At 43.5% G+C, this 115,343-nt stretch carries 94 protein-coding genes, 1 tRNA gene, 5 pseudogenes and 1 riboswitch (2 of these 101 only partly in view); of the genes and pseudogenes, 40 read left to right on the top strand and 60 right to left on the bottom strand.

The annotated features are described in order from the left end of the window. A protein-coding gene (locus GTO83_RS01310) for a Ppx/GppA family phosphatase (protein WP_180871374.1) crosses the window boundary here: on the bottom strand, positions 1 to 835 show its 5' portion. The gene continues 104 nt to the left of window position 1, outside the view; only the first 835 of its 939 coding nucleotides appear in the window; it begins with the start codon at positions 833 to 835; its stop codon lies beyond the left edge, outside the window. A gap of 235 nt (positions 836 to 1,070) precedes the next feature. On the opposite strand from GTO83_RS01310, the gene helD (GTO83_RS01305) reads away from it, so the two are divergent. The 3 genes from helD (GTO83_RS01305) (at position 1,071) to GTO83_RS01295 (ending at position 5,154) form a co-directional block, all read left to right on the top strand. Next, the gene (gene helD, locus GTO83_RS01305; RefSeq protein ID WP_180872085.1) at positions 1,071 to 3,353 is read left to right on the top strand and encodes an RNA polymerase recycling motor HelD; all 2,283 of its coding nucleotides are present in this window, start codon (positions 1,071 to 1,073) and stop codon (positions 3,351 to 3,353) included. A 74-nt stretch (positions 3,354 to 3,427) separates the two neighbouring features. After that, entirely contained in the window at positions 3,428 to 4,015 is a 588-nt protein-coding gene (locus GTO83_RS01300; RefSeq protein ID WP_180871373.1) for a uracil-DNA glycosylase family protein, read from the top strand. Positions 4,016 to 4,248: 233 nt separating this feature from the next. After that, positions 4,249 to 5,154: a DMT family transporter gene (locus GTO83_RS01295; RefSeq protein ID WP_180871372.1), complete on the top strand. Its 906-nt coding sequence runs from the start codon at positions 4,249 to 4,251 to the stop codon at positions 5,152 to 5,154. A 108-nt stretch (positions 5,155 to 5,262) separates the two neighbouring features. Here GTO83_RS01295 and GTO83_RS01290 read toward each other — a convergent pair whose 3' ends face one another. From GTO83_RS01290 to GTO83_RS01250, 9 genes are all read right to left on the bottom strand, one after another. Continuing rightward, positions 5,263 to 6,435 carry a cation:proton antiporter gene (locus GTO83_RS01290; protein ID WP_180871371.1) on the bottom strand — a complete coding sequence of 391 codons (1,173 nt, stop codon included), beginning with the start codon at positions 6,433 to 6,435 and terminating at the stop codon, positions 5,263 to 5,265. Positions 6,436 to 6,594: 159 nt separating this feature from the next. Then, positions 6,595 to 7,854, bottom strand: coding sequence for a D-alanyl-D-alanine carboxypeptidase family protein (locus GTO83_RS01285; RefSeq protein ID WP_180871370.1), 1,260 nt, complete (start codon positions 7,852 to 7,854; stop codon positions 6,595 to 6,597). Between the two features lie 230 nt (positions 7,855 to 8,084). Beyond that, positions 8,085 to 8,158, bottom strand: a tRNA-Thr gene (locus tag GTO83_RS01280). Between the two features lie 221 nt (positions 8,159 to 8,379). Then, complete coding sequence (locus GTO83_RS01275; protein ID WP_180871369.1) at positions 8,380 to 8,970, bottom strand: alpha/beta fold hydrolase; 591 nt, start codon at positions 8,968 to 8,970, stop codon at positions 8,380 to 8,382. Positions 8,971 to 8,978: 8 nt separating this feature from the next. After that, positions 8,979 to 9,806, bottom strand: coding sequence for an exodeoxyribonuclease III (locus GTO83_RS01270; protein WP_180871368.1), 828 nt, complete (start codon positions 9,804 to 9,806; stop codon positions 8,979 to 8,981). 147 nt (positions 9,807 to 9,953) lie between these two features. After that, entirely contained in the window at positions 9,954 to 10,910 is a 957-nt protein-coding gene (locus GTO83_RS01265) for an aldo/keto reductase family oxidoreductase (protein WP_180871367.1), read from the bottom strand. Between the two features lie 94 nt (positions 10,911 to 11,004). Next, the gene (locus GTO83_RS01260; RefSeq protein ID WP_180871366.1) at positions 11,005 to 12,369 is read right to left on the bottom strand and encodes an APC family permease; all 1,365 of its coding nucleotides are present in this window, start codon (positions 12,367 to 12,369) and stop codon (positions 11,005 to 11,007) included. Positions 12,370 to 12,703: 334 nt separating this feature from the next. Further along, positions 12,704 to 13,717 (bottom strand): lipoate--protein ligase, encoded by a 1,014-nt coding sequence (locus tag GTO83_RS01255; RefSeq protein ID WP_180871365.1) that lies wholly within the window; start codon positions 13,715 to 13,717, stop codon positions 12,704 to 12,706. 2 nt (positions 13,718 to 13,719) lie between these two features. Further along, positions 13,720 to 14,142: an OsmC family protein gene (locus tag GTO83_RS01250; RefSeq protein ID WP_180871364.1), complete on the bottom strand. Its 423-nt coding sequence runs from the start codon at positions 14,140 to 14,142 to the stop codon at positions 13,720 to 13,722. 398 nt (positions 14,143 to 14,540) lie between these two features. On the opposite strand from GTO83_RS01250, the gene GTO83_RS01245 reads away from it, so the two are divergent. Beyond that, positions 14,541 to 15,335 carry an SDR family NAD(P)-dependent oxidoreductase gene (locus GTO83_RS01245; RefSeq protein ID WP_180871363.1) on the top strand — a complete coding sequence of 265 codons (795 nt, stop codon included), beginning with the start codon at positions 14,541 to 14,543 and terminating at the stop codon, positions 15,333 to 15,335. A 39-nt stretch (positions 15,336 to 15,374) separates the two neighbouring features. On the opposite strand, the gene GTO83_RS01240 is transcribed toward GTO83_RS01245, so the two are convergent. From GTO83_RS01240 to GTO83_RS01220, 5 genes and pseudogenes are all read right to left on the bottom strand, one after another. Beyond that, a complete protein-coding gene (locus GTO83_RS01240; RefSeq protein ID WP_370524345.1) occupies positions 15,375 to 16,748 on the bottom strand; it encodes a DHA2 family efflux MFS transporter permease subunit in 1,374 nt (457 codons plus the stop codon). Between the two features lie 292 nt (positions 16,749 to 17,040). Continuing rightward, on the bottom strand, positions 17,041 to 17,838 hold the full coding sequence (locus GTO83_RS01235) for a hypothetical protein (protein WP_180871361.1): 798 nt from the start codon (positions 17,836 to 17,838) through the stop codon (positions 17,041 to 17,043). A gap of 131 nt (positions 17,839 to 17,969) precedes the next feature. After that, the gene (locus tag GTO83_RS01230) at positions 17,970 to 18,554 is read right to left on the bottom strand and encodes a hypothetical protein (protein WP_180871360.1); all 585 of its coding nucleotides are present in this window, start codon (positions 18,552 to 18,554) and stop codon (positions 17,970 to 17,972) included. A 196-nt stretch (positions 18,555 to 18,750) separates the two neighbouring features. Next, positions 18,751 to 19,860, bottom strand: a pseudogene (locus GTO83_RS01225) (RNA-guided endonuclease InsQ/TnpB family protein). Continuing rightward, positions 19,844 to 20,491: pseudogene (locus tag GTO83_RS01220) on the bottom strand (IS607 family transposase). Before GTO83_RS01220 ends, GTO83_RS01225 begins: the two co-directional pseudogenes overlap by 17 nt. 389 nt (positions 20,492 to 20,880) lie before the next feature. Here GTO83_RS01220 and GTO83_RS01215 point away from each other — a divergent pair. Continuing rightward, the gene (locus GTO83_RS01215) at positions 20,881 to 21,087 is read left to right on the top strand and encodes a hypothetical protein (RefSeq protein ID WP_180871359.1); all 207 of its coding nucleotides are present in this window, start codon (positions 20,881 to 20,883) and stop codon (positions 21,085 to 21,087) included. A gap of 60 nt (positions 21,088 to 21,147) precedes the next feature. On the opposite strand, the gene GTO83_RS01210 is transcribed toward GTO83_RS01215, so the two are convergent. Together GTO83_RS01210 and GTO83_RS01205 are read right to left on the bottom strand one after the other, a co-directional pair. Then, positions 21,148 to 21,423: a universal stress protein gene (locus tag GTO83_RS01210; protein WP_255463138.1), complete on the bottom strand. Its 276-nt coding sequence runs from the start codon at positions 21,421 to 21,423 to the stop codon at positions 21,148 to 21,150. Between the two features lie 11 nt (positions 21,424 to 21,434). Further along, positions 21,435 to 21,674: pseudogene (locus GTO83_RS01205) on the bottom strand (amino acid permease); the annotation flags it as partial. A gap of 318 nt (positions 21,675 to 21,992) precedes the next feature. Between GTO83_RS01205 and GTO83_RS01200 the strand changes: the two are divergent. From GTO83_RS01200 to GTO83_RS01190, 3 genes are all read left to right on the top strand, one after another. After that, positions 21,993 to 23,399 (top strand): glycoside hydrolase family 32 protein, encoded by a 1,407-nt coding sequence (locus GTO83_RS01200; protein WP_180871357.1) that lies wholly within the window; start codon positions 21,993 to 21,995, stop codon positions 23,397 to 23,399. Between the two features lie 17 nt (positions 23,400 to 23,416). Beyond that, complete coding sequence (locus GTO83_RS01195) at positions 23,417 to 24,688, top strand: oligosaccharide MFS transporter (protein WP_180871356.1); 1,272 nt, start codon at positions 23,417 to 23,419, stop codon at positions 24,686 to 24,688. A 74-nt stretch (positions 24,689 to 24,762) separates the two neighbouring features. Further along, the gene (locus GTO83_RS01190) at positions 24,763 to 25,749 is read left to right on the top strand and encodes a LacI family DNA-binding transcriptional regulator (RefSeq protein ID WP_180871355.1); all 987 of its coding nucleotides are present in this window, start codon (positions 24,763 to 24,765) and stop codon (positions 25,747 to 25,749) included. A gap of 171 nt (positions 25,750 to 25,920) precedes the next feature. Here GTO83_RS01190 and GTO83_RS01185 read toward each other — a convergent pair whose 3' ends face one another. From GTO83_RS01185 to GTO83_RS10895, 3 genes are all read right to left on the bottom strand, one after another. Next, on the bottom strand, positions 25,921 to 26,817 hold the full coding sequence (locus GTO83_RS01185; RefSeq protein ID WP_180871354.1) for an RNA methyltransferase: 897 nt from the start codon (positions 26,815 to 26,817) through the stop codon (positions 25,921 to 25,923). A 599-nt stretch (positions 26,818 to 27,416) separates the two neighbouring features. Then, the gene (locus GTO83_RS10900) at positions 27,417 to 27,917 is read right to left on the bottom strand and encodes a site-specific integrase (RefSeq protein ID WP_255463137.1); all 501 of its coding nucleotides are present in this window, start codon (positions 27,915 to 27,917) and stop codon (positions 27,417 to 27,419) included. After that, positions 27,914 to 28,150: a hypothetical protein gene (locus GTO83_RS10895; protein ID WP_239458060.1), complete on the bottom strand. Its 237-nt coding sequence runs from the start codon at positions 28,148 to 28,150 to the stop codon at positions 27,914 to 27,916. The genes GTO83_RS10900 and GTO83_RS10895 overlap by 4 nt, the downstream gene beginning before the upstream one ends. Before the next feature lie 261 nt (positions 28,151 to 28,411). Here GTO83_RS10895 and GTO83_RS01175 point away from each other — a divergent pair, with 261 nt between their 5' ends. Together GTO83_RS01175 and GTO83_RS01170 are read left to right on the top strand one after the other, a co-directional pair. Then, the gene (locus GTO83_RS01175; protein ID WP_180871353.1) at positions 28,412 to 29,335 is read left to right on the top strand and encodes an IS30 family transposase; all 924 of its coding nucleotides are present in this window, start codon (positions 28,412 to 28,414) and stop codon (positions 29,333 to 29,335) included. A gap of 23 nt (positions 29,336 to 29,358) precedes the next feature. Then, positions 29,359 to 29,820 (top strand): transposase, encoded by a 462-nt coding sequence (locus GTO83_RS01170; RefSeq protein ID WP_255463188.1) that lies wholly within the window; start codon positions 29,359 to 29,361, stop codon positions 29,818 to 29,820. A 251-nt stretch (positions 29,821 to 30,071) separates the two neighbouring features. On the opposite strand, the gene GTO83_RS01165 is transcribed toward GTO83_RS01170, so the two are convergent. Next, positions 30,072 to 34,775 carry an LEA family epithelial adhesin gene (locus tag GTO83_RS01165; protein WP_255463136.1) on the bottom strand — a complete coding sequence of 1,568 codons (4,704 nt, stop codon included), beginning with the start codon at positions 34,773 to 34,775 and terminating at the stop codon, positions 30,072 to 30,074. Between the two features lie 565 nt (positions 34,776 to 35,340). Continuing rightward, positions 35,341 to 36,072, bottom strand: a complete 732-nt coding sequence (locus GTO83_RS01155; RefSeq protein WP_180871351.1) for an SDR family oxidoreductase — start codon at positions 36,070 to 36,072, stop codon at positions 35,341 to 35,343. A gap of 169 nt (positions 36,073 to 36,241) precedes the next feature. Between GTO83_RS01155 and GTO83_RS01150 the strand changes: the two genes are divergently transcribed. Then, positions 36,242 to 37,636: a PTS transporter subunit IIC gene (locus GTO83_RS01150; protein WP_180871350.1), complete on the top strand. Its 1,395-nt coding sequence runs from the start codon at positions 36,242 to 36,244 to the stop codon at positions 37,634 to 37,636. A gap of 366 nt (positions 37,637 to 38,002) precedes the next feature. Here the strand turns inward: GTO83_RS01150 and GTO83_RS01145 are convergent, their stop codons facing one another. Continuing rightward, positions 38,003 to 38,926: an IS30 family transposase gene (locus GTO83_RS01145; RefSeq protein WP_180871349.1), complete on the bottom strand. Its 924-nt coding sequence runs from the start codon at positions 38,924 to 38,926 to the stop codon at positions 38,003 to 38,005. 276 nt (positions 38,927 to 39,202) lie between these two features. Continuing rightward, entirely contained in the window at positions 39,203 to 40,756 is a 1,554-nt protein-coding gene (gene guaA / locus GTO83_RS01140) for a glutamine-hydrolyzing GMP synthase (protein ID WP_180871348.1), read from the bottom strand. 190 nt (positions 40,757 to 40,946) lie between these two features. On the opposite strand from guaA, the gene GTO83_RS01135 reads away from it, so the two are divergent. The 4 genes from GTO83_RS01135 (at position 40,947) to GTO83_RS01120 (ending at position 45,406) form a co-directional block, all read left to right on the top strand. Next, positions 40,947 to 41,555, top strand: coding sequence for a GTP pyrophosphokinase family protein (locus GTO83_RS01135; RefSeq protein ID WP_180871347.1), 609 nt, complete (start codon positions 40,947 to 40,949; stop codon positions 41,553 to 41,555). 15 nt (positions 41,556 to 41,570) lie between these two features. Beyond that, positions 41,571 to 42,242 carry a response regulator transcription factor gene (locus GTO83_RS01130; protein WP_180871346.1) on the top strand — a complete coding sequence of 224 codons (672 nt, stop codon included), beginning with the start codon at positions 41,571 to 41,573 and terminating at the stop codon, positions 42,240 to 42,242. Positions 42,243 to 42,255: 13 nt separating this feature from the next. Next, a complete protein-coding gene (locus GTO83_RS01125; RefSeq protein ID WP_180871345.1) occupies positions 42,256 to 43,479 on the top strand; it encodes a HAMP domain-containing sensor histidine kinase in 1,224 nt (407 codons plus the stop codon). A 298-nt stretch (positions 43,480 to 43,777) separates the two neighbouring features. After that, positions 43,778 to 45,406: an Mbeg1-like protein gene (locus tag GTO83_RS01120; protein WP_180871344.1), complete on the top strand. Its 1,629-nt coding sequence runs from the start codon at positions 43,778 to 43,780 to the stop codon at positions 45,404 to 45,406. 357 nt (positions 45,407 to 45,763) lie between these two features. Here the strand turns inward: GTO83_RS01120 and coaA are convergent, their stop codons facing one another. Further along, positions 45,764 to 46,687, bottom strand: coding sequence for a type I pantothenate kinase (coaA, locus tag GTO83_RS01115; RefSeq protein ID WP_180871343.1), 924 nt, complete (start codon positions 46,685 to 46,687; stop codon positions 45,764 to 45,766). Between the two features lie 152 nt (positions 46,688 to 46,839). Here coaA and GTO83_RS01110 point away from each other — a divergent pair, with 152 nt between their 5' ends. Next, positions 46,840 to 47,370, top strand: coding sequence for a GNAT family N-acetyltransferase (locus tag GTO83_RS01110; protein ID WP_180871342.1), 531 nt, complete (start codon positions 46,840 to 46,842; stop codon positions 47,368 to 47,370). A 450-nt stretch (positions 47,371 to 47,820) separates the two neighbouring features. Here GTO83_RS01110 and GTO83_RS01105 read toward each other — a convergent pair whose 3' ends face one another. The 3 genes and pseudogenes from GTO83_RS01105 to helD (GTO83_RS01090) form a co-directional block, all read right to left on the bottom strand. Continuing rightward, positions 47,821 to 49,911 carry an LTA synthase family protein gene (locus GTO83_RS01105; RefSeq protein WP_180871341.1) on the bottom strand — a complete coding sequence of 697 codons (2,091 nt, stop codon included), beginning with the start codon at positions 49,909 to 49,911 and terminating at the stop codon, positions 47,821 to 47,823. A 243-nt stretch (positions 49,912 to 50,154) separates the two neighbouring features. After that, positions 50,155 to 56,586: pseudogene (locus GTO83_RS10890) on the bottom strand (Rib/alpha-like domain-containing protein). A gap of 714 nt (positions 56,587 to 57,300) precedes the next feature. Continuing rightward, positions 57,301 to 59,604, bottom strand: coding sequence for an RNA polymerase recycling motor HelD (gene helD / locus GTO83_RS01090; RefSeq protein ID WP_255463135.1), 2,304 nt, complete (start codon positions 59,602 to 59,604; stop codon positions 57,301 to 57,303). Between the two features lie 187 nt (positions 59,605 to 59,791). On the opposite strand from helD (GTO83_RS01090), the gene GTO83_RS01085 reads away from it, so the two are divergent. The 3 genes from GTO83_RS01085 (at position 59,792) to hflX (ending at position 62,468) form a co-directional block, all read left to right on the top strand. Then, positions 59,792 to 60,439: a VTT domain-containing protein gene (locus GTO83_RS01085; protein WP_180871339.1), complete on the top strand. Its 648-nt coding sequence runs from the start codon at positions 59,792 to 59,794 to the stop codon at positions 60,437 to 60,439. Between the two features lie 73 nt (positions 60,440 to 60,512). Further along, positions 60,513 to 61,169: a histidine phosphatase family protein gene (locus GTO83_RS01080; protein ID WP_180872083.1), complete on the top strand. Its 657-nt coding sequence runs from the start codon at positions 60,513 to 60,515 to the stop codon at positions 61,167 to 61,169. Between the two features lie 18 nt (positions 61,170 to 61,187). Next, positions 61,188 to 62,468 (top strand): GTPase HflX, encoded by a 1,281-nt coding sequence (hflX, locus tag GTO83_RS01075; protein ID WP_180871338.1) that lies wholly within the window; start codon positions 61,188 to 61,190, stop codon positions 62,466 to 62,468. Positions 62,469 to 62,703: 235 nt separating this feature from the next. On the opposite strand, the gene GTO83_RS01070 is transcribed toward hflX, so the two are convergent. From GTO83_RS01070 to GTO83_RS01050, 5 genes are all read right to left on the bottom strand, one after another. Further along, entirely contained in the window at positions 62,704 to 63,402 is a 699-nt protein-coding gene (locus GTO83_RS01070; protein ID WP_180871337.1) for a zinc ribbon domain-containing protein, read from the bottom strand. Between the two features lie 18 nt (positions 63,403 to 63,420). Then, positions 63,421 to 64,575 (bottom strand): ArgE/DapE family deacylase, encoded by a 1,155-nt coding sequence (locus tag GTO83_RS01065; protein WP_180871336.1) that lies wholly within the window; start codon positions 64,573 to 64,575, stop codon positions 63,421 to 63,423. A gap of 104 nt (positions 64,576 to 64,679) precedes the next feature. After that, positions 64,680 to 65,354: a zinc-ribbon domain-containing protein gene (locus GTO83_RS01060; protein WP_180871335.1), complete on the bottom strand. Its 675-nt coding sequence runs from the start codon at positions 65,352 to 65,354 to the stop codon at positions 64,680 to 64,682. Between the two features lie 124 nt (positions 65,355 to 65,478). Continuing rightward, positions 65,479 to 67,989 carry a YhgE/Pip domain-containing protein gene (locus GTO83_RS01055; protein ID WP_180871334.1) on the bottom strand — a complete coding sequence of 837 codons (2,511 nt, stop codon included), beginning with the start codon at positions 67,987 to 67,989 and terminating at the stop codon, positions 65,479 to 65,481. 28 nt (positions 67,990 to 68,017) lie between these two features. Further along, the gene (locus tag GTO83_RS01050; protein WP_255463187.1) at positions 68,018 to 68,560 is read right to left on the bottom strand and encodes a TetR/AcrR family transcriptional regulator; all 543 of its coding nucleotides are present in this window, start codon (positions 68,558 to 68,560) and stop codon (positions 68,018 to 68,020) included. Between the two features lie 225 nt (positions 68,561 to 68,785). Between GTO83_RS01050 and GTO83_RS01045 the strand changes: the two genes are divergently transcribed. Then, positions 68,786 to 69,826 carry an aldose epimerase family protein gene (locus GTO83_RS01045; protein WP_180871332.1) on the top strand — a complete coding sequence of 347 codons (1,041 nt, stop codon included), beginning with the start codon at positions 68,786 to 68,788 and terminating at the stop codon, positions 69,824 to 69,826. Between the two features lie 152 nt (positions 69,827 to 69,978). On the opposite strand, the gene GTO83_RS11065 is transcribed toward GTO83_RS01045, so the two are convergent. The 9 genes from GTO83_RS11065 to GTO83_RS01000 form a co-directional block, all read right to left on the bottom strand. Continuing rightward, positions 69,979 to 70,164, bottom strand: a complete 186-nt coding sequence (locus GTO83_RS11065) for an FCD domain-containing protein (protein WP_180872082.1) — start codon at positions 70,162 to 70,164, stop codon at positions 69,979 to 69,981. A 236-nt stretch (positions 70,165 to 70,400) separates the two neighbouring features. Next, complete coding sequence (locus tag GTO83_RS01035) at positions 70,401 to 71,822, bottom strand: transposase (RefSeq protein ID WP_180872185.1); 1,422 nt, start codon at positions 71,820 to 71,822, stop codon at positions 70,401 to 70,403. Continuing rightward, entirely contained in the window at positions 71,823 to 72,251 is a 429-nt protein-coding gene (gene tnpA / locus GTO83_RS01030; RefSeq protein ID WP_180871331.1) for an IS200/IS605 family transposase, read from the bottom strand. A 25-nt stretch (positions 72,252 to 72,276) separates the two neighbouring features. Further along, positions 72,277 to 72,807 (bottom strand): GntR family transcriptional regulator, encoded by a 531-nt coding sequence (locus GTO83_RS01025; protein ID WP_180871330.1) that lies wholly within the window; start codon positions 72,805 to 72,807, stop codon positions 72,277 to 72,279. Between the two features lie 156 nt (positions 72,808 to 72,963). Continuing rightward, positions 72,964 to 73,794 carry a DUF6681 family protein gene (locus tag GTO83_RS01020; protein ID WP_180871329.1) on the bottom strand — a complete coding sequence of 277 codons (831 nt, stop codon included), beginning with the start codon at positions 73,792 to 73,794 and terminating at the stop codon, positions 72,964 to 72,966. Positions 73,795 to 73,805: 11 nt separating this feature from the next. Next, positions 73,806 to 74,219, bottom strand: a complete 414-nt coding sequence (locus GTO83_RS01015) for a hypothetical protein (RefSeq protein ID WP_180871328.1) — start codon at positions 74,217 to 74,219, stop codon at positions 73,806 to 73,808. 78 nt (positions 74,220 to 74,297) lie between these two features. Further along, complete coding sequence (locus tag GTO83_RS01010) at positions 74,298 to 74,747, bottom strand: Fur family transcriptional regulator (RefSeq protein WP_180871327.1); 450 nt, start codon at positions 74,745 to 74,747, stop codon at positions 74,298 to 74,300. Further along, positions 74,747 to 75,316, bottom strand: coding sequence for an AAA family ATPase (locus GTO83_RS01005; RefSeq protein WP_180871326.1), 570 nt, complete (start codon positions 75,314 to 75,316; stop codon positions 74,747 to 74,749). Before GTO83_RS01005 ends, GTO83_RS01010 begins: the two co-directional genes overlap by 1 nt. A 1-nt stretch (position 75,317) precedes the next feature. After that, entirely contained in the window at positions 75,318 to 75,734 is a 417-nt protein-coding gene (locus tag GTO83_RS01000) for a bis(5'-nucleosyl)-tetraphosphatase (RefSeq protein ID WP_180871325.1), read from the bottom strand. Between the two features lie 266 nt (positions 75,735 to 76,000). Between GTO83_RS01000 and GTO83_RS00995 the strand changes: the two genes are divergently transcribed. The 3 genes from GTO83_RS00995 to GTO83_RS00985 all read left to right on the top strand — a co-directional run bounded on the left by GTO83_RS00995 (position 76,001) and on the right by GTO83_RS00985 (position 80,816). Then, positions 76,001 to 77,380: an APC family permease gene (locus tag GTO83_RS00995; RefSeq protein WP_255463134.1), complete on the top strand. Its 1,380-nt coding sequence runs from the start codon at positions 76,001 to 76,003 to the stop codon at positions 77,378 to 77,380. Between the two features lie 66 nt (positions 77,381 to 77,446). Further along, a complete protein-coding gene (locus GTO83_RS00990; protein WP_180871324.1) occupies positions 77,447 to 79,837 on the top strand; it encodes a Xaa-Pro dipeptidyl-peptidase in 2,391 nt (796 codons plus the stop codon). Between the two features lie 67 nt (positions 79,838 to 79,904). Next, on the top strand, positions 79,905 to 80,816 hold the full coding sequence (locus GTO83_RS00985; protein WP_180871323.1) for a proline-specific peptidase family protein: 912 nt from the start codon (positions 79,905 to 79,907) through the stop codon (positions 80,814 to 80,816). Positions 80,817 to 81,072: 256 nt separating this feature from the next. Here the strand turns inward: GTO83_RS00985 and GTO83_RS00980 are convergent, their stop codons facing one another. Beyond that, positions 81,073 to 81,294: a hypothetical protein gene (locus GTO83_RS00980; RefSeq protein WP_180871322.1), complete on the bottom strand. Its 222-nt coding sequence runs from the start codon at positions 81,292 to 81,294 to the stop codon at positions 81,073 to 81,075. Positions 81,295 to 81,560: 266 nt separating this feature from the next. Here GTO83_RS00980 and GTO83_RS00975 point away from each other — a divergent pair, with 266 nt between their 5' ends. Continuing rightward, positions 81,561 to 83,687: an LTA synthase family protein gene (locus GTO83_RS00975; RefSeq protein WP_180871321.1), complete on the top strand. Its 2,127-nt coding sequence runs from the start codon at positions 81,561 to 81,563 to the stop codon at positions 83,685 to 83,687. 109 nt (positions 83,688 to 83,796) lie between these two features. Here GTO83_RS00975 and GTO83_RS00970 read toward each other — a convergent pair whose 3' ends face one another. After that, positions 83,797 to 84,789: an NAD(P)/FAD-dependent oxidoreductase gene (locus tag GTO83_RS00970; protein WP_180872081.1), complete on the bottom strand. Its 993-nt coding sequence runs from the start codon at positions 84,787 to 84,789 to the stop codon at positions 83,797 to 83,799. 170 nt (positions 84,790 to 84,959) lie between these two features. Between GTO83_RS00970 and GTO83_RS00965 the strand changes: the two genes are divergently transcribed. The 6 genes from GTO83_RS00965 (at position 84,960) to GTO83_RS00940 (ending at position 91,835) form a co-directional block, all read left to right on the top strand. Next, entirely contained in the window at positions 84,960 to 85,919 is a 960-nt protein-coding gene (locus tag GTO83_RS00965) for a nucleoside hydrolase (protein ID WP_180871320.1), read from the top strand. 651 nt (positions 85,920 to 86,570) lie between these two features. Next, positions 86,571 to 86,659, top strand: a riboswitch (TPP riboswitch). A gap of 97 nt (positions 86,660 to 86,756) precedes the next feature. Then, a complete protein-coding gene (locus GTO83_RS00960; RefSeq protein ID WP_180871319.1) occupies positions 86,757 to 87,317 on the top strand; it encodes an ECF transporter S component in 561 nt (186 codons plus the stop codon). Between the two features lies 1 nt (position 87,318). Further along, positions 87,319 to 88,704, top strand: coding sequence for an ATP-binding cassette domain-containing protein (locus tag GTO83_RS00955; RefSeq protein WP_180871318.1), 1,386 nt, complete (start codon positions 87,319 to 87,321; stop codon positions 88,702 to 88,704). Next, positions 88,701 to 89,354, top strand: coding sequence for an energy-coupling factor transporter transmembrane protein EcfT (locus GTO83_RS00950; protein ID WP_180871317.1), 654 nt, complete (start codon positions 88,701 to 88,703; stop codon positions 89,352 to 89,354). The genes GTO83_RS00955 and GTO83_RS00950 overlap by 4 nt, the downstream gene beginning before the upstream one ends. A 48-nt stretch (positions 89,355 to 89,402) precedes the next feature. Then, positions 89,403 to 89,765, top strand: a complete 363-nt coding sequence (locus GTO83_RS00945; RefSeq protein WP_219634232.1) for a DUF4870 domain-containing protein — start codon at positions 89,403 to 89,405, stop codon at positions 89,763 to 89,765. A gap of 132 nt (positions 89,766 to 89,897) precedes the next feature. Further along, the gene (locus tag GTO83_RS00940) at positions 89,898 to 91,835 is read left to right on the top strand and encodes a sodium:proton antiporter (RefSeq protein ID WP_180871315.1); all 1,938 of its coding nucleotides are present in this window, start codon (positions 89,898 to 89,900) and stop codon (positions 91,833 to 91,835) included. Between the two features lie 159 nt (positions 91,836 to 91,994). On the opposite strand, the gene GTO83_RS00935 is transcribed toward GTO83_RS00940, so the two are convergent. The 3 genes from GTO83_RS00935 to GTO83_RS00925 all read right to left on the bottom strand — a co-directional run bounded on the left by GTO83_RS00935 (position 91,995) and on the right by GTO83_RS00925 (position 95,304). Beyond that, positions 91,995 to 93,716 carry an aryl-sulfate sulfotransferase gene (locus tag GTO83_RS00935; RefSeq protein ID WP_180871314.1) on the bottom strand — a complete coding sequence of 574 codons (1,722 nt, stop codon included), beginning with the start codon at positions 93,714 to 93,716 and terminating at the stop codon, positions 91,995 to 91,997. Between the two features lie 223 nt (positions 93,717 to 93,939). Continuing rightward, complete coding sequence (locus GTO83_RS00930; RefSeq protein ID WP_180871313.1) at positions 93,940 to 94,314, bottom strand: glyoxalase; 375 nt, start codon at positions 94,312 to 94,314, stop codon at positions 93,940 to 93,942. A gap of 27 nt (positions 94,315 to 94,341) precedes the next feature. After that, on the bottom strand, positions 94,342 to 95,304 hold the full coding sequence (locus GTO83_RS00925; protein WP_180871312.1) for an alpha/beta hydrolase: 963 nt from the start codon (positions 95,302 to 95,304) through the stop codon (positions 94,342 to 94,344). A 118-nt stretch (positions 95,305 to 95,422) separates the two neighbouring features. Here GTO83_RS00925 and GTO83_RS00920 point away from each other — a divergent pair, with 118 nt between their 5' ends. The 6 genes from GTO83_RS00920 to GTO83_RS00895 all read left to right on the top strand — a co-directional run bounded on the left by GTO83_RS00920 (position 95,423) and on the right by GTO83_RS00895 (position 100,123). Beyond that, on the top strand, positions 95,423 to 95,839 hold the full coding sequence (locus tag GTO83_RS00920; protein WP_180871311.1) for a helix-turn-helix domain-containing protein: 417 nt from the start codon (positions 95,423 to 95,425) through the stop codon (positions 95,837 to 95,839). Beyond that, positions 95,839 to 96,705, top strand: coding sequence for an SAM-dependent methyltransferase (locus GTO83_RS00915; protein ID WP_180871310.1), 867 nt, complete (start codon positions 95,839 to 95,841; stop codon positions 96,703 to 96,705). The genes GTO83_RS00920 and GTO83_RS00915 overlap by 1 nt, the downstream gene beginning before the upstream one ends. 247 nt (positions 96,706 to 96,952) lie before the next feature. Further along, positions 96,953 to 97,954: a PTS sugar transporter subunit IIB gene (locus GTO83_RS00910; RefSeq protein WP_180871309.1), complete on the top strand. Its 1,002-nt coding sequence runs from the start codon at positions 96,953 to 96,955 to the stop codon at positions 97,952 to 97,954. An 11-nt stretch (positions 97,955 to 97,965) separates the two neighbouring features. Then, positions 97,966 to 98,772 (top strand): PTS mannose/fructose/sorbose transporter subunit IIC, encoded by an 807-nt coding sequence (locus GTO83_RS00905; protein ID WP_180871308.1) that lies wholly within the window; start codon positions 97,966 to 97,968, stop codon positions 98,770 to 98,772. Positions 98,773 to 98,792: 20 nt separating this feature from the next. Continuing rightward, positions 98,793 to 99,716, top strand: coding sequence for a PTS system mannose/fructose/sorbose family transporter subunit IID (locus GTO83_RS00900; RefSeq protein ID WP_180871307.1), 924 nt, complete (start codon positions 98,793 to 98,795; stop codon positions 99,714 to 99,716). A 23-nt stretch (positions 99,717 to 99,739) separates the two neighbouring features. Beyond that, a complete protein-coding gene (locus GTO83_RS00895; RefSeq protein WP_180871306.1) occupies positions 99,740 to 100,123 on the top strand; it encodes a DUF956 family protein in 384 nt (127 codons plus the stop codon). A 67-nt stretch (positions 100,124 to 100,190) separates the two neighbouring features. Here the strand turns inward: GTO83_RS00895 and GTO83_RS00890 are convergent, their stop codons facing one another. The 7 genes from GTO83_RS00890 to GTO83_RS00860 form a co-directional block, all read right to left on the bottom strand. Continuing rightward, the gene (locus GTO83_RS00890; protein WP_180871305.1) at positions 100,191 to 100,475 is read right to left on the bottom strand and encodes an LPXTG cell wall anchor domain-containing protein; all 285 of its coding nucleotides are present in this window, start codon (positions 100,473 to 100,475) and stop codon (positions 100,191 to 100,193) included. A gap of 751 nt (positions 100,476 to 101,226) precedes the next feature. Beyond that, on the bottom strand, positions 101,227 to 102,594 hold the full coding sequence (locus tag GTO83_RS00885) for an ISL3 family transposase (protein WP_180871304.1): 1,368 nt from the start codon (positions 102,592 to 102,594) through the stop codon (positions 101,227 to 101,229). Between the two features lie 151 nt (positions 102,595 to 102,745). Further along, the gene (locus tag GTO83_RS00880; RefSeq protein WP_180872080.1) at positions 102,746 to 103,159 is read right to left on the bottom strand and encodes an AzlD domain-containing protein; all 414 of its coding nucleotides are present in this window, start codon (positions 103,157 to 103,159) and stop codon (positions 102,746 to 102,748) included. Then, positions 103,159 to 103,944: an AzlC family ABC transporter permease gene (locus GTO83_RS00875; RefSeq protein WP_239458066.1), complete on the bottom strand. Its 786-nt coding sequence runs from the start codon at positions 103,942 to 103,944 to the stop codon at positions 103,159 to 103,161. The genes GTO83_RS00880 and GTO83_RS00875 overlap by 1 nt, the downstream gene beginning before the upstream one ends. A 1,190-nt stretch (positions 103,945 to 105,134) precedes the next feature. Then, positions 105,135 to 106,292 carry a cell wall metabolism sensor histidine kinase WalK gene (locus tag GTO83_RS00870; RefSeq protein WP_180871302.1) on the bottom strand — a complete coding sequence of 386 codons (1,158 nt, stop codon included), beginning with the start codon at positions 106,290 to 106,292 and terminating at the stop codon, positions 105,135 to 105,137. A gap of 15 nt (positions 106,293 to 106,307) precedes the next feature. After that, positions 106,308 to 106,997, bottom strand: a complete 690-nt coding sequence (locus GTO83_RS00865; RefSeq protein WP_180871301.1) for a response regulator transcription factor — start codon at positions 106,995 to 106,997, stop codon at positions 106,308 to 106,310. 343 nt (positions 106,998 to 107,340) lie between these two features. Further along, positions 107,341 to 108,024, bottom strand: coding sequence for a cysteine peptidase family C39 domain-containing protein (locus tag GTO83_RS00860; RefSeq protein WP_180871300.1), 684 nt, complete (start codon positions 108,022 to 108,024; stop codon positions 107,341 to 107,343). A 686-nt stretch (positions 108,025 to 108,710) separates the two neighbouring features. Between GTO83_RS00860 and GTO83_RS10885 the strand changes: the two genes are divergently transcribed. Then, entirely contained in the window at positions 108,711 to 109,031 is a 321-nt protein-coding gene (locus GTO83_RS10885) for a damage-inducible protein J (protein WP_255463133.1), read from the top strand. Next, complete coding sequence (locus GTO83_RS00850; RefSeq protein WP_180871299.1) at positions 109,018 to 109,332, top strand: type II toxin-antitoxin system YafQ family toxin; 315 nt, start codon at positions 109,018 to 109,020, stop codon at positions 109,330 to 109,332. The genes GTO83_RS10885 and GTO83_RS00850 overlap by 14 nt, the downstream gene beginning before the upstream one ends. A gap of 35 nt (positions 109,333 to 109,367) precedes the next feature. Here GTO83_RS00850 and GTO83_RS00845 read toward each other — a convergent pair. From GTO83_RS00845 to GTO83_RS00835, 3 genes and pseudogenes are all read right to left on the bottom strand, one after another. After that, positions 109,368 to 110,413 (bottom strand): annotated as a pseudogene (locus GTO83_RS00845) (transposase). 345 nt (positions 110,414 to 110,758) lie between these two features. Continuing rightward, on the bottom strand, positions 110,759 to 111,223 hold the full coding sequence (locus GTO83_RS00840; RefSeq protein WP_180871298.1) for a hypothetical protein: 465 nt from the start codon (positions 111,221 to 111,223) through the stop codon (positions 110,759 to 110,761). Beyond that, complete coding sequence (locus GTO83_RS00835; protein ID WP_180871297.1) at positions 111,220 to 111,624, bottom strand: hypothetical protein; 405 nt, start codon at positions 111,622 to 111,624, stop codon at positions 111,220 to 111,222. Before GTO83_RS00835 ends, GTO83_RS00840 begins: the two co-directional genes overlap by 4 nt. A gap of 109 nt (positions 111,625 to 111,733) precedes the next feature. On the opposite strand from GTO83_RS00835, the gene GTO83_RS00830 reads away from it, so the two are divergent. Continuing rightward, positions 111,734 to 112,186 carry a universal stress protein gene (locus tag GTO83_RS00830; protein ID WP_180871296.1) on the top strand — a complete coding sequence of 151 codons (453 nt, stop codon included), beginning with the start codon at positions 111,734 to 111,736 and terminating at the stop codon, positions 112,184 to 112,186. A gap of 221 nt (positions 112,187 to 112,407) precedes the next feature. Here the strand turns inward: GTO83_RS00830 and msrA are convergent, their stop codons facing one another. Beyond that, complete coding sequence (gene msrA, locus GTO83_RS00825) at positions 112,408 to 112,932, bottom strand: peptide-methionine (S)-S-oxide reductase MsrA (protein WP_180871295.1); 525 nt, start codon at positions 112,930 to 112,932, stop codon at positions 112,408 to 112,410. Between the two features lie 200 nt (positions 112,933 to 113,132). On the opposite strand from msrA, the gene GTO83_RS00820 reads away from it, so the two are divergent. Next, a complete protein-coding gene (locus tag GTO83_RS00820; protein ID WP_180871294.1) occupies positions 113,133 to 113,945 on the top strand; it encodes a glycosyltransferase family 8 protein in 813 nt (270 codons plus the stop codon). Between the two features lie 242 nt (positions 113,946 to 114,187). Here the strand turns inward: GTO83_RS00820 and GTO83_RS10830 are convergent, their stop codons facing one another. Both GTO83_RS10830 and GTO83_RS00815 read right to left on the bottom strand, forming a co-directional pair. Further along, positions 114,188 to 114,352, bottom strand: a complete 165-nt coding sequence (locus tag GTO83_RS10830; RefSeq protein ID WP_219634231.1) for a hypothetical protein — start codon at positions 114,350 to 114,352, stop codon at positions 114,188 to 114,190. Between the two features lie 92 nt (positions 114,353 to 114,444). Continuing rightward, positions 114,445 to 115,343 carry the 3' portion of a GMP reductase gene (locus tag GTO83_RS00815; RefSeq protein WP_180871293.1) on the bottom strand. It continues 76 nt past the right edge of the window, so 899 of the gene's 975 nt are visible here — the last part of the coding sequence; its start codon lies beyond the right edge, outside the window — the gene reads right to left on this strand; the stop codon is at positions 114,445 to 114,447.

The raw sequence follows: 115,343 nt of genomic DNA, 5'->3' as shown, positions 1-115,343 counted from the left end.
GCAATAAACAAATTAATGGTAGCATCCCCCCGATAATAATATCGGCACGATCAGGCTCTAATCCACTCATCTTTTTTCGCTGGGATAAATTTCGGTTTAACAGTTCCCGGAAGGTTGCATAGACCACGCGAGCTGACAGCCGATAGCCATGGATGCGGCCGGTTTGCTGATGGCGGTGTGACTTACTCATTCGCGCTAAAGTTCGGTTAGCTCCCCCCAAGAGGACAATTGGGACACGATTAGCATATCGTAACCACGGTACCTTATTAAAACGGTCCGTAACTAAAGTCTCCGCCCGGAAAAGATCACTTGCTTTGACATAACCACCCAAATGAAATTGTTCAGATAAGTTAACCGCTCCAAACGGCAGTGAAATCAAATCTCGAGCACGCTGGTTTTGAACAAGCACTAGCTCACAACTTGCACCCCCAACATCTAAAATCAAGCAGTGATCCATCTTTAATGTCCGAACGACCCCTAAATAATCATAATAGGCTTCTTGCCGGCCAGATAAAACCCGAAGTTCAATTCCCACTTCATTTTTAACCCGGTTTAAAAACTCACCTTGGTTTTTAGCTTGCCGAACTGCTGCCGTTGCAATTGCAACCACGGTTAAATTTGGAATTCCGGTATACAAACGTTTAAAACGTTTCAATGCCGCAATCGTACGATTTATTGCGGCTGGTTGGAGCATGCGCTCTGGTCCCATTCCCTCGGACAAACGACTATTTTCCTTTACGCGTTTAACTTCACGGTACTCACCATCACGTGAAATTCGAGTAATCGCTAGCCGAGCAGAATTGGAGCCCAGGTCAACGATTGCAAGGTTTTCCACGGCTCCTCACCTCTCTTCAATTTAAGATTAATTTCAGTAAAATATCACTTTTAATAATACCATTTTCTAAAGGTAGACAGAAGAAAAAAGAAAAGGGAATGTAAGCTTTTTAGCCGAATAATTGACACTATCCCACGAAACGATAAATCTTGCGTTCAATCAGCTTCCTCACTACAATAGAAACACTCAATCAACGGAAAAAGTAATCAAAGCATAAGGAGGTTCTATCTTGAACATCACTGATCAAGAACTTCAAACAGAACAAGCACGGGTCGATCTGGTCATTCAAGCAATTGATGAACAAATCATCCAAACAAAAGCAGCCGTTAAAAAGGCCCACGCTGAAACTCGGGCCGTGGAAAAAAACTACGGTGCCAATACTTCTATTAACCGCTACGAAATTGATGATATTGCCGAATCACGGGCTGAAATCGAACAGCAACGACGCCTCCTATTTCAAGCCAGCGAAAACGAAGATATCCTAAAACGCCAATTGGCAACTCTCCAAGAACTAAGACACAGCCCCTACTTTGGGCGGATTGATATTCTCGACCCTGGCGAAAAAGAGCCTGAATCACTCTATATTGGCATAGCTTCTTTAATGAATAATGATAAGAGTGACTTTTTGATCTACGACTGGCGAGCCCCAATTTCGGGAGTTTATTACAATGGTACCCTCGGAACTGTAACTTACCCAACCCCAAATGGTTCACAAACCACTAAACTGGTTAAAAAACGGCAATTTACAATTGTGAACGGTAAAATCACTAACATGTTTGATACCAACGAAACGGTAGGGGATGAGATGCTACAAGCAGCGTTAGGCCGGCAAAATGATCAATACATGCAATCCATCGTCGCTACGATTCAACAGGAACAAAACGACATTATCCGTAATACAACAAGTGACTTGTTAGTTGTCCAGGGGGTCGCCGGAAGCGGAAAAACCTCGGCCATTTTGCAACGAATCGCTTACCTACTCTTCCATTCGCGCGATTCCTTAAATGCGGATCAGATTGTCCTGTTCTCTCCAAACTTACTTTTCTCTCAGTATATTTCCCAAGTCCTCCCAAAGCTTGGCGAAAAAAACATGCGTCAAGTCACGCTAGCTGGCTTTTTACGCCGGCGGTTTGAAGGGCTAAAAGTCGAAACGCTCTTTGAACGGTATGAAAAAGATACCGCTTCGAACCCCACTCAAAAATATTTGGAATCCGCAGCGGTGATGAAAGCAGTCGAAGCTTACCTCGCGAATATGCAGGCAAAAACCGTTCAGCCAGCCTTTATCACTGTCACTTTTAACGAAACGCCATTCTTCACCGCCGATCATATTCAATCAATCTACGATGCTCAGCCAGCCTCAATGGCGGTTGCCGACCGGCTTTTAGCAACTAAAAATGCCTTAATTAAAGAACTTAAGGGCCGAATCCGCGAAGAAGCGAAAAAGGACTGGGTGGCCAAAGAACTGGATGAATTAACCACCCAGCAAATTACCAAGTTGATGGGTAAACATTCCGTGGATGATTTTAATAGTCCTGATCACCTAAATCACTATCTAGCACGCCGGTGGGCTCGCAAACGACTCCGAACTGTTTATGATGCCCTTTTCAATAATTACTTTATTGATTTTTACGCCCAATATCATCACTTCTTGCAAACTTTACCGCTTGAACATGCCAACCAAATTGCTAAAGCCTTCTATAATCAATTAGAATGGCATCAAATCAGCTTAGTTCATACCGCTCCTTTAATGTACTTACGGGACCTAATGAGCGCAAGTGGTATCAACCGGGCCTTTCAATATGTCTTTATTGATGAAATGCAAGACTATTCTCCCGCGATGTTGATCTACTTACACCACGCTTTTCCACTCGCCAAATTCACTATTCTCGGTGATAGTGAACAAGCGCTTTTCTATCCACTCAAACTTCCAGCAGACCTCCTCAAACAGACCCAAACAATCTTAGCTGCCAAGCATCCCCGGTTAGTGACATTACGGAGGGCTTACCGATCAACTAAAGAAATCACCGACTTTGCCAAGGCCCTCCTTCCAGACGGTGATCAAATTGTTTCTTTTACCCGCCACGGAGAAGTTCCTGAACTAATCATGACCAACGAGGGGGATGACTGGCAAGCAAACCTAATTGAAACTGTGAAAAAAGCGCGTTCTAAATATGCGACCGTTGCTTTATTAACTAAGAATCAAGGAGTCGCTCAAAAAATTTACCAACTTCTCTATGGCAAGATAGCAAAATTAACGGTGCTTTCCGATCAAGACAGTTCTCTTCCAACCGGGGTGATCATTCTCCCAACTTATCTTGCCAAAGGACTCGAATTTGACGCCGTCATTATTCCTGATGTAAGTCAACAAGCAATGTCATTGGATGACACCGGATTATTATACACAATGGCTTCCCGGGCAATGCATCAGTTAACCCTTCTTAGCCAAGGGCCATTGAGTCCGGTCATTACTCCGGCTGCTCGAAAGTTAATTCAAATAAAAATGACCAATTTGCAATAAAATTGATTTAAATCAATTACAATCCTTCCGTTATATGCTAGGTTAAGGAAAATTCAAGGAAGTTAGGTGGAAAAATGACCCAAACATTAGCTGAAATTATTAACGCAATTAAGGCTGATCCCGAAAATGCTAAATATACCGCCCAAGGGATTGACCCGCTCTTCAATTGTGATCCAGAAGCAACGATTTTAATTATTGGCCAAGCTCCTGGAAGAATTGCGCAAGAAAAGCGGATCTTTTGGGATGACCCTTCCGGTGATCGGCTCCGGGATTGGATGGGAATCGACCGCGATCAATTTTATCACTCTGGCAAAATCGCCGTGGTCCCAATGGACTTTTACTTTCCTGGAAAAGGAAAATCTGGGGACCTACCACCCCGTAAAGATTTTGCAGCTAAATGGCACCAACCAATTCTTAAGCTAATGCCTAAAATTCAGTTAACGCTCCTAGTGGGCTCATACGCAACCAAGCGATATTTACACTTAAAGTCATCTGCCAAGTTGACGGATATTGTTAAAAATTACCAAGCATACCAGCCGGAAATTTTTCCACTGGTGCATCCTTCACCCCGAAACCAAATTTGGATGAAGAAGAATCCCTGGTTTGTTGAACAGGTCCTGCCAGATTTAAAGGTTGCTGTTCAAAAGGCGATGCTAGCTTAACTAGGCAACGATCAAAACCAACCTCAGTCGCTAACCAAATTAGTCACTCCAACAACATGTTTGTGGATTAACCTTCCTACTCTTCTCCCTTCCAAGCCGTTGTGAACTTTTTTCCGACCTCATTTTCAGCTGGCCACTTAATTCATTTACGTTTAGTGCATAATTAATCATTTAGCTATGATATACTGATTAGACTGCATCAATTTGTAAAACTAAATTAAAGGGAAAACATTATGCAAAACTATCACAACGTCTCTAAGGGGATCTTCTGGGCCGGGATCGGGGCTGCTAGCTGGGGAGTATCCGATACTGTCCTCCAGACTCTTAGTCAAAACATCAATATTCCAGCCTTGTGGATGCTTGCTACCCGGACCTTTTTTTCGGGGCTAATACTCTTAATTTACAATCTCATTGTTTATCGAAAAACCACCTTTACTATTTTCAAATCACCAGCGGTACTCCTATCAATTATTAGTTATGGGGTCTTCGGGTTAGGTTTTAACCTTTACACCTTCTATATTTCAACCCAAGAAGGCAATGCTTCAATGGCCACAATCTTACAATACCTTTCACCATTGTTTATTGTCATTGGAGCCGTGGCCTTTCAGCATGTCCGGCCAAAAGGAACTGATTTAATCTCGTTCTTCTTGGCCCTCCTGGGAGTCTTCTTTTGTATTACGGCCGGTGATTTTACCCACCTGTCAATTTCCTTTTCCGCTTTTATATGGGGATTAGCTTCGGGAATTGCGGCGGCCCTTTGTATTGTCTTACCAAAGAAAGCAAACGAAACCACCCCACCACCGGTTGTTCTCGGTTGGGGAACCCTTATTGCCGCTTTGATGTTTAACTTGATTCATCCGATCTGGACTAATCCACCGCATGTTACGACTTCGTTAGTGGCTTCAATCGCCTGTGTTGTGCTACTCGGAACAATTATTCCGTTTGGCCTATTACTCCATGCTAGTAATTTTGCGCCATCGGATGTGGTTTCGATCATGGACGCTCTCGAACCAATCGTTACCATCATTTTAAGTGTAATTTTTCTGCGCTTCCACGTTAACTTAATTGAAGCTATTGGTGTAATTATCGTCTTAGTGGCTATTTTTATCCTGCAACAGGGCCGGAAAGTAAATGGCTAACAACTAAAGAAAGACCGGGGAGAAACAAACGTTTCTTCCCGGTCTCTTTGTCATCTCCGAATGTTACTCAGTAACTAAGGTCAAAGCAATTGCTTCCCTAACACTCAGCTATTCTGTTGCCCCTAAATGATGGGTTGCCTTTAGCGAATGTTTCAAAATAAATGGTGCTAGCAAGGTTGCTAAAACGATAACCGTGATCACATCGGAATAATACTCAGACGATAGTAAATGCGCTTCGTAACCAATTTGGGCAGTAATGAGTGACATTTCCCCCCGGGCGATCATCCCACTCCCGATAATGTAAGAGCTAGGGACTGAGAAGCCCATCAACTTTGCGCCACCACCGGCCCCAAAAAGCTTCGTCAAACAAGCTAAGATTGTCATAATAATGATAAAAATCCAGGATTCCAGCGAAGTTGTTAATTTCACTGAAAGGCCAACGTTAACAAAGAACACCGGAATAAAGATGGAATAGCCAATCGGCACAAAACTTCGATTAATCGTTTCTTTCTTTTTGGTATTAGCAACCGCAATTCCAGCAAAGAAAGAACCAACCGCCCCACTAAGGCCAACGAAGTCTGCTAAAGCCGCCATACCAAGGCAGATAACCATCGCCATCACTGAAGTTGAAGCAATTGTCAATAGTTGGCCAGACAGGTGAATCAAATACGGTGCCAACCACCGAATTAAGAGATACGTACCGCCAAAAAATAGAATTTGTTTAACTAAGGTAAATAGAAGACTACTGTGACCAACTTCACTACCACCTGCGGTACCACTCATACTAATTAAGATACTTAAGACCATTACGGCCCCAATATCATCAGCAACCGCTGCGCCAAGAATTGTGGCCCCTTCTTTCGAGTTTAATTGCCGATATTCTCTCAAAACTGCCACAGAAATACTAACCGAAGTCGCCGCAAAAATCACCCCGATAAAGAGTGATTCAAACCATTGGAGGCCAAAGAGATCTGCCGCAATTCCCATTACGACAATTGGTAACAAAATCCCTGCTAAGGCAACTACGACTGCTGGTTTCAGATATTTTTTCAAAAGGGAAAGATCACTTTCCATACCAGCGATAAACATTAAAATGATGACTCCAATTTCTTGGAACTCAAAAATCATCCCACCTGGATGAATCCAATTTAAAATTGCTGGGCCTGCCACAACCCCGACTAAAATCTGCCCAATCACATCCGGGATGCCAACCCGATTACACGCATGTGAGACAATCTGGGTTACAAGTAAAATTCCAGCTAAGGTGGCAATAAAAGCCATCAAAATCCTCCCTTTCTATAATTTTTCAGGTTAAGCTTTCTCATTTAAGGAAACCTTAGACCAATTTACGACAATTTAAAGAGCTAGTTTTAATTATACCAATAAAAAAGGCTTCCTGTGAACTCTTTGGAATCACTGGAAGCGAAGTTTTCAGAAAAGTTAATTATCCTCAATTATCTGATGCCAGAGAATTTGGAAAAAATTTGCTTGGCGCACTGGGATACTGGTTTCGATTGGCGCCTTTAATCCCTTAGTATCAAGCGTTGCAATCCCATTTTCTTGGGCATAGACGGTCCCAATAACTTGGTTAGCACCAACCGGCGCACGAAGTAATTCCCCCCGTGCTAATGACTTTATTAGTTTGATTGTCATCCGAGGTGCGGCGTTACTAGTCGTTTGCTTTCCCCAAACTACTAATTTTGGTGCTGTAACGTTAACTTCTGTTGGCAAGCCACCCGTAACTTTGACATTTTGAACATCTTCGGTTAAGGCTAGTTTTTGGGGTTGAAGATTTTGTCTAACTAGCCAACGGTACATGGCTTGAGTCACCGTAAATCGATCATCAGATTGGCCATTAGCGTGCAAGACGATAGTAATAATTTTGCGTCCCTGATAAGTTGCCGCCGTAGCTAAACAATATCCAGCCGCATTTGAAGTACCTGTCTTTAGACCAGTGTATTTAACTTTTGCAACTTGATAAGCCGCATCCGTCAGTAATTTATTGGTTGTTGCCAAGGTCCCCGCTTTCCCAGTTAAGGTAAAAGTAGGTTGGCTAGCAATTTGAGCAAGCTGAGGTTCATTGTTAACTAATACTGAGGCAATTTTAGCCACATCAGATGCAGTCATCATGTTTTCCGCACTAGATTTAACCCCTTTAACTTGTAATGATTTTGGCAGATCACCATTTTGCAATCCAACCGCATTTACAATCGTGGCATTGCTTACGCCCAATTGTTTTGCCTTCTTTTGTAGTTTCTGATTGAAAGTTGCCGTGCTGTCCCCCTTTGCCCCAGCTAAAGCTAAAGTTGCCCCATCAGCCGATTTGATCAGCGCGGCCGTTACTAATTCCTTGACTGAATATGCTTTACCAACCGTCAGGCCAGCATTCGAATACTCAGGATTATTGGCCACTTCACCAACCGCTGGTGTAATCTTAATCTTAGTTTGCCAACTCAATTGATGGTGGTTAATCTCATCTTGAATCACTAATACCGTCAATAATTTACTTAACGAAGCAATTGGTAATTTTTGATCCGCATTTTGTTCCTGTAAAATTTGACCAGTTTGGGCATCAACCATTAAAGTTGCCCGCGCATTAAACTTTGGGGTCTGCGTCGTTGCCAGTGCTGGTACAAGCCCAGCCATCAAAACCATCCAGAATGTCAAAATGATTGTCAGCGTCTGTTTTATTATTTTCATGTTACGCTCCTTAAATTTGCTTCGTAATAATTTTACACTGAGCGTTTGATTAATTCAGTTATTCAACAAATATTAAAGGAGTTTTAATAAGCCGTTACCTAACAAAGCGGCCGGGTCGCTTTTTTCTCCATTCGTGCTTGTCGATTACTCTCAAAGAAACACTAAGCCGTATCGTATCACTGCTTACGGACGCAAAACCTACCGTCAACGGCTTTTGCTAACGATCTTTAAGCCATCTAGCGGACTTGAACCGCCGACCTCATCCTTACCATGGATGTGCTCTACCTAGCTGAGCTAAGATGGCATTTCTAGTATACCAGAATTTAATGTTTTCTTCGTAAGCAAACAAAAAAAGAGCCTAAGGAAAACTTAGCCTCTCTAATTTGATTCTCATCCAATCCATGAATTTTCGCAATCGTTTTTGTGAAGCAATTAAAAACGACTGCGTTAATTCACGTTACTAGGATACACTTCTTGGTTTTCTTTAACAAGCCGTTTGGATAATCTGTTTCACGTGGAACAACTTTATCTTAAAATCTCATTTAAGGCGTCAAAAGTTGCCGTCATTAATTTGGTTCCCATTTGGGGAATCATTGTTAAATGCCCTTCTAACAAGCGGTGATACAAGTCCTCCGCTTGTTGTTTGTGGCGTCGATCTTGTTCCCCGCAAAAAATATCTGTCCGGCATTGAATGTGCATCAATTGGTTAGTTAAATCTCGTGCGATGGTTGACTTAACGAGTTGTCCAGTTGCCACTTTATCTAAGGCCGTTGCTTTAAAACTCCCCTTGCTCTTAAAGTGAATTCCCGATGATAATACCAAATGTTTTTCCGTCTGATACATTGGGGTAATTAACATTAAGCGGTCGATCCGGCCAAACTGAGTGGTTGCAACATTTAAGGCTAAAAAGGCCCCAAAACCGTGGCCAACCAGAATTACCGGTTGCGGTAATTTTCGAACTAAATGAACCGTCGCTGCTGTCACTTGGTCGAAATCACCACTCTCACCATTTAATTCGCGATAGTCAGCAATCTGCAACTCGCGGTGACCGACATTGAGCTGCTGCCACTCTTCAAGGGGACTTACTAAATCTGGTAATACTAATACCGTTCCCATTTACTCACCTACAAATCAATATCCAACAAAATCGGGGCGTGATCACGCCGTTCACCAGTATCGACCATTGTCGAAGCTTTAAGCTGATCCTTAAGTCGATCACTAACTAGCCAATAGTCAATCCGCCACCCCGAGTTATTTTGCTTAGAAGTAACCGCTCGTTGGGCCCACCACGAATAAACCCCCGTCACTTTGGGATTTAAGTAGCGAAAAGTATCCACAAAGCCGGCATCCAAAAGCTTCGTAAAGTGTTCCCGCTCTTCATCAGTGAAACCAGCAGAATGATGATTATTACCCGGATGAGCTAGATCGATTTCTTCATGGGCAACATTAAAGTCTCCACTAGCAATTACTGGCTTGGCTTGATCTAATTGATGTAAGTATTTTCGGTAACAGTCATCCCAAATCTGTCGTTCGGCTAACCGCTTTAAGCCATTCCCAGAGTTAGGCGTGTAAACTTCGGTCAAATAGAAAGTTGGAAATTCCAAAGTAATAATCCGTCCCTCTTGATCCATCGGCGCAGGGGCCCCGATTTCAGGATACGTAACCTTCGGGTCATAAGTCTGCTTAACTAAGTACATCGTCCCCGCATATCCCTTTCGGGCTGGCTCAACCGAAGAACGCCAGAAGACCTGGTATTCAGGGAAGAAGTTTTTCAACGCCGCTACATGCTTTTTGGTTGGACCATCCTTGGAAAGCTTTGTTTCTTGAATGGCAATTACGTCGGGCTGTTTTTCCGCTATTTTCTTTAAAACTGCCCGGGTTTCTTCGGCCCGGGCCGAGGTTCCCGTTAAGGCAGCATTGATTGAATCAATATTCCAAGAAATAAATTTCATTTTTTGAACCCCTTTTTGATTTACTATTACCTAGTATACAAGAAAAGCACGTTAAGACGTCAAATAATCACTAACAAAATTAAAATTGGCGACCTAACGTTAGTAAAACATTAAGTTGCCAATTGCTGGTAAATTTACTTATAACCTTTATGGTAAATCATTTCCTGCCGCAAAATAGAGATCGTACCATTCCTGCTTGGTTAATTCAACGTCGCTTCCCTTGGCGCTATCAAGAATATGTTGTGGATTAACCGTTCCCAGTAATACTTGCATGTGTGCGGGGTGCCGCAGGATCCACGCAACCGCAATGGCATTCTTGGAAACCTCATACTTATCCGCTAACTTAGCTAACAGCTGATTTAACTTGGCGTAATGTTCATCATCATTGATAAAAGTCCCATTAAACATCCCCCATTGGAATGGTGACCAAGTTTGGATTGTCATCTTGTGCAACCGGGTATATTCAATAATTCCACCATCGTGATTAACCGAACGCTCATCCGCCATATTCGTATGGATTCCAAAGTCAATCATCCCAGTGTGCGCCAAGCTAAATTGAACTTGGTCAATCAGCAATGGTTGCCGAACCCCACTTTGTAAGAACTCAATTTGTCGGGGGTTAAAGTTTGAAACCCCAAAATGACGGACCTTTCCGCTGGTTTCCAATTCATCAAAGGCAGCCGCTACCTCATCAAGCTCCATTAATGGGTCTGGCCGATGAAGTAAGAAAGCATCCAAGTAATCAATATCCATCCGCTTTAAGATCCCATCAACAGCTTGAATAATGTGATCCTTTGAGAAATCATAACGTTGACCAAAGGCGAAGTCCCCGTGTGAACGTGCTGGGTCCAGGACAATGCCGCCCTTAGATTGAATAAAGAATTGATCCCGGCTAATCCCCGCTTCTTTCATTGCGGCTCCAAAGTGTTCTTCCGAGCGACCATTGCCGTAAATATCAGCAGAATCAATGTAGTTGATTCCCGCTTCTAAAGCAGCATTTAACGCGGCCGCCGTTTGCTTGGTATCCAGAGTTGCCATCCGCATCGTTCCCAATGCAACATTTGAAGTAGTCCAATTTGTTCCACCAATTGCAACTTGTTTCATAATGCGCCTTCCTTTCTTTGTAACCACATTTCTTACTATAAGTACATAACAAATAAAAAGCAACCGTTTTCGGGTTGCTTTAACTTAATCGCATTTACATAATATGTTGTCGCGCATAGGCAAAATAGAAGACGATCCCAAAGGCAAGCCAAGCTAGGTAAGTCAGCCAAGCATCTAAACTAATGTTAAATAACAGCGCGATACAAATAATTACCGAAAGGATCGGAATAATATTTCCCAATGGGACCTTAAATGGATGCTCTAAGTTTGGATGTTGTTTTCTCAATAAAATAACAACTAATGAAATTAAGGCAAAGACCGTCAACGAACCAACGTTAGCGATCAGGGCCAACTTCCGTAAGTTGACAAAGCCAGCTAAAATTGCGGCCATGATTCCATTAATCCAAAGTGCCCGATTGGGGCTTTGGTACTTATCACTAACCTTAGCCCATGCTGATGGCAAAAAATTACTCCGACTCATCGCCATCGTGACGTTTGCTCCGGCATAGACAAAGGCATAAACCACGGCCATAATTCCCAGGATCGCTCCAGCAGAAATAATTTCTGCCGTTACCGTGTGACCTTTAATCAAAAGGACGGTTGCCATCGCTTCGGAAACATTCAAGTCTTTGTAAGTAACTACCCCCGTCATCACCAGACTGACAATGATATAAAGCGTGGTGGATACAATTAAGGAAATGATGATTGCCCGGGGAAGGTTTTTTTGTACGTGTCGAGCATCCTCAGCTGAAGTAGCCAAAGCATCAAAGCCAAGGAACGTAAAGAAGACCGCCGAAGCTCCTGACATCACCCCACTAGTGCCATATGGTAAGAAGGGGTGCCAATGAGCTGGATTAACATCCCTTACACTGACGACAATGAAAAGCAGAATAATCGCTATCTTCACTACGACCAAAGCATTATTTAAGAACTTACTCTCACTGGTTCCCCGTGTCAAAATAAACGTAATCAGTAAGGTCATCAATAAGGCTGGTAAATTAACCATCCCCCCACTTGCCGGATTAGTTAAGAGGGCTTGGGGCAGGTGAACGCCAATTTCTTCCAAAAACGATTGGAAATAGCCGGTCCACCCGTTGGCAACCGTGGCCGTCGTGGTAATATAAACGCCAATCAACGTCCAACCAGCGAGAAAGCCCATAAATTGCCCCATGGTAACCCAAGCATAAATATAAGCACTCCCCGAATTGGGAATGGTTGTCGATAATTCAGCGTAGCACATTCCGATTAGACCACTTGCTAAGGCCGCAATTAAAAAGGAAAAAACCACCCCAGGTCCAGCATCGGTCGCCGCAACCACCCCCGTTAAAACTAAAATCCCGGTCCCAATCATCGCCCCGATTCCTAAAATCGATAAATCAAAAAGGCCAAGGGTCCGTTCTTCCTCCGGTTTAGCACTAATGCTTCGTAGGAGATGATTAATATCAACTTTATTATTCATAAATTTCTCTCTTCCTAGCTTTTTCCCAATATTTGAGATTTTGGTTTTCCCATCAATCTCATCGGGTTATCAATAACTAAATGATAATTTTTAACTCGAGTAGTGATGAGTTTTAACATTTTTAGTGTAATTAAGGGTAGCATGTGAAAAATTAAAGCGCAAACTTGCGAACTCAGCTATAAAAAGAGAACGAAGTAATAAAAATAAAGCAAAACGGCGGATTATCTTTATAAAAGTCGCCATTTCGCTTTATCAAAGCCAAGTAAATCCGTTTTTAACTTATTTTTATTAAGTAGGTCGTTTCACATGAAACTTCCTCTTGCCATCATGAATATTACTCTTGCCGGAGTAGCAAATCGATGACTGCTTGCCGAGGAATCTTACCAAAGTAAGCACTGAGATCCAAAGTTGCTAAGGCCTTTTCAACACTTTGACGGTCATAACGAATTCCAAGTAAACGCTTCTCAAATTCTTGCACGTTGGCTTGACCAAAGAAATCACCGAATGTCTTTAAGTAGGTAATTTTCCCGCCTTCAATCTGAAGCCGAAAATCAATTGTCCCCTGAGTAAAATGTTGCCGGTGTTGGATGGCCGCCGCTGGTGATTGGCCATAAATCCAATCCCAGTTTGAGAATAAACGTTGATTCAAGTCACTAACCGCCTGCTTCGTAGCAGCATCAAGTTCATATGCCTTGGCTTGGGATAAATCAGCTACCCCTAAAATCTTCTTTGCTAAGGTATCCCGAAATTGTTCAATCGTTAAATCCTGATACTCCGGGGAAAAGTATGGCTTTAAATTAGTAACCCGGGAGTGGACGGACTTAATCCCCTTTGCTGCAATTTTATCCTTTGGAACCGTCAAAGCATCGCTAATCACATCCAAATCAACATCATACATTAACGTTCCGTGAGAGAACATCCGCCCGTGTTCTAAGCGCATCGCATTTCCGGAGAACTTCCGGCCTTCAATTTGAAGATCATTGCGGCCAACTAATTCAGCCTTGGTAGCCCCCATTTCATGTAAGGCATCTAAGACCGGGGTGGTAAACTTAGCAAAATTACCGTTAGAATTACCATCATCCTTTGTGATAAAGGAAAAACTTACATTCCCCAGATCGTCAAAGACTGCACCTCCCCCAGAAGTCCGCCGCGTCACAATGATATTATGTTGTTTTACGTAATCAAGGTTAACTTCATCGTAGACATTTTGGTTGCGGCCCAAGATAATACATGGCGAATTAATGTAAAAATACAGAATCGGTTCGCTTAGGTCAGCATGTTCCATCAGAATTGTTTCTAGGGCTAAGTTATAGCGAATATCGCGACTATCGGTTACTAAATATTTCACTGCTAGACCTCCTCAAATTCATCTACTAGTTTGATTGTTACATTGGGATTAGCGCCTAATAATTTCGCCATTGGGCAACGTTGCTCCGCCTTTTTCAGGATTGCTTGCGCGGTTTGACGATTAACTTGGGGGATCTTAACGTACGCCGTTACCCAAAATTGATATCCCGGCGTATCGGGTCCCATCTCACTTTTTACTCGAACCACGCTTTGATGATCGTAGCCCCGTCGCTTTTCTTCAGCTTCAATTGTTGCATTAAGGCAAGTTGCAAGGGCTAAGCCGACTAATTGTTCCGGATTAGTCCCGGCAACTGGTTTTAATGGACTACTAACTTGGACTTGTAATTCACCATCTAAACTCCCCGCTGGCCCCTGAATTCCGGTTGCATTTTCAACCCAAGTGGTGTACTTGACTTCCTTTTCCATCTCTACGACCTCTCTTTCTAACTTTTTGTTAGCGTTATCATCATTATAAACTTCCTAATTAATCCGTACAGCTTTTTTGCAACATTTTTCCAGTTTTTGTTCAACAAAGCGGTTCGATAGTGACTAATCTAGTCTTCACACTCCAAAGGCGCTTTTCTGAGCGGCCACTTTAAAATTCAAATGATAATCAATTAGAACTTTTTTGCACAATTTTTTTTAGCAATGGTCTAGGAATTAAAACGCCTTCAAAACCGTCACAAACTATCTTTTATCTTGCGAAAGATTCTTTAATAACAATATTTATTCATTCACAAATTGCTTGCTTAGTTTGTGAAAATATGTATAATAATAACCGTTAGCAAATGTTAAATGTTTCACATTAAAGGAGGAACCTAGTTATGTCTGAAGAAAAACGCGTTGCTGTTGTTACCGGTGGTGAACGGGGAATCGGTCGGGGGATTACCAACCGCTTACTCAAGGATGGTTACTATGTCGTAATTGCCAACCGGAACGAAGCCACCGGGAAGCAAGCTGTTGCTGAATTAGAAGCAGCTGGTTACCAAGGAAAAGTCGTTTCCGTTGCCGGTGATGTCAGTGAAAAGGCTAGCCACGAAAAGTTTGTTCAAGCTGCCGTTGATAACTTCGGTCGGTTAGACACTTACATTAACAACGCCGGGATCGCCCAAATCAAGCTCCTCCAGGACGAAACGAAGGAAGACATGGACGAAATCTTCCAAACCAATGTTTACTCAATTCTTTTCGGGATCCAAGCCGCTACGGCCCAATTCCGGAAGCAAGCAGATGGCGACAAGATCCGGAAGATCATTAACGCTTCATCCATTGCTGGTCACGTGGCCTTCGACATGCTTGGGGCTTACTCTGCTACTAAGTTTGCCATCCGGGGCTTAACCCAAGCAGCGGCTAAGGAACTTGGCCGGGATAAGATCACAGTTAACGCCTACTGCCCAGGGATCGTAGGTACTGACATGTGGGACTACATTGACGAAAAGATGGTTGACGCTTGGGGTGGCGAAAAAGGACAATACCTTAAGAAGTACTCCGGCTTAATCACGATGGGCAGAGTCGAAACGGCCGATGACGTTGCCGGTTACGTTTCCTACTTAGCTTCTAAGGATTCTGACTACATGACTGGTCAAGCGGTTCAAATCGACGGTGGAATCCAATTTATTTAAAATATCGATGCTTTTTTATTTGGTCACTAAAGGCCAAGCTTATTTTTCGTCAATCTTAATCGAATGACTTACTGGCCGCCCCTTCAATTGCGTAGCGACAATGAAGGCAACAATAATCAAGGCAATTGTAAAGTAGAAACCAACGTGGGCCCCAGCGGTAAAACGAGCCGCTTCGGCACCAGTTGCGGCATGGCGACCAAATTCTAAGCAAGAAGTTGCCAAAGCCGTTGATAAGGCCCCGGTAACTTGTTGAATCGTATTTAAGATGGTCGAGCCATCCCCCGCTTCCCGACCACTCAATGCATTCAAAGCTGAGGTTTGGGAAGGGGACATCGCTAATGGCGCCCCAATCATTAACACGATGTGGGCGGTAATGATGTAAGCTACCGTTGCGTGATCAGAAGCCATCGCTAACATCAAAGCCCCGATCAAGGCAATTACTAATCCAATCATGGCTGGCTTCTTGGCCCCAATATTATCGTACATCCGACCAGCGACGGCCGAAGTAATGGCGTTAACAACTCCCCCAGGCAACATAATGATCCCGGTTAAGGCCACCGCGATCCCAACCCCATTTTGGATGTATTGGGGCATCAAGTACATGGCCGAAAGAATAATCCCAAAGTCTAACATGACCACCAAGGTCCCGACCGTAAAGTCCTTGTTCTTCAGAACCCGTAAATTCAGAATTGGATTTTCGAGTTTTAATTGCCGGTGGACGTACAAACCAAGAACAACAATCCCAACTAATAGACTAACAATTACTTGCCAGCTGCCCCAACCGTAGCGACTAGCTAGACTGGCACCAGCAACAACTCCGGAAAAACCGATAATTGACGCCAAAATTGAAAGTAAATCAATCTTCGGCCGCGTTAAACGACCAACATTTTCCAGTTCAAAAATAGCGAATAACAACGCCAATATTAAAAAGGGGATAAAAAGCCAAAAAATCCAGCGCCAAGAAGCCATCCCCAAAATCATCCCAGTTAAGGTTGGCCCAATAGCGGGAGCAAACATGATAACTAAGGCCATCACCCCGTTAACGGCGCCTAACTTTTCTGGGGGAAAAATTTGCATTGCCACCGCAAACATCAAGGGCAAGATTAATCCGGTACCGATTCCTTGAATCATCCGCCCGGTTAATAGGATTCCAAAACTTGGGGCTGAAGCAGAAATGGCACTCCCCAAAATAAAAATCAATAGGGCAAAAATAACAATCTTTCGAGTTGAGAACCATTTGGTAATAATTGATGATAAGGGCATAATAATCCCAATCACGAGCATGTATCCTGTAACTAACCATTGTAGGGTAGCGGGGGAAAGTCCAAAGGCCAAGCTTAATTTTGGTAAAGCAATATTAAGTGACGTTTCTGAAAACATCCCAACAAAAGCTCCCAGTAACATCGAAACCATCGCCAATTTCGGGTGGTTAACTCGTTGAATACGATGGCTTACTGGTTGAGTTTGTGTATTATCCATATATATTTTTCACTCCTTCTCTCAGTTCACAATTGATTACCTTACCAGAAAATTTTTGTTGACGTAAGTAAAAATTTAATTATATTTGCTATAACCGTGAATGAAAGCGGAATCAAAAAGAAGGAACCCGGAAATGTCCATACCGCGAAAATTTAGGGAAATAAAAAAGCTAGCCCGCCGGACCATCCCCGCTTGCTAGCTAATTATGTTTTGCATCAATAAATACTTATTTCACCCAACTCAACACCTTGGCCATTAGCTTTTGCCACTTGTCTTGGTGATGATTATTGTCACTTTCCCAGCCATTCTTGGTCGTTGGTTTATCGGCACTCACTGAATGCAACTTGACTTTTTGGGTATTAACAACTGGAGTTTTGGCCACCGTCATCTTAATGGCATTCCCGTTGCTATCGTAAGCAACATTATTTTTAACTTTCCAGCCATTCACGATTTTCCCAGTATTATCGACCACCCGGTTATCAACAATCCGGTAACCATTCGCAATGGCTTCCGCTTGCGATTGCTCAACTTGAACGGTTGCTGGGTGAGTAATGATTGTCTTTGGTGGCGTCGAAGTTGTTGTCGTTGATTTTGCCGTTGAATTGGTAGTCGCTTGATTAGTAGTTGCCGCCGTCTGACTGTTTTCAAGCGTTGCTAATTCTGACTCTAATTGATTTAACGTTGCTTGATCAGCCGCTAAGGTCTCCTTGGCCGTTGCTAAGGTCACTTGAAGCGTCTTCGCTGTATCTGAACTAGCATCTAAATTAGCCAATTGAGTCTTGATTTGGTTGACTTGATCATTATCTGATTGAACCTTCAACGCCGCTGCCCGGACCGCTGCTTGCTTCGTTGCTAATTGACTTGTTAAAGCTGAACTGGTTGTTGTGTTCTTGACTGGTGTCGCATTAGTTACCACCGCCGCTTCCGTATCGGCATGAACTCCACTATTAGTGGAAATCATCCCCGTCACCGCAAAGGTACTTACCGCCACGGTAACGACAAAGCGTTTAATACTTCCCTTCATTTTTGTTCATCCCCACCAAATTTCGTACTATCCCTTTATCATCTCCACCATTATACACTTTTTAGATGACATTCGTTTTACAAAAAGTGAGCGAACCGGCCCACGGACCCCCGCTCACTCAAATGATTGATCTAATAAGTCGTAACTTCATTGGCAGCTTGGTTAATAGTGTCTTGTTGACTTGCCGTATGGTAGTATTGACTCTTCAATTGATCGATAGTTGTCGTGGTCTTCGCAAAGTCTTGTTCAGCCGTTGTCTTCCCCGTTTGGTCTTGGAGAGTATAGATCGTGACTTGATTGCCATTAACCGTGTAGTAGACCGTACTTGCGGCTGTCCCACCACCAATTGCTTGGCGACCTTGTGGAGCTGACCCGCGAATTAACTTCGTTAGGTTAGTATAACCACTGGCCCGATAAATCAAAACCGCCAGTTGGTTATCGGTTAATTGTTGGTTACTAGTACTAGTCGTTGATTGGTTCGTGGTGCTTGATGCTTGACTCGTCGCCGAACTAGTCGAGCTCGATTTAGAACTTGCACTAGTTTTAGAATTCGTATCAGCACTCGCCGCCTTTTTTTGGTGACTAGAATGTTTGGTTGCTTGCGTGGTTTTAACCGTACTGCTTGAAGAAGAATCCGTGGCACTAGATTGATTTCCGCAGGCGGCTAAACTAATGGCTGCCCCTAAGGTAACCCCAAATAATAGTAATTTTTTCATCAGGCTTCTGCTATATAAAATGTGAACAAATATAATCATGAATTAGATTTGATTATATTTGAGAAAGAATTATATAGTTTTCCTTTCTTAATTTTATTCACTACCGTCAACATTAGTATTCCCATATCCCAACAAGGGGGTAATGACATTGACCAACTCTGATAGCTTTAGGGTGTAGCCCACCCATTAGTATTATTTATACTAAAGCTAAAAGATTCTGAACCGCATTTTCATCACGATCCATGACTGCACCACACTCATAACAAATATATTCATTATGTTTGGTATGATGTAACTTGTTGCCATCAAGACCAACTTTATCTGTGCCAGTCTTGATAAAACCACATTGAGAACACCGTTGGGTGCTAGGATAGAATTGATCTGCCAATCGTAATTCTTTACCATACCATTGGCATTTATAAGTTAAAACCTGTCTGAAATAACCAAACAACGACCGTTGTAAACCTTTAGACGCAACATGGCTCATCTGCATTTGTTTCACCGCTAAATCTTCAATCACGACTTTGTCATAATCAGTAACTAGCTTAGTGGTAAACTTTTGAATAATATCATGCTGAATGTTGGCAACACGCCGATAATCACGCTGTAACTTGGCTCTCGTCTTAGCATAATTATTCGATTGAGTTGCTTTCTTTCCATTGACAGTACGCTTTCTAGCTAACTGACGTTGATAATGCATAATGCGTTTGTAGAGCTTCTTTAAATGATCGGGTAGAGCATTAACTTTACCTTCGGTATAGTTAAAATGACCGACGTTAATATCAACCGCTGTTTTCTTACCAGTTTTACTTTTCTTAGCTATTTCAACTTCTAACGGTAAACTAGCCCAGTATTTACCATTTTCACGAAATACTGAAACAACTTTTAGATCACCCTTTAATGATTTTGCACCAACCATTTTAATGTCAGCCCAATCATTAACTCCGTGGGGTTTATCCAATCTCAATTTGCCATTAATAATTTTGGCACGATCAGTTTTAAAGCCCTGTCTAGGCGCTTTCTTAGATTTAAAACGAGGTTTACCCCAGTCTGGTTGAGCTTTATCAAAGAAATTCTTCCAAGCTTTACCCAAATCGGAAATTGCTAGTTGTAAGCACCGTGCTGAAAGCGCATATTACCAGTCAGCCTTCTCTGCCACTAGAATATTACGTACTTTTCTTTCACTAGGACGCAATTTTTTGTTGTCCATAATTAGAGATTCATCATACATATCATTCCATAAAGCCAGCCCTTGGTTCCAACAATAGCGACGATAGTCGCATAGTTCATCAAGATGCTTTTTCATCATCTGATTTGGATATAGCCTTACCTTCTCCGTGCGTATCACTTGTTTCACCACCTTTCAAAGTCTTATCAGCTACTAGCTTACGTTTATATTTTCGTAAACCATCTAGACGGCAAGAGAATACATGAATAATACTTACTAAATCATCTACTAATTCTTGATTAGGACTTGTATCTGGGTTGTTTATAACTACGATTAGTGTGCCGTGTTGTTGGCATAGCTGTTCAAACCAGTCATATCCGAAACGAACAAAACGATCCTTATAAGTAATGTAAATTGTCTTAATTTTGTCATCCATTACCTCTTGTAGTAATTGATTCCATTTCTTACGCTTGTAATTTAATCCACTGCCAATATCAGTTATAACTTCATCAAGAATTACACCTTTGGCATTCACAAACTGACGAATAAAGGCAATTTGATCTTTTAAGTCGTCCTTTTGCCCGTAGGTAGAAACCCTAGCATAGGCTACTGTTTTGCGATCCTGTACATTTTCGGACATCCCAATATATTGCAAGTATTGTTCTTCTGTATAATATCTTCAATTGGTTGGTGTTCGATAGCTTTTAGAATTCCTTTATTATCCCAACGTTGGAGAGTTAGCACTGTAACCCCCCAATTTTTCAGCCATATCTTTTGGCTTTAATATTTTAGACACAATACTCGCCCCACATTCTTCTTTCTGCGAGTATTATATAGCATTTGATTATAATTAACTATATTTCATTTAACTGTTATCTCCTCCTTTTAACGCTAAGTAATTGTTTAATTATTATTTTATCACTAAAGCTTCATCCTTGCTCAAACCTTAAAATTTCTTTTACTAGAATTTAAACACGGCGCTTTTATAATTAGATCCCACCTAATTGACTAATAACCCTTAATTAATACTCAATCTAATCGACTGTAAAATGAATGTAATCGAATTATTATCAATTGGTGACGAAAAAGGCCAGCAATATATTGTACACTTATAGTGTAAGCAATATTTATTATTAAGATTACATAGGAGGTGTCGGCTTGGGAATTGATTTATTAATTAAGGTTTTAGGCTATGAAGTTATCTTTTGGGGCCTCACCTTAATCATCAGTTTTATTGGTCAAGGAAACATTGATGTTTTTGATAATATGTTCGTTTTAGTTCTCATTAGTTTAGGACTAATTGTTTTCCCTTATTGGCGCCAGTGGCACCTCATTCAAAAAGAAAGAGGGCAGGAAGAACCATAGGTTTCTTTCTGCCCTCTATTTCATCTCCGAGTATTATTCAACAACGCTGGTCACGAGCTTTTATTTAACTACAAGTACATCAGCTTTAGCATGGCGCACAAGGTAATTAGTATGTGAACCTTGCAACATCTTTTCTACGACATTGATGCCTGTGTTACCCAGTACAATCAGATCAACATCATGCTGATCGGGAAAGTCCTTGGCAAGCACCGTCTTAATACTCCCAATGATTACCTCAGCCCGCACATTAACGCCTTGATGTCGCGCTTTTTCGAAATAAGGTTGTAATTTTTCTTTCGTGCGTACCGCAAAGTCTTGGTAAAAGTCTTCACTCACGCCAAAAAGCGGAGTCCATCCCGGGACATCGAGTAACCGATCCGTGACTGACCATATAATAGTACCAGAATAACCGTCGTCATCCCCAGAATCGCCCCAATGGAAACAATAATCGATAGCCAACTTTGGCCAGTCTTTGTAAGGACAGCTAAAACCGGGGCGTTAATGTATTTACGAAAAATTGGATACCGGACAACCTCCGTCATGGTTAAGGTCATACAGCAATACAAGATTGTCGAAACCACTAATGAAGCCTGGCTAGCTAAACTCCCCATCATCTGCTCCCGAGTGAAAATTTAGTTGGTGGCTAATGTTGATAACATCATCAAATTAATCAAAAGCGGGTGGGAAAAATGCAGTTCCCATCCGCTTTATTTCATTTTCATTTTAGTTTTCAATTTACCAATTTTTTGGGCAAACGGTTGTATCGCCTTAACAATCGGTGATTAACTGTACCAGTCCAATTGTATGTAACGAATCATTTTCTGTCCATCGATTGACCGAAACCAGTTTTCCCTTTATGCTGTCGTTGTAAGCGCTTCAATAAATCATAAAAGGGAGCAATAATCATGCAAAAAGTTGATGAATCCAAAACGATTAAAGTTACTAACCAACGCTATCGGCAACAATTTCACATCTCAACACCCGGCGGTTGGCTCAATGACCCCAATGGCCTTTGTTACTTCAAAGGTTACTACCATGTTTTTTATCAGTTCCATCCTTATTCCGCTGAATGGGGGCCGATGCATTGGGGCCATGTTCGGAGCCGTGACCTCGTTCACTGGGAACAACTCCCCGTGGCGTTAGTCCCTGGCGATCCCGAAGATACTGGGGGTTGCTTCTCAGGTTCAGCGATTGTCAAAGATGGGCGCCTTTACCTTATTTACACTGGTCACCATTACTTTGATGATGGCGACCAAGATCACTTCTGGGAAAACCAAAACTTAGCCTACAGTGATGATGGCATTCACTTCACCAAGTCAAAACATAACCCAATTATTACGGCTCCAGCGGATAATACCCAACACTTTCGGGATCCGAAAGTTTGGCAAAATGATGGTTACTACTGGCTAATTCTTGGTAGTCAAGCTACTGATGGTCTTGGTCGGGCCCTCCTTTACCGATCAACTAACCTGATCCTCTGGGAAAACCAGGGACCAATCGCAAAGGCTAAAGTTGCCGACAGTGAAGGTTTTATGTGGGAATGCCCAGACTTTTTCCGGGTTAATGATACCGATATCTTACTTTACTCACCAATGGGAATTAAAGCCGTTGCCCATAACTTCTTAAATGTTTCATCGGTTTGCTACCAAGCTGGCCAACTCAATTATGAGCAAGCAACATTTGACCATGGTCCCTTCTGGGAACTAGATCGGGGTCACAATTTCTACGCTCCCCAAACTTTCTTAACTCCTGATAAGCGCCGGATCTTGATTGGCTGGATGAGTTCTTTTGATGACCCAATGCCCGAAAAAGCCGATGGCTGGGCTGGTTGTTTGACCTTACCACGGGAACTTCATTATCAAAAAGGACAACTTTTGATGACTCCCGCCCGGGAACTTAAGAATCTCCGAGAAAGCCAAGTTGCTAACGAAGTGATGACTCTCGCTTCAAGTTACACCTTTAATTACGATGACCAGCAACACAGCGAACAATTAATTACCATCGATCTTGCCCCGGCTAGCATTACTAAATGGCAATTGGAAAGTGCTGGCAAACCACTATTAACTCTGGTCGCTGACCAAGCGAGTGGTGATATTACTATCCAACAGGGGGATTTAACCCCTCGATACGCTAAATTTACGGGCCATCAATTAAAACTTCACCTCTTCATTGATACGAGCTCAGTTGAGATCTTTATTAATGATGGCGAAACTACCTTTACTGAACGTTACTACGCTGATCAACCAATCCAAACTACCGTTAGTGCTAATCAGGCCCTACCTACCCAAATTGAAGCTTATCAGCTCGCTTAACGAAAGGAGTTTAAATCATGAAGCAAAAAGTTAGTGCCTTCAAGAATCCATTTTATCTTCAAGGCTCACTTAGTTTATTAATGTTCTTTATGGCTTGGGGAATTTGGTGGTCTTTCTTTCAAATTTGGTTAACCACTAGGCTTGGCTTCTCCGGGACCCAAGTTGGGACCATTTATACTTTTAACTCCGCCATTACCTTGGTCCTAATGTTTGTTTATGGTTCCATCCAAGACCACCTAGGGCTTAAACGTAACCTGCTTTTGGTGATTACCGTCTTAGAAATGTTACTCGGCCCCTTCTTCACTTGGATATACGCCCCACTTTTACACACAAATTTCTTAGTTGGGGCTTTGCTAGGCTCACTTTACCTTTCCTTTGCTTTCTTAGCCGCTTCACCAACCTTTGAAGCCCTAGCCGAACGGATGGGCCGACGCTTTGGTTACGAATACGGAAAAGCCCGGGCCTGGGGGTCATTCGGATATGCGATTGCTGCCCTTTGCGCTGGATACCTCTTTACCATCAGTCCCTACATTGTTTTCTGGTTGTCCAGTGGTTTTAGTGTCATTACTTTCATTATTTTGATTACTGGTTCGCGAACGAAACAATCAACGATTGATAAATTTGAAAATCAAGCTGAGGAAGCCAAGGAAGCCCAAAAGCCTTCTTTCAAGGAAATCCTTCAAGTCTTTAAGCTCCCAGAGCTTTGGAAATTAACCATCTTCATTATCTTTAGCGGTTCCTTCTATACCGTCTTTGACCAACAGATGTTCCCCGAATTTTTCACCCGGTTCTTTGCCACCCAAGCTTCTGGGGACACGGCTTACGGGATCCTAAACTCCATTGAAGTATTCTTAGAAGCAATTATGATGGCCCTTGTCCCCGCAATGATGAAGAAAATTGGAGTTCGGCGAACACTCTTGATTGGGGTAACCGTCATGTTTGTCCGGATCGGCCTCTGTGGAATTGTAACTAATCCACTGGGAATTTCAATTGTAAAGTTACTCCACGCTCCAGAAACAGCGATCTTTGCTTTAGCTATGTTCCGGTATTTAACCCTTCACTTTGATACCCGGCTTTCTGCTACAATGTACATGGTAGTCGGTCAGATTGCTGGGCAAGTTGGTCAAATCATCTTCTCTACCCCACTTGGGACCTTACACGATAAGATTGGTTACCAATCCACTTTCCTCATTATTTCTGCCATTGTGATTTGCGCTGCTATCTATGCCTTCGTAATCTTGAAGAAGGATGATCAAGACGTGAATGGGCAGCCATTGGAAATTGATTAATTCTTTCATCCCCCGCGCTAGTTTTATCTCGGGGGATTTTTCGTTATAATTTTCTTTAGAAAGGAGGCGCTTTCATGGCGAAACTACGACTAGAGGATGTTGCTGACGCTGCTGGGGTATCAAAAGCCACGGTTTCCCGGGTAATCAACCGCCGGGGGTACTTGAGTCAAAAGACGATTAACCTAGTTGAACGGACAATGAAGGAATTAAACTACCGGCCTAACGCCATTGCTCAACAGATGACGACCGGAAAAACCCAATTAATCGGGATCCTCGTCCCTAACGTCGCTAATCCTTTCTTTGGTGAACTGGCTTCCGCCTTGGAAAACCGGCTTTTTAAGATGGGCTACAAGGTTCTAGTTGGTAACGCCCAAAATGATGCCGTAAAAGAAAGTCGTTACCTCCAACAACTCTTAAATCATCAGGTGGATGCCTTAATTATCGCTACCCACAATCACAACGTCGAGGAATATCAAAATGCCAACTTACCGATTATTGCCATTGATCGTTATCTGCGCCAAGACATCCCTGTTGTGCAATCTAATAACTACGCTGGCGGAAAATTGGCCACTGAAACCTTAATTCAACGGGGAGCTACCAAAATTATTCATACTGATAACCTACCATCGAATCAGCACGACACGCAACGGAAAGTAGCTTACGAAACTACTATGCGATCTCACCAACTAACGCCGACTACCTACTTAACTAATTTTTATGGTGATCACACCGACCGCGTTAATGTTTTTAATCAACTCTTTGATGAACATCCGGATGTTGATGGGATCTTTGCTTCTAACGATACCGATGCCGCCTTATTACTCCAAATTGCCCACCAACGGGGTTACCACCTCCCAAACGATCTCCAAATTATTGGTTATGATGGCACCCAAGCCAGTCAATTATTAGCCCCCGACCTGGCCACCATTGTCCAACCAATTGCTAATATGGCTAACGTTGCCGTTGACCTCTTGGAATCACGATTAAAAAAACAACCCCTCCCAGCTTCGGTAGTTTTACCAGTAACCTTGCGCGAAGGAGCAACGTTGCGAGCAAAATAAAAGGGAACTAATAACCATTTATTGCTAATCCCTATTTAAAACGATTAATTTTGAAATTATAATCACGAACATTTCTACCCGACCACGCGATTCTAGGCTCCCCCCCACAATCTGGCTAAACTTACGGAATTGGTACCAACCTTGGATTTGTTTTTACCAATTCAGCGGCTGTTAGTGCTTATCACCGGACCATTCCGGGTGAAGTCTTCGATTACCCAACTCCCAAAAGGCTAAGGCGGAAGCAGCCGCAACGTTTAAGGAATCAACTTCGGGGGCCATCGGGATTTTGATTGTAAAGTCACTCTGATCAATCGTTGCTTCGTTTAATCCGGGACCTTCCGAACCGAGAATGATTGCTAGCTTTTCCGTTTCCCCCAACACCGGATGATCAATATCGATCGTATTATGACGGAGGGCCATTGCGGCGGTCTTGTAACCAAACCGGTGTAACAGGTCAATCCCTTCACGCTGCCAGATTTTGGCGTCCATATAAGTCCAAGGAACCTGAAAGACCGTTCCCATCGCAACTCGGGAAGCCCGCCGATACAGCGGATCCGCCGAATCACTGGTTACAATTATGCCATCGATCCCTAAGGCAGCCGCTGACCGAAAGATTGCCCCAACATTAGTGGGATTAACGACTCTTTCCAAAATGGCAATCCGGGGATGATCACTCGGCATCGTCGCTAAAAAGTTAGTTAAATCCGGTCGTTGGACCCGATACATTACCGCCAAAGCCCCTCGCAAAAGGTTATATCCGGCCCCCGTCAACTGACGGAGTAATTTACTATCAACAACATAAATTGGCGTTTGCCCTAGACCAGTGGTTTGATTGATTGCCATCTCATGGTCTAGATCAGCCAAGTCCCGCTCCATGGTCTTTGCCTCCATGAGCAGTGAAGCTGGCCGATAACCAGCCCGTAAGGCGCGTTCAATCACTTTTGGACTCTCGGCGATAAATAAACCGGGATGGGGCGCTAACGCATGGAAAAGTTGGGCTTCATTAAGGCGGACATATGGAGCTAAATCTTTTCCTTCCAGGTTCTCTAGAAAAATTAAGTTATGCATGTAAGATTTATCCTCATTGGTAATAATTTAGCTATCATTGTAAAGCTTATGGACAACTGTCGCAATCAAGTTTGGTTTTAAATAACATTAAAAACTGCGGAGGAGGGGATTTTTTAAGTCGGTTGGGAGAAAGCTTCCCCCGCACCACAATTAAGCCTAATCCCGTCCGACAATCATCAAATATCGAAGCAAAAGTAAAGAGGCCGGGAAGAAACGCACGTTTCTTCCCGGCCTCCTTTGTCATCTCCGAATGTTACTCAGTAACTAAGGTCAAAGCAGTAGCTGAATGGCAGTTGCTTCCCTGGCGGTCGCACCAACCGATTCAGCCTTACATGGGCTCACAAACGCCAAACCAGTTGGCTGGTTCGCTCCAAAGCACGGCCTTAGCGGATAAGTGCGAACGAAAGGTCGATTCTAATGAATCAATCTTCGTCCTTCTTATCCCAACCAGGCCGTCAAGGAGCTTTTTTCCCCACCTCTTTGTTTCATCGCCAACGATGCTTCTATTCATATTCAAATGATGATGCCTGCACCAAGCCCTATAATGACGCTGTTTCAAAGCATTATTATTCATTTTGGTAGGGTTTTGGTAGGGAACCTTATTTCGTAGAATGAATATTTTGATTGCCTGTGAATCGTAGTCGATTTTCTTTCGCTGGTTGAAACTTAATATTACCTTCCATTTCATCCGCGATTGTTTCATCATTCCGTGGCCAAAGATGAGCATAATACTTTAATGTAATCTCAGGACTAGAATGACCAAGCCGACGTGATACTGTTAACACATCAGTATTAAACTCGTTGATAAGGTAACTAACGTGACTATGACGCAATCCCTTTGCCTGAATCGGTTTTACCCCAGCTAGTTTAGCGAAACGCTTCACTATTAATGGAATCGTTGTTCTACTCATCGGCGTATCATCATACGACATAATAAAGTTGTGAACCCCGTGCTTCTCTTGGTCTTTTCGCCAATTTTTTAAGACACGAATTGTATCATTGTCTAATGAAATAGTTCGGATTCCATTAATGGTCTTAGTATAAGGTTTGATTACATAGTCATGCTTGTTCTTCATTTCAAGTGTCTTATGAATCTTCAAACGATGCCGCTTAAAATCAACATCATCATAAGTAAAGCTAATCCCTCACTAACCCGCATTCCGCAGGTAAAGTAAAGATACAAAATTACAAAATACATATGTTGATAATAATCTTGGGTATAGATTACTGACAAAACCTTTTCAAACTCAGTCTTGGTCCAAAAGGCAACGGTCGTTTTTCCCTTATTAATCGCTTTTGTCTTTCGCGATGGATTCTTAACTAGAAAATCCATTCTCACCGCATAATCTAAAGTATTGCGAAACAAACAATATACTAAACTGGCAAAGCCTTGTGAATACCCACTTTTACCAAGTAGGTACACTCGAAACTTTTCACAATCTACGGCTCTAATTTCTCGAAGCTTTTTATTGCCAAACCACTTTTTTAAATGTGGCAGATTGTAAAATTTAAGTTGAACATTTAAGTGGACAGAAAAACCCATCAAGGTCTTTAATGGTGTTACCACAACATTCCATTAGAAAGAAGGACCTTAATGGGCACCACTATTTTATCATTCCAGAACCGCATTGTCATTGAAACGCTTCATAATGAAGGACGTTCCTTACGATACATCGCTAATTACTTAGGCTTTAGTAAAACCACAGTCTTTAACGAACTTCACCGGCTAAATAGTGAGTACCAGGCTGAGCTAGCACAAACTGACTTTGAACGCAAGGTTAGTCAACGGGGGCAGAAGTCTTCGCTCACTAAAAACCTTAAACACTTGGTCGAGGAAAAGATTCAAGTCCAGAAGTGGTCCCCTGAACAAGTTGCCCATGTGGTGGGGATTGCCTACAAGACGGTCTATAACTGGATTGATCAAGGATGGTTTGATGTACAGCTACCCGATTTGCCTGATCATGGAATTCGTCGCCATCGTGCTAAAGAAAAGCGTGGTACGTTCAGTCACGGCCGCTCAATTGAGGAGCGTCCTCATAAAGTCGAAACTCGCCAGGAATTCGGCCACTTTGAAGCTGATACCGTACTTTCTGCCAAACGTAAAGGTCAAGCTGTGGCTACTTTTGTGGAGCGTAAGAGTCGCCTGACAATTGTTAAACGGCTCCATGGTCGCGACAGTCAGTCCATGACTCAGGCCGTACTTGAACTAGCTAGTCAACTTCAAGACAAGCTCAAGGCGCTTACCGTAGATCATGGTAAAGAGTTCGCTAACTACCAGGCAATTGAGCAGCGAACTGGTACTCCGGTTTATTTTGCCCATGCTTATTCACCACATGAACGCGGTAGTAATGAGAACCGTAATCGAGTTTTGCGACGGTTTATTCCCAAGGGACAAGCCATTGAAGAACTAAGTGATTACCAACTGGTTCAAATCAATTGGTATCTGAATTCACGGCCACTTAAATTTCTTAATTGGCATACACCAATCGAGATCTTCTTGCTTAATCTACATTACTAAATTCGTTCAAGTTATTTCTTGCAATCTACCTTATGGAAAACGAATTAGTATATCAAACTGAAAAGGAAAAGCGGCAGCAAAGAATTACTCATGTGAAACCGTTGCTTGATAGGTTTTACCAGTACTTGGGAAGTATCACTTCACCACAGGGACGGCTGTGTGCAGCCATCAAGAATGCCTTAAGGCTTCGGACAAGAGTCTATCGAATTCTTGAAAATAGACAAATTCCCCTAAGCAATAACTCGCTAGAAGGAGAGATCCGTTTTACAACCTTGGTTCGCAAGAACTGCTTGTTTGCGAAAAGTATTCGTGGAGCTGAAGCCAATGCGATTTACTACACGTTAGTAGCAACAGCGAAAATTAATAAACTAAATGTATATAAGTATTTCAAATACCTGTTTGATCGACTACCGAACCAGAAAAGGAGCGATATTAAGGCTTTTTTACCATGGGCAGAAGAAGCGCAACAAGTATGTCATAACTAGAGAAGGGGCGTGAACCGCAAGAAACCGCGGCTCACGCCCTTTCATTTTTTTCAATACGTGTCGTTATTCGGTACTTACCTTACACCGCGCCTAGACGTATCGTTATTGACTGCTTACGTTTGACCAACCTAGCCATCCTTGCGGAGGTTCGAAGACAAACGCCCCAAACCAGCTTGCTAGCCGATTTGGGGCGTTTTTTCTCACTCTCCTTATTTATGTTATGAATTTGTTACGACGGTTTGAGTAGTTGCTTAATCCCGCTTTTTACGGAATCCGGCACTGCCCAACAAACCAACTAAGCCTGCAATGGCTAAGCCAACTAAGCCTGCTCCACGTTGTGTTTCGTTACCAGTTTGTGGTAATTGAGTTTTTTCATTACCAGACTGTTGAATAGAACTATGCTTTGTAACGTCACTGGAGTTATCACTTTGAATATGACCAGCTTGGTTACCGTTCCCTTCATTAGTTGCAGAATTATCTTGGTCATCGACTGAATTACTCTTAACAGTAATTCCGTTAATAGCTGCAATTCCATTGTTCTTAGCAGTTTGAACGTCTTCATCAGTGGAAGCACTCCGAACGTTTTCCTTAGCCTGGTTAGCTGCGTTCTGAGCTTGATCAATAAGGCTTTGTTTTTGGTCATCAGTTAAGTTGGTGTTAGCTTTGATTTCTTCAATCTTTTTAGCTAAAGCATTCTCAATTGCCTTGTTGGCAGCATCTTTAGTTGCAGAAGTAGTAGGAACATTAATGTTGTTAATCTTTTCAACACCATTATTCTTGGCAGCTTCAACAACCGCATTAGTAGTAGCGTCATCAATAGCGGCCTTTGCAGCGTCAGCTTCTTGATCTACCAAGTCGTTTAAAGGCTTGGCTTCTTCAGCAGTTAATGGCGCCTTCGCAATTGCGCTCTTCTTATTGTTAAGAGCAGCATCAATTGCAGCCTTTGCACTTACCTTGTCGATTGCGAGCTTACCTGCATCCTTTGCATCTGCAACACCTTGGTTATCAGAAGCTTTCTTGATGTTTTCTTGAGCATCACCAACAGCTGTGTCAATTTGATCCTTTGCTGTTTGCTTTTGATCATCAGTTAAACCTGAAGTTTCATCGATGGCCTTCTTAGCAGCATCAGCTGTGTTATCGAGATCACTATTAGCGTCATTCTTGGTCTTAGAAGATGTTGGGATTTCAACAGCATTAATATCCTTTTCACCCTGGGTTTGCGCTGTATTAACATCAGCGTCTTTAGTGGCAGCATCAATATTGCCCTTAGCTTTTTGAACTTCCTCAGCAACTTGCTTCTTCAAATCAGCCTTTTCTTCACCAGTTAAGTTTGAAGCATCGATTGCATCGTTCTTAGCCTTAGCAGCTTGATCGATGGCATTCTTAGCAGCATCTTTAGTTGCAGAAGTATCAGGAACATTAACGCTGTTAATAGCCTTTTCACCATTAGTTTGCGCTGTCTTAACATCAGCGTCTTTAGTGGCAGCATCAATTGCAGCCTTAGCTTTGTTAACTTCACCAGCAACTGTCTGCTTCAAAGTATCCTTTTCTTCAGCAGTTAAGTTTGAAGCATCGATTGCATCATCCTTAGTCTTAGCAGCTTTATCAATGGCATCCTTAGCAGCATCCTTAGCAGCATCTTTAGTTGCAGAAGTATCAGGAACATTAACGCTGTTAATAGCCTTTTCACCATCGGTTTGCGCTGTCTTAACATCAGCGTCTTTAGTGGCAGCATCAATTGCAGCCTTAGCTTTGTTAACTTCAGCATCAACTGTCTTCTTCAAAGTATCCTTTTCTTCAGCAGTTAAGTTTGAAGCATCGATTGCATCATCCTTAGTCTTAGCAGCTTGATCGATGGCATTCTTAGCAGCATCTTTAGTGGCAGAAGTATCAGGAACATTAATGTTGTTAATCGTTTCAACACCATTTTCCTTAGCAGTGTTTACTGCATTGTTAGTTGTTGCTTTATTGATGTTAGCGATTGCGTCATCAGCAATTTTTTGTGCTTTGTTAACTAACGCGGATTTTTCTTCATCAGTTAAGTTAGTACCGTTAATTGCAGCCTTCTTATCTGCTAATGCAGTATTGATTGCGTTAATGGCATCAGTCTTAGAAGCTGAAGTAGGGATTTCAACAGCATTAATAGCCTTTTCACCATTGGTTTGCGCTGTAGTAACATCAGCGTCTTTAGTGGCAGCATCAATATTGTCCTTAGCTATTTTAACTTCATCAGCAACTTTCTTCTTCAAAGCATCCTTTTCTTCAGCAGTTAAGTTTGAAGCATCGATTGCATCATCCTTAGTCTTAGCAGCTTTATCAATGGCATCCTTAGCGTTCTTCTTAACATCAGAATCAGTTGGAACAGCCTTTTCAATAGCTGTCTTACCATCTTGCCCTGCCTTAGTGGCAACATCGTTAGTTGTTGCGGCATCGATTGCATCTTTGGCAGTCTTAGCAGCTGCATCCACTTGGTTGTTTAGGGCTTGCTTTTCGCCATCACTAAGGTTGTTAGCATTGTTGATTAATGCTTTTTGCTTATCTACAGCGTCTTTGACTACTTGGTTTGCTGCTGTCTTAGCGTCTTCAAGACTGGTTGGAACAGCCTTTTCAATAGCTGTCTTACCATCTTGCCCTGCCTTAGTGGCAACATCATTAGTTGTTGCGGCATCGATTGCATCTTTGGCAGTCTTAGCAGCTGCATCCACTTGGTTGTTTAGGGCTTGCTTTTCGCCATCACTAAGGTTGTTAGCATTGTTGATTAATGCTTTTTGCTTATCTACAGCGTCTTTGACTACTTGGTTTGCTGCTGTCTTAGCGTCTTCAAGACTGGTTGGAACAGCCTTTTCAATAGCTGTCTTACCATCTTGCCCTGCCTTAGTGGCAACATCATTAGTTGTTGCGGCATCGATTGCATCTTTGGCAGTCTTAGCAGCTGCATCCACTTGGTTGTTTAGGGCTTGCTTTTCGCCATCACTAAGGTTGTTAGCATTGTTGATTAATGCTTTTTGCTTATCTACAGCGTCTTTGACTACTTGGTTTGCTGCTGTCTTAGCGTCTTCAAGACTTGGAACCTTAACATTATTGATATTAGAAACGCCATCGTCTTGAGCTTTCTTAATTGCGTCAGCTGTAGTTGCTTGAACAATAGCATTCTTTGCAGCGTCCGCTGCATCAGTAGCATCTTGGATCAACTTGTCTTTAGTAGTTTGATCAATATTAGTTGCTCCATTAATTTTACCCTTCTTGTTGACAAGAGCAGTATCGATGGCCTGATTGGCAGCTTTGGCTTCATCCCAATTAGGAATAATATCTTTAGCTTCTACTGGATTACCTTTTGCATCCAGTGCTCTCTGCTCACCATATAATCTAGAAAACATGTAATAGTGTCTATCCTGATAAGAATAAATATTAGCTGAGATTCCTGAGAATTGTTGATTTTTCGAACCTGTAGATAATTCTGAACCTGTAGATAATTCTACTTCATGAGAGTCTGTGTGTTGCATAGTAAAGGAAATAACATAAGAAGAAAATTGTGGGTTACCCCGATACTCTTTACCTTGTGACTTAAATTCCATTGCTTGGTTAAAGTTAATACTGCTAAATACGCCCTTAGGATTAGCGTTTTTAGAATTTAACCTATACCCCAGTGTGTCATAAATGATTTTGTCCCCCTGTTTTGCACCGTCAACTCCAGTTTCATTTTTAATTTCAAAATTATTAAAATGGAAGTCATGATTGCCACCTAGATAAGGGGAATTATCATATGCATTATTATCATAAGTCTCATTACCATTATTGAAAAAGTAAGTCTGCCATAAGTTCTTTTTACCAGCATAAGTACCCGTAGCCGTAGTGAAATAGTATGGACCTTGCAAATATTCATTGTTATAAGCTGGCATAGTTTCACTATTAATTAAACCAGTATTTGGATCGGCATCTGTGTTAGGATTAAATGAAAACGTCTTTTTATCTAATGGATTTACTGAAATTTCAGTAGCGCTATTGCTACCGGGCTTAAATGTATAAGATGTAAATGATTGCTTAGGATCACTAATTACGTCCATGTCAACATTACGAACGATTTGGTAGTCAGAAGTGAGAGCAATACCAAATTTTGCAGAACTTAACCCATTTAATGTACTACCATTTTGTAATCCCTTATTAGGGAAGAAAGTAACAGTCCAACGGGTCTGACCATTTCCTAAATCTTTTTTAGAAATTTGGATATTATTTTTAGTATCTTCAGCTGACGTTCCCCATTGCCCAAAAGCAGTACCATTAGCTTGAATATCAGCAGTACGGTAAACGTAGTCCTTCTGACCATAAATAGTTACAATCTTGTAATAATTTCCATCTTTACCTTTATAGATATTAGAACTGTAGTTATCTGAAGAAGTTAGATTAGACTTATTGGCCAATTCGTTATTTTCATTAGCTAGCTGAGTATTAGTGTCATTTTGACCTGCTGTACTTGCTGCATTTCCGTCAGTACCAGGCATTGCCACTAAATTCGTAAATGCTAATTTTGCTGCTAATGATTTAATATCAGTGTCAGCGCTACCTTGCGTATTTGGTGCAGATTGTGAGGTTGTCGCAGCTTTTGTAGAATTATTAGCTGTTACATTGTTACTTGCACTACTTTGTTGAACTTTTCCTGTTGCATCGTTACCTGCACTACTTTGTTGAACTTTTCCTGTTGCACTAGTTGCTTTCTGAGCATTAGCTTGTTCAACAGGTGTCAATACAACTGCTGAAGTTTGTTGTAAATTACCGGTTGGTGAACCATTGGGAATTCTAACGCTTTCTACTGTGGTTGCTGCCTTTACAGAATGATCTGTAAAGTTAATTCCAAAAATGGTTACTCCTAATAATACCGAAGCCACACCAACGTTAAGCTTACGTAAACTATAACGCGGTGTCCGCTTAGTTTCTAAAAATTCAGGTCGCTTCATCATTATTTTTACCTCCCAAATTTAATAACTAGTGGTGTATTGCAGTACACCAGAACAATAGCGCTACCGTTAAGCTATCAGCCTAATTGTTGAATATAATATTTCTTCAAAATTCCGCTACTTACTCACTACCATCATTCCCCTTTCATATAATCAACCGAAAAATTTAAAACCCAACCGTTGATTTATCACTTTTGGCAGCGCTTCCTAAGTCAAAAAATTATCGTTATAGTAATCCATTTTGGCTACCAATTCACTATCATTTTAACATAACGATTTATTTATAATAAATGAAATACATATGATTAGTGAATTCTTTGCGAATAAAATGTTGCGGCCAACGCCGTCGGGCTACTCCCCTATAAACTTAATTTTATTAAGCTCGTGTCCAGGCACCGCCACGCATAAAAAACTGATGCGGTCGGCGCTGATTACACCAATCGCATCAGTTTATTTTTGTCAATTTTAAAATTAGTTTATAATTTCACATTATTTTCAAGCCGGCCGGCGGTCACGGGCGGGGCCATTGTAAGGCCGCAATCACGGCCAACACTAACCGTTTCGGCAACTAAGGGTAGCCCTGGGCCGCCCAGCGCATCCACCACGCCATCCCGACGATTACTTGGCGCTTCCCCCGCATCATCCCCGCGTAGCCCACCCGCGCGACGATTTGGGGCGCCACCCCGGTGCCCGGCGCAAACAACCGGGTCTGGGTCAGCTGCCCGGCTTGGGCAAAACCGGTCTCAATCGGTCCGGGTAAGAGGGTGGTCACCCTGATCCCCAGCGGTTTTAACTCATACCACAAGGCATTGCCAAGCGCGGCTAAGTACGCCTTAGTCGTAAAATAGGTCGCTTGTTCCGGTCCTGGGAACCACGCCGCGGCGAACGCCACGTTTAAAATTCGACCGTGTCCGCGCGCCACCATCCCCGGTAAAAATAATTTCAACAACGCCATGGGCACCGCCGCATTCACCTGCACCATCGCCGGATCGCGGGCGGCCGACCGCGTCACAAACGCACCGCCACCCCCAAACCCGGCATTATTGATTAAATAATCCACCGGCCAGCCCACCGCTTGGACCGCGGCAAAGACTTGCTGGGCCGCATCGGCCGCGGTAAAATCAACTACCACTAATTCCACTTGTTGTCCCGGCGCCGCCCGACGCAACTCTGCACTTAAAGCCTGTAATTTGGCGGCGTGGCAGTCTACTAAAATCACATCCCCGCCGTGACGAACGTGCTCAAATGCCAGCACCCGACCTAAGCCACCGGTCGCCCCAGTAATTAATGCTGCTGCCATGCTGCCCTCCTTTCGTTGATCCTCAGCTGACGCTAGCCCCCAGCAGTTTTATCAGCCGAGGGGCTCCAACCTGATTTTATCACTTGCACCTGGGTTCAGAGACTTTCGTCGCGTTTTCTTACCTAATTACGCTACAATAACATTAAAATTAAACAAGGGGGACTTTTCGATGTTAACAACCATTCAGCACTTTTTTACTACGTTTAGCGCACCAGTCGTGGTGCCGGTGATTTTGTTGCTCATCGCCCGCGGTTTACGCATCCCCTGGGGGACAGCCGTTAAAAGCGCCCTAGCCGCGGGGGTTGGGCTCACCGGCTTTAGCTGGTTAATCGGCGCTTTCACTCCGCTGGTCACCAAGCTAGTCCATCAGTTGGTCAACTCTGCCGGGATTCAGCGGCCCGTGGTCGATTTAGGCTGGCAAACGGGATCCTTAGCCGCCTTTGGCGCCCCGGTGGGACTCACCGTCTTTGGCTTTAGCTTAGTCTTTGAACTACTACTCTTTATTTTCGGGATCACCCGGGTCTTTATGCCCGCCAACCTGTGGAACAACTTCGGTTTCATGTTGTGGGCCACAATGGCCTACACGGTAACACATAACCTTTGGCTCGCTTTGGGGCTGGCAGCCTTTCTGATCCTAACAACCCTGTTGCTGGCCGAAATTCAAGCGCCCGCCTGGTCTGCTTATTACCAAGTCCCCCACGCGACAGTCGCCGCTGTGCACAACATTGAACAAGTCGTCCCGATCCTGATCTTGGACCCCCTGTTCAACCGGCTGGGGCTGGATAAGTGTCGCTTTAATCCCACACACGCCCAAGCCAAATTCGGCGGGCTCAACGACCCCCTGCTCCTCGGGGCACTGTTGGGGGCCAGTTTGGGAATTTTGGCCAATTTTAAACGTTTGACCCACTTGGCGGCCTGGGGCCAAATCAACCAGTTTGCCATCCAATTAGCCGCGATCATGGTCCTCTTTCCGTTAGTCACCCAGGTCTTTGCCCGGGCCTTTACCCCCTTAGCGGCCGCCCTTGATCGCCACCCCACCTCGCCAACCGCCAAGCGGGGCGCTTGGTTCTTAGCCGTGGATGATGGGGTGGGTTATGGGGAGGCAACAACCCTGTTTGCCGGGATGCTCTTGCTGCCCATCATGGTTTTGCTCGCCTTGATCTTACCCGGTAATCAAACCCTACCCGTCGTCGACCTCATTGCCCTGCCCTTTATGATTGAATCCATCGTGGCCCTTACCCGGGGAAACCTAGTCAAAATCGTACTTACCAGCGTGATCTGGTTTAGCTTGGGCTTATACGCCTCCAGCTGGCTGGCACCTATTTATACCACCACTATCGCCCATTATGGCACGGCCTTACCAGCCGGCGTCATCTTGATTACCAGCTTCAATTTAGTCGCCCGGCCCTTGAATGCCTTGTTTTTTGCCGCCTTTATTTCGGCTAACCCACTCTGGATTGGTCTGGCTGTCGCCAGCTACTTAATCGCCAGCGGAGCCTTTCGTCGCCACCGCACGCAAGTCTGGGCCTACGTAGCCCGCCAAGCCGCCCGCAACCATGCCTAAGTTGCCCCGCGGGAAGGGAAACGTATCCCTCTTTTGTGTTTCTCGTTGCGGCCCCAATTCTCAAGTTTTGCGGCAATCTTCTGGCGATAAAGCAAAGGGAGTGGGAAATAACCTTCTCGGCAAGCCGTATGGATAAGCTAGGACGAAGGTTGACGCGGTACGCGTCGTTCTTCGTTCGTACTTATCCACTAGGCTTGCGGTTATTTCCCACGTGATCTGTGTAATATTCGAAAAACCAAACAGAGGGGGCTGTGACATAAGTCCCAAATAATTAATGGAGTTAGATGAAATCTTCGGATTTCATTTAACTCCATTTTCCCTTAAAATATTAGTAAAGGCAGATTGCAAGAAATAACTTGAACGAATTTAGTAACGTAGATTAAGCAAGAAGATCTCGATTGGTGTATGCCAGTTAAGACATTTAAGTGGTCGGGAATTCAAATACCAATTAATTTGAATCAGCTTGTGATCGCTTAACTCTTCAATGGCTTGGCCTTTGGGAATAAACCGTCGTAAAACTCGGTTACGGTTCTCATTACTGCCGCGTTCATGTGGTGAATAAGCATGGGCAAAATAAACCGGAGTACCAGTTCGCTGCTCAATTGCCTGGTAGTTAGCGAACTCTTTACCATGATCTACGGTCAGCGTCTTGAGTTTGTCTTGAAGTTGACTAGCTAGTTCAAGTACGGCTTGAGTCATGGACTGACTGTCGCGACCATGGAGCCGTTTAATAATTGTCAGGCGACTCTTACGCTCCACAAAAGTGGCTACAGCTTGACCTTTACGTTTGCCAGAAAGTACGGTATCAGCTTCAAAGTGGCCGAATTCCTGGCGAGTTTCGACTTTATGAGAACGCTCCTCAATGGAGCGGCCTTGACTGAACGTACCACGCTTTTCTTTAGCACGATGACGACGAATTCCATGATCAGGCAAATCGGGTAGCTGTACATCAAGCCAGCCTTGATCAATCCAGTTATAGACCGTCTTGTAGGCAATTCCAACTACATGGGCAACTTGTTCAGGGGACCACTTCTGGACTTGAATCTTTTCCTCGATCAAGTGTTTAAGGTTTTTAGTGAGCGAAGACTTCCGCCCCCGTTGACTAACCTTGCGTTCAAAGTCAGTTTGTGCTAGCTCAGCCTGGTACTCACTATTTAGCCGGTGAAGTTCGTTAAAGACTGTGGTTTTACTAAAGCCTAAGTAATTAGCGATGTATCGTAAGGAACGTCCTTCATTATGAAGCGTTTCAATGACAATGCGGTTCTGGAATGATAAAATAGTGGTGCCCATTAAGGTCCTTCTTTCTAATGGAATGTTGTGGTAACACCATTAAAGACCTTGATGGGTTTTTCTGTCCACTTAAATGTTCAACTTAAATTTTACAATCTGCCTAACAAAAAAAGTACTACGCAAGCTCAAATTACGTAGTACCTTTTGCGGTATTATCTATTGATGTTTTTGGTAGACTTTTGGTAGACAACTTGCAATAAACTGCCTTTTCTACCAAATTTGCCCCTCTACAAATGCCGTTATCTTAGGCTTCCCTCTTCATGTTGTACTATAACATCACTCGTATTCAATCGTCGAAGGCGGCTTACTCGTGACATCATAGAGTACACGGTTAACGTGATCAACCTCATTTACGATCCGGACGGAAATCTTTTGTAAGACATCCCATGGAATTTGGGCAAAGTCGGCTGTCATCCCGTCAATCGAAGTTACGGCCCGGATTACGACGGCTTCATCATAAGTCCGGCCATCCCCCATGACCCCAACGGAACGAATCCCTGGTAAGGCCGTAAAGTATTGCCAAATTTTTTGGTCTAACCCAGCCTTAGCAACTTCTTCCCGTAAGATAGCATCACTTTCCCGGACGATTGCTAGCTTAGCTGGCGTAATTTCGCCCAAGACCCGAATTCCTAAACCAGGACCAGGGAATGGTTGCCGCCAGACTAATTCATGCGGAATCCCTAACTTTTCTCCGAGGGCTCGGGTTTCATCCTTAAAGAGGCTCCGTAATGGTTCAATTAACTTGAAGCCCATCTTTTCTGGCAAGCCCCCAACATTGTGGTGGGACTTGATGGTTTGGGCGGTATCCGTCCCCGATTCAATCACGTCAGTATAAAGGGTCCCTTGGGTAAGGAACTTCACGTCCTTTAACTTAGCGGCTTCTTCATTGAAGACTTCGATAAACTCCGCCCCAATGATCTTCCGCTTCCGCTCTGGATCAGTCACACCCTTGAGCTTGCCTAAGAACCGATCCGCAGCGTCAACTTTAACAATATTAACACCGAGGTCACGATTTAAAGCATCCATCACAGATTGGGCTTCGTTCTTCCGTAAGAGACCATGGTCAACGAAGATACAAGTTAATTGATCCCCAATCGCCTTATGGATCAAAACTGCGGCCACACTGGAGTCAACCCCACCGGAAAGACCCAAAATTACCTTTTGGTCGCCAACGGTTTCTCTGATCTTGTCAACTTGGAGATCAATAAAGTTATCCATTGACCAATTAGCCTTGGCACCACAGACATCAAAGGCAAAGTGCTTTAAGATGTCAAGCCCGTACTCCGTATTCCGAACTTCAGTGTGGAATTGGAGGCCGTAGAATTTCTTTGCGTCGTTGGCCATCGCTGAAATTGGACAGTTAGCACTCGTGGCCGTAACTTCAAATCCCGCCGGGACTTGGGTAACCAGGTCCCCGTGACTCATCCAAACAAATTGTTTCTGTGGCAAGTTTTTAAACATTACCGCATTTTTTTCGGTAACTTCAATATCGGCACGCCCATATTCGGAATCTTCCGCCGATTCAACTTTTCCACCCAAGTTTTGGGCCATTAATTGCATCCCATAGCAAATCCCCAAAATTGGAATCCCTAACTTGTAGATCTCCGGATCGACCGTAAAGGCCCCTTCATCATACACACTATTAGGCCCACCAGAGAAAATGATCCCCTTCGGGTTGATCTGCTTGATTTCGGCGGCTGTAATCTTATGCGATAACAATTCCGAATAGATCCCAAAGTCACGAATTCGTCGGGTGATTAATTGGTTATACTGGCTACCAAAGTCCAGGACGATAATCTTGTCAAAGGCATCCAGATTAATGTTTGCCACAGTTCCCACTCCTTTATATTGGTTTCAGACTTATCCAATATTGTACGGTCTAAACCGAACATGGTCAACCAAAAGCCATGAAAAGATCCCCAATGATTTAAGTTTTTCTTATTGACCTGTTTTGACCAACCCAAACTCGCTATAATATGGATAGTTAAAAAATTACTTTCGCTGAAAGGAAACTTGGATAATGGATATTTATGGGCCCTTTCAACCTGCCCTTAACCAATTGCTAACCAATCTACAAAGCCAAATTAAAGCGCTCAGCCAGGCTGAAGTGACGGCCGGCCGACCTAAACTCTACGAACACTTAATTGGCCGGGTTAAAGCACAACAAAGTATGATTGAAAAATGTCGCCGTAAGGGTTATCCAGTAACTACCGAAGGTGCCTTACGGGATTGCAAAGATGCGGTCGGCTTACGGATTGTTTGTAACTTCATCGATGATATTTACCGTTGCTTGAAGTTAATCAAAGCCAATCCAGCCTGGCAAATCGTTAAAGAAAAAGATTACATTACCAATGCAAAGCCGAATGGTTACCGATCCTATCACGTCATTTTAGCGGTGACTACCCCCTTTAAAGATGTTGATGGTAATCAACCCGGGAAATACTACGCTGAAATACAACTCCGGACCATTGCCATGGATTCATGGGCAAGTTTGGAACACGAAATGAAGTACAAGCACAATGTCCAAGATGCCGAACGGATTGGCCGTGAATTAAAAAAATGTGCTGAACAATTGGCCGCCTGCGACATTCAAATGCAGACGATCCGTCAATTGATCAATCAAAACTAAGAAAGGGGTATTATTATGCGAGTATTAATCGCCGAAGATGAGCAACAATTAGCTCACGTCTTAGTTACCGCCCTAAAAAGCGTTCACTATGAGGTTACCGCGGTAGCCAACGGGGAAGAAGCGGTCAAAGCCGTCCAAGAAAACGCCTATGACGTCATTATTTTAGATATCATGATGCCGGTTAAGGATGGACTAACCGCCTTAAAAGAAATTCGAGCTGGCGGTGATCGTACTTATATCATGATGTTAACGGCGATGGCTGAAATTGACGATCGGGTTACCGGTTTGGATGCGGGAGCGGATGATTATCTTACCAAACCCTTCTCATTAAAAGAGCTTCTAGCACGCTTACGTTCCCTCGAACGGCGCAATGAAGACTATGATGATGATGTATTAAATTTTGCCGACCTCACCCTTGATAATAATGAGCAACGACTCGAAGCTCACAATTCAATCAGTCTCTCCAAAAAGGAAACCCGCCTCTTACAATACCTAATCTTAAATGCCGGAAAAGCGCTCTCAATTGCTGATTTAATTAATCATACTTGGGATGACGATGATGAAGTGGCTGACGCGACCGATTTGTGGATTAACATTTCCTACTTGCGGCAAAAACTCCAAGCCGTTAACTCCCAGGTCCAAATCACTGGTGAACAAGGGGGGCCCTTTACTCTGGTTAAGCCTTAGGAGGTGACCGCTAATGATTCAAAAAATTCGGCGGAAGTTTATTATCATTTCAACTTGCGCCTTAGCAGTCGTTTTGACTACCGTTATTGGTAGCATTATCGGTACTTCCTACTACCGGGCAGACCAAGAAGTTAGTACCGTCCTCACCACCCTTGCAAACAATCAAGGAGATATTCCCAAACGCCCAGTCGCGGTCTTGGGGCAGGCTAAACATAATCGAGAAGGGCTTTTTCAATATCGGTATTTTAGTGTCACTTTTAACGCTACTGGTGATATCGTGGACTTGAACGATGAACATATCTCAACCGTTAAGTCCAGTGAAATTAAAACTTTAGCCCAAGAGTTCCGCCATCGTCAACGGCAAGGGCATACCTTCTATAAGGGAACTACCTATGCTTATAAACGGGTAACTAAGCAGGGATTAACGACCATTGTCTTCTTAGATGAAACCTTACTTATGGCGCGGGTTAACCAAATTGTCCGCTCGGCCACCGTTTTAGGGGTTGCTTCCCTTGCCCTTTACGCCCTCTTATTAGCGCTCTTTTCCAAGCAAGCCATCGAACCGGTTGTTCGGGCAGAAAAGCGGCAAAAAGAGTTTATTACAAATGCCGGGCACGAATTAAAAACCCCCCTTGCCATTATTGCGGCTAATAATGAAATGGTTGAAATGTTAAACGGCGAGAGCGAATGGACCCAAAGTAACCACCAACAAATTAACCGCCTAACCCAGTTAATTAACCGCCTCGTCTCCTTGGCGCGGCTTGACGAACGACCAACAATGGTCATCACGGACATCAACGCTTCCCAAGCGATTACCACGGTAGCAAATAACTTTCGGACTTTGGTAGAACAAGATGGTAAACAATTTGTGACCAACATTACGCCCGATTTAACAATCAAAGCCGATGAAGGGTATTTTACGGAGTTAGCTAACATCTTAGTCGATAATGCCAACAAATATTGCGATGATCAGGGGATCGTCAAAATTACTTGGACCGCCACTAAGCAACATAAAAGCCCCACCTTAGTGGTTGCTAATTCCTACGCTGCCGGTAAGGATGTGGATTACAATAAGTTTTTTGAACGTTTTTACCGTAACGAAACCTCCCATAATCAAGAAAAAAAGGGGTTTGGTATTGGCCTTTCAATGGCCCAAAACCTCGTCCAAACTTTTAAGGGCAAGCTTACTGTTCACTACCACGAAGGAATGATTTACTTTGTGGCGCGATTTAGATAGGGCAACAAGTCAACATACATTCCATCGTTACGTAGAGATAATCGTCAAATGGATACCGTTTATTAATGGTTCTATCTGAGCCACTTAAACTCATATATTCATTATGGTTTCTGTCACTTTCATATATTTTTAAACTTTTTTCACAAAGGCACTTTAAATTCGAAATAAATTCAAAAAATCAATTGATAACCATTGCTAATTGATAAAAATTTGTTTAGGATATTTGGTGCATAGATAAAACAAAAAGAAAGGAATGGTTCAGAAATCAATAGTGTTTTTGAACCATTAAGACAAAACCATGCAAAAACATTTTCGTTATGCCTTACGAAAAAAAGCTGGCCAACGACTAGCTTCTTTCGCTATTGGCTTAGTCTTTTTTTGTGGCTTTGCCGTTATTACCGGTTCCTCTGCCCAGGCTAGTGAAGTTCAAAATCAGCCCGTGGCAGTTAGTGCTAGTGATACTCCCGTTAGTTCTATTACCGAACCAGCTTCAACTAGTGCAATACCTAATTCCGTACCAAATTTAGTTTCGGAAAGTTCCAGTAGTACTAGTGAAGCTACTAATACTGTTACTGTTCCACCTACTAGTGCAGTTACTGAAAATAATCTTACTAACAACAATCTGGCTCCTGTTCAAGACCGCGATCACGATGGTATCGTTGATAGTTTTGACAAACACCCCGATCAGTGGGATGTTTCTGATCGAGACTTACGATTCTTTACTGAGCTTTCCTATCGAGATGAAAACGAACTTAACCTAATTTTTGGTGGGAACCAAGTTGCCATCGCCGCTTTTTCTCACAACAAACTTCTTGACGTAGCCAACGTTAGTGAAGTCGTTAATGATTGGCAATTTGCTAGGCAGTTCAATAACACTAAAGATGGTTTCTCAGCAACTATCTTTACAAATAAGGATCAAGCAGTAGTTGCTTTCCGCGGAACTAACGATAGACTAGATGCAATTGCTGATTCGGCAATCTTTTCTGGAACTCAACCTAACCAGGTTAAAAATTTTGATCAAGTTTTGGCAGCTTTAAATCCTTTTCAATCAATATTCCTTACGGGTCACTCACTCGGCGGATATCTGGCAGAATATTTTGCCGCCACAAAGTTAATGTATGATCCTCGCTTTATTCATGGCGCTGTCTTTAATGCGCCAGGTATCCGCGATGCCTGGTCATGGATTAGTGGAAACTTAACTCACCGAATGGCTGCTACTAATAGTACAATTCTTTCTCGGACTAGCTACATCAATGATGCTGATCTAAGCAATCCTGTTTATGAAGCTAAGATGCAGTCCTTTGCCATTCATGATGATGCTGTTGGTGGACTCTTTTACTATCCAAATACGAAGTGGGCCTACGCTGTCAACAATCGTGGTACTCATTCAAGTTCTAACTTCTTTGCTCAACGTTACAGTAGTGAGATTGCCAACTGGTTTACTACTGGTTACCAAATGGACACCCCTGTCGGCTTATTGGATGACGATAATGATGGCTTTAGTAATCAGCTCGAGGCAATGATTGGTTCAGATCGGCATGATGCGATCAGCCAACCACATCATCTTAATCAAATATACCAAGTAGCAGTAAAGGGTAAAATTACCGCCACTAGTCTGGCTACTTTAAGTAAAAATGATTTAATTAACCAAATTGATATCAGTTTAACTAACCAGTTTGCCCCTTATATGAAGTATCTCCCCAAAACTAGCACAATTCGATATGAGTTTATTAACTATCCTCCCCAACTGACTCCAGATACTACTAACTTTAATATGAAGGTAGTAGTTCTTTATCCCGATGGTAGTCGGTCAACTATCTTAACTGTGCCAGTTGAATTCACCCAAGCCGCTAACTTCATGGCCCTAAAGAACCGAATGAAGTCTGCCGTTGCCCAAATGAACTTAACAGCTATCCAAATAGACTAACTTAACAAAATGATTAATCAAGCCACCACCCGTACTGATTTAGGACAAGTCACTGCTCAAATTTTGGCTTGGCGATAAAAATAAGTAAAGAAGCAGGCCAAGCTCGCTTAGTCTGCTTCAACTACATAGCGAATACCAAACCACCCCATAAGCTAAACGAGAGCTCAGCTTATGGGGTGGTTTTAATTTTTCAGAAATCGCAATTCTGGGCGATCAATTATCTTTTTTTGCCTCCGCCTGAGATGCCAAACAACTCTAAAAAGTTCAACCTAACTTCATTTAAGGCCTAAGTTTTTAATCCCTAGTTTAGGTATCCTTGCCCGTAGTTTGGCATTGAAAGGAATGGCCATTTTATTTTTAATCTTCCCGCAAGTAAATCCGATCAATTTTATGATTAGTCGTCTTATGGAGAATTATATCGGCGCGATTACGCGTTGGCAAAATGTACTCGTTTAGGTTAGGCAGATCTATCCGTTGCCAAACATCCCTAGCCATGTCAAAGGCCGCCTGCCGGTCCCCTTGAGCATAGGAATAATAATAATTACTTGGATCTTGAAAGGCCGTATCTAGCAACAGCCCAAAGCGTTCTAGGTACCACTGCTCAATTAACTTAGCATCCGCATCAACATAAACCGAAAAGTCGAAGAAATCACTGACAAATAGTGGTTGCTTACTTGGGAGTTGTAAGACATTAATCCCTTCCACGATTAAAATGTCGGGCTCTTTAATAATTTGGGGTTGATCCAGCAAAACATCGTACACACTATGGGAGTATGTCGGAGCCATCACTTCAGCTTCCCCCGCCTTTACATCATTTAAGAAGGCCAGGAGTTTATCCATATCGTAAGACTCCGGGAAGCCTTTTCGGTCCATTAAGCCCCGCTTTTTTAATTCCGCATTGGGATATAAAAAACCATCAGTAGTAATCAACTCTACCCGTAAATCTGGCATTAATTTATGCAACAAAATTTGCAAAAGCCGCGCACTGGTACTCTTACCCACCGCTACGGAGCCCGCAATGCCAATAATATACGGGACCCGCCGATTACTCTTCTTTAAAAAAGTCATCTTTTGCAAATGCATTTGTTGATAATTTTGGTATTGCAGTTGTAATAGCTTAATTAAAGGAAGATAAACTTCTTGGACGTCCGCAATGGAAATTTGGTCATTTAGCGACTTAATCTCATCCAGATTAGCTTGTGACAATAAAACTCGTTCACTAGGAAAAAAACTATGCCAGGTAGCCCGATCAAACTGGTCATAATTTAGCCATTCGTTCATATTTTGCACTCCGTTTTAAAAACCTTAATATTTTTTATTATACCACACAGGGCGATAATGGCAGCTCTTACATTGAATGAGACGCTGATCGCTTTACTTGAAAACGCTCATCAGCTTTGTTAGCGTATAGATATTAAAGGGGGGAATTATTCTTGGATTTAGACATACAGCCCGTCCGATCGAGCTTACCCGACTACCAAGAAATAAAGCAACTTTATCATCGTGCTTTTCCAGCCTATGAACGCGAAAAATGGGGCTGGCTACTTTTCAAACGCTACTTTAAGCATGCAGATTTTACGGCCTTTTATGACCAGGATCAGTTTGTGGGCTTTGCTTACGTAATTCACGTCAAGGGATTGCACTACGTTTTGTATCTTGCCGTTAACGATCAATTACGTTCGCAAGGCTACGGTAGCCGCATTTTAACAACGCTAAAGCATCACTACCACGATGTGCCATTGGCCCTCGATATTGAAGCTCCCAATCCCAAGGCCGTTAATAATCAGCAACGATTACGTCGCCTAGCCTTTTACCAGCGGAACGGCTTCCATTTGACCAGTCGAAAAATGAAGGATCCCGAAGTAACCTACCAGGTGCTCACCACCACGAATCATTTTAACGGAGCCAAGGTTGACCACGTCTTTAATTGGTTTGAATGGCCGTTTGGTTGGTTAGCAAAGTAATTACATTAAGTAACGACCAATTAGAATTACTAATGAATTTTTGCTCAGTTATCAGTAATTTTCCAATAATTATTTGCTGGCAAAAAAACTAGTATTCCTTCACTTTACGGTTGAAAAATCATCACTATTCCCAAGACAGGTTTAATCTGATAATTTCAAATGTTATAATATTAATAACTAGGATGGTTTACTCCCAAACAACTCTGGCATCTGCCAGGACGACATCATGCCGTTACACTTTCCGTTCGTTCCTATGAACTGGATTATCTTCATACCACCCTAGCCAAAAGCTACCAAAATGGTGGCTTTTTCTTTACATATTGATTAGTTTTGGTAATCGATTACTTTAAAATTAACAAATTATTCCTTTATGTAAAAAACGACCACTGTAAACTTAAGCCTTCCGACTTAAATTCAAGGTGGTCGTTTTTATGATCAGCTATGTCCTATTTACTTAGGAAAACTTAGCGTTGTATCTTTCAATTCTGGTGCATCGGTCGTGTAATCATCTAAGGTACTCTTATTATCATTTTCGGACTTCAAACTAGTTTTCTGTTCTTTCTGGGCTTTCTTCAATTGCTTCAAGGCCTTTACCCGGTTATAGGTGACGTCCTTCTTATTAGTCTTAGTAAAGCCTGGTAACTTGTAGAAACGTAAGAGATCCCCATTAATTACCTTATCAGAGAGGCCAAGATCAGTTGTGACATACTTTTGAATCTTTGCGAACTCAGCTTTTTGAGCCTTCGTTGGGTTAGTAATCTGTTTACCTGTCTTGGTGTCATAATAATCACCGCTCGACTTAGTGTATTTTGGTGTTACCCAATCACCATCCCGGAAAGGAACAATCTGGTTCCGGCTCTTTGATAATAAGTCTTGGCCGAATTGCAGATACTTATTAGAAGAAATCCCGAGAAGATCTTCTAGGGTTGGTAAAACATCAATTTCCCCACCATAAGTGTGGTTAATGCCCCCTTGGAGACCCTCAGCATTAATCATGAATGGTACCTTTTGCCACATGGCGAGGTCGTAATTAGTAACTTTCTTCTTACCTAGGATCTTCGCAATCGCCGGCTTATGGTTATTAGAAATCCCATAGTGGTCCCCATACAGGACTAAGACCGTGTTTTTACGTAACCCCGTCTTGTCCAAGTAATCTAATAACTCCTTAACGGATTGGTCAAGGTAGTGCGCCGTTTGGACATACGGATCAACGGTATTATCGCCCGTCTTAAGGGATGGGAAATCTGTATTCTTCTTATCAATTAAGTATGGATAGTGGTTAGTCACCGTAATTAACTTAGCGTAAAACGGTTGGGGAAGCTGTTGCAAGTAATAAGCTGCATCTTTGAGGAAGATCTTATCCTTGATCCCATACCCCATATCCTGATCCTTAACTTTCGGGTAGTACTCCTTGCTAAAGAAGTATTGGTAACCAAAGGACTTGTAAGCATTGTCCCGGTTCCAGAAACTAGGCACATCACCGTGGAAAGAAGCCGTGGTGTAGCCAAGCTTTTGGTGTAATAAGGCCGGTGCGGATTGGAAGGTGTTAGTCGTACCATCAATCGTCATGGCCGATCCTTCGGGAAGGCCAAAGAGCGAATTTTCTAGCATCATTTCCGCATCGGACGTTTTCCCTTGGCCAACTTGGTGAAAGAAGTTATCAAAGGCCATGGTATTGCTAGAGTGGTACAGTTCGTTGATGGTTGGCGTAACTTCTTTGCCATTAACCTTGTAGTCAATCAACCATTGTTGGAAACTTTCCAGGTGCAGAACAATAATATTTTTCCCCTTAATGGTCCCATAATAGGTTGCATTGGGTCCAGCATAGTGTTCCTTTAAGAATTTTTGAATCGGCGCCACATCTTTTTTATTTGCTTCTGCTTTGATGGCACTATTATGCGTCGTTTTTACCCCGTCATAAACCGTGTAAAATTCAAGCCCTAGGTATTTAACAATGTAGTTGCTATCAAAGGTTCGAGTTAACAACTGGCTCCGGTCCGAGTAAGCCATCCCTAAGTTTGCGCCAAACAAAAGAGCCCCAATGGCCGTTACAGTAGCCGCATAGCGAATCTTAAAGTAACGCATGTCCACCCGGATTAAGTGGCATAACAAGATGACAATCAAGATTACTACATCGGCGTAAACCAAAAAGTCAGATGGCTTAATAATTTGCGCCAAACTAGTCCCTAAATTTCCTGATGCACTACTAGAACCCTTAATCACATTAAAGGTAATAAAATCAGAAAATTCTCGATAATATAAAATATTTGCCAGCAGCCAAGTCGATAAGAGCGCATTGATAATGCTCATCAACCAATATGACAACCGCCCCCGGAAATAGAGGGCAATCCCAATTAGGATAATTGCGCTTGGCAAGGTGTTAAAAGCCAGCAAAAATTGCTGCACCGTGGTATTTGCTCCAAGGTTAAACTTGGTTTCATATGCCCAAATACTCTTAATTGCAAATAAGAGGACTGTGAGCGCAAAAAAGCCCAGTTTGGTATTCAGTCCAGCCCTGACTTTTTGCAACGCTGTTTTCATTCGTTCTTTCCTCCATCAAAATAATCAACACTCACCATCATACAATAATGTTGCCGGTCTGTAACGTCCTTTCGCCCGATTTAAAGAAAATATAGAAAAGATTTTATCCTCCCTAAACCGTTAAATTTTTAAAAGTCAAAAAAGACGTTAACCCTCATAATTATGAGAGTCAACGTCCTTTTCTTAACGACCACAATAAGTGGTTACGGTTGCTTTAGATGACTAAGTTAGTTTGGTAACTAATTAGTCTTCCTTCCGCTTCTTCAAACCAAGTAATCCAAGAGCAGCTGCCATGGTTACCCCGACTAAGCTCATCGTTGCAGCTTCATCATTACCAGTTTGTGGTAATGCATTTTGGTTCTTAGCTGCTGATTGACCTTGGTTAGCATTGTTAGTATTACCGATACCGTTACCAGTATTACCGGCGGTACCATTGTTGCCACCATTGTTAGTTGTCGGCTTGTCTTGTTCACCTTGACCAGCATTATCAGTTACGTGAACCGTAACGTGGACTTCTTCCTTGCTTCCATCTGGGTAAGTTACGATAATCGTAGCATCCTTATCACCAGGGGTTGAAGTATCTGGCGTCTTGCCCTTGTCGGTCGTGACGTCTTGCCCCTTAGGATCGTACTTGTCAGCGTCAGTAGTCTTGTTTGGCGTGTCATCCTTAACGTGAACCGTTACTGGAACTTCATCTTGAGAACCATCTGGGTAAGTTACAATGACCGTAGCAGCCTTATCACCTGGCGTTGAAGTGTCTGGCGTTTCCTTCCAAGTTTAGTCCGTGCCGTCTGGCAAGTCACCCTTGTTGGCGATACCATCGCTAGCATCTGGCGTCTTACCCTTGTCGGTCGTGACGTCTTGACCCTTAGGCGTGTTCTTATCAGCATCGGTTTGACTACCATCTGGGTTCTTAACGTGAACCGTTACTGGAACTTCTTCCTTTGAACCGTCTGGGTAAGTTACGATAACCGTTGCACCCTTGTCACCAGGGGTTGAAGTGTCCGGCGTTTCCTTCCAAGTGTAGTCAGTACCGTCTGGCAAGTCGCCCTTGTTGGAAATACCGTCTTCTGCCTTAGGAGTTTCGCCCTTGTCGACCGTGATGTCTTGGCCTTTAGGGTCGTACTTCTCAGCATCGGTTGGCGTCGTTGGCGTGTCGTCCTTAACGTGGATCGTTACTGGAACTTCGTCCTTTGAACCGTCTGGGTAAGTTACGATAACCGTTGCATCCTTGTCACCAGGGGTTGAAGTGTCTGGTGTTTCCTTCCAAGTGTAGTCCGTGCCCTTTGGCAAGTCGCCCTTGTTGGAAATACCGTCTTCTGCCTTAGGAGTTTCGCCCTTGTCGACCGTGATGTCTTGGCCTTTAGGGTCGTACTTCTCAGCATCGGTTGGCGTCGTTGGCGTGTCGTCCTTAACGTGGATCGTTACTGGAACTTCGTCCTTAGTACCGTCTGGGTAAGTTACGATAACCGTTGCATCCTTGTCACCAGGGGTTGAAGTGTCTGGCGTTTCCTTCCAAGTGTAGTCCGTGCCCTTTGGCAGGTCGCCCTTGTTAGAAATACCGTCTTCGGCCTTAGGAGTTTCGCCCTTGTTGACCGTGATGTCTTGGCCCTTAGGGTCGTACTTCTCAGCATCGGTTGGCGTCGTTGGCGTGTCGTCCTTAACAGTTACCGTTACATCTACAACTTGCGGATCTTGGCCTGGGATAGTAACAGTTACCTTACCCGGCTTGTTTTCACCAGCCGTTGAGGTATCTGGGGTATCAGTCTTGTTCCAAGTGTAAGTAGTACCATCTGGTAACTTATCCTTGTTTGAGATAGCTTTCTTAGCATCTTCATCCGTTAAAGTATGACCCTTGTCAACATCAATGTGGCCACCTTCAGCATCCTTGGCCTTTTCATGTGGATCTTTAGTGTCTGGGATACCATCGTTGTCATCGTCGGTATCCTTAGTGTCTGGCGTACCATCACCATCGGTGTCACGCAGGATCGTTACTGGAACAGTGGTTTCAACCTTTTGGTCACCCTTGGTTACTGTTACTGGAATTTCGATTTCACGACTGTCATCGCCGGCCTTGTCTTTCCAGTCATCTACCTTTGGCGTACCAGTCAAGTTACCATCTTTGTCAACAGATACGCCATTTACTGTTTCTGAAGTAATCGTTGAGTTTGGAATGCTTGGTTCGATTACCTTAGTTGATGGTACTTTCTCGCCATCCTTTACTGGATCTGGGTTGGTAACCTTAACGGTTAATTCGTCCTTGGTCTTTTCATGTTGATCTTCAGTGTCTGGAATACCATCGTTGTCGTCGTCAGTATCCTTGGTGTCTGGCGTACCGTCACCATCAGTGTCACGCAGGATCGTTACTGGAACAGTAGTTTCAACCTTTTGGTCACCCTTGGTTACCGTTACTGGAATTTCGATTTCACGACTGTCATCGCCGGCCTTGTCAGTCCAGTCAGTTACCTTTGGCGTACCAGTCAAGTTACCATCTTTGTCAACAGATACGCCATTTACTGGAGTTGAGGTAATCGTTGAGTTTGGAATGCTTGGTTCGATTACCTTAGTTGGTGGTACTTCTTCGCCGTCCTTTACTGGATCTGGATTGGTAACCTTAACGGTTAATTCATCCTTGGTCTTTTCATGTTGATCTTCAGTGTCTGGAATACCATCGTTGTCATCATCAGTATCCTTGGTGTCTGGCGTACCATCACCATCGGTATCACGCAAGATCGTTACTGGAACAGTGGTTTCAACCTTTTGGTCACCCTTGGTTACCGTTACTGAAATTTCGATTTCACGACTGTCATCGCCGGCCTTGTCTTTCCAGTCATCTACCTTTGGCGTACCAGTCAAGTTACCATCTTTGTCAACAGATACGCCATCTACTGGAGTTGAGGTAATCGTTGAGTTTGGAATGCTTGGTTCGATTACCTTAGTTGGTTTTACTTCCTCGCCGTCCTTTACTGGATCTGGGTTGGTAACCTTAACAGTTAAAGTATCAGCATCTTTTGGATGTTCATCATCAGTGTCAGGAATCTTGTCGTTGTCGTCGTCAGTATCCTTCTTGTCTGGCGTACCATCACCATCGGTGTCACGCAAGATCGTTACCGTAACCGTCTTATCAACGCTTTCAGAACCATTAGTTACCGTTACTTGAATTTCGACATCCCGTGATTCTTCACTGTCATCTTTCCAGTCGTTAATCTTTGGCGTACCAGTTAAATTACCATCCTTGTCAACAGTTAAGCCATCAACGGTGTCCTTGGCAGTCACAGTTGAACCATCCTTAGATGGGATAACTACTTGTTTGTCGCTAGGAACTGCTTGACCTTCAGTTACTGTTTCATGCTTGGTAGTTGCATCCAGAGTAGCTTCCTTGTTAGAAACATTAACCGTTACGGTAACATCCTTGGTTTGACCGTTTGGCAAAGTAATCGTAACTACACCCGTGCTAGTACCAGCTTCTGAAGTGCTTGGCTTGGTCTTCCATACGAATGTGGCGTCATTTGGGTAAGTACCAGTCTTTTCAATGTAGTTTTCAGCATCACCAATAGCTGAATCTTTATCAACATTAACCGTCTTACCAGTTGCATCGACAACGTGAACTGGGGCATCTGAAACAGTATCAGTTGAGTCGTCAGAGTAGGTTACTGTAACGTCGCCAGTCGTGTCGCCAACCTTTGATACATCTGGGGTCTTTGCCCATTCTTCGTTCGTTGGCGTTACGGCATTGCCGTCAGTGTCCTTCAATGAATTTGGATCAATTGAGTCAGCAGCCTTGACATCGTTGTCTTTAAAGATGTATTGATCCTTAGCCTTTGGATCTACCTTATCAGCAATCTTGGTTTCTGACTTCTTATCCGTAACGTTAACTGTTACTGGAACATCAACCGTTACCGTCTTATTTGGATCGTTTGGATCAGGAACCGTGGTCGTTACCGTAGCATCCTTTTTACCTGTAGTTGAAGTATCTGGTGTCTTATTCCAATCAGTATCCTTACCACCTGGTACGGTCTTATCAGCATCATCCTTTGATGGCTTTTCGCCTTGTGGAATATCCACATTACCACCAACAACAATGGTTACCGGAACATCCTTGGTTTGACCGTTTGGTAAGGTAATCTTTACCGTCGTGTTCTTAATCCCTGGCGTTGAAGTATCTGGTTCTGTCCAGTTGTACTTCGTGTCAGATGGGTAATAACCATCAAGGTTGACGTATTTGTCTGGCGTATCAAGTTTGTCACCTTGCTTTACCCCAACCGTCTTACCAGTTGCATCGACAACGTGAACTGGAGCATCTGAAACAGTATCAGTTGAGTCGTCAGTGTAAGTTACTGTAACGTCACCAGTCGTGTCGCCAACCTTTGATACATCTGGGGCCTTTGCCCATTCTTCGTTCTTTGGCTTTACGGCATTGCCGTCAGTGTCCTTCAATGAACTTGGGTCAATTGAGTCAGCAGCCTTGACATCGTTGCCTTTAAAGGTGTATTGATCCTTAGCCTTTGGATTCACCTTATCAGCAATCTTGGATTCTGTACCATCCGTAATTGTTACGTTTACTGGCAATGGATCAGTCTTGGCACCATCAGGGTAAATAACCCGTACAGATGGGCTTTCACCATTTGCAGTTTGGTTAGTACCAACCTTAGTCCAATCAGGTTCATTTACCCAAATGACCCGAGTACCTTTAGTTTCTGAACTATCGTCAGCCGGTACGCTGGTTGGCATGTCACTCATATTTTCAATGGTAGTTGAAGCATCCAACCCGTCTTTGACTTCATCTAACGTTTTAGTAACATCTTGAGTAACTGGATTTGGATATACAAAGACCGTAATCGGTACGTCCACACCTTCACCATTCGTGGAGTTCTGAACGTGAACCACTGCTGGTGTCCCTTCATTGACAACGGTCGTAACCGTACCAACTCCGTCCTTACTTGGAGTAGTGGTACTTACCATCTTGGTTGCTTTAGACACATCCGGGGCTTGCGTCCAAGTGTAAACCATATCTGATGGAAGACCCTTTCGAGCTTCTTCAGCAATCCCTTGAGATGCATCTGGCATGTTGCCAACAGTCGTGTAAATATCTTGACCTTGGTAGGTCACAGGATTTGGTGCTAAGGTGTATTGTTCACCAACTAACTTGTATGCATTTGACTGAGTATTTTGTTGGTAAGTTGAAAAACCAGCTAAAACCCCAGAGAATTGGGTACCATTGTTACCCATCGGCAAGGTACCTTGGGTAGCATCAGTATGATCAGCATCAAATTCAATCGTGTAGCTTGAGTATTGAGAGTTACGAGTCATCCCCCATGACTTCAAGGAAATGTAGGTTGAGAAGTCACGTGAGTTAACCGGTGCTCCAGAATTAATATTATTTTGTTGAAGCTGGTCGTTTACACCATTTTCGCCGGTCTGTAAGTATGACCGCGTTGAATCACCTTGCGAAGCGGTGATAATTCCTGAACCATTGACAGTCTTGCCATTGATCGTGTAGCCAGTATTGGTAGTGTTACTGTTATCACCTTTATATTGGCCAAATGAGTCCAACAAGATCCCGTGGGTATCACCATCATAATCATTACCCATCAAGTCTTTCCCTTGATCAACATCTTTATCAGCAAAGATCAAAGTGTATAAGTTGTTCAAGGTATTGGCACTTGCACCTTGCAACATTGAACCGAAGTATAATCCTTGGATGTACTCGTTAGTTGCTGAAGTACCTAAAGTAGAACTACCAACTAAGTTAGGAACCCCGTTGGCATTGGAATCATTATATGGATCAAAAGTTTGAACAACGTGTTCTTCCGGATCTCTAACTACGCCATATTTTCCTCGAACATAGCCGTCACCGTCATTGTCGGCACTCTTTGGAGTATCAATAGTTACCGTTACATCACCAGTAATCTTGTAGTCACCAGTTAATGCAATCCCCATCCGGGCGTTTTGTAAACCTTTAACACCATTAGCAAAAGTACCGTTGTAATCAGTGTAATTTAACCCATATGATGGGAAGAAAGTGATCTTGTAGTGAACCTTACCGTTACCTTTGTCGACCTTTTCAACCTTAACGTTGTTGTTGACAAAGTCGTTATTTTCTTTTGGTTCGTCCTTATTACCTAAGTTGGCGTTTACGATCTCATAAGCCTTATAGGTCCCGTTGGTAGTAATAAACTTGTACCACTTACCATCAGTACCTTGGAAAATACTTGAGGTGCGATTGTTAGATGAGGTTAGGCCAGTTTCTTGTGAAAGCTTGTTATTAACCTCAGATGATTGGTTACTAATCCCTGGCCCAGAGATTGAAGCTTGCTTAGTAGCTGACGTTGAATCATCAGAATTTGTTGTAGTATCTGCGTTTACGGCAGTAGTCGTAGGTGCTGCTGTCAACTGACTATCAGTACTAGAAGCGCTCGCTGTTGACGTAGCATCGCTCGTAGCTGAACCCAAAGTGACTTGATCACTTTGTAAGTTTTGAGCCTTAGTATCATTATTAGTTGTCGTTGCATTAGCATCCGCACCATCGGTACTTGTACTAGTCGTATCCGCTTGGGCCTTAGTTCCAAAGAATAAGGTAGTCCCTACCAACACTGAAACAACTCCGACAGAAAGTTTCCGCAAAGCAAACCGCTGCTTCTCACGATCAACGAAGTTTTGGTTATTCTTTTCTATGTTATTCCTCCTAAAGATCTAAAACCTCTAATTAAACCAATTTTGAAAAAAGTTCGAAAATTAGTTATTAAAGTAATGAATGCTTAGTGATCTTGAATTACGATTTCATTGTAACCGAGTACTTAACTTTAATCAACACTTATCATGAGTAAATTACTAATTTATCAATAAACCAAAATTAATTCGCTAGAGTCTTTAAAATATTGCGGTTACAAACCTTGATATAAAGCCTTTTTATACCAATTAGCAGTTTATAACTTACCCGTATGATATCACGCAAAATATTAAAAGTAAAATATTTAACTATCAATATTTATTTAACTAATGAATAGCAATTGTCTATTTTCATTATGGACAGATAACTATTTTCAAATTTTGAGTAAATCGTTTTGCTGTCTAAAAATTAACTATACCAATTTAAAATTATCCCTAATAAACCACTGATTTATCAGGAAATTCATTGTCCTGGTTGGTCTACTAAAATTGGTATATTCCATTAAGGTTAAGAAGTTTTTAAATCAACGGAGATTTTCTTTCTTTGCTACTTTTTAATTCTTTTTTTGTTAAGAAGTTACTGATTTTCTTAAGCCCCACCTGAAAGCTTGCTTCCCCACCCACTTGGTTACTGCCGTGCTGGTAGTTGCTGAGTAACCTTTGCAATCAAAAAGCGGGTACGGAGAAATTTCTGTTTCTCCGTACCCGCTTTTTTCTCGGTTAGCGCTCAATCACCTTTTCATATAATTTAGGATCTATTTTAGCCAATAGATAACTTGGCTGTCCCACACTTATCAGCGTTAGGGTGTGCATTGCCCGTGAACAAATAGTATATAGCAATTGTCGTTCCGCATCCCCGGCATACTTTTGCTGATTAGCATCCCAAACAATCACGGCGTCAAATTCCAACCCCTTTGCTAGGTATGATGGCACCACCATCACCCCATCAACTAGCCGTTGGTTTTCCGTCCGCACTAGGGTCACTTGTACCCCCGCTTGCTTCAAAGCGCGGGTAATTTCTTCACTGTCTGCCAGTGATTTTCCAATCACTGCTACCTTTTCTTGGGCCGCTTGAGCTGCCGTTAAGGCCGTTTGGACGGCTTTGACCCCAGCCGCTTGATCAGCAACCTCAACTAATTTTGGCTGGGGCCCTTGTCGCTGAAAGGCTTCGATTTTTTCACCATCGACCAAAATCTGCTTTGTAAAGTCCGTAATTGGGGCCGTTGACCGGTAAGATTTTGTCAATTGCACTACTTGCGTCTTATCCTGATCAAACATGGTACTCAACTGGCTCAACAGACTCCGGGAATTTTCGTGGGTAAAAATCGCCTGATTTAAGTCCCCGAGCAGGGTAAACTTTGCCCGCGGGAAACAATACTTCAAATAGGCCAACTGGAAAGGATCGTAATCTTGCACTTCATCCACAAAAACAAACCGCATTTTTCGATCGCCCCACTTCCCCGTTAACAGGTCATAGAGATATAAGTAGATTGAAACCCCGGCCGCACTAATTCGTCGTTGTTTAAAAGCCGCAATTTGGCGTTCGGCGTATTGCGACCATTCAGCTGCGGTCAAGTTCCACTGATCCAGTTTGACGAGGTGGGGAACGACCCGTAACAAGTGCAAATATTGCGCATTAATATTTAGCCAGCGATGATGATCAATTGCCCGCTTTACCGGCATAAGTTCCTTGATCAAGATTTGTTTAGCTAAAAACTTGTACTCGGCTTCATCGCTTGCAAATTCCCGGGGCCGATTTTGCAAGAGATTATCCAGCTCCTCTTTACTAAGGTTTTGTACCCGTTCTTCGACCCACTTAGCATGGAGCTCACTCCCCAAACGACTATTTAGCATCCGGCGTAAGCGCTCTTCCGTTCCATCTAGCCGATTACCCAGCTTATAGGTGGCATTAAAGCCATAGTAGATCGACCGGAGTTTATCTTTTGAGGCAAAAATTTGGTTGCCAAACCTTAAATTTTTAAATCGGAGGTGACCATCCGTCCCCAACCGTTTAGCATACCGGGTTGTGGCCTTAAAAAACGCCAAACTCGTTAACAGGCGGTTCGCTTTTTGATCAATTTCATCAGTCACTTGTTCAAATCGTTCACGCAGGTCCGCTACTTTGAGGCGCGGAACCCGCCGATTGAGGTACTGAAAGTAGGTCATCTGGACCATATTGTGTTCACCTAGTTCGGGCAAAACCTGATCAATATAGTCATTAAAGAGCTGGTTTGGTGAAAAGAGAATCACTTGCCCAGCGGTTAGATTTCCCCGGTAGCGATACAAAAGCCAGGCCACCCGTTGCAAAACCGCGGCGGTCTTGCCACTGCCCGCCGCCCCTTGCACAAACAAGAGATCAGCTGTCGTATTCCGGATAATCTGATTTTGGGTCTTTTGGATGGTTGCGACGATACTCTTCATCTTGGTACTAGCGTGGTTACTCAAGGCGGCAAGTAACATCTGATCCGTCACCGTTGCTTGGGTATCGTAGAGGGTAACAATGACCCCCTCCGCAATTTGAAATTGACGTTTAAGCGTTACGTTGACAGTTTGTTTCCCTGCTGGCGTTTGGTAACTCACCTTGCCTAATTCTCCTTCATAGTAAATAGAAGAAATGGGCGCCCGCCAATCATACACCAAAAAGTGATCCGGAGTATCAGTAAAGGAAGCTAAACCAATATAAATAGTTTCCGCCTTTTGATCGGGCCGCTCCTGAAAGTCAATCCGGGCAAAGTAAGGTTTGGCCTCTAACCGCTGTAGGGTAGCGAGGTGATCAGCGGCGTGTTGCCAGGAGTTTTCCCGTTCAGCTAGCATTTGTTGTTGCGCGCGGACCGACATCGCGGTATCCATCATCCCTGAATACGTCGAAGTATTCATCCGAATATCATTAAATTGAGCATCAATACTTTTAATATCACGCTTGGCAATGCCCATTTTCTTTGCCGCAGCTTGCTCGGCATCACGCACCTTTGCCAACACATGGTCAAGGTGGGCTTGTTCTTGTTGCCTTGTCGTTCCGGTCAAAGTCAAAATCCCCCTTAAATTTTAATCTAACCATTATATCATCATTCGTCGTACCAGTTCGAATAATTCGTTTGTCCTGCGTTCTGTAAGAATTTCCTAAACTAGTAGAAAAACTTTTCCATTTTTTGCCTAAACCAGTACAATAAAGGTCAAGAAAGGTAAAATTAACCATTGAAAGGGGCTAGCTATGTCACACATTTTATACATGATAATGCACTTACAAGATGTGATCGTGCCCCTCTTTAATTGGCTGGGTAATTGGTCATACTTAATCTTATTTACCGTAACTTTTATGGAAACGGGCCTGGTTATCTTCCCTTGGCTTCCCGGTGAATCCTTAGTCTTTGTGGCCGCCTCGGTGGCTGCCATTACCCCCTCCGTTAAAATTAGTATCCTAATAAGCGGCTTTTTCTTGGCTGCCCTCCTTGGGGATACCGTTAACTATTTGATTGGAACGCAGCTAATCAAATGGTCATGGTTACGCAAGCGCGTAATGGGCCCCCGGCTAGATCAGACGCAAGCCTTTTTTGAACGGCACGGCATCATTGCCGTTATTTTTGGCCGTTTCGTGCCCGTGATTCGGACCTTTATTCCCTTGATTTCGGGGAGTGCCGGCTTCCCTTGGCATAAGTTTATGATTGGTAACTTCATTGGGGTGGCGCTTTGGGTTGCCTTAGCCGCCGTCATGGGTTATTATTTCGGCTCAATTCCGTTTGTCAAAGACCATTTCTCCTTAGTAATCATCGGCATCGTAGCGATTTCCTTCCTCCCAGCCGGGATCGTATACGGTCTCCGGAGTATCCGGCGAAAAATCATTACCCGCCGGCGCTTTTAATTGCTAAGGCCCCATCGAGGGATAGAATATGGTAAAATTGGTGGCAAATACTTGGAATAGTGGAGGAATTAACATGGCCATTAACGTTTACTTCGTCCGCCATGGACAAACTTTTTTTAATAAGTATCACCGGATGCAAGGGTGGTCTGACACCCCGTTGACCACAAAGGGAAAGCAAGATGCGGCGCACGCTGGTCAAATCCTCGCCCCCATCGCCTTTGACTATGTTTTTGCTTCAGACTTAAAGCGGACCATGGATACCGCGCGGATCCTACTCGCCCACCATCCAACGACCATTAGCGAACCTACCCCAGCTCCCGCCTTTCGGGAAGAATTTTTCGGTTATTTTGAAGGTTTGAATAGCCAGGAAACCGGGGTCTTTGTTAGCGGCAATGACGACCTTAACTCCTTTGAAGCGATGATCAGTGCCTATGGTCCAGATGGCACCCGCGATAAGATTGCGGCCGCTGATACCACCCAAGATGCCGAAGATAGCACGGCTTTTTGGCAACGGGTATTGCCAGGAATCGAAAAATTACGCGCCTTACCTGACGGGAGTAACGTCCTGGTGGTTTCTCACGGGATGACCATTCGTTCGCTAGGGAGCCGGTTTGGTACCAAACCAGAGCATACTGCCCAACCAGCAAATGGTTCGATTACTAAGATGCAATTAACACCTACCGATACCACAATCGAATTTTATAGTCAGTTAGCATTACCAACAGCATAAGGGGGTAGATTAATTTATATGGATACCACCATATCGCAATCTGAGCGAGTGATCATTATCGGCCTTGATAATGACCAACCTGACTACCAGTATTCCATGACGGAATTACGAGAGTTAGCTGAGGCCAACCAAATGACCGTCGTTGATCGCCTCGACCAAGCGCTTGAACGGCCAAATGCGGCTACTTACTTTGGTTCTGGAAAAGTTGAAGAGCTTAAGCAACTAGTTAACGCCTTAAATGTACCAACCGTCATTGCCAATGACGAGCTTTCGCCAAGCCAACTCCAAAACTTGGCCCAAGCGATTGGGGTTCGGATTATTGACCGTACAGCTTTAATTTTAGAAATTTTTGCCAAGCGTGCTCAATCACGCGAAGCCAAAATCCAAGTTCAAATTGCCCAACTGCAGTACCGTTTGCCACGCCTACAAACCGCGAGCGATCAACGGCTCGACCAACAAACTGGTTCTGGGGGCGGCGGTGGTTTCACTAACCGGGGGGCCGGGGAAACCAAACTGGAAATGAACCACCGGGTAATTGCCAAACAAATTAGCCATCTGCGGAATGAATTAAAGGCGATCGAAAAATCAGAAACCACTAAGCGGGCCCAACGGGTCAAGGCGGCCATACCGACAGCTGCCCTCGTTGGGTATACAAATGCCGGTAAATCAACGATTATGAACCAGCTTGTTGACCGGTATGGGGTTTCGGAGGATAAACAGGTCTTTGAAAAGGATATGCTATTTGCAACCTTAGATACCAGTGTCCGCCAATTAACCTTACCCGATCAAAAACGCTTCTTATTAAGTGATACCGTCGGTTTTGTTTCCAAACTTCCCCACCACCTTGTTCAAGCCTTCAAGTCCACCTTAAATGAAGCGGCCCAGGCCGATCTTTTAATCCAAGTGATTGATTATTCGGATCCCCACTATGAGCAAATGATTAAAACAACCGAAACGACCTTAGCGCAAATCGGGATTCAAAACGTGCCGATGATCTACGTGTTTAACAAAGCGGACCAGACTAACGTTGAGTTTCCAACCATGGAAGGTGACGATCGCTTGGTCATTTCGGCTAAGGACGGCGCATCCCTTGACCTGTTGATTGAAGCGATTAAGCACCATCTCTTCGCTGACTACGAAACTGTTGAGCTCTTAATCCCCTTCGCAGACGGTCACATCGTTTCCTACCTAAACGAACACGCTACAATTCTTAATACCGAATATGTAAGTGCCGGGACCCATCTTCAAGTTGAACTGGCGCCAAAGGATTTACCGCGCGTTGAAAAGTACATTATTTAGGCTTCATTAAGGAAAAATTTTAGTTAAATAATATGAAAGAGAGGTTGGGAAAAAAGCTCCTTGACGGCCTGGTTGGGATAAGAAGGACGAAGGTTGATTCATTAGAATCGACCTTTCGTTCGCACTTATCCGCTAAGGCCGTGCTTTTTGACCTTAGTTACTGAGTAACATTCGGAGATGACAAAGAGGCCGGAAAGAAACATTAGTTTCTTTCCGGCCTCTCGCTTTTTAGCACCTACTTATTTTCTTGCACCTTCACAAACTTACCAATTTGCCGGACGGTGTTACCACCTTGTTGCTGATTAATGGTGGTTACTAAATCATGCCAAGCAACCGAACCTAAATAGTTATACTGATTATTATCTTTAACTACATAGAAGTTAACTTTCTGATCTTGATCCAAAGTATACCGTAATGGCGAAGCGGTTTTTCCCGGAGTCAAGGTATATATGATCCCTTGTCCTGCATGATCAAGGTGCTGATTGCTAGTTATTTTTTGGACGGTTACATTTAAGGCCTTTACGTTTTGCGTGGTTTTAAGACCATTTTTGAAGTCTTGGTTATTTAACTTTGTGGCTCCGTAGTATAAAATCGCTGCGGCAGTATCATTGCCATCTAGTTTATTAGCTAATGCTTGATTAGTTGATGCTTTGTTAGCTGACGCTTGACTGGTCTTAGAGCTATGCTTGGCTTTGGTTTTAGTTGTTTGCGTAACCTGCGGCTTAGCATTTCGGTGTTGGCGACTCATTTGGACACCCAGGCCACCAATTAGCAAGATTAAAACAATGCCGACGACCCAAGGTAACCAGCGGTGTGGTTTAGGCGGGACCACACTGGTTACTGGGGCCTTCGTTACTGCTAAAATCTGCCCACAATTGGGACATTTTGTTGTATCGTCCTCGACTGGGTGCCCACATTTGGGACAATTTCGCATTTTGATCACTTCTTTCGTTTAGCTTAAATATCGTTTTAAAGCCTGCTTGTAGACCTCAATATCCTTATGGAAGGTTTCTAACACCATGTACTCATCGACTTGGTGGGCCGTCCGGTTTCCCGGACCAAAGACGGCAATTGCCATCTGCGGATTCCCCTTAATCATTTCGGAAGCATCCGTCCCGGCAGCACTACCAATGACCTGAATGGGGTGTTGGAAGATTTTTTCAGCGGTCTGATGGAGGATTTGATTAAATTCATCCTTCGGGTCCGTCACTACTGGAACCTTTTCCCCCAGAATCTTTAAGGCTAACTGGGCCCCTTGTTGATCATTAATCCGCTTAATAATGGCCCGCAAATGCTTTAAGATCCATTCATTTGGCTCTTCCGGAATGGTCCGGACTTTCATATAGAGCGCTGCCGAGCTTGGCACGGAATTTAACTGTTGGCCCCCTTCAATCTTGGTAATTACCGGAATGGTCTTGCCCAAATACTTATTTCGGGCCTGGAGGGTCGCAAAGAATTGTTGCTGGGCTTCATAATAGGCCATCAACGGCACAATGGCATTGTACCCCAGTTGGGGCATTGAACTATGGGCCGCCTTTCCCTTTGAGGTTACCGCATAGGTAATCGAGCCCTTATTTGCACAGTTCATCTGACCTAGGGAGGGTTCGGCTAAGATCATCGCATCAACGTCCTTCAAGTACCCCGCCTTTGTAAAGGCTTGGGCCCCTTGCATATGATTTTGCGGGCTTGATTCTTCTGCTACCGTCACGAGGAGTTTTACCTTCCCTTTTAAGGGTGTCGATTGGGCCGCCAGTTCAAACATGGCAATGCATTCAGCCGCTAGGCCACCTTTCATATCTGTCGTCCCCCGGCCGTACATTTTACCGTCCTTAATTTCCGCTCCCAAGGGGGCATGGTCCCACTGATCTGGGTTTCCTAAAGCTACCACGTCTTCGTGTCCTTCTAAAGCCACGACCCGGTCACTTTCCCCAGCCCCGATTTCCGCGTAAAAATTACTCCGGCCATTTTCAACCGGGATAATCCGGTTGGTGATCCCGTGCTTATCAAAGGCTGCTTTTAAGAAATGCGCCACCTTATCTTCATGACCACCGACGGTATTTAAATGTATTAAATCAGCAACAAACTGTTCTCGTGCTCGTTTTTCCATTTTATTCATCCCCACTTACTTCACTTAAGTGTGCAACCGAGCCTAGTTGGCGAACTACTGGCGCTGCATTATGTTGGTTATCATAGTTAATAATACTTTGCCAACTAGCCGACCCTAAGTAGTCTAACTCTAGCGGGGGTTTTCCCCACTTGATAAAAGTTAACGGTTTGATCCTGATCTAAAGTATAACTGATGGAAGCATCAATTTGACTTGGTACTAGGCGATAAGCAACCCCTTGACCAGGGTGGGCTTCATAACCATTTTTTTGATCCGTGGGAAATTTGTTTGGATAAATATAAAGGCTGTTTTTTTCCTGAGCAGCCTGAAGATTTCCTTTATAAAGACTATCAGGATACTTATGCCCGCCATAAAATAAAATCGCAGCCGCCGTTTCTTGGGGCCCTAAATTCGTGGAGAGTTTGTCAGTTGACCCTGACGAATCGGAACTGGCCGTCTTTTGGCTACTTTCATCCACCGTTGATTCACTACTCGATGACGACAGGCTTGTCGAAGAACTTTGACTGGAAGCTGTTTCCACAACTGATTGGTTTTGCGTATGCTTAAACCACCAGCCACCACCAATTAACAGTAATGCTACAACTACGGCCAGGGCTAACCACCGCCATCGCTTTTTCGGTGCCTTAGGGGATTGGCCTGCTTGCCGCCGACTTTGCCGGGTAGTGGTTGCCGCCTCATTAGTTGCTAAAGCCGTCCCACAATGAGGACAAAACTGGTCGCTTGCTTGGACTTGCTGACCGCATTTTGGACAAATTTTCATTTCGTTACTCCTCCACTTAAAACCGTAAATAATTCCTATCCCTTTAAGGATAAGCGATAATTTTATAGATGGAAAGTAACAATAGCAGTGAGTCGGAAGTTTTCCTGACTCGCTGCTATTTCACTTAAACGGTTTGATTCCGGTCTTGCAAGTGCATGCCATCATCGTCTTTTTCTTCCCCAAGGAGTTCTTGGTTGTTATCTAATTCTGACTTACCAGCAAAATGGTGCTTTTGCAACCAAATCATGGCAAGGAGCGAAAGTAAGACAAAGACGACGGTAATTCCACCGAGGACCCCGTTACAAAAGGCGATGTAGTGTTCACCAATCCCCCCGGAAATCCCTTGCCGTAACCCTTGAATGGAGTAGGTCATTGGCAAGTACCAGTGAATTACGTTGTAGAACTTCATCGTTACTTCCATTGGGAAGGTCCCACCAGAACCACCAAGTTGAAGCATCAAGAGTACCATGGCAACGAACCGTCCTGGATTATCAAAGAGAATTGATAAGAACATGACGATCGCAAACGAAGCCCAGGCAAAGAGGATCAGCGTCCAGAAGAAGGATGGCACGTGGTCGATGGTCAAACCAAGGGCCATCATGATCCCACCTTCAGCTAAGGCCATCACCGTTGCCACTAAGCCTTCAATGGCAACCTTACTTGCCCACCAAGCAGAGGCTTTCCGTCCTTGAAGCGCTACCCGCCGAATTGGGTAAACAAAGTTGAAGACCAAGGCCCCAACGTAAATGGCCACAGAAAGCACGTATGGCGCTAGGGCATGACCATAGTTTGGTACGTATGAGTAGTCCCGATGCTTCAAAGTCGTTGGCTTAGCAATCATATCCGCCGTCTTATCAGAAGGACGGACGCGATTAATTTGCTTAGCTCCTGAAGCTAACTTGTCAGCTAATTCGCCGGCACCGGCATTTAGTTTTGTAATCCCAGCCGTAATTTGTGGCGTATTGGCATTTAATTGAGCCGTCCCCGCTGCTAACCTTGCTACCCCCGAAACAAGGGTTGGTACTTGTGCGTTAAGTTGTTGCAAGCTAGAAGCTAAGGTGTTGGCACCACTAGTTAACTTCCCAGAGTTAGCGGTTAATTGGTTAGCTCCGGCAGCGGCAGTATCAACACCAGCTGTGTATTGGTCGATTCCAGCAACTAACTTATTAATATCATTTGGATTGATATTGTTAAGTTGATCTAAGATACCTTCAGCTTGTAGCGTCTTCAAAGTTGTACTTAAACCATTTAATTGATTAAGTAATTGCTTAGAACTAGTCATCATCGTATTAGCTTGCGTCAATGTACCACTCATTGAGCTAATTTGGTTAAGTAGGCCTTGGACTTGTTCTAACTGTTCTTGAGCACTATCCAACCCAATCTTAAGCTGTTTTGCAGAAGTAGCGGCTGTCTTAACCCCCGTACCAGCTTGACTTGCTCCCTTAGAAATTATACCAACTTGGTTTAAGATCTCCTGTTTCTCCCCATCGCTCATATCTTTTGAACTTTGTACAGTAGAAGCGATACTTTGCGCAGCACCCCCAACACTTGAAATACCACTTTCAGCACTGGATAAACCATTCGTAATCCCAGATTCTGCTTGGTCAGCAGTATTTTTTAACTGTGTTACAGACGACGTCAAACCATTAACATCTACACTATTAAGTTGCTTTTGAATTGTTGCTAGTTGGGACTGCATGTTATCAATTTGTATACCTAATTGACTAGCTCGTCCAACTGATTGCATTAAGCCTTCAGTATTAAGCTGACCAAGCATCCCCTTCATCTGGGTCAAACTACCAGCTGCACTTTGTAATTGACTGGCACCAGCACGGAGTTGACCAGAGTTAGCTGAAAGCGTTCCTAAGCCAGATTGGAGTTGACCAACTCCACCAGCGTACTGTGATAAACCACTGGCTAACTGGCTACTTCCACTAGCTAATTGACTGGCACCCGAACCCAGGGCCCCCACGCTACTGTTTAGGGTCTGCATCCCCGTGTTCACTTGGCTAACCCCGTTAGCATAGGTTGCAAACCCGTTATTTAAAGTATTGGTCCCAGAAGCGATTTGCCCGGCCCCATTTGCAGCCGTGGTCATGCCCTTGCCAACCGTCCGTAAGGCTAAGAAGGTCGCCTTGGCATAAGCCTTGGTCACTTGGGTTTGAATATTTTGGTTAAGCTTCGTCATCCCCAATTGGCTAATCACTTCGGCAATGTAGTTCAAAGAACCATTTGTTTCGTACTTAATCTGCATCTTCTTGGGATGCTTACTCAAGACCGTCGTAGCGTTTTCCGAGAAGTTTTCTGGAATCGTAACGACCGTGTAGTATTTCCGGTGGTGCAAACCGTATTCCGCCTTTTTAGCGGATACAAATTCCCACTTCAAAGAATGGTTCTTCTTTAATTCCTTGACGGTTTGCCGACCAACCGCCATTGTTTTCCCCCGATATTCAACCGGCACGTCCTTATTAACAACGGCAACCGGTAAATCTTGTGTATTCCCATATGGATCCCATACTGATTTCAAGAAGAAGATACTGTATAGGAAAGGAATAAAGCAAATGACGAATACCGAAAGACGTAGTAACTTATTACGCCAAATATGACCAAATTCGGCCTTGATCATTTCCCACATGATGATATTCCCTCTTTCTCTCTACAACCTAATTTGTTCCTTGCGGTAAAGAATTGACAAAGCGCTTAACGGAATCCACGATTTCTTGATCCGCAAGTTCATAGTTTTGTTCTTGCCACCAATATAAGGATCCCATAATTGCGCCACTAATTGACGATGCTACTAATTGTGGGTTTTTAGTAGCGCGCAAGGCCCGGGTAATTTTGGCATTTTCTGGGCCATTTTCACGGACGTTCATCAAAATCTCCGTACTCATCCGCATTAACTCGGTATACAAAGAATCTCGACTGCCACTCGTCGTTAAATGCCGGAAGAAACTCTTATGCTCATTTACATACTGGAGTAACATTTCTAGCAATTCGTCTTCATCGCTAGCTTTTTGCCACAAAGCGTTTAAACGTGCGTTGATCGTTTGCTCTAGTAGGTCATATTTGTCATGGAAGTAACGATAAAAGCTACTTCGGTGTAATAAGGCCTCTTCACAAATCTGATCAATGGTAAGTTTTTCAAATGGCTTTTCCGTCACTAAAGCTTCCAAAGCGCGTTCAAAATCGCGCACTGTCCGATTCATTTGCACTTTACTCCCTCCCCCCAAAACTTTTTACATCGAATCATTATAGTTAGTCTTCACTTAGGACAGAAGCATTATTCTGAAACAAGAATTTAAAATTGGGACAATATACCACTTTTGATTCAGTAAAATTATTTTTACTAAATATTTACTAGCACTATTAATTCTGCTATAATTTAACCAGTCTATGCTAGTAAGCGCTTTCTGGAAGGGAGAACCATTAGAATGGAAACATCTCAAGAAAAATTCGGTGAATTTAACGGTCAAGACGTTATCAAATATACTTTGACAAATGAACATAACGTCAGCATCAGTGTTTTAAACTACGGTGGGGTTTGGCAAGCCTTCATGGTTCCTGGTAAGGATGGTCAACGGCACAATCTCCTCTTAAGTTCTGATAACTTTGCCGACTTTCACGCCGCTGGTTACAGCATTAACCGGGTCATCGGCCCAACTGCTGGGCGGATTGAAAACGGTGAGTTTACCATTGATGGTAAAGAATACCACGTTGACACAAACGAAAACGGCAACACCCTCCACGGGGGCAGTACCGGCTGGGGCGATGGTCACTTCTGGAATGTAACGGTTGACACCGATCAAGGGACGATCACTCTGCAACAAACCTTTACTCCCGCTGATGATACTTATCCTGGGACGGTTAAGGCCGCCGTGGTTTACACTTTAGGCGAAGACGACAGTGTCACCCTTGACTTCTATGGTGAGAGTGACGAAAACACCCTCTTTAATCCAACTAACCACACTTACTGGAATATCGCTGACGAAAGCGAACCCACGATTGAAGGCCTTGACTTACAAATTAACTCCAAGTACCACTTAGCCGTTAAGGATGGGAAAATTCCAACTGGTGAACGAATTGAAAATGCCGGCACCCCTTACGACTTTAGTAAGCTGACTAACCTTGGGGAGGCCTTAAACGAAATGTTAAAGACCCCCGAAAAAGGGTTTGATGACTACTTTGAAGTTACCCCAAGTGATACTTTGGCCCATGAACCAATCGCAATCCTCCACGATCAAAAGTCAGGACGGACGTTAAAGATGTTCTCGGACCGGAATGGGTTAGTTATGTTCTCCACCGACGGGATTACTAGTGACGTGAAGTTAAACCGGCCAGGGCGGCCATGGATGGCGTTAGCCCTTGAAGGGCAAACCTTACCTGACACGCCACACCACCCAAGCTTCGGGGATGTTGCTTTGCGGCCCGCTGATCCCAAGCACTTCCAAATTCATTATGAAATTGAATATTAAGAGGTTGAGGAGCTTTTCCCCAACCTCCGTCAGCCAACTGATTAACCGGCCAATAACAAAAGACCACTAATCAAGGTTAGGTAACTAGCTTATCTGCTTACGATAAGTCAACTACTTCTCAACCTTTAAATTAGTGGTCTTTATTTTTTTTATCAGCGCTGTTGTCCCCGGGCCCCGTTAATCAAGTGGGCCCGGTGTACTGCTAGTGCCCGGTCCAAATCCCGGGCTACAATTGCTTGGGTTAGCTGTCGATGTTCTTCAAGTCCGGGGGGTACCCGTCCCTGAACTAACGCTTGGTTACGGGAAAGCTCGCTTTGGTTCCACAGGCGTAAACAAATTTTACTCGTGAACTACTCGGCCATAAATGACCGAGCTTCTGGATCAAAAGGCAACAGTGTGCCTCTTGATCTGGAAATCGTTTAGGCAATGGAGAATCAAGTTACACTTGATTCTCGAACAGTTAAAACCGTTTCCGAAGGCTTTTCGCACCCGTTTTGCACGCTCAGGGTGATACGCCAAAGTCTCCTCTTGTAGCCTTTAAGGACGGCAAGGTTCTGTCCCGCCCGTGATGATATTAATTAATTTCAACTAGATATTCTGGCTTAATTGCTTTAGGGAGTCGTGTTTTAGCGACTCCTTTCTTTTTTGCGTCTTTAATTTCTTGTTGCCGTTCGCGATACTTGTAATGTTTCTTTGGATCGAGTGCCCAACTAAGAATATTCCAACTTGCGTTGAGGTCCCGAATGATTTCTTTACCTGTCAGTTCAGAACGCCAGTGGCGTTCCACAACCTCATGTTTCTGGACATAATCAGTGCCGTATTCAACTTGACTTGTCTTGTAGGAATCAACCTTAAGCAGGGTTTTACCCTCGCAATTAGCGACCTGCGTCAATAATTGGGCTAATTCGTAAGGTTTAACTTTTGCTAAATGGCGGTTCTTACCGTGATTACCGGCTTTACTTAACGCCTTAGCCTCACGACGCATTTCTTTAGCGTCGAGTTGCTCGATGGCTAGTAAGTCGTAATCATCAAAGAGTTGTTTAGCAATTTTACGGTAGGCTTCCGTTAGCAGATTCGTCCTTCGCACATTATAGTATCTAATTTGTTGGTTGAGATCAGCTAAGCGGCGGCACCGCTTGTTTAGGTGAGCGCTTAAAATATCTCGACGACTCTTGAGCCCGTTGATGATTGATTCATACTTATCAGCTAATGCCGACGTTCGTAAGGGCAGGTAAATTCGCTCGTCATTGGAAGTATGAAAGATTTTTTCGTCTTTCATGTTCCAATCAGCGCCAGCTTTTCTTGCTGGTTTAACCCGTTCAACTGTGGACTTTAGAACTAGCTGAAGCTCAAAAGTATCATCGCCTTTACGCTTAATCTTAGATGTGACAACCTTCTGGTTCTTTAGGTTCCGGATATCTTCTAATACTTGAACCACTCCATAATCTTGAAGCTTAATCCAGTGTGGTGACAGTACCTCGATTTGACCATTATCGGGCAAGGAAACCGTCTTATGACTAGCTTCATTCCGTAGGAATGTTAGTGATCCCTTACGGTACCAAGAGCGGTGTTTAGGATTGTTACCGTGCTTATTGTTACGGTAATCTTCTTTTTCTTGTTCGGTCATCATGGATGCTTTCTTGAGCACCTTTCGGTACTCGCCGAAATTAGTCAACATCGTTACTAAGAATTGATAAGCTGCTTGTGAGTGTAATCCGATTTTCTTAGCATTCCAACGTTTTAAATTATAGTATTCTTTTAAAAATCGCGGTAATATTTCATCTTTAATAATATAGTTCTTACCAGTACGAGTAGTTGGAAAAGTACGACCGAGATGCTTATAACCGTAGGTTCTTTCTAGGAATTTAAGCGCATAGTTGTGTAGTTCGTTTTCTACAGCCAAGTTACACATGTGTTTTTCAGTTAACTCTGCCGTAACAACTAGGTGGTACCGGCGAGTACGGACATATTCAGTTGTTTTAGGCAGTTTAAGCATTTAGCTCTCCTTTTTACGTTGGTCGTCAATATATTTAGCTACAGCTTGCTCGTTTACGGCACCAATGCTTTCTACGTAATAACTAGGTGACCAAAGGTGGCGCCCCTTTTGTTTCCAATAGCTGGTCTGCAATTCTGGACATTTGCGAAATAATTGATATGCAGTGATCCCTTTTAACCAACGAACAATATTGGTGACAGATAGCTTAGGTGGGGCGCTAACCATTAAGTGAACGTGATCATCTTTGCCAATTTCAAGATGAGCAATTGTAAAGCCATACTCTTTAGCAATCTGATTAACTAACTCCTTAAACACTTGCTCAACATGTCCCTGCAAGACTTTGTTACGGTATTTAGTTCCCCAAACAATGTGGTAATTTAAGTTATATACGGAAGTTCTCCCATACGTAAGTCTATTTATATCTTTCATGTCAATAATTATATCACATATTTATCTATCCATGTGACCTAAAGGACAGAAAATTAGGGCAATTCATCACGTCCTTAAAAGAACGTGTTTCCTTGCCCGTTTTCAAAAACTGATTATTAGCTCCAGCCACGATTGTTTGGTGGAAAGCCCGGTGCGCTTCATACCATTCTAGGCTTAATTGGTGGGTTTCGGGTGAAGAAAAGCTAGTCCGCGCTAACTTTTGATAGGCAGTCTTTACGTTTTGGATCCATCGGTCAGAACCGTGTTGGATCGCCAAACGAATGGCCTCCCCTTCGTTAATTAAACGGGCCACTTTTAATTCTTCAATGCCCCGGTGGTTAATTTTCACCACGCTAAAGCCGATATTTGGAGTAGAAATTACCAGTTCTTGTTCGGTTAACCGGGTTAAGGCTTCGCGAACTACGGATAAGGAAACGCCATAATCTTGCTTTAAGTTGGCAACTACTAACTTAGTGCCTGGACGATACTTACCCAAAATAATATCACGCTGAATTTGCCGCATTGTTATTTCAATATAAGTTTGCCCTTTTTTCACGACTGTTCCCGCCTTTATTTTATGCTAATGCGATTATCACATACAAAATAAATTTTGGAAAGTAAATACTGCTGCGTACCCTTTGGAGATGCAAGAGAGGCTGAGAAGAAACTCATGTCTCTTCCCAGCCTCTCCTCAACTTAGCTAAAACCATATTTACTTACTACTACTCCGGTCCCGATATGCTAAGTAAGCATCAAGACCAAAGTCCCCATCGGTCAGGATGGTTGAATCCCGGCGACCAGCAATTTTGTTTGGTCCCCCAGTGATAAACAGCTTTGCCAAGTATAGTTGATACTGCATTCGTGCTTCGTGAGCGTCGGTTAAGCCAATTTTTGTAATATGGCCGACTTTCACCTTTTCCATTTCGTTACGACCAGCATAGATTTCTAAGCGGTGCTGGCTTGGTTCATGGACTAATTCATAATACGGCAAAGTTTGCCCATGATTTAACGCCGTAACCGGTTCTTTAGTTGCCCGGTATTGAGCAAGAATCTCGGCTTCATTCATCCCATCATATTCTGCTAATAACAGTTTATCAGCGACCAAGCTATCAACCAGGTGCTGCAGATTTTGCCGTTCAACCGCATCCGTTTCAACCTGCGCCTTTACCACATCATGTCCTTCGTAGTAGCCAGCTGCCTGGTTTAAGGGCTGCATCATTCGACGCCGGGGCAACTTCCCGGTTTCAGGGGATGGTGCGGTTCCCGTAACCTTACTTAACCACGGTGAAAGAAAATCTAACTTAGAGGTCCGATTTAAGAAATAATAGACCGCATTTAAATACAGATAATAGGTTAAAAAGAGGACCGCTAAACAATAAAGGAGGGCTCGCACCCAAACTTGGTTGGCGAACAAACGCCAAGTAACGTAAATTAAGTAGCCATCCCCTAAAGTGGCAATAACTACATAAATCTTATTTTTCAGTGTCGGCTTAATATTAAAGTAACTAAGCGAACTATTAATCATGTCTAAAAAACTAAACATTGGCCGCCCTCCTAGTTGCTCGTATTCTGCGTTGTGGTGTTGTTAGTAGTGGTGGAATTAGTTTGGGCCGTTGAACTAGCAGAACTTGAATTCGTAGTTTGATTATTCGTTGTCGTACTCTTAGTATCAGTTTGGCTATCATCCTGATTTTGCGTCGTACTGGTCCTGTTAGCTCGACTCGTATCCGTTGTGGAATTGTCATCTTGCGCATCACTACTTTGGTCAACCCGACTATCTTTATTCGTTGAGGAATCACCCCGACTGTTATCCGTCGGTTGATGGTCTGGGTTGGAGCTTGTACTTACTGAGGTCACCTTGGCCCCTTCATTAGTGTGGGTAGTTTTGTTAACCACCACGTTCGTCGCCCCTAAAGCAAGCACCAACGAAACTAAGGCAAACGGTGTCACAAACGGGGGAGTTTTCATAATTCTCATCCTTCCTGTCTTGTAACCTTAATTGTAGCTGATTTAGGGGACAAAACAATTAAAGAATCGGTAAAACTTTTAAGGTTCTTTCGTCTCTGCTTGGCGCAAGCAATCGGCACACAAGCCGTATAATTCAAAGTCATGTCCGGTAATCTTGGCCCCCGGTAATTGTTTTTCAAAATAACTAGCATCCCACGGTGGCAGCTTAATTTCAAAAACCTTCCCGCACTTTTGACAAATAAAGTGGTGATGGTGGGGCCGCTCACAGCTAAATTTGACCGCCCGTCCATTAGTTCGCCGGGTAAATTCAACTAGACCTAACTCTTGAAATTCACTTAAGTTTCGGTAAATCGTATTATGGCTAATTCCAGGATAGATTTGCCGCATTTGATCATCTAACTCCGTAATGTCGAGATAGTGATCCGGATGGGCAATTAGTAAATCAACTAGGTGTTGTCGTTGCTTCGTTACCCGATAGTGTCCTTGCTTGAGTGCTTTAATTGCTTGTGCTTTTAAATCATCATTCATCAATTGTCCCCCTTGGGCACTAAAATAGTTGCCATCAGTTGATCTAAACGAGTTTTCGTTTGTGCCCACTCATCATTTTTGATCACGATGGCTTTACCTTGTAAGGTCGTTGGTAAGGTTAAGTCCCGTTGAAATTCCGCACTAGTAAGCCGGGATTGGATCTTTTCCGGATCATCCCCCCGTTGCGCCAAGCGATGACCTAAATCTGTCGTCGGTGAAACCGTCAAGAAGACGACGACAACCTGATCCCCCAGAACCTGCTGATAAGTCGTTGCGCCCTTTGTATCCAACACAATCACGGCCCCGGGGTGGTCAGCAAGCGCTCGCGCAAGGCCTTCTTTTGAAGATCCATACTGATGATGATCGTACACAACCTTTTCTAAAAGGTGTAATTTGGCCATTGAAGCGGGCGTTTCAAAGTAATAGTCCTGTCCATTAACTTCCCCTTGGCGGGGCAACCGGGTCGTATGCGTCACCACCCGGGCGAAATTAAAGTGAGTTTGTAAGTAGGTCTGAACCGTGGTTTTTCCGGTGCCAGCCGCCCCACAAAGAACAATTATTTGTTTCATCTTACTTAGCCGTTAAGTAGGCATTGGCTTCGTCCAATAATTGCTTTAGATTATCGTAAGTTAACCGTTCCCGCGCCGCTTGATAAGGCAACCAGGCCGCGTTTTTAATTTCTGCCGCCTGCAAAGTCAATGCTGCTTGATCCGTTAATTCTGCCGTGAAGAGGGTCATTTCCTTGTGGTTACCATTCGGTAAAGCATACTGGGTGTAAACCGCAAATTGGGTATTAATGGTTAGGGCTAAACTAGTTTCTTCTTTAATTTCACGTTTAGCAGTTGCCAACAGGGTTTCATCCCCTTCAACATGTCCCTTGGGGAACCCCCAGAAATTTCCTTGATTTGTACTTTGAAGAAGTAAGTATTCTAATTGTCCTTGATGATGGCGATAAACCACTGCACCACTGGTCCGTTCTAATGCCATTATTCTTCCTTCCTTTCGTTAACTAATTATCCCTATTTTTACCAAGTTTTCGCAGAAAAGCAAGTTTCCCTGCTAGATCACGTCCAACCTTATCGTAATCATTACCATTGAAGTCAGCCAGCCCCTTTTTCGTTACTACAAAAGCCAAAACTTTGGGAGGAGCGAAAATTAGGATTACCCGGCGCCCTTTATCATTGACTTCTCATCAAAATTTAATTAAACTAGGAGAGACTAATTAATCAACCCCCAATGGAGGTAGTTTGTAAATGAATCTTTTTCGGAAAGAAAGTCTCGAACGTTATTTAGGGACGGACCAAAAATTTGTTAAGTCACTAACGGCGTTTGACTTAATTGCCCTGGGTGTCGGCGCCGTGATTGGAACCGGGATCTTTATCCTTCCCGGGACGGTAGCAGCCACCGATGCTGGCCCGGGGGTAATCCTATCCTTCTTCTTGGCCGCGATTGTCTGCGCTTTAGCCGGAATGTGTTACGCTGAATTTTCGTCCGCCTTACCCGTGGCCGGAAGTGCCTATTCTTATGGAAACGTGATTTTCGGTGAAATTATCGGTTGGATCTTGGGCTGGTCCCTAATTTTGGAATATATGTTGGCAGTAGCGGCCGTTTCAACGGGGTGGGCGGCCTACTTTAATTCCTTACTAGCCAGTGTCGGGATTAAAGTTCCCACCGCACTTAGTGGTCCCTTTGATCCCGCTCACGGAACTTATATCAATCTGATTGCGGTCATTATCGTCTTAGCAATTACGGCGATGTTGGCGCATGGAATGAACACCTCAATGCGGATTAACAACATTGCCGTGGTCCTCAAAATTGCTATTATCGTGATCTTCATTGCGGTTGGGGTTTTCTTTATCAAGCCGGGCAACTATCACCCCTTCTTGCCTTACCACATCACTGGGGTCTTCCAAGGGGCGACGACGGTTTTCTTTGCCTTCCTGGGATTTGATGCCATTTCGTCTTCTGCTGCCGAAGTTAAAAACCCCCGGAAAAATATGACAACCGGGATCATCGGTACCTTGTTGATCGCAATAGTCCTGTACATGGGGGTTGCCGCGGTCTTGGTTGGGATGGTTAAGTATACCAAGCTAGATGTTGCCAACCCGGTTGCCTTTGCCCTTGAAATGGTCCACCAAAGCTGGTTGGCTGATGTGCTATCCATTGGGGCTTTAATCGGTATGTTCACCATGATGGTTACCATGATTTACTCCAGTTCGCGGTTAGTTTACTCTATCGGCCGGGACGGGATGTTACCAACCTTTCTCGCCAAGCTTGATCCCCACACTAGTGTGCCCCAAAATGCCCTTTGGGTAGTAGCCTTAATCATCGCCTTCATGGGCGGGCTAGTTTCCCTTGACCACTTAACTAGTTTGGTTAATATTGGGACTTTATTAGCCTTCACCTTCGTTTCCTTTGGGATTATCCCCTTGCGGCACAACCGGGAAATCTCCAACCAAGGCGGTTTTAAGGTGCCCCTTTATCCAGTTTTCCCAATTCTTTCTGGCGTGGCTTGTTTAGCAATGATGTGTCTATTAAAGAAAGAAACTTTTATTGGGGCCGGAATCTGGTTTGCGATTGGATTGTTACTTTACTTTGGCTACGGTTACCGCCACAGTAAACTAAATCGCTAATTTTTACCCTCATTATCGTTAACAGTGCGATAATGGGGGTAATTATTTTTCCCAGGAGGATTTTTTATGCGGAACAATCAATTTGCAATTCAACCTACGACGCCGGCTGAACGACAAGCCGAACTCAAAGCCCTTCGTTTGCTACCTGACGACTGGCAAGCCTTAACCCCCAAGGCCCTACTCAAACATTTTTTGGTTACTAGTCATCCGGCGGCTAAAACTGCCACTAGTGCTAACCAATGGTTAAATGGTCTGGCCGCCACCAAAGACCAATCTGTCATGGCCTGGCTAACGAGTGATGACCCGCTAACAACGCCAATTTTTGACCTTATCGCCTTACAATTACTTCACTTTATTCCAGAAGTTGATTATCAGGTAACGGCGCCGGTAGCTGCGGTTGAAAAAATCAGGCTTCCCCTCCTTGATCCAACTAGCTGGAATGTCGCAACAGTTACGGATGCCTTTTACCAGCTCCTAATTAGCCGGAATAACAATGGTTATCGGCATTTAGATCAGTTAGTCGCCGATGGGGCCTTAGCCTGGACGTATCAACTGCCGGCTACGGAAAAGCCCCTCATCTTTAACGGTCAACCAATTGCCTGTTTTGACCCCGCAACCTTCATCCGCGAGGTAGTTTATGTTGAAACCGACCTTGATACTGACTTTGACGGCCATGCCGACCTCGTTAAAGCTGAAATTATCCGGCCAGTCGAAAGTAACCACGGCCTAAAAGTCCCAGCAGTTTTCACCGCCAGTCCTTACAATCAAGGAACCAATGATGCTTGGGGGGAAAAAGTAACCCATCAGGTTAACCATCCCCTTACCCATAAGTTAACTAGCGACCAGGCGCCAGCTGAACTGCACTTCCCTCAACCACAGTCTTATCAAACCATCACGGGGGAAGCTTCTCAGGCTACAGAAACCTTCAGTGAAACCCCCAGCTATACCTTAAATAATTACTTAGCGGCCCGGGGGTACGCCATTGTTTACGCTGCCGGAATTGGAACCAAAGATTCCGATGGTCTCCAAACCTGCGGGTCTCCTGAGCAAACAGCTAGTATGCAAGCAGTCGTGGAATGGCTTCACGGTGATCGCCAGGCCTTCACTGACCGGACCAGTGGCCAATTAATCAAGGCCGCCTGGTGTAATGGCCACGTGGGGATGACGGGGCGTTCTTATTTAGGGACCCTTTCCACAGCGGTCGCGACGACTGGCGTTGCTGGCCTTAGCGCCATCGTTTCAGAAGCTGCCATCTCCAGTTGGTATGACTACTACCGCGAAAATGGTCTTGTCATGGCTCCCGGTGGTTTCCAAGGTGAAGACGCTGATGTTTTGGCGGCCGAAACCTTTAGTCGGACGGAAAATTTAGCCGACTACCTTAAAATCAAGCCCACCAATGATCACTACCTCCACCAAATGGCCCGCGCCCAAGACCGGGAAACCGGGAACTACAACGCTTTTTGGGCCGCGCGGAATTACCGGCCCCAAATCAAGAACATTCAGTGTCCGGTAATGATGGTCCACGGTTTAAACGATGATAACGTCAAGCCTAATCAAGTTAAGGCGCTTTATGATGGCTTAAAGGCCAATGGAATTCCTGCTAAAATTATTCTGCATCAAGGAAAACACATCTATATTAACGCCTTCCAATCCCTTGACTACAGCGAAATGATTAATCTTTGGTTTGCTAAACATTTATGGCGGTTTGATAATCAGGCCGATGAAGTCCTACCAGCCGTTCTGGTTCAGGATAATTACACCCCGCAAACTTGGCGGACCGTTAACGATTGGGACGGCGTAAAAACCACCCACTTTAACTGGGGCACAGGATGCCTAACCCCGAAAGCCGTTGAAGCCACTACCCAATTCTTTACCGACGGTCATCCGGCGGAGCAATATCAAGCCTGGTGTCACCACCCTAACCAATGGCAACAAGCCCTCTTAGCTGATAACGGGAGTTTTAGTGCTCATTTCCGGACCGCAAATATTTCCCAGAAAATAACTTACCGGGGAACCCCACATGTTCATGCGCGCGTAAAGGTAAACGCTGATCATGGCCTGCTTTCGGCTTTCTTAGTCGATCGTGGGCTTACCAAACGCCTAACCGTCAGTCCCGTTACCATTAATCCCCGGAGCTTACGGGCTGGCTTCCATTTTGGTAGTGATGATCTTCGCGAATTTAAACTAGCTAGCCAAGTTAGTCCTGCTAAGGTAATATCTTTTGGGCACATCAATCTCCAAAATCGCCATTCAGCTAGCCAGGTTGATGACCTTCAGCCAAATCAGTTTGTCGACGTTGACTTCCCCCTCCAACCGATTTTCCATCGACTACCAGCTAATCATCAACTAGAACTAATCATCTTCGCAACTGATTACCAAATGACCCTCCGGGGAAATGAACCTTTAACCTACACGCTTGATCTAGCTAACTGTTGGTTAGAAGTCCCCCGCGATTAACTTGCCGATTCCACTTTCAGAAGCGTATACTAACTTTTATACGCTTTTGGGAAAGAGGGATTAATTTATGCGTACTGGTACGAAAATTTTGACACTTGACAATGGTTATCACCTTTGGACAAACACCCAAGGAACCGGTAAGATCCACTTGCTAGCTCTCCATGGTGGTCCTGGTGGCAATCACGAATACTGGGAAGATACGGCTCAACAATTAAAGAAACAAGGGCTCGACGTTCAAGTTCACATGTACGACCAACTAGGATCACTTTACTCTGATCAACCGGATTACAGTGATCCAGCCATCGCTGATAAGTACCTTACTTACGAATACTTCTTAGATGAAGTTGAAGAAGTACGGCAAAAGCTCGGTATCGATAACTTTTACTTAATTGGTCAAAGTTGGGGTGGGCTCTTAGTTCAAGAATATGCTGTTAAATACGGGCAACACTTGAAGGGGGCCATTATCTCCTCAATGGTTGATGAAATCGACGAATATGTTGACCACGTTAACAAGTGCCGGGAAGCAATTTTACCGGCTGCAGAAGTCGCCTTCATGAAGGAATGTGAAGCCAAAAACGACTACGCTAATAATCGTTACCAACAAGACGTTCAAGTTCTAAACGAAAACTTCGTCGATCGGAAACAACCATCTAAACTCTACCACTTAGCTGATATTGCCGGGTCCGCTGTTTACAACGCCTTCCAAGGCGACAACGAATTTGTCATCACTGGGAAGCTCAAGGACTGGCACTTCCGGGACCAACTCAAAAATATCAAGGTACCAACCCTCTTAACCTTTGGGGAACATGAAACCATGCCCCTCGATACGGCGAAGACGATGGCATCCTTGATTCCTAACTCCAAGCTGGTAACCACGCCAAATGGTGGTCACCACCACATGGTCGATAATCCCGACGTTTACTACAAACACCTTGCCGATTTCATTAAGCAAGTTGAAGCAGGAACGTTTAATAACTAATCTTAGAAAAGAGGATGGGAAAAAAGCTCCTTGACGGCCTGGTTGGGATAAGAAGAACGAAGGTTGATTCATTAGAATCGACCTTTCGTTCGCACTTATCCGCTAAGGCCGTGCTTTTTGACCTTAGTTACTGAGTAACATTCGGAGATGACAAAGAGGGTGGGAAGAAACTTGAGTTTCTTCCCACCCTTTTTTTACTACTCAGCAACCACAGTTAACATAGTGTTTCCCGCTAGTCACACTATATTTAACCTCTTTAGTATTCACTCGGTCCCCATGCTTCTCTTGGATCAATCACTGGGTGAGGGGTTGCTTGAGCTCGTTTGGATTGACCAAGGTCACCCTTTGCTAATTTGGCTGTATGTTCGCTTAAAAAGAAGCCACCCCACTTTTTAATTCCTGGATCTTGATATTCATACTTAAAGAAATGGCTAGCAATTCGTTGGCTTTCTTCTTCACTAAAAATTGGCATTTTCATCAAGAACACTTCTTTCTTAATTGATTTCTATTTTCGATTTATGTTCGATTTTAATATATTATTGTTCTTTGTTTTTGTCAATATCATTTTAAAACGAAAATTTGGTCAACTATCTCTTAATTTTCTGCTATGATTCGAAATCGTGGCTTATTTTAAGGGGTTCTGTGATAAAATAGTTGGCGTTAAACTATTTCCCGGGAAAACTGGGGAACGCCTCGTTACTCAATTCAGTAGCGAAATAAAATGTTTGTGAGGAACCACCCGAAATGAAAAAACTAGGGAACTTCGTCAGTACCCGGATTGGGTTCTTTGCCCTCTTAATTATTCTTTTTTGGGCCAAGACCTTATTTGCCTATGTAACTGACTTTAAACTTGGGGATACGAGTTTTGTTCAAGGCTTAATTACCTTTTTTAATCCCCTCGCAACCACCATTATTCTTTTAAGTATTGGCCTTTATTTCAAGCGTTCACGCTTCTTTTATCCCGTAGTAATGGGACTCTACATCGCCAATACTGTTTTGTTGTACCTCAACGTTATCTACTTCCGGGAATTCACCGATTTTATGACCATCGCTACGATGACCGGCTACTCGAAGGTTAACCAAGGGCTATCAGCGTCATCATTAGCCCTAACCAACATCCACGATATTTTCTACTGGTTAGATATTATTGTAATCTTACTATTGATGCTCTTTCGAAAGATCAAATTTGATCCCCGCGCAATTGGCCACCGGTTGGCTTTTGCGGCCACCTCAGTCGGGATTCTCTGCTTAGGGCTTAATATCATGGTTGCTGAATTTAGCCGGCCCCAGTTACTTGGGCGGACCTTTGACCGGACTTACATCGTTAAGTACTTAGGGGTGGATACTTTTACCGGTTACGATTTAGTTCGTTCTCAACATACTTATACGATGCGAAAATCCGCTACTAAGTCCCAACTGGAAAAGGTCAAGAAATTCACGGATCAGCTCTACGCCAAGCCAAACGATAAACTCTTTGGTATTGCCAAGGGGCGGAACGTGATCATAATTCACCTCGAAAGTTTCCAACAATTCTTGATTGACCGGAAGATCAACGGCCAAGAAGTAACCCCGTTCTTAAATTCTCTCTACCACAGTAATAGTACTTATGCCTTTAGTAATTTCTTCCACCAAGTCGGCCAAGGAAAAACTTCCGATGCCGAAAACATGTTAGAAACCAGTACTTTTGGCCTTCCCCAAGGATCGTTATTTGCAACCTTAGGGAGTGACAATACCTTTGAAGCGGCGCCGGCAATCCTCGAACAGCGGGCCGGTTATACCACTGGGGTCTTCCACGGAAACGTCGCCTCCTTCTGGAACCGGAACAACGTTTATAAAAACCTACCTTATCAGTATTTCTTTGATGCTTCTTATTATGACACTTCTGGTGACAAGGCCACCGGTTATGGGTTGAAAGATAAGCTCTTATTTGCGGATTCTGTAAAATACCTTGAACACTTACAACAACCTTTCTATGCTAAGTACATCACCGTTACGAACCACTTCCCTTATGAATTAGATAGTGAAGATAAAGATCCAAACTTCACTACTACCAATACCGGGGACACCAACGTTGATAACTACTTTGTCACTGCTCACTATCTTGACCAAGCTGTGAAGGAATTTTTCACTTACTTACAAAAGTCGGGACTTTACAAAAATTCAATCATCATGATTTATGGTGACCACTACGGGATTTCCAATTCCGAAAACAAGAATTTAGCCAGTGTCTTGGGTAAGTCGAGTGAAGATTGGAATGACTATGACAACGCGATGCTACAACGAGTTCCATTAATGTTTGTCATTCCTGGAACTAACCAAGGGAAGATTTATAACACGTATGGTGGCGAAATCGATGTCTTACCAACGCTCTTGCACTTACTTGGGATCTCTACGAAACGTTACATTATGTTTGGGACGGACCTCTTTAGTTCCCAACATAAGCAAGTTGTTGCCTTCCGAAACCAAGATTTTGTAACCCCAAAGTATACCAGTGTTAATGGTACGATTTACGATACCACCACTGGCAAAATTGCTAAGCTTACCGCTAAGCAACAAAAACAAGTCGAAAAGGACCAGGATTTCGTTACTAAAGAACTCCACCTTTCCGATTCCTTAAACCAAAAGAACCTATTACGGTTCTACGATCCAAAGGGCTTTACTCCGGTTAAAGCTAACGACTATAACTACTCAAATGGTTTGCAAAAAGCCGAGAAGATTGAAAAAGAAAAGGGAAGTAAGTCAACCAGTCTTTATTCCGAAAATGGCAATAAGACCACTGCTAACCTATACTCTACCGATGCACCGGAAGTAAATCACTCTTCAACTAGTTCAAACCGGATTAAGATTACTAATCCTGATAGTAATAACTAGTTACTTTAGCGAAGCAAAAAACCGACCAGGAATTTTCTCCCTAACCGTTTTTTTTATATGATAAAGTTAATTACATTACGGCAACATCCTGTGCAACCCGGGAAATAGTTCACAACTTCATCGACGAACTATGCATGGCCATCCGCTTCTTAGGGTAGAGGGCTTTAGCAAGACTAGTTACAGCGACAGGGGCTTCCCCAAAGCCGTTCGCAATTAAGGCTACTTTCCCTGGATACGTAACCCCATCGCCAATTGCGTATACCCCTTCAACGCTAGTTTGCATGGTTGAATCAACCGTAATTAAATTATGGTCGCTCGCTAAATCCAAGTCCCAATCCTGCAAAGCAGCGTTATTAGAAGTAAAACCGTAGTTAACCAAAACCTTATCCGTAGTAATGGTCAGCTCGGCTTCACTCTTCATTTTCTTCAAGGTTATCTCAACCTTACCATTTGCTTGGCCGCTAATTGCCTTTGGTAAGTATGGCGTTAACAATTGAACTTTAGAAGCTTTCAAATCCGAAACTGTCTTTGGCAAAGCCCGGAATTGATCCCGCCGGTGAACTAAGCTAACTTGCTTGGCAATCGGTTCTAACATTAAGGCCATATCAATTGCGGAGTCGCCTCCGCCAAGGACGACAACTTCTTTATCAGCATACTCATCCTTCTTAGTCACAAAGTAATCGAGTTGCTCCTTACTTAAGTGATCAACCCCTTCGAGAGCCAAGGGCCGCGGGGTAAAGGCCCCTTTCCCCAGGGCGATTAAAATTGCCTTGGCCCGGGAAGTTCCAGTAGCAGTGGTAACGATAAAGGTCCCATCGGCTTCCTTTTGAACGTTGGTTACGGTTTGCCCGAGCACGGTATCAATCGGCGCCACTGCCATTTGGGATTGCAAATCCACTGCTAATTGGCGACCAGTGACCCCGGCTTTCCCAGCAACATCCCAAATCTTTTTTTCGGGATACAAAGCAGCCGGTTGCCCCCCTAAGGTTGGGAGTGCTTCAATTAATTGTGCCTTTAACTCGTGTAACCCACAATAAAAAGCCGCAAACATTCCGGCCGGTCCCCCACCAACAATAACAACATCATAAATTTTTTCTTCCATCATTTTGCCTCGCTCACTTTAAATCTACCGTGCTTTCATTGTATCATTAGCATCAAAAGGGAGCAAAAAACGGAAATTTCCGATTGTAATCCTTTTCATTATTAGTTATTATTAAGAGGTAAAACGTTACTACTCTCAAAAACTGATTATATTCTTTGGAGGGACTTATCATGGCACAAAAGAAAATGATTCTTGACTTGGACACTGGGGTGGACGATGCTTTAGCAATTGCTTACGCCGTTGCGGCTCCTGATGTTGATTTGATTGGGATTGTTTCTTCATACGGAAACAACCTCCTCAACGTTTGTGCACAAAACAGCTTGAAGCTTTTGGAATTACTTGGCCAACCAGACGTTCCAGTTTTCTTGGGTCTGCCACACTCCAGCACAAGCGACCACTTTGATGTAATGCAAGTTTCCAAGGATATCCACGGGAACAACGGGATTGGAGAAGTCGAACTTCCAGAACCAAAGCGGCAAGTAGAAGCACAATCGGGGGTTGACTTTTACATCGAAGCTGCTCACAAGTATGGGAAGGACTTAATCATCATCCCAACTGGGCCAATGACCAACTTGGCGGCGGCTCTTGAAAAGGATCCTGAAATTGCCCACTTAATTGGGAATGTCACTTTCATGGGTGGGGCGTTAACGGTTGAAGGGAACGTAACTGACGTTGCCGAAGCCAACATCAATCAAGATGCTAAGGCTGCTAACACGGTCTTGACCAGTGACTTACCACTAACGATGGTTGGCCTTGATGTTACTTTGCGGACCCTCTTAACCAAGAAAGAAACCCAACAATGGCGGGAACTTGGGACTAAGGCCGGAAAAGCTTACGCTGATATCACCGACTTCTACATCGATGCTTACTATAACCTCGACATCGACAAGCATGGTTGTGCCCTTCACGACCCACTCGCCGTTGGAGTTTCCCTCGACCCAAGTTTTATTCAAACGATTAGCCTCTTCATGAAGGTAATCTACGATGAACACAACTACGCTCGGACGGTCGGTGACAAGGACAAGTTGAACGATCCTAACCCAAACGTTAAGGTTGCCGTTAATGTTGATAAGGATCGCTACTTGGCTACCTTCATGGACCTTTTAACGAACCTCTTCAAAGAACATTAGGATAATTTTATCTAAATAAACATCATTTAAACTTATTTGACCGTGAGAGGACGAGAAGAAACCTTGGTTTCTCCTCGTCCTCTTTTTCATCTCCGAATGTTACTCAGTAACTAAGGTCAAAGCAGTAGCTGAATGGCAGTTACTTTCCTAACGGTCGCACCAACCTATTCAGCCTTGCATGGGCTCACAAACGCCAAACCAGTTGGCTGGTTCGCTCCAAATCACGGCCTTAGCGGATAAGTGCGAACGAAAGGTCGATTCTAATGAATCAACCTTCGTTCTTCTTATCCCAACCAGGCCGTCAAGGAGCTTTTTTCCCAACCTCTCTACTTTTTACCTATTTAATCCACTTTCCGTGGTCTAACATTAGCAGCCAATTTAGTGATGCTTTTTCAATCCACGGTACGTGGTGTTTAAATTGGACTGATTGTTATAATCTATCCATAAGTTATCCACAAGTTTTCAACTTTTCCACCAAATTATTGTGGATAAATCATTACTTTTCCCCAGCTTGGTTATGGTTAATGATGATTTTGATAGCTAAATTCACAATTCGTGTTCTTCAAAGTTTTCCACAATCTGTTAATTATGGTGCGTCACTAGTGACCTTATTTGTCAATTGGAAGCGAATTCGTTATAATATGCTTATCAATACCATGTCTGGGGTGCCTTTGGCTGAGATAATACCCATTTAACCTGATCTGGTTAGTACCAGCGTAGGGAGTTACATTCGGTGAATCGGCAAAAGATAGATTTAACCCGCACCCCGCAGGCTTTCTGTTGGGGTGTTTTTTGTTGGCGTGGATTGAAATTTATTTCCACAAGGGGGACATTTCGATGTCAAAACGTTATCAACTCAAGGAAGTTATTTTGTTGGCTTTGATTGGAATCATTTTCGGGGTCATCTACTATGCCGGTGACTTCTTATATAATGGTCTCTCCATAGTTTTAACCCCAGTTGGCTTGGGACCAATGGCCAACGATATCACAATGGGGCTTTGGTGCATGGCTGGTCCAATGGCGGCGATGCTTCTCCGGCGACCGGCCGCTTCCTTTCTCGGTGAATTTTTAGGAGCGGCTGGGGAAATGTTCTTAGGGGGCCAATGGGGAGCTTCCAACCTGATCTCTGGTTTTGTCCAAGGGGTCGCTAGCGAACTTGGGTTTACCCTTACGGCTTATAAGCACTTTGATTGGTTTGGGTTAACTACTTCAGCACTCACTTCAACTTTCATTACTTTTGGGTGGGACTGGTTCCGGAATGGTTATGCTCACTTTAGTTTGCAACTGAATTTGATTTTACTGATTGCTCGCTTTGTTTCGATGTTTATTTTCTGCGGGGTCCTCGTTAAGTTAGTCGCTAATCTCTTAGAACGGGCCCATGTGATTAAGACCAATTAAAATGACCCAAGCAATTGAAATCCACAACCTCAGTTTTAGTTACGAACCGCAACTCCCAGTTTTAAAAGTAGCTGATTTAACCATCCCCCGGAAAACGATGACCCTCCTTTATGGGCCTTCCGGGAGCGGCAAATCCACCCTCTTAAAAATTCTGGCCGGTCTGTTACCCAAATACGGTGGTCAACTTGATCCTGGAAGTGAAATTAGCCTCAAAGCAACCGAAGCCGCGATGATGTTTCAAGATCCAAGCCTCCAATTTGCGATGGATACTCCCTGGCACGAAGCAGAGTTTGCCTTAGAAAACCTGCAAATTCCACCTGTAGAAATGCCGGCCCGGATTCAAGCGGCGTTTGCGACCGTTGAAATCAGTCACCTCGCCCACCGGCAATTTGCCACCCTCTCAGGCGGAGAAAAACAACGGGCGGCCTTGGCAGTAATTATTGCGATGCAAAAACCAGTGATCCTCTTAGATGAGCCCTTCGCTAGCCTGGATCCGGTTAATCGTAAGCGCCTGTTACAGCAACTTCAAAGCCAAGTTGAGGCCGGCAAAACTGTGATTATCGCGGACCATGATTTAAGCAATTACCAGGCCGTTAGTCCTAACGTGATTCAATTTGGAACCGACCATCAAACACAGGTTTTAACCAGCCAAGCAGTCCGGCAATTACTAGTAGCAGCAAATCAGCAACCGGTGATTCCAGCCAAACCAGCTGCACAATTTCCGGCAATTTTGACTGGAACAAATCTTAAAATTACCCAACCCAACCAAGTTTTAATCGATCAAGCCCACTTTCAACTCCCGGAAAACCAAATTAGTCTTTTAACCGGTGAATCCGGGAGCGGGAAGTCAACCTTGCTCAAGGTTCTGGCCAAACTCGGGACCTATCAAGGAAGTTTACTTTACGCGGGCCAAGAACTCCGCAAATATTCTGCCCGGCGTTGGGGCCGGAAGTGTGGTTTGGTTTTCCAACATGCCGCGGATCAATTTTTAAACGTAACTGTAGCGGAAGAACTAGCCTTGAGCCAAAAACAAGGGCGCCATCCCTATTTCACACCAGCTAACCTCCAAAATGCCCTCACTAAATTGGGGTTAGCCGATTTGACAGATCGGGTGGTCTATTCCCTTTCTGGTGGCCAACAAAAGAAGTTACAAATTCTGATAATGCTAATGATGGGCCAACCCCTCTTACTCCTTGACGAACCTTTTGCTGGCTTAGATGCTAAATCAGCTCAGACTATCCGAGAATTAATTGATGCTTGCCAAGCCACGGCTCCCGCTACCATCCTCGTCGTTTCTCACCAATTAAATGGTCTGGCAGATTGGGTGGATTGCCACTTTAAATTGCAAAACCAACACTTAGTTGATCGTGGGGAGGTGCTAGCATGAATCCCAGTTTAAAACTTGCCTTAGTGCTGTTAATTTCCCTGGAGGTTTCCTTTACCCAAAAGTTGGGCATTAACTTAATCCTAATTATGATCGGACTCAGCTTAGTCCTCAAGACCCGGCCCAGTGGGTTAACCTTAGTCCGCCTAATCGCAATTCCGGCCATTCCTGCTGCCACCTTAGCAATTACCATTGGGGCCTTTTCTCCAGGCCACGACTGGTTCTTTGCGGCAGTCCTTGCTTCTCGGATCTACGTCTATGTCTGCTTAGGAAGTGCCGTAACTTTAGCAACGACACCATTGGAGCTTGCCCGCTCCTTAGAACAAAACTGTCACCTTTCCGCCAAGTTTGCTTATGGGACCTTAGCCGCCATCAATCTGGTTCCGCGAATCATCAGTGCGGTGAAAACCATCCGCGCAGCTGGTCAAATGCGGGGCTTAACCCTTTCTTTTTGGTCACCCCAATTGTATTTTAAAGCGATTTTAAGCGCCCTGACTTGGTCAGACCAAGTCGCCCAAGCCATGGAATCGCATGGCTTTGTTGATGATCAAGCGCGGACAACGGCCCACCAAATTCGGATCACTGCACGGGACTGGGTAATCTTGGTAGTAAGTTTAGCGTTAGTTCAAGGGGGCTTAATTGCCCTTCCGTAAGTTAATTTGGTAAAATATAATTATCAATTACTTACTAAGGAGGACATGATGAAACCAACTTTTTCCCCAATTGATACACTGAGCCGGTTAATGGCCAGTATTTGTTATTTTAGCGTTCTTTTCATGCCGGTAGTCTTGCCATTAATTGCTTGGCTGGTTGCCCGGTTAATGAGCAACCCCAATGAGGCCGTGGCTTACCACGCTAAACGGGCCTTTTGGAGTCAAGTCATTCCCGCAATTTTCGGAATCTTTGCCCTCCTATTAATTACGGGAATTGGCTTTTCAACTGACTTTAATAGCTGGGCCCTTTCCGGTTTAAGTATGGCCTTATTAATTCTAGCCGGTTTAATTGCGGCGGGATTATGGGTCTATAATATCGTGATGGCCATCTTGGTTTTATTAGACCGTTAACGAAAACCCAAGCGGATTACGTGAAGATTTCTTCTCATAACCCGCTTTTTTTAGCGGTTGGAAAGGACCGCCTATCTTCAATTTTGCTCTTCGTTGCTGGATAATCGAAATGTTTAATTAAGGAGGAATTTTATGTCAACGATCCTTGGGATCATCACTTTAATTGTGGCGGTGGTGATCGCGAATATTGCTCACCTGTTTTATCCCCGCTTACCGCTAGCGGTTTACCAAATTTTCATTGGGATTATCTTTGCCATCTGGCCCACCATCCCAACCTTTGAATTAGAACCAGAAACCTTTTTGCTCTTAATCATTGCCCCGTTAATGTTTAATGACGGCCAAAATGCTTCGTTCCGGGCCCTTTCCAAAAACGTTAAACAAATTCTCTCGATGACCGTTTACTTAGCAATTTTTACCGTTCTCGTTGCTGGCCTTGGACTACACGCCGCCGTACCCGCTTTTACCTTACCCTTGGCCTTTATGTTGGCAGCAATCATTACTCCAACCGATGCGGTGGCCGTTAAATCGCTAACCACGGGGGTGGCAATGCCGAAAAAGGTTCACCAAACCTTAGAGCACGAGTCTCTGTTTAATGACGCCTCCGGTTTGGTCCTCTTTAGTTTAGCAGCAACCAGTTTATCCTCCGGCAAATTCTCGTTCTTGACTAGTATCTCGACCTTTCTCTACGTCTTTATCGGCGGGATTTTAATTGGGGTGATTACCGGTTGGCTAATTATCGAACTCCGCCTCTTTTTAATGCGGACAAATGTAGATATTGGCCAGATTGTCATCCCGATGAACCTAATGACCCCGATTGTGGTTTACTGGCTAGCCGAAGAAGTCCATACTTCCGGTATTTTAGCGGTGGTGGCGGCCGGGGTAATGCACAGCCTGTTAAATGATCGGCTCCGCTTAACTTCAACTAAGGTTCAGATCGCTACCACCACCCTCTGGCAAATTGTAAGTGATACCTTAAACGGGATTGTCTTTGTTTTCTTAGGCCTAAGTTTACCGCAAGTTTTAGGGGCAACGACGCCCCAAGGATTAGGTACCTTAATCGTCATTGCAGTTTGCCTTTACTTACTAACCGCCGGAATCCGTTATTTGTGGGCACGGTTAAACTTCGTTGATCTGCAAGGCCAGCCAACCCAACAATCCAAAGCCGCCCTTTTACTCGCCCTCGGGGGAATTCACGGGACGATTACCTTGGCCTTAGCCTTCTCAATTCCCCTGACCGTTAAGGGAGCTCCGTTAGGCTTGCGGAACACGATGATCCTGATTGCGGCCTTGGTCATCTTAATTAGTATTACCGTTGGGGCAATTGCCTTTCCCAAAATCCTCCCACCAAAGAAAAAGAGCTATACCCGGGCCGAGTTTCGAAACTCGCTAATCCAAACCGTCCAAGCAGCGATTAACCGGATTAACGAGCAAACTACCCATCCCCTTGAACGGGCCGCCGTAATTGACCAGCTTAGTTCCCAAATGAGCCTAACTTACCAGATCAATCCTACGGTCTACCAACAATTGCTGGAAGAGTGTTATGAAGTGGAAAGCAACATGTTAGACGAACTGAGCCAAACCGACGAGTTTAGTCCGTTTACTCTCAAACTTTATGCCCGGTTAATTACCCAAAACCTCACCAGCCATTCCCACCTTGGCCTTCGTTCCTTACACCGGACGATCATTCAACGCCTAAAGTGGCGACGGATCCAACGGCGGTTCCGGGTTGTCCAAGCCACATTAGCGAACGACGAAATCCAAAAAGCCCTTCGGACGCTTCTCGCCCGGACTACTTGGGCAGTTAACAACCACCTCAACCAGGTTCAAACCGCCCAAAACGATAATGAAGTGATCATGGTCCGGCGCCTCTACTTAAACCGCATTCGGACGTTTGGCCGCCACCACCAACTCGATAACGAGATCATGCACCAGCTCTTTGTAACCGCCTTTCAGGATGAACACTCCGCCATCCAACAAGCCCTCGCCGACGGTGAAATCAACAGCGACCTCGCCAAAGCCCTCAATGAGCACATTTCCGTTGATGAGTTGGTGTATATGCAATCGGCATAAGCAGCTTCTGTGATGATAGGTACAACTGGCGTAGCGGGATAGCTTAGCTAATTTCAAAGAAACTTGGAATAGCACACCAACTAAATTGGGGATGCGCCTCGATCGGCAAAATAAAAAATGACCCTGTACAGATCCACCAGATCTGTGCAGGGGCATTTTTTATGATTTAAAGTATATATTCTTAAACGAGGACTTAATAATTCGGTAAGTTAACTTACTTTTACCTTTGTAAGTCCAAGAACGGATTAGTTTACCATCCTGGTCATACTCTAAGACTTGCTTTTTCGCACCAGCAGCAACAATCAAGTGATGACCGTACTGTTGGACGTTACTTACGTAGCTCGAGGCTGGCACTCGTTTAGCGGCTACTAAACGGTAAGTTCTCTTTTTCTCATCAACTAAATACCGATAGTACATCGAGTATTTATTGGTTACCCGGTTACCATTGGCGTCCTTTTTAAAGAACTTTGACCAGTTAAAGTTTGGTCGGGAATCCATTAGGTGCGAATTATTATTGAACATAATCAGGTAGTATTGACCCGCCTTCAATTTTTGACTGTGCTGGATCAGTACACTATGTTGGCCAGTTTGACTAACAAAATTACCTAATTTTTTCAGTAACAATTCCGAGTAATTACCGACCCCTTTCCAGAAACTCTGGTCGCTAATTAGATAGGATAATTGGGGGTTCGTACTAGCCTGGCTAATCTTGATAATCGACGAAGTTTCCCGGGAACTAACCAATAATTGGTCATTTTTCATTACCTGAATTGAATTAAGGTGGACTAAGTCATGCTTTCCAGCATTATAGGTATGCTTTTCGAAACCGGTTGCCGTTTTATATAGCGCTGGCAACAAAGTCTGCATATTAATCGTCTTAACAACCTTACCACTTGCAAGCTTAATCTTAATAATTTGATCTTCTACGTACTTGCCGGCGCTTTGTTCCCGTTGTTTACTGGTTGCCAGGGCCCAAACATAATCACCATCCTTACTCAAAACAAAATCATGATGGAACTCATACCCTTGGGTACCAACGTTGATTACTTTTGTAACTTGTCCGAGCCGGTTCACCTGAACCATTTGCGTTCGACTAATGGCATAGATTAACTGATGATCTTGGGTAGTAACTAGTCGCATTGAATTATACCCAAGAAGTGGTAATTCACCACGGATAACTCCGTTGTTATCCATTAAGAGGGTCGAACGCACGGCAGTGGCTTGATTATAAGTCCCACTAGTTTGGTTACCAATTACTGCGAATAACCCGTCACTTAAACTTTGGTTACTCTTTCCGTTTTTAACCCGGTAAGTATTCGAAGCTGTCGATTGTAGCTTTGGGGCAACGTAGGTAAAGGTCTTTTTACTGGTTTGCCCATCCTCAGTGGTAGTTGTGATCGTAATCCGGTTCTTTACCCCACCAACCGCACCGATTAACTGAAAAGTATGGCGCTTGGTATACGTACCCTTAGGGTTATAGACCGACTTAGTGTATTTATCATAGCCAGTTGCTTGGATCGTGTAGGTTACCCTCACCGCCTGGGGAGTCTTGAAGGCAACGTAGAGACTAGTTGTATTGGTTAAATATGGATTGGAAACCACTAATGGTGACTGAAAAGAATATTGATGCTTAGCTTGTAGTCTCCTTAATTGCTTAGTAAGCTTCGCCTGATTCTTCGTTGAGTATACATCATTAAGGCTTTTGATCCTCAGCTGAGTATAATCCAGCTGTTTGACAATTCCGTTTGCTTTCGTTAGTTGGTTAATATGCCAATGCTTTTGTAAGCTTGCATCATCAACTTGGCGATGGAGATAGTAGTATCCTCCACTACCAAGCATTACCAATAAACTAACAATAATTATTCCCAACCGTTTTCGCATTTGATCACCCCTAATTTATCATTGCTTTAATGAGGTTGATCAGCATTTTACGGAAACAAATTGAAAGTTCGCCGAAGTATTTAGGGAGGAGAATGTGAAAGCGTCTGAAAAAAAGGTGACTATCATGGCTTTTTTTCGAAGCTAGAATTTAAAAAAGCCACCAAGAACGGTCCTAAACATCGACAGTTCTTGGTGGCTAAGCTAGTTTAAGATTTTTATTAGCTTATTTATCCGCTTCCTTCACCGCATAAAAGTTACCAGCTGGAGATTGGAAAGCAAAGTTCGGGAAAGGCTCATTATTAATTGGAGAAACCAGGTCACTAACTTTCTTAATTAGTTGGTAGGTTGCTTGGAGGTCGGCTACTTCAAAGAGCATGCTTGGTTGGTTGTCGACAACTTCGGGGGAAGCTTTTTTGATAAAGTCCCGATCGTAGACAATTAAGGTTAAAGTGGCTTCTGGCGCCGTCTTCATGGCAAAGTATGGAACCGGGCCATCACATTCATCGATAATAATTTGAAAGCCAATTGCTCGCCAGAAGGCACATTCAGCAGCAAGGTCATCAACGTACAACATAACGGAAGTATTTTTAGCAAACATGATTCTCTCCTTTAATTTCCCGGGAAATTATTTTACGTATTGGTTTAGGAATTTAACGATGTGGTTTTGGTAAGCTTTCTGCGCCGTCGCATACGAGGAAGCGTGTTTAGCCTTGGGAACTACCCAAAGTTGCTTAGGCCCCTGCGTAGCGGCATAGTTTTGATACACCATCTTGGTTGGGACAAAGGTATCCTTGGCTCCATGAATAAAAAGCATCGGTCGGTGGTTATGATGTAAGGAAGTAATCGCTGAAGCGCTCTGCGTGAAGAAACCATTTTTGATGCGGTTAATGCCACTCAAGGCTAATTCAATTGGTTGGCGAACCCCGTTTGGAATGTGGTATAAGTTACCTGCTTCGTAATCGAGCTCCGCTTGCAAACTTGAATAACCACAGTCTTCAATAAACGCTTTGACCTGACTCGGCAGCTTAATCCCACTCGTCATCATCGTGGTTGCTCCCCCCATACTAACACCGAACATCACAATTTGGCTCTGTTGGCCGTTCTTTTGAATAAGGCGATCAATCCATTTCCGTTCATCAAAGCGCTCTGGCCAACCATAGCCGATATATTTCCCCTGGCTTTGGCCGTGGGCCCGAGCATCAGGCATTAAGACGTTGTAACCAAGTTGATGAAAAAGGTAGGCATAGGCTCCCATACTTTCCTTATTTTGCATAAAACCATGGGCAATCAAAACGCTCTTCCGACTTGGGTGCGCTGCCGGAAGATAATCGGCGACTAACTGATAATTACCACTTGCCGAAGTAATGTGCCAAGTCTGTTTCTTAGCGCTTTTAAACCACCGCTTTTGGTGATAAAGGGGATCACTTTTTTTCAAAACTTGATTTGGGCTGTGAACAAACGACTTATGACTCGGTACCATGGCGACATTAAAAAAATAAGCTCCGGCAACGAAGTTTAGTATGATATAAAAAATAGCCAAGCCCAGCAACCAATGCCACCACCGGTGCGTTTTCTTTGCTTTCTCCATCTTCTCAATATCCTTCTCTCAAAACTTCCGTTAGTTTACCATAATTTAAGAAAATTCGCATATTTTCCACGTTCCGTGGTTATTAATGTTAAAATAATAAGGTAAAGGATGTGACGACATGTTTCCAGAACGATTACGGGCCCTTCGCCGAGGCCAAAAAATTACTTTACGCGAACTCGCCAATGAATTAAATAAGAACTTGGGACCAAACGAAAAGCCTAATTCCGTTTCGCAAATTGGTAATTGGGAACGCGGAATCCGGACCCCCTCCTACGTTGAAGTCCGCAAGTTGGCAGAATTTTTCGATGTTAGTATGGACTATCTAAGTGGTAAATCCGACCACAATGATTATGACCTAGGAAAACTCTTTTTTTCCAGTCGGGATCTTAGTTTTAACCATACGGTTTTAACCACCGAAGACCGGTATGAAATCTTCCAACTAATCGATGGCTACTTAAAGGGGAAGGATAATCGTCGTTCCACGACGAATGTTGATAGCCTCCAAGAAGAATTGAACTTAAAATTTAAAGACTAATGAAGAAAAAACAACTCCAACGCTTAAAAAAGCAACTTAAAAATAGTAAAAAATCACCACGTCAAGTAAAGCCGACTTCCTATATTGGTCAAATTACTCACTATGCTGAACTTTTTAGTGATTTCCCCCAAATCAAATACTTAACCAATAATGTCATCGAAGCCGACCGGCTATTAAAGCAGGGACTGCTACCTCAACCATTACCAAAATTACTTTTACCCGATAATATCCAGGACGTGATTTTCCAATTTTTGAATGATCGCTACCCCCAAGGTGACCACCAGGGCGATGTGCTTTGGGAAAAATATTCAGCGGCCCTGCCCAAATTAGATAAACTCCTCCGGGACTTCCGTGATTATCTTGAAAATACTTATGGAATGTGGTCCTACACTAATTTTGCCTTTATTAACGCTCTTTCCCAATACCTAGATGGTCAACCAGTGCTCGAAATCATGGCCGGGAATGGTTATATTTCTAAGGGTCTTCGCGACAAAAATCCCTTACAGACGATCTACACGACGGATAGTAAAGCCTGGGTAAAAGAAAATGAAACCGGTAAACACCCCGTCACCGAGGTAGAAACTCTCACGGCAGTGGCTGCCATTCAAAAATATGGTCAGCAAGTAAAGTTCGTCATTATGTCGTGGGCACCTGATAAAGATGAAAACGATTATCAAATTCTCAAACTACTTCGGGAACAATTTCCTAACGTTCGTCTTTTGGTGATCGGCGAACGCAACGGGGCAACAAACTCAAAGCGCTTCTGGCAGCTAGCCCAATTGAGTCAACCTGCGGAACTAAAAGCGATTAATCAAGCATTAACCAGCTTTGACCTTATCGATGAACAAGTGTACTTGGTTGAATAATTTTTCAATATCCGATCTTTTAAAACTGAACTAATTTAGTTTTGAAAGATCTTTTTTTCGTTATTTTTGATTGATTAGCTGACAAAGGAAAACCCTAAAAAGCGAATATCGACCGTTTAATTTTACATTTTTTAGGGTTTTTACTAATAATCCAGTTCCATCGTTTATCAATTATGGTATACTACAAATTGTATTCGCTTCCATCACGAAAAGGATACGCTATCCATTCTCATTAAGGAGGAAAGCAATGGTAGGAATTGTTTTAGCCAGCCACGGTGGGTTTGCCGATGGGATTTTCCAGTCCGGGGAAATGATCTTCGGTGAACAAGAAAACGTGGCGCACGTAATTTTAAAACCTGACGAGGGACCTGAAGACATCCACAAGAAAATGGAAGATGCTGTTAAGGGCCTTGATGATCAGGAACAAGTTTTATTCTTAGTTGACCTTTGGGGTGGGACTCCATTTAACCAAGCGAGCGACCTCTTTGCCCAACACAAGGATACTTGGGCAATTGTTACGGGGATGAACCTGCCAATGGTCATCGAAGCCTACGCTTCCCGCTTTACCATGAATACGGCGCGGGAAATTGCAACCCACATCGTCGAAACGGCCAAGGAAGGCGTAAAGACGATGCCAGAAAGCATCATGCCAAAGGATGCCGCTGCTGAAACGGCGCCAGCGCAAGATAAGACGCCAAAAGGAGCGATTCCTGAAGGAACGGTAATCGGTGACGGAAAGATCAAGTATGTGCTGGCCCGGGTTGACACCCGTTTACTTCACGGGCAAGTTGCTACTGGTTGGACCAAGGCGACTAATCCAAATCGGATTATTGTTGTTTCCGACAACGTTGCCAAGGATAAGCTCCGGAAGAATATGATCGCCCAAGCGGCGCCAAGTGGCGTGCACGCCAACACGGTGCCGATCAAGAAGATGATCGAAGTGGCCAAGGATCCCCGGTTTGGGAACACCAAGGCCATGCTCTTGTTTGAAACTCCTGAAGATGCCCTTGAAGCTATCAAGGGGGGAGTTGATATCAAGGAACTTAATATTGGTTCCATGGCTTATAGTGACGGAAAGGTTAACGTTAACCAAGTACTTGCAATGGACCAAAAAGACGTTGATACTTTCAAGGAACTGAAGAAGTTAGGCATTAAGTTTAATGTTCGGAAGGTGCCATCCAGCTCTGCCGAAAACATGGATGACCTTTTGAAGAAGGCACAAACGCTGATTGACCAGCAAAAGAACTAAAGGAGATTATTATGTCTGCGATTTCAATGATTTTAGTTGTAATTGTAGCGTTCTTAGCCGGGATGGAAGGGATCTTGGATGAATTTGAATTCCACCAACCCCTGGTTGCATGTACGCTAATCGGTTTAGTAACGGGCCACTTGATCCCATGTGTTATGCTTGGTGGTTCATTACAAATGATTGCCCTTGGTTGGGCTAACATTGGGGCTGCGGTTGCCCCTGACGCTGCGCTCGCCTCTGTCGCTTCTGCAATTATTTTTGTTCAAAGTGGCGCAGCAACTAAGAACATGGGGACTGCAACAGCCATTGCCATTCCTTTGGCCGTTGCCGGACTTTTCTTAACGATGATTGTCCGGACGATCTCAGTTGCAATTATTCACATTATGGACAAGGAAGCCGAAAAGGGTAACTTACGGGCGATCGATACTTGGCAAATCATCGCTATCTGCTTACAAGGGTTACGAATTGCCCTCCCAGCTATCGCCCTTTTGATCATCCCAGCTAAAGAAGTGCAAGGCTTCTTAAACGCTATGCCAGATTGGTTAACCCAAGGGATGACCATCGGTGGTGGGATGGTTGTGGCCGTTGGGTACGCAATGGTTATTAATATGATTGCTACCCGCGAAGTTTGGCCATTCTTCGCCATTGGGTTCGTGCTCGCTGCTGTTACGCAATTGACTTTGATTGCCATCGGGACGCTTGGTTTAGCCTTCACCTTGATTTACCTTGAACTTGAATCCAAGGCCAATAATGGTGGTGGTAACGGCGGTAACGGTGGTTCTGGCGATCCACTTGGTGACATTTTGAATGATTACTAAAATTTGGAGGCACATTAACAATGGCAGAAAAGAAAATTAGATTAACAAAGCGGGATCGCTGGAATGTCTGCTGGCGGTCAACCTTCCTCCAAGGTTCATGGAACTACGAACGGATGCAAAACGGTGGGTACGCCTTCTCTTTGATTCCCGCAATCAAGAAGTTATATAAGACGAAGGAAGACCGGGCAGCCGCTTTGAAACGACACCTTGAATTCTTCAACACTCACCCATACTTAGCTTCCCCAATTATCGGGGTTAGTTTGGCGCTTGAAGAAGATAATGCTAACGGAACCCCAATCGACAATGCTACAATGTCTGGGGTTAAAGTTGGGATGATGGGACCGCTCGCCGGGGTTGGTGACCCAGTGTTCTGGTATACGGCTCGGCCAATTATTGCCGGTTTAGGGGCATCCTTAGCTATCTCTGGTAACATCCTGGGACCAATCCTCTTCTTCGTGCTTTGGAACGTAATGCGGATTGCCTTCATGTGGTACACGCAAGAATTTGGTTACCGGACTGGGACCAAGATCACCGATGACGTTTCCGGTGGTTTGCTCCAAAAGGTTACCCGGGGGGCAGCCATGATGGGGATGTTCGTCCTTGGGACTTTGATTGAACGGTGGGTTACCATCAAGTTCACGCCAGTTGTTTCCCGGGTTAAGCAATCATCTGGGGCTTACATCGACTGGAATAAGTTGCCAAACAACCCCACCGCAATTCGGGACGCTTTACAACAATGGAACATGGGGAAGGGGCTTTCCTTAACCGAATATAAGGTTACGACCTTACAAGATAACTTGGACTCCTTGATTCCAGGGTTAGCCGCCCTCCTCTTGACCTTGCTTTGTATGTGGTTATTGAAGAAGAAGGTTTCCCCAATTGTAATTATCCTCGGCCTCTTTGTTGTCGGGATCCTCGGCCACGTAATCGGGCTCTTGGGTTAATACTTTGAGAAAGGATTGACGAGATGGTTGAAGCGTTAAATGCTCGGGTTGAATTAGTGGAAAAAGGGACTTACTTCACCGCCTTTAGCTCCTATGGCAAAATTTTGGTGGGCGAAAAGGGCTTTGAATTTTACGATGATCGCAACATCGAAAACTACGTCCAAATCCCGTGGGATAAAATCGACCTTGTCGTGGCATCCCTCCTCTTTGGCGGGAAATGGATCCCTCGTTTCCGAATTCAAACTAAACGCGATGGAAGCTTTACTTTTGCGGCTCAGCAACCTAAGCGAGTTTTAAAAGCGATGACTAATCACATTGATCCAAATCATGTAGTCCGGGCCTTGACCTTTAGCCAAAACCTTACCCGGAATATTAAAACCTTACTAAGCCGTAAGAAAAAGGCTTAATCAAACTAAAAATCCACCTCCATAGCTCACTACGAGTTATGGAGGTGGATTTTATTTACATATTCAATTAGTTCTGCTTTCGCTTAAAGCCAAGCAGGGTCGCTAAGGCAGTTAATGCCATTCCGATAGCTCCAACCGTTGTAACATCATTAGAAGTTTCATTTCCAGTTTGTGGCAACTTACTTGCCTGACGGGCCGAAGCAACTGTCGAATTGATTACATCCGACGATGCCGATTTGGCTTGGTCAGTCCGATTAATTAGGCTTTGACTTGCACTCTGTGACTCACTAATGCTATCTGACGAACTCTCTGAAGCTGAGGTGCTTGCAGACTCGTTCTCTGATTCACTCACGCTATCAGAGCCCGAAGCTGAAGTGCTCTTCGAAACTACCTCTGATTCACTCACACTATCAGAGTTCGAAGCTGAAGTACTCTTCGAAACAGCCTCTGATTCACTCACACTATCAGAGTTTGAAGCTGAAGTGCTTTTCGAAACTACCTCTGATTCACTCACGCTATCAGAGCTCGAAGCTGAGGTACTTGCAGATTCCTTCTCTGATTCACTTTGGCTTTCAGAGGCTGAGAATGAAGTACTTGCAGACTCTGCTTCCGACTGACTCAAACTCTCCGAAGTCCCTTTAGACTCGCTAAGGCTCTCTGAGCTTGACGTACTGTTACTCTTTGACTGACTTAAACTCTCCGAAGTTGAGGCACTCTTCTCCTCAGATGCACTAAGACTTTCTGAGATTACTGTACTGTTACTCTCCGAGCTTGACCTTGATTCGTTCAAGCTCTCCGAAGTCGATACGCTTTGACTTCCTGATTCAGAAATCTTTTCACTATCGCTAGTTGAAATTGAATCCTTTGCACTATCGACAATACTTTGAGATTCACTATCCGACTGTGAATTACTAATCGATTTCGAATAGACTTCACTTTTTGATTCACTATCAGACGCTGAATTTGAGGTGGAAGTTGAATTGTGTTCACTAATTGACCTACTAATTGATCTACTTACCGATTCACTACCTTCAAAACTACTAATACTTTCGGCTCTTCGTCAACTGGTACTGATAGAATTTTTAAGGCTAAATTGGTCTAGTTTAGGCTGCCCGACGCGGGTGGCCTTTTTTGTCCCTCAATTTAATCTTAAAATGCGGGTTCTTGGCGACTAAGAGAATTCTTAAACGGAAGTTGTAGAAACTTCGATAGCCAAAGGCGATACGTTTAATTACTTTGATGAGGTTATTAGTTCCTTCGAGAGGCCCATTACTGTAGAAAGTTTCAAAGCTACGCTTAATTTCGTTCTGATGGTTACGTAAGGTTCTTTGGGTCTTGCGCAAAGGTTGTGGTAAGGCAGTCAACTTTATCGTTAATAGTGCCTCTAAGCTCTTAATATTACGATTGTGCATGGCGTGAAGTGAGGCTTGGTAATAGTTGTAAGCTCCTAGAAGTTCCTCACTGGCATTTGTTAAACGATCAGTTAATTCTACTTCGGTTAACTGCGCACCGCCAAAGACGCGGTAGCGCCGGAAACTTTGCCAATCAAGATCTGTCCGATCTTTTAGCACATAGCGCCAATAACGCTTAAGCGCTCTTGATAAAGCAGGGTTAGACTCCTTAACCGCCTTCATCGTTTGAATCCGGATTTGATTTACTGCCCGGTATGCTTGGGCAATGATATGAAATCGGTCGGCGACAATAAGGGCATTCGGAAATAGATCACGGACAATCGTCCGATATGGCTGATACAAGTCGACAATGACAAGCTTGACTTTGGCTCGGGCATGAAAGTCATACCGATAGAAATACTTCCTAAGCGCGTAGCTATTTCTTGACTCAATAATATCCAGTAATTCATGTGTTTGCGGGTTCATCAGTGCCATACTCATTTGAGTTGCGGCAAATTTACCTGAACTAAAGTCATCAAACGCAATTACTGGTGGTAAAAATTTATAATTCGCCTTAAACTGAGGGGCTAGTTGGGGGAAAAGCCGATTTACTGTTCCTTCGGAAATGTGCAGGTTGGCAGAAATATCTTTAACGGAGCGTTTTTCTGTTAGGGCCAGAAGCGCCTGTTGTTTCACTTTATCAAGAATCTGATGATTCTTATCAATTCCGTGAATTCGTGCAAGGTCAGTAGTTAATTCGGGACATCCTTTTTGTCGCGGACAAATGTATTTCTGCTTTTCAACTACTAGAATTGTTGGCAACCCCGCAATATCAAGTCCTTTCAAATAAACGGTTTTAAAACCATTCTTTCGCATTAAGCGCCCACAATGTGGACAAGCTGAAGGATATGATTGTCGTAAATAAACTTCATTGTGCGTCATTCGTTCAAATTGATGGTGAACTGATTGTGAGCTGGGGACAGCTTGAATCACCTTTATCCGCTCACTATCCTTGAATTTGGGGCTAAATTTAATCAAGTTGTCTGTTAATCCCGTTAGATTTTTGATATACTCATTCATGGAGACGGTCCTTTCTTTTTGAAGAGACGGGGGACAGCCGTCTTCTTTTTTTATACATAAAATCCCCTAAATCAAAAATTGGTACTGCTAGGATTTTACTCCTATCAGTACCAAATATTGTAGACCCCTTTATTTGAAAATTAAATTTTATTTATAGAATAAACGTTAACAGCCATACCGTAATTAAGCCAACTATCACTGACGATAACATTGAACGGGTAAAATAAGCCACGATTGCTACAAAGACTGCTGCAATCAAGTAACTTAAGTGTCCAAAAATCACCATATGTGACCCCATTAAAGTAACATGATCAAAGAAATAATGATACTTACCATCAACAAAGAGGGCTTTAACCACCAGCGCAGTAAATAAACTTACCGGCACATACTTCATCCATTCGTTAAACCATTCTGGAATTTTCCGATTGGTAAAGAATCGCATTGGAAAGTACCGAGGTAAGAAAGCCGCTACCGCCGCTACAACAATGACAATTAAATGATATGTCATATTGTGGTGACTTGGAACAAGTGAGGCCACCGTTAGATTAGTTAATACCGTATCCATCATTCTTCACCATTATCCATTGTTTTCGTTGCCTTGGCTTGTGCCCGTTCGTCTAACATCTTCCGATCTTCGACCGTGTGGCGAGTTATCGCTGGTCTAATAAATCGTCTTAAGACCCAAGCATTCTTGGGATCCTTTGCATGCTTGCGTACTTGATCTTCAATCATAAACCCAACTAAAGAAGCAATTAGGGTTGCGATAATGATCCCCAGGGTACTCTTTGTTAAGGTCAAGAAAACCAACGCCAAAATAGCAGAAGTAATGCAAATAATTAAACTAAGGTTACTCCGCATCTGCATGATAATCATGTAAATGAACAGTGCCGTCAAAGCAAAGTCAACAATTTCAAGGTCAATCGTAACGGTACTACCGATCAACCCACCAATTAAGTTCCCGCTAGCCCATGAAATCAAGGAATAGTGTTCAACTAACAAAGCATCTTTTGGCGTCCACTTTTTATCGGTCGCAAACTTTAAATAATTAACGGCATAGTTTTCATCGTTCATCGATGCTGAAAAAAGTAAGACAAATTTTTGCGATGATGTCCGAAAATACTTTGAAAGACTAGACCCCAGTAAGGCATACCGTAGCTCTAGGAAGAACAGAGTCATAAAAATCGTACTAATGGGGGCATCAATCACTAAAAGTGAAGCCAAAATAAATTGGGCCCCACCAGAGAAGACCATAATTGAGATTAAGAAGGTCAAAACAAAGTTCATCCCCGCCGCATGCAGTAAAATCCCACATGCTACCCCAATCGGCAGGTAGCTTAGGCACAATGGCATTGAGATTCCTAGCACCTCAAGCCAACGTTGCTTCTCTGGATTAAATTGATGTGCTTTCTGTTGCAAGAAAATTTCCTCCAAAATTTGCGAATTGAAGTCGTCAGAATTAGGTAATCGCATTTACCGCCACTCTCTATGGTAACATATTTACTTTTATCTGAGGACCACTATCCAGAAATGATCCGCTAACTTTATTTGATTAAATCCGGAGGGTGAAGATTAAATTGCCAAATTAATCTTTTGTTCGAATTTACCCGTTAAAATAGTAATTTCCGCTCATAACCACTAAGCAATGTTTGGAAATACCAGCGGGGTTGGTTTTAAAATTATCTTTTCTCGCTGTTTTTAATAAAAAAGTGCCCCCTCAGGCACTTTTTTGAATAAATCCTAGAGTGAAGGATCACGCTAACGATAAATCCAAACTCCTTCACTTGTATTCAATATTATAACCCGAATTAATCTAGTTTTCACTTAAAATACCTAAATGCAAGGCTAAACGCTATCTTTAATTAAGAGTTATCAACTATATACAATATTTCCTTACGCTTCTAGCATCCCGCTAGGACAATTTAATCTAGATCTTAAACTTGATTCTTTCTACTTATCTTCCTAAATTTTCTTGGGATTTTAAGACCAACGGGGGTAAAATAATTTTTGGGAGTACGGAAAGTGTAACCAGCATATCGCATGGGCTACGTATCCATACTTACGGAGGCTGGGAGTTTACTCAGCTTCTCTACATATTATTACTAGCTCCGTAAGGGCAGGGCGAAAGCAAGCCCCCTTGATGCCTTAAAAATGCAAGTCATTCTCTTTGTTTGCATTTATTTTCGAAGGCTGGGGCTTTTGACAGTCGTTGCTGAGTAACCTTCGGAGACGAAAGAAGAGGCCGGGAAGAAGCATTTGTTTCTTTCCGGCCTCTCGTCTGGATATTTACTTAATTTAAAATCAAAAAACGCCCTGGGAGAAGTGGGCGTTCTTGATAATAAAAATGAGACAGGTTCTATTCCAGAACACAATTGTATTCTATACCTCATCAGCGACGGTTTAAATATCAATAGCTAATGTAAGAGTTTTATTTATGCTAGCGCTTTTATAAAGTTATCAATCGGTAACAATTCCGGTCTATCAGTTTTTTTATTTCAACTGTTAACTAAAAATAAGTAACTATCTTTGAAAATTGATTAATATCACTTATCGATTTCCGTTTCGCTAGTGGTAGTGGGTTGCTCAACCGGCAAGGTAACCGTAAAGGCAGTTTCATTATCATCAGAAGTAACCGTAACTTCTCCGTGGTGGAGATCCACAATACTCTTGACGATCGCTAAGCCCAGGCCCGTTCCCCCGGTCGCTTTAGAGCGAGAAGATTCAACCCGGTAAAATCGTTCAAAGAGGTGGCTCAAAGAATCAGCCGGAATCTTGGTCCCATCGTTTTTAACTTGAATCTGAACTTGATCACCATGCTGATGCGCTTCAATCTTAATATAGCTTGCCCCATTCCCGTACTTCAGCGCATTGGAAACTAGGTTACTAAAGACCCGCCCTAGTTTTTCGGGGTCAGCACTTATTTTCAATGGCTCTGGTTCCGTTATCGAAGTAACTTCAATCCCCCGCTTTTGCCCTTCCAACTCAAAACTAGCACTAACTTGTTCGAGTAATTGCGAAAGATCAACCGTCATAATGTTCACTGGGGCCCCATGTTGCTGGACCTTAGTATATTCAAAGAGATCTTCCACTAGGTTCTTCATTTGCTTGGACTTTTCGTAAGCAATATGGGCATACTTAACAATTTCTTCTTCAGAATGATACTGCTTGTCTTCAATCAACCGGAGATAACCAATGATTGATGTTAACGGGGTCCGTAAATCATGACTAACATTGGTAATCAATTCATCCTTGGACTTTTCAATTTGTCGTTCATCATTCATTGATTGCACGGCACTATCGACAAGCGCATTGACACTAGTAATCACGTGCTGTTGGTTCCCCTTCAGGCGGAACGGAATCCGATGATCAAGATGTCCCTGGGCAATGTAGTGCAATTCAGCTAGAATGTGATCCATTTGATATTGGTGATACCGCCGCCGGAGTCGCCACCAAACCACCCAGGCATCAATGACAATAAAAATCCCGATCACAGTCCGTTGGTAGGACCAGATCTGCGTGTGGTAAGGGCCAAACCAAAGTGATTGTTTAATAATAAAGATCCCACTGGCCAACCCCGGATTCGACTGGATAAAAGTTTGAATAATTACAATTAAGGCCACGTTAATTAGGATTAATAACGCTACCGTTTCAACACCTTCAAAAAAAAGCGCGCCCTTTTCACGCCCAGTTAGTTTTAACATATTTTTCCTCAATGTTTAGTGTGATTCAACTTTGTAACCAACACCCCAAACGGTTTCAATGACCTTTTCACCACCGGTAGCGGCTTCGATCTTATCCCGCAAGTGACTCACGTGAACCATGACAGTCTTGGCCGAAACGACGCTTTCTTGTTGCCAAACCCGTTCAAAAATGTCATCAGCTGAGAAAACCCGGTTTGGGTGGCTCGCCAACAGGTACAAGATCCCAAATTCAAGGGCCGTTAACTGGATTAAGTCTCCCTTGATGGTCTTAACTTCGTGGGAATCCTTGTTAATTTGAAGCGGGCCCACGTTTAAAATGTCGGGTTGGTCATTAGTGACTTGGCCCTGGCTCCGCCGTAGCAAAGACTTCACCCGTGCCATAACCTCCAGTGGATTAAATGGTTTCGTCACATAATCGTCTGCCCCCGAAATCAGGCCTTGGATCTTATCCATATCAGCGGTTTTGGCCGAAAGCATCAAAACTGGAATTGATGAGTCTTTCCGAATTTGTTTTACAACTTCCATCCCATCCATTTCCGGCATCATAATATCTAAAATAACCAAACCAATATCGGGCGTAGTATTCAACTTGGTCAGGGCATCTTTCCCATTATAGGCTGCAACCGGCTCGTACCCTTCATTCCGAACATAAATTTCCAATAATTGAACAATTTCCTTATCGTCATCAACCACTAAGATTTTCATTAACAGTGCACCCCTTTTTTACGAAATATTCTGTTCCTATTATAACCAGATTTACCCAGCAAACGGTATTAAATAGCTAGGGCTTAAAGAAATGTTAAGGGGCCATTTTGTTTTCCATTCTGAACTAATCTTAGGTTGTTTGCTTTTAGGGTTTAATCTCATTAAAATTTGAGGTTCAATATCTTGAAATATCGGTCGATTTCTCAGTACAATAATTGTACTGAAAGAAATAGACAACCCCGATTAGCTAGGGTAGATAATTAATCGGTAGCTCGTTGAAGTATTGGCGTACTTCAGCGGGTTTTTTCTTTTACTCTAATTTATTTAATTTTTACTGAACATATTAAACAACACGTAATGTTGTCGCCCATTCAATTAGTATAATACTCTTATCAAGTCCAAATGAAACTATACTAAGCATTCCTAATTCTCGTTGTGGTAAGAAATTATCAATAATACCCTGAAAGAGAAAAGCTCCTACTATTTCTGCAACCATCGATAACATGGCACATATAACTATTACAAATATTGACTTGCGGAATTTTGTTAATAAAGTTCTATAGGAGAATAAATTAGGTTGCTTAATAGTAACCGGTACATATTTTTGACTTTTTTCAAAGAAAACTGCAATTCCCGTCCATTCCTTAAAAAAAGCATCTCTTGTTTTCCTAATTATTCCTATATCATTATCTGGATCCGAAAGTACAACATGTTTTTCAGTTATTTGGTTAAGCACATAATAATGCTGAAAACCATTATTTTTTATAACATGTACTATTAATGGTAAGTATGATTTAACCTTATCAAATTCATCATTTTTCAAACGAATAGCTTTCCCTATCAATTCATATGCCTTTGCAGCTTGAATTATTCCATATATACTAGTCCCTTCTTTTGAAGTTTTAGCTAATGTTCTTAACCTAGAGATTGGTATTTTTGATTTATAATACTTAAGCACCATACTCAATGCAGCCACGCCACAATCCGATTCATCGACTTGTGCCGTATAATACTTCTTAAACTTCACTTTTATCCTCCTCTTTTTACTTTTTTATAATAGCAAACTTGAAGGCTTAATTTACTACTCATTATTTAACGTTGTTTTTTTGTCTTTTTTCGTTAACTAATATATTCCTTTACTATCTATCCAATTAAATAACTATTTTTTTCATTTTATTATTAGGATCCATTTGTGATAAATAGCTTCCGTTCAATACAAAAAGCGCCAACCGAAGTCAGCGCAGAAAAATAAGCAATACTATTTCATCATCTTACGAATCAGATCAATCACCTTTTTGATTAATTTTTTTACGTGTTTGTTAGGCACGACAATAATTAAGATGCACCAATGGCACAATTGGGACACCTCCCAACTTGCACATTTTCAGGGTGGTTTCCCTGGCGTGCTTTACTAGTATAGCATTAAAAATCATGCTATAATGCAGGTACAATAATTAAGGTGCTGGCGTGCAAATTGGAATCAGCTGGTTACTTATTCCGAGCCGGCGGGACATCTTGAAAGGGTGTCCCTTTTTTGTTTTAAATTATTTCATGTCTATTGAAAAATACCTTCTAATATTAATAACGATCGAGGAAGTAAAAAGTAAATACATAATTTATAATTAGGGTCCATTTGTCATAAATAGACCTTATTTTAGATGTGTGATATCATATGAGTGTCACATTGATACTCATATGATAGGAGGCTTCAACATGACCATGACTAAATCTAAAACTGGCTCAACCATTCGACTCGATCCTGAATTACGTAAAGAACTTTCAGAAGGGTTAGCTAATGTGGGTATGACCGTTAATGGGTACTTTACGATGGCTGCTAAGCAATTTATTATTCAGGGAAAAGTCCCGTTTGAAATTAAGAATGCACCTAAAGTTGACCATGTAACTTTTAACGATAAAACCAGAAAAGCGATTGTTCGTGCGTATGCCGAAGAAGAGGGAATTATTCCAAATACCGCCAAAGACTTTGACAATGCCGATGATGCCATGAAGGAGCTTTTCGATGACAAGCAATAAATGGAAAGTAAGGTTTGACCGGCAATTTCAACTTGATGTTAATCGATGGAAAAACCAAGTTGATGATTTACAAGGTGAATTACAAGATATTGTTGCCTATATTTTGGAATATGGTGAAATCCCGAGTGAATATGATCCGCATGAATTAGTAGATCCAACACTTCCATATACAGGAAATATGGATTTTCACCTCTTTGACGGGAAACTCGATTTACTTATTATCTATACAGAGATCAATAAACATCGTGTTTTTCGTTTTATGCGTCTCGGCAGTCATAATGAGCTTTTCCATCAAAAATAATTTTAGGGTCTATTTCTATAAAACAACCCCTGGCACTATTGTAGTCTGGATTTTCGATTATTAATGAAATTGGCCCTCCATCGGTTAATTAATTGTCCCAATTTCGTTATGTTTAATATCATCAGGGCTAGGCCAATGTCATTTTCCACAGCCTGTTGACCACGCAAATGAGTTCGGCGTACGCCAAAATCCCTCTTCATGTGACCAAAGACTGGCTCAACGTCGAACTTCCGTCGACGATAAATCGCCTTACCTTCGTCACTTGAGAGGGTCGCTTTCACTTTTGCTTTGTAATAATTCCAGGTCGGGTTAACCTTCATATAACGTTGCCGGCCGCCTGGTGTTTTCGCTAATTTATCCAATTGCGCTGACGGCTGGTGCTTATCTGCCCGATAGATTTTGAAATCACGTTTGAAACCATATTTATCGATTTGCTCACTATACCGATAAAAGCTAAAACGAACCCCTAAATGATCAATATAGTAATCATCTTCGGCGTTATACTGCCAATTTTGTAAGTTAGTTGGGTCGTTTTTAAACTTGCGCTTCTGTTCCTTTTGATAAGTTGTATAGGGAATAATAGGTTGCTTTTCAAACTGATCAAGAATCGTTGTGTAATTGTATTCACTACCATTTAACCTGCATCAGCTTCGACCTTGGTTCCATCAATAAAAACTGCATTATTTTGAATTAGGCCGTGATCTGTTAAAGCCATGGTAAAGTAGACAAAAGTACGCTTAATCAGATTACTAGCGTGCTGACTGCTCCGAAAGTTATTGATGGTGTGATAACTATAAGTATAGTCATGGGCTAACCAACGTATTGGTAGACTCTCATCCAACATCATTTCAATCTTTCTTCCAGAATATGTTTGACGCGAGTAGGCAAACAAGAGGATCTTAAGCATAATTGCTGGATGCGATGCAGGGCGGCCAGTAGCCGCCACCGACTCTTCCAATAGAACCTCCTGTGGAATTGAGTCGACAAATGCACTAATTAGTCGCGCAACATGATTCTGTGGTAAATCATAGTTATAATTTAGTACGAATTCGGTTTGCCCTATGGTATAATTTTGATACATGGAAATCGCTCCTTTTTGTTTGTTTTCGTGGTAATTACATCATATCAGGAGCGACTTCCTGTGTACATAAAAAACCGGATGATGAATTGTTCAAGAAATTCATCATCCGGTTTTTACTTTAGACTAGGAGTTTTTTTCCAGCCTCTTTTTAATGTATTGATCTATTAGATCGCAGGCTAAGGTTAGTCGTCCACTACCAACCTTAGCCGAGCCCCCTGCAATCCGGCAGGTTAATGGGCCCCATGAGAAGTTTTACCACAATGTGGGGTAGCAATTGGGGTTGCTACCATACCTCTCGACTCATCGCATGGTCCAATGTAACACAATTTTAGCGGAAAGTAAAATTTATTCGGCACTCCGGTTTTCAACCGTTTGGGCCAGTTGGGTGGCCAACCATTCTTGAAGCTGCTTAACCAAGGTAGCCTCATCCCCACTGGCCAAGGCTGCTTCATCCGCTAACAAGTCAATCCGCAAGCCCGATTGGTTAACTTGATCGCCTTCAATGACCATGTACAAGTTAACCCCATATTCAGTTTCGTTATCTAAAAGCTTTCCATCTAACCGATCGGCATCCTTAACGGGAACGTTAATTAGGTTTTCTTCTAACCGCACGCTAACCGGATCACCCTTTCTTAAACGGACCTTCCACTCATATTGACTAAGATAACCACTGTCAAGTTGGGCTAAGCAAAAAGCAACCCCGGGCTTTAAAGCCTTTGGTTGTTGGACTTGAGAAGCCGTAAACTCAACCTGTTTAACCTGTAAGTGTTCTTCGATTTGACCTAAATATTGATCTTTTGTTAATTTCATTTCAATCGTTCCTTCAACTTCCGATCAGCATATTTTTTCCGTTGCATGATTCCATACCAGATCCCGGCCAAGCTTGCCAAGAAGCCAATAATCGCAACCAGTTGCACTAAGAGGCCCACCAGACTCGTGCGGTCGGCAACTTGACTAAAGCCCCCAAAGTCACCAATCGCACATAAAATCATTGCTAAAATCGTTATATAGCTGTCAAACCGTAAATCTAAAATTGCTAAAACTACGATAACAATCGCCAGGACGACCATCATCCCCACCCGGGCCATCACGATCCCGCTCGTTAAGGCGACCCCCATTTGAGCATACATCGCGATTTCCACAATAATCGTGGCAATAATCGCCGTTAAGGAAGTCGCAATGACCTTCTTAATATTTGCTTGATCTTTCATCATTTTCATCCTTTATTTTGAACTCTTATTTTTCATTCTACTAAACTCCCTGCGGAAAGTACAATTTTCCTTGGTATAATTATAGTAAGAATAAAAGGGAGGCTCCAAAATGATCAGTAACTCATACCGTAATATCCTTGTCCCCATCGATGGTTCCAAGGCAACTCCTAAGGTCATGGAATCCGCCATTAAAGTTGCTTTATTGAATGATGCCCACTTAGATATTTTAAACGTCGCCCAGGTTAACCAAATCGCCGATGGTTACGCTGATATTCTAGCGCTCAGTGAAGATCAAACCCTTGATCTGGTCGACTTAGTTACCGAACGCTTAAAAGATTTGCAAAACGAAGCCTTAAAAGCAGGCGTCAAATCAGCCGATATCCATATTCGCTTTGGAAACCCGAAACAAGTCATTGCCCGTGACTTCCCGCAAGATCATCATCCTGACCTCATTGTCATGGGACGAACTGGTTTAAATGCGCTCGAACGCGTTTTAGTGGGTTCCGTCACGGCTTACGTTGAACGGTTTGCCCCGTGTGATGTGTTGACGATTCGGATATAAAATACCAATCGCCTTAAGCCAGGGAAAGGTGGCGAGAACTAGCCAACGCCAATTACAATCAAAAAGGTCGCTAATAAACGGTTGCGATTAAGGTATGTTAACCTTGCTTCAACCTGTTTAAGTTAGCGACCTTTTTTGCTTTAGCTTTCAAAACTTTGCTCGGCTACATTATGCGTAATCCGACGTGGCTAAGTTTGGTCTTCTCGATAAGACCAAACCTTTTATTTGCCCCAATGCTTCTCCAAAAACTGAGCGCGACCACCCATCTCTTCGATCGCGTAACGGGCCGGATTCTTCTTATAGAAGTCTTGGTGATAGTCCTCGGCTAAGTAGAAAGGCTTGGCGTCTTCAATTTGGGTCACAATCTTCGCATCCCCAAACTCACCACTCGCTTGGAGCGCTTGCTTGGAAGCTTCCGCAATCCGCCGTTGCTCCTCATCCTGCACGTAGATCACCGGCCGGTAACTATCTCCCCGGTCCTGAAACTGACCACTCGCATCGGTTGGGTCCGTTTGGTGCCAATAAATTTCCACTAATTTTTCGTAGGAAACCTTGGCAGGGTCAAAGGTAATTCGCACGGCTTCGGTATGACCGGTCGTTCCGGAACAAACTTGTTCGTAAGTTGGGTTAGGTACGTGGCCGCCGGTATATCCCGACTCAACCTTTTCAATTCCTGGATAAGTATCGAAGGGTTGCACCATACACCAAAAACAGCCCCCAGCAAAAATTGCAGTCTCTAAGCTCATGTGATCAAGCTTCCTTTCCATTTAAGGTTCTTATGTTGAGTATACTAAGCAAAGTCAGGTTAGACCACCAATTTGCTTCCGCCATCGCCTTAATAAACTGGTTTTTCCATCGCTTTAGTAGGCATTTTAAAAGAATTGTATCACTAGCCCTAATTAATCTAAGGTACACTAAGATTAGTTTTAATTTATGAGGTTATGTTATGAACTTACTTTTCTCAATTGACGACCGTTTCTACCGCCAACTCATCACGGTCTTATATTCACTTACCCTTAATTCCCCGGAAAATGAAATTAACGTTTACGTAATTACCACGCCCGAATTTTCCCATGCTAGTGAACTAAAACAGGCGTGTCACCAACTAAAAATGGCCTTCCACCAAGTCATTATTCCTACCGATGCCTTTGCGGATGCCCCGGTGACCGATCGTTACCCGAAAACCATTTATTATCGGCTCTTAGCCCACCAATACCTGCCGGCTGACCTCCACCGGATCCTCTACTTAGATGCGGATTTACTTTGTATTAACGATCTTACCCACTTTTACCAAATGGACCTAGCTGGCTATATGTACGCCTCAGCGATTCACACCAACTTAACGAATACCACTGACGTGATTAATAAACTCCGCCTCCAGAATTTTGATGCCGATGGTTATTACAACTCCGGGGTCTTACTAATGAACCTGGATGAGATTCGTCAAAAGATTAAACCAACCGATATTTTTGACTATATCCAAGAGCACATCCTCTTACTTCCTGATCAAGACGTCTTAAACGCCCTTTACGGGAAATATATCCGCACCGTTCCGGATCAACTGTACAACTTTGATACCCGCAATCTCCGGGTGTACGAAGCGATCTCAACCGGTCAGTGGAATCTTAACTGGGTAATGGAGCACACCGTCTTCTTGCATTTCTGTGGCCGCCAAAAACCCTGGCTAGCAACCACTAACCGGGGAAAGTTTACTGCCCTGTATAAAAACTACTTTAAGTTGGCAAACCGATTGGGGTAACGCTCCTTGATAACTAACTGGGACTGTTTGCTAACCTCATCTAACAAACCAGTTATAAGGAGAGGCGGGGAATTAACTACTAATTTTTGCCTTATCAGTCGGATTTTTTGCACTGGACAAAAGCATCCCCATTAGACCCAAAGCTCTAGTGGGGATGTTTTTTACTATTCTATTCTTCGGCTTCTTCTACTACCAAATCAAGGCTAGTAATACTAATACAAAATAGTCTATTAAGGCAATCTTTAATTTATAAATTGAAGGTAATTTCCAGTAAAATGAAGAGGATGGGAAAAAAGCTTCTTGACGGCCTGGTTGGGATAAGGCCGTGCTTTGGAGCGAACCAGCCAACTGGTTTGGCGTTTGTGAGCCCATTCGGTTGGTGCGACCGTCAGGGAAGCAACTGCCATTCAGCTGCTGCTTTGACCGTAGTTGCTGATTAATATTCGGAGATGACAAAGAGGGTGAGCAGAAACGCGCGTTTCTGCTCACCCTCTTTTAATTAATAATCACCATTCATAATCGAATTCTTAACCACCACATAGTCAACCTTTGTTAAGGACTCTAGGTCCCGTCCGCCGGCGTAGGAGATTGAGGACTGCAGGTCCTCTTCCATTTCTTGGAGGGTGTCCTTAATTGAGCCTCGGTATGGCACTAACATTTGTTTACCTTCCACGTTCCGATAAGCTCCCTTTTGGACTTCAGAAGCCGAGCCCCAATACTGTTTGTATTGCTTCCCATCAATCGTAATGACGTGGCCTGGTGATTCTTGATGACCTGCTAATAGCGAGCCAATCATTACCATACTAGCCCCAAAGCGGACCGATTTAGCAATATCACCATTGTGGCGGATTCCCCCGTCGGCGATTAAAGGTTTGCGGGCCGTTTTACTACATAAACGCAAGGCATCTAGTTGCCACCCGCCGGTCCCAAAACCGGTCTTTAACTTCGTGATGCAGGCTTTCCCCGGACCAACTCCCACCTTCGTCGCATCGGCCCCAGCATTTTCAAGATCACGCACCGCTTCTGGAGTAGCAACGTTACCAGCGGTTAAGAAAGCCGTTGGTAATTGCTTTTTGATGTACTTAATCATTTGGATCACGAAATCCGAGTGCCCGTGAGCCACATCAATCGTAATGTATTCTGGTACCAGTTGCTTAGCCTTCAGTTGGTCAATAAACTCATACTCCGCATCCTTAATCCCAACGGAAATCGAGGCAAATAGGCCCTTTTTGTGCATCCGCGCAATAAAGTCCGCCCGGGTTGTCGGATTAAAACGGTGCATGACGTAGTAGTAGTCATTGGCCGCTAACCATTCCGCTAAATCCGCATCAATCACACTGGCCATATTAGCGGGTACCACCGGAATCTTGAAGCGCCGGGGGCCAAATTGGACACTCG

The sequence above is a fragment of the Lactobacillus sp. 3B(2020) genome, from assembly GCF_013487845.1.
Classification (GTDB): Bacteria; Bacillota; Bacilli; order Lactobacillales; family Lactobacillaceae; genus Limosilactobacillus; species Limosilactobacillus alvi.
The sequence above is the reverse complement of the archived record's forward strand: the minus strand, read 5'-3'. Positions and strand labels throughout refer to the sequence as shown.

What these genes read in the sequence shown, in the direction of transcription:
- GTO83_RS01185 (WP_180871354.1), bottom strand. Translation starts at nt 26,817, where the DNA reads ATGCATAACTTAATTTTTCTAGAGAACCTGGAAGGAAAAGATTTAGCT.
- GTO83_RS00980 (WP_180871322.1), bottom strand. Translation starts at nt 81,294, where the DNA reads ATGAAAATGCCAATTTTTAGTGAAGAAGAAAGCCAACGAATTGCTAGC.
- GTO83_RS01195 (WP_180871356.1), top strand. Translation starts at nt 23,417, where the DNA reads ATGAAGCAAAAAGTTAGTGCCTTCAAGAATCCATTTTATCTTCAAGGC.
- GTO83_RS01150 (WP_180871350.1), top strand. Translation starts at nt 36,242, where the DNA reads ATGTTAACAACCATTCAGCACTTTTTTACTACGTTTAGCGCACCAGTC.
- GTO83_RS00930 (WP_180871313.1), bottom strand. Translation starts at nt 94,314, where the DNA reads ATGTTTGCTAAAAATACTTCCGTTATGTTGTACGTTGATGACCTTGCT.
- GTO83_RS00945 (WP_219634232.1), top strand. Translation starts at nt 89,403, where the DNA reads ATGAAACCAACTTTTTCCCCAATTGATACACTGAGCCGGTTAATGGCC.
- GTO83_RS00830 (WP_180871296.1), top strand. Translation starts at nt 111,734, where the DNA reads ATGATCAGTAACTCATACCGTAATATCCTTGTCCCCATCGATGGTTCC.
- GTO83_RS00920 (WP_180871311.1), top strand. Translation starts at nt 95,423, where the DNA reads ATGTTTCCAGAACGATTACGGGCCCTTCGCCGAGGCCAAAAAATTACT.
- GTO83_RS00915 (WP_180871310.1), top strand. Translation starts at nt 95,839, where the DNA reads ATGAAGAAAAAACAACTCCAACGCTTAAAAAAGCAACTTAAAAATAGT.
- GTO83_RS01285 (WP_180871370.1), bottom strand. Translation starts at nt 7,854, where the DNA reads ATGAAAATAATAAAACAGACGCTGACAATCATTTTGACATTCTGGATG.
- GTO83_RS00975 (WP_180871321.1), top strand. Translation starts at nt 81,561, where the DNA reads ATGAAAAAACTAGGGAACTTCGTCAGTACCCGGATTGGGTTCTTTGCC.
- GTO83_RS01035 (WP_180872185.1), bottom strand. Translation starts at nt 71,822, where the DNA reads ATGCTTAAACTGCCTAAAACAACTGAATATGTCCGTACTCGCCGGTAC.
- GTO83_RS00935 (WP_180871314.1), bottom strand. Translation starts at nt 93,716, where the DNA reads ATGCGAAAACGGTTGGGAATAATTATTGTTAGTTTATTGGTAATGCTT.
- GTO83_RS00950 (WP_180871317.1), top strand. Translation starts at nt 88,701, where the DNA reads ATGAATCCCAGTTTAAAACTTGCCTTAGTGCTGTTAATTTCCCTGGAG.
- GTO83_RS01050 (WP_255463187.1), bottom strand. Translation starts at nt 68,560, where the DNA reads ATGAATCGGACAGTGCGCGATTTTGAACGCGCTTTGGAAGCTTTAGTG.
- GTO83_RS01200 (WP_180871357.1), top strand. Translation starts at nt 21,993, where the DNA reads ATGCAAAAAGTTGATGAATCCAAAACGATTAAAGTTACTAACCAACGC.
- GTO83_RS00840 (WP_180871298.1), bottom strand. Translation starts at nt 111,223, where the DNA reads ATGAAATTAACAAAAGATCAATATTTAGGTCAAATCGAAGAACACTTA.
- GTO83_RS00900 (WP_180871307.1), top strand. Translation starts at nt 98,793, where the DNA reads ATGGCAGAAAAGAAAATTAGATTAACAAAGCGGGATCGCTGGAATGTC.
- GTO83_RS01055 (WP_180871334.1), bottom strand. Translation starts at nt 67,989, where the DNA reads ATGTGGGAAATGATCAAGGCCGAATTTGGTCATATTTGGCGTAATAAG.
- GTO83_RS00850 (WP_180871299.1), top strand. Translation starts at nt 109,018, where the DNA reads ATGACAAGCAATAAATGGAAAGTAAGGTTTGACCGGCAATTTCAACTT.
- GTO83_RS01165 (WP_255463136.1), bottom strand. Translation starts at nt 34,775, where the DNA reads ATGATGAAGCGACCTGAATTTTTAGAAACTAAGCGGACACCGCGTTAT.
- GTO83_RS00990 (WP_180871324.1), top strand. Translation starts at nt 77,447, where the DNA reads ATGCGGAACAATCAATTTGCAATTCAACCTACGACGCCGGCTGAACGA.
- GTO83_RS00955 (WP_180871318.1), top strand. Translation starts at nt 87,319, where the DNA reads ATGACCCAAGCAATTGAAATCCACAACCTCAGTTTTAGTTACGAACCG.
- GTO83_RS01175 (WP_180871353.1), top strand. Translation starts at nt 28,412, where the DNA reads ATGGGCACCACTATTTTATCATTCCAGAACCGCATTGTCATTGAAACG.
- GTO83_RS01130 (WP_180871346.1), top strand. Translation starts at nt 41,571, where the DNA reads ATGCGAGTATTAATCGCCGAAGATGAGCAACAATTAGCTCACGTCTTA.
- hflX (WP_180871338.1), top strand. Translation starts at nt 61,188, where the DNA reads ATGGATACCACCATATCGCAATCTGAGCGAGTGATCATTATCGGCCTT.
- GTO83_RS01270 (WP_180871368.1), bottom strand. Translation starts at nt 9,806, where the DNA reads ATGAAATTTATTTCTTGGAATATTGATTCAATCAATGCTGCCTTAACG.
- GTO83_RS01155 (WP_180871351.1), bottom strand. Translation starts at nt 36,072, where the DNA reads ATGGCAGCAGCATTAATTACTGGGGCGACCGGTGGCTTAGGTCGGGTG.
- GTO83_RS00995 (WP_255463134.1), top strand. Translation starts at nt 76,001, where the DNA reads ATGAATCTTTTTCGGAAAGAAAGTCTCGAACGTTATTTAGGGACGGAC.
- GTO83_RS00965 (WP_180871320.1), top strand. Translation starts at nt 84,960, where the DNA reads ATGGCACAAAAGAAAATGATTCTTGACTTGGACACTGGGGTGGACGAT.
- GTO83_RS01260 (WP_180871366.1), bottom strand. Translation starts at nt 12,369, where the DNA reads ATGAATAATAAAGTTGATATTAATCATCTCCTACGAAGCATTAGTGCT.
- GTO83_RS01080 (WP_180872083.1), top strand. Translation starts at nt 60,513, where the DNA reads ATGGCCATTAACGTTTACTTCGTCCGCCATGGACAAACTTTTTTTAAT.
- GTO83_RS01235 (WP_180871361.1), bottom strand. Translation starts at nt 17,838, where the DNA reads ATGAAGGGAAGTATTAAACGCTTTGTCGTTACCGTGGCGGTAAGTACC.
- GTO83_RS01230 (WP_180871360.1), bottom strand. Translation starts at nt 18,554, where the DNA reads ATGAAAAAATTACTATTATTTGGGGTTACCTTAGGGGCAGCCATTAGT.
- GTO83_RS01190 (WP_180871355.1), top strand. Translation starts at nt 24,763, where the DNA reads ATGGCGAAACTACGACTAGAGGATGTTGCTGACGCTGCTGGGGTATCA.
- GTO83_RS01070 (WP_180871337.1), bottom strand. Translation starts at nt 63,402, where the DNA reads ATGCGAAATTGTCCCAAATGTGGGCACCCAGTCGAGGACGATACAACA.
- GTO83_RS00870 (WP_180871302.1), bottom strand. Translation starts at nt 106,292, where the DNA reads ATGTTAAAACTAACTGGGCGTGAAAAGGGCGCGCTTTTTTTTGAAGGT.
- GTO83_RS10895 (WP_239458060.1), bottom strand. Translation starts at nt 28,150, where the DNA reads ATGGATTTTCTAGTTAAGAATCCATCGCGAAAGACAAAAGCGATTAAT.
- GTO83_RS00865 (WP_180871301.1), bottom strand. Translation starts at nt 106,997, where the DNA reads ATGAAAATCTTAGTGGTTGATGACGATAAGGAAATTGTTCAATTATTG.
- GTO83_RS01000 (WP_180871325.1), bottom strand. Translation starts at nt 75,734, where the DNA reads ATGGCATTAGAACGGACCAGTGGTGCAGTGGTTTATCGCCATCATCAA.
- GTO83_RS00875 (WP_239458066.1), bottom strand. Translation starts at nt 103,944, where the DNA reads ATGCCATTGTGCCTAAGCTACCTGCCGATTGGGGTAGCATGTGGGATT.
- GTO83_RS01085 (WP_180871339.1), top strand. Translation starts at nt 59,792, where the DNA reads ATGTCACACATTTTATACATGATAATGCACTTACAAGATGTGATCGTG.
- GTO83_RS01295 (WP_180871372.1), top strand. Translation starts at nt 4,249, where the DNA reads ATGCAAAACTATCACAACGTCTCTAAGGGGATCTTCTGGGCCGGGATC.
- GTO83_RS01015 (WP_180871328.1), bottom strand. Translation starts at nt 74,219, where the DNA reads ATGAAAACTCCCCCGTTTGTGACACCGTTTGCCTTAGTTTCGTTGGTG.
- GTO83_RS01120 (WP_180871344.1), top strand. Translation starts at nt 43,778, where the DNA reads ATGCAAAAACATTTTCGTTATGCCTTACGAAAAAAAGCTGGCCAACGA.
- GTO83_RS01275 (WP_180871369.1), bottom strand. Translation starts at nt 8,970, where the DNA reads ATGGGAACGGTATTAGTATTACCAGATTTAGTAAGTCCCCTTGAAGAG.
- GTO83_RS01060 (WP_180871335.1), bottom strand. Translation starts at nt 65,354, where the DNA reads ATGAAAATTTGTCCAAAATGCGGTCAGCAAGTCCAAGCAAGCGACCAG.
- GTO83_RS01290 (WP_180871371.1), bottom strand. Translation starts at nt 6,435, where the DNA reads ATGGCTTTTATTGCCACCTTAGCTGGAATTTTACTTGTAACCCAGATT.
- GTO83_RS01145 (WP_180871349.1), bottom strand. Translation starts at nt 38,926, where the DNA reads ATGGGCACCACTATTTTATCATTCCAGAACCGCATTGTCATTGAAACG.
- GTO83_RS01010 (WP_180871327.1), bottom strand. Translation starts at nt 74,747, where the DNA reads ATGAATGATGATTTAAAAGCACAAGCAATTAAAGCACTCAAGCAAGGA.
- GTO83_RS00960 (WP_180871319.1), top strand. Translation starts at nt 86,757, where the DNA reads ATGTCAAAACGTTATCAACTCAAGGAAGTTATTTTGTTGGCTTTGATT.
- GTO83_RS01265 (WP_180871367.1), bottom strand. Translation starts at nt 10,910, where the DNA reads ATGAAACAAGTTGCAATTGGTGGAACAAATTGGACTACTTCAAATGTT.
- GTO83_RS00895 (WP_180871306.1), top strand. Translation starts at nt 99,740, where the DNA reads ATGGTTGAAGCGTTAAATGCTCGGGTTGAATTAGTGGAAAAAGGGACT.
- GTO83_RS10885 (WP_255463133.1), top strand. Translation starts at nt 108,711, where the DNA reads ATGACCATGACTAAATCTAAAACTGGCTCAACCATTCGACTCGATCCT.
- GTO83_RS01105 (WP_180871341.1), bottom strand. Translation starts at nt 49,911, where the DNA reads ATGAAAACAGCGTTGCAAAAAGTCAGGGCTGGACTGAATACCAAACTG.
- GTO83_RS00905 (WP_180871308.1), top strand. Translation starts at nt 97,966, where the DNA reads ATGTCTGCGATTTCAATGATTTTAGTTGTAATTGTAGCGTTCTTAGCC.
- GTO83_RS01045 (WP_180871332.1), top strand. Translation starts at nt 68,786, where the DNA reads ATGGAAACATCTCAAGAAAAATTCGGTGAATTTAACGGTCAAGACGTT.
- GTO83_RS10830 (WP_219634231.1), bottom strand. Translation starts at nt 114,352, where the DNA reads ATGGCAGTTGCTTCCCTGACGGTCGCACCAACCGAATGGGCTCACAAA.
- GTO83_RS00970 (WP_180872081.1), bottom strand. Translation starts at nt 84,789, where the DNA reads ATGGAAGAAAAAATTTATGATGTTGTTATTGTTGGTGGGGGACCGGCC.
- GTO83_RS00885 (WP_180871304.1), bottom strand. Translation starts at nt 102,594, where the DNA reads ATGAATGAGTATATCAAAAATCTAACGGGATTAACAGACAACTTGATT.
- GTO83_RS01020 (WP_180871329.1), bottom strand. Translation starts at nt 73,794, where the DNA reads ATGTTTAGTTTTTTAGACATGATTAATAGTTCGCTTAGTTACTTTAAT.
- GTO83_RS00820 (WP_180871294.1), top strand. Translation starts at nt 113,133, where the DNA reads ATGAACTTACTTTTCTCAATTGACGACCGTTTCTACCGCCAACTCATC.
- tnpA (WP_180871331.1), bottom strand. Translation starts at nt 72,251, where the DNA reads ATGAAAGATATAAATAGACTTACGTATGGGAGAACTTCCGTATATAAC.
- GTO83_RS01250 (WP_180871364.1), bottom strand. Translation starts at nt 14,142, where the DNA reads ATGGAAAAGGAAGTCAAGTACACCACTTGGGTTGAAAATGCAACCGGA.
- GTO83_RS00835 (WP_180871297.1), bottom strand. Translation starts at nt 111,624, where the DNA reads ATGAAAGATCAAGCAAATATTAAGAAGGTCATTGCGACTTCCTTAACG.
- GTO83_RS01135 (WP_180871347.1), top strand. Translation starts at nt 40,947, where the DNA reads ATGGATATTTATGGGCCCTTTCAACCTGCCCTTAACCAATTGCTAACC.
- GTO83_RS01300 (WP_180871373.1), top strand. Translation starts at nt 3,428, where the DNA reads ATGACCCAAACATTAGCTGAAATTATTAACGCAATTAAGGCTGATCCC.
- msrA (WP_180871295.1), bottom strand. Translation starts at nt 112,932, where the DNA reads ATGAGCTTAGAGACTGCAATTTTTGCTGGGGGCTGTTTTTGGTGTATG.
- coaA (WP_180871343.1), bottom strand. Translation starts at nt 46,687, where the DNA reads ATGAACGAATGGCTAAATTATGACCAGTTTGATCGGGCTACCTGGCAT.
- GTO83_RS00880 (WP_180872080.1), bottom strand. Translation starts at nt 103,159, where the DNA reads ATGGATACGGTATTAACTAATCTAACGGTGGCCTCACTTGTTCCAAGT.
- GTO83_RS00985 (WP_180871323.1), top strand. Translation starts at nt 79,905, where the DNA reads ATGCGTACTGGTACGAAAATTTTGACACTTGACAATGGTTATCACCTT.
- GTO83_RS01005 (WP_180871326.1), bottom strand. Translation starts at nt 75,316, where the DNA reads ATGAAACAAATAATTGTTCTTTGTGGGGCGGCTGGCACCGGAAAAACC.
- GTO83_RS00940 (WP_180871315.1), top strand. Translation starts at nt 89,898, where the DNA reads ATGTCAACGATCCTTGGGATCATCACTTTAATTGTGGCGGTGGTGATC.
- GTO83_RS01125 (WP_180871345.1), top strand. Translation starts at nt 42,256, where the DNA reads ATGATTCAAAAAATTCGGCGGAAGTTTATTATCATTTCAACTTGCGCC.
- GTO83_RS00910 (WP_180871309.1), top strand. Translation starts at nt 96,953, where the DNA reads ATGGTAGGAATTGTTTTAGCCAGCCACGGTGGGTTTGCCGATGGGATT.
- GTO83_RS00925 (WP_180871312.1), bottom strand. Translation starts at nt 95,304, where the DNA reads ATGGAGAAAGCAAAGAAAACGCACCGGTGGTGGCATTGGTTGCTGGGC.
- GTO83_RS01065 (WP_180871336.1), bottom strand. Translation starts at nt 64,575, where the DNA reads ATGGAAAAACGAGCACGAGAACAGTTTGTTGCTGATTTAATACATTTA.
- GTO83_RS01240 (WP_370524345.1), bottom strand. Translation starts at nt 16,748, where the DNA reads ATGGTTTCGATGTTACTGGGAGCTTTTGTTGGGATGTTTTCAGAAACG.
- GTO83_RS01245 (WP_180871363.1), top strand. Translation starts at nt 14,541, where the DNA reads ATGTCTGAAGAAAAACGCGTTGCTGTTGTTACCGGTGGTGAACGGGGA.